The organism is Proteiniphilum sp. X52 (assembly GCF_003712195.1).
GTDB lineage: Bacteria > Bacteroidota > Bacteroidia > Bacteroidales > Dysgonomonadaceae > Proteiniphilum.
The window spans coordinates 1-110,474 of sequence record NZ_RDSD01000016.1; the positions used below are offsets into that span (position 1 = coordinate 1).

Below are 110,474 nucleotides of genomic sequence, written 5' to 3' on the forward strand. Positions count from 1 at the left end.
CATCAATGGGAAGAACGATTAAATAATAAAATTGAGCGTCTTATCAGACAGGCCGGCTTTAGAGAACAGGCCAGTGTGGCAGATGTTGAGTATAATCAACAACGCAATCTGGATAAAAATATGTTTACCCGCCTGGCCACTCTGGACTTTATTAAACGAAAAGAAAACATCATAATAACTGGAGCATCCGGTACGGGCAAAAGCTATCTTGCTCAAGCTTTGGGATATCAGGCCTGTTTAATGGAATACAAAGTGTTATATGCAAACACCGCCAAACTTATCGGCAGACTCAAACTCAGTAAAATAGACGGCACTTACCTGAAGGAGCTGTCAAAACTAATAAAAACAGATATGCTTATCTTAGACGACTTTGGGCTGCATGCCTTTGACAATCAATCCAGGGAGATATTACTGGATATTATTGACGAGAGGCATAATCAGGCATCAACTATATTGTCCTCACAGATACCGGTATCAGCCTGGTATGATCTGATTGGGGAGCAAACAATAGCAGATGCTGTCCTGGACAGGATGGTAAACTCATCACACAGAATAATACTTAAAGGTGAGTCACTTAGGAAAGGAAAAATAAGTACAACTGAATAAAATTATTAACTTTGCCAATGATCTTTCAAATAGCTAAAAGAACTATGAATTATAGTGGCACGGTTTGACCGAAAAGAGTGGCACTATCAGACCGAAATACACAATTTTTTCTGATGAAGATCTCATATTATCAATAGCAAAATTTAAACCAGAGATTATTATTCGTGATGATTATGTCTATTTTATAAGACCTAGCACTCTTAACTTTTACAGGTTTAAAATTGGCGTATTTGATGTTGAAGAAACAAAAAAAATTGAAGACGATTCTTATCAGATAGAAAAAGTTGACGATGCAAACTACCTTATTAATAACCAAAGAATGAAAGCGTTTGACTACTTGTATAATAATAGTATAACTGATAATATTTTCCTCGTTAAAGATGGACTGATAATAAAAAGTGAAATTGGTAAGTATTATCCAAATGAAAGGAAGAAAATATTAGAAAGAAATAAAAGATTTAATAAATTTCATTTCTATTCATTTTCTAAATTAAAAAATGAAGATGTTGCTTGGATATCTAATGTCTCTTTCAATTCATACAATTATTTAAATTTCAAAGATGATTTGTATGTTATTGAAAATACTTTGAATAATGAAACAGAACAAAGTAAATTGTATAAAATAAATTTTTTAAGCAAATGAAGAAGAAAGTTCTTTCGGGCCTGTTCGCCCTCGCACTCCTGGCAAGCGCAGGTTTTGGAGTGCACAAAAGTATGAACGGTAATGCCGGTCTGAGTGATTTGGCATTGGCCAATGTGTAGGCGCTGGCACAGGTAAGTGGTGAAGATGTTGTTATTACCTGCGGACGATATGAAGGGCGCTGCTGGGCTGGTTTTCCTACTCCATCAGGGCTTCACTTTAACTGTTATTTTACAGGATTACAGAGGGATTATTGTGTATGGGATCCTTTTGGTATTGGTTAGAAATAATAACTCCTAAAATAGATATGGATTTGTTTGTGTGGGATCCATTTCAATAAATTAGCGAGATGAAAAAAACAATAAGCTTTATCCCTATTTTTTTCTTTTTCATGTTATCGCCGTATGGCTGCGGTAAGAAAACAGAAAAAAGGGAAAATACGATTATTTCTGTTGACATAGAAAAGGATCAAAAAGTTTCTTTTAGTGATTTATTTTCCCACATAGAGTTGATTCCTTTAGAAACCAACCCACAATCATTGATAAGGGGAATCAGAAAAGTAATCATCCTTGAAGATATTTTCTATGTTTTCGATTACAATAAAGCTGAAATATTAAGATTTGACGCTTCTGGTAATTATCTAAATAAGATAAGCAACCGAGGAGAAGGTCCTCAAGAATATGTAAATATTGGCGATTTTGAAATAGATGCGGGAGCCAAAACAATAAACGTGTTATCGGCAGTGAATAACAGCATGTATGAGTTCGATCTGAGTGGGAACTTTAAAAGCAAATATAAACTTCCCGAAATAGCGGGCGCATACAAATGTTTCAGAAGTATGAATAATGATACAATAGTGTTTTTTACTTTTGACTACAATAATAGAATCAAGTTTTATTCGAAAGACAAAAAGAAAATAATAAAGGAGTTATTACCCGAAAAAGAAAATATCCTTAACAGATTTGCATATAATGTGTTTCCGTATTCAAATTATCTGCACCGGGCCTCATCAAACCATCTTTTCAGTATTGATAATGATTGCAGTGTCAATATTGGATATTCTTGGGATTTTGGGAGTTTAAACAATACGAAAAGTCAGATAAAAAATATTGAGAAAATATCCCCTAATGAGTTGCAATTCTATTTTTTGAAACTCACCAATTCAGAATTAATCAATCAGATTATCATCTTACACGGAGGTAATTCCCGATTTCTTTTTTCTCAAATATGGAGAAAGGGCAGACATATCAATATTTTCCATGACAAAATAGAAAATAAGAATTTTGTTTTTGAGAAAATGGTGGAAAAGGCTACATTTCATCCGTTATTTTGGCATGACGATTATGTGGTGGGATATTATAGTGATGAGTGGGGTGAAATTGATGATACTCTTCCTGATGAAATATTAGACAGTCATGCCAGAAAAATTAAAGAGAGTATAACTGAATACGATAATCCGGTATTCATAAAATATCACTTTAAAAAGTAATCCTAATGGACAGAAATATTTTCTTTTCACAGATAATCATTTGTTTCATTTGCTTAATGTCCATTTCATCTTGTTCAGATAAAAGAAAAGCCCGACGGAACGGTCCACCAACTGTTGCCCGACACGTCGGCGGAAGTAACCGCCATCACGAATTTTGAGCGCGGGTTGGTGAGGGTTGTGCGAAATCCAAAAGTTAAGCCTGAGAAATTCAAAGAGCTCAAATAATTCAAAACAACACAAATTGTTTTTTCTGATGTGGTGAAAAAGCCTTTTATTTCTGAAACTATTGTTGTACCTTTGTTCTGCAGTATGATGTTATTTGTTTTTTCTTTATCACTGTAAAGATACTGAATGACAAGGGCTTTGCCAAATAAACATGCTGCTTTTTTTCTAAATCACCCATTTATTCAACTTTCGAAAGTCAAGTAATTATAAACACCTAAACAATAATTCTTATGAATGTCTTATTACAAGCAGCCGCTCCCAGCGGCGGTATGGGCGGCACCCTGTTAATGATGGTTGCCATTTTTGCCGTGTTTTATTTCTTTATGATACGTCCCCAGCAGAAAAAACAGAAAGAACTGCAGAAAAGCCGCGAAGCCATGAAAAACGGGGACAAGGTTGTCACTTCAGGTGGTATCCATGGAAGGATCAGAGAAATAGGCGACACATGGTTTTTGGTGGAAGTGGCTGATGGCGTAAAATTAAAATTCGAAAAAGGTTCGGTATACGCCTCACCGGCCGACGTGGCACAACAGACCAAGTAAACCGCGTTTGTGATGGAAGTGAGAGCTATCATCAAGAAATGGCAGCCCGGGATGAAGGCATTTTTCTCCACCTTCCCGTGGAAAAATGTATTGGCCCTTCTCTTCTTCCTGGTGCTGGCTTTTATTTTCTGGTTAATGCTCTTTTTTCAGAAGGAGAATGTGGAAGGCACCTACAGGATACCGTTGAAATACACGAACATCCCCGACGATGTGGTGTTCGATAATCCCCTGCCCCCCTTTTTAGAGGTGAGCGTGGCCGACAATGGCGCGCAGATCTTTCGTCTCGACATGAGAAAAAGAGACTCGCTCGAGATCAATGTCACTGAGATTACCGAAGGAGGCAATAAGGTGCTTCAGGGGAACCAGTACGAGCAGCTTATCCGCAGCCAACTATTCCCCGGCACTAACATAAGAGGTTATTACCCCATGAGTATCTCACTGGCAACCTCCAAACTGCAGAGGAAAGAATTGCCCGTGGTCTTCGACGGAGAAATCACCACAAGCAGGGCCAATTTAGTGGCAGACAGCGCGACCTTCATTCCGGAGGTGGTGATGGCCTACGGCTCCCAGCAATCACTCGATAAACTGAAAGGTGCCGTGACCGAATATACGGTATTCAAAAACCTGAAAGCCACATCCCAGTTACCCATCAGGATAAATAATGTGGGAGGGGTGAAATTCGTGCCTTCACAGGTAGATATATATATTCCCATCCAAGAGTATACCGAACGGACATTTGAAGTGCCCATTACGGTCACCCATATGCCTGCAAGGCTCGATGTGAAATTCTTCCCGTCCCGGGCCAACGTCACTTTTTCGGTCACACTTGAAGCGTACAGGAAAATCGTGCCGGAAGATTTCTCCATAGAGCTCGATTACAGAAAGTTTCATTCTAACGAGGATGGACGGGTGGAACTTGAACTTACCGACAGGCCCTCTTCCGTTATCAATCCGCGGATCTCACCGGCTTCAGTGGAATTCCTGTTTGAAAGCAAGACCGAGAGATGATAAAAATCGGCATCACCGGAGGGATAGGAAGCGGGAAATCAGTCGTATCCGAACTTTTCCGCCTGCATGGAATTCCTGTATACAATGCCGACCAGGAAGCAAAAAAACTGAATGATTCGTCACCTTATATCCGCGGGCAATTGACACAGCAGTTCGGAGAAGATCTTTATGTCAATGACAAACTCAACAGAAAAAAGCTGGCGTCCATTATTTTTCATGATAGTCGCAAATTGGCTTTGGTCAATTCCATTATCCATCCGGAACTGGCCAGGCATTTTACCGAATGGTCCCGGATGCGGGAACATTGCCCGATGGTGATCCTGGATGCCGCCCTCCTTATTGAGGCGGGCTTTCACCACTTCGTGGACAAAGTGGTGATGGTACAAGCTCCGAAAGAGCTTCGTATCGCCAGGGTTATGCAGCGCGACCGTTCGCCACGCCACGAGGTAGAAGCCCGGATGGACAGCCAACTCCCTGAAGAGGAGAAAATAAAGTATGCCGATTATGTAATCTGCAACGACAACAGCCATTCGCTTATCAAACAGGTCTCAGAACTGATGAGAAGAGTAACTGAAAGTTGATAGAAAAGTATTACCTGATTGACCATCATCACTTATTTGTATCATTAACTTTACGAAAACGTTGTTTTTCCGCGAATATAACCGTAACTTTGCGCCGAAATTATTAGGTTATACTATTAAAAATCAAAATGAATGGTTGAACAAATTGGAATCAACGCCGGCAAGGTTTGGACGATTCTGGACGCGAAAGGCCGGCAGAATGTCAAAGAGATCAAAAAAGCGACGAAATTGGCCGATAAAGACCTCTACGCAGCACTCGGATGGCTGGCAAGAGAGGGAAAAGTTGTTTTGGACGCCGAAGAAAAAGAACTCTTCGCGTCATTGAGCTGACAAGTAAAACTCATCGTTTAAATGAAAAAGTGTGTAAAAGCTGTCATTTCAGACAGCTTTTTTCTTGCTACTTCTTCTCCTCCTATGAATTTATCATCTATCTTTACGCAAAAGATACGGATTAAATGAAAACTAAACAATTACGTGACCGGCTCTTACAATTATTCCCTCAAGACCAGGTTTTCACCGATGAACTTTCACGTCTCGTCAAAGGAACGGACGCGGGACTCTACCGGCTTATTCCTAAAGCAGTAGTAAGGGTAGACTCAGAAGAGGAAGTAATTCGTTTATTGGGATTCTGCCGGACAGAAAACCTGCCTGTAACATTCAAAGCCGCAGGCACCAGTTTAAGTGGGCAGACCATCTCCGACTCCATACTAATGGAAGCCGGTAGCGGATTTGAATTTTCCACCATCACCGACGAGGGGCGTACCGCCACATTTGGGTGTGGACTCACCGGTGCCGCGGCAAACCGCGTGTTGATGAGATATAGGCGCAAATTGGGGCCGAAGCCGGCATCTATCAACTCCGCAAAAATCGGCGGGATTATTGCCAACAATGCAAGTGGATCGAGTTACGGGATCCAGCATAACAGCTATAACACGATCCGGTCGATGCGCATTATCTTTGCCGACGGTTCGTTATTAGATACTGCCGACAATGAGAGTTGCCGGACTTTCATCGCCTCTCATCCCCAACTTATCGCGGAAATTGAGCAGTTACACAACGATGCGGTCAGCCATGAAGCGATCCGGAAAAAGATCGCTTCAAAATTTGAAATCAAAAACACGTGTGGTTACGGGGTAAATTCACTGATTGATTTCAATGATCCCATCCAGATTATCCAGCATCTGATGATTGGTTCCGAAGGTACTCTGGGATTTGTCTCACAAGCTACTTTCAAGACGGTGCGCGATGCCCCGATGAAAGCCACGGCAATGATCTATTTCCCCAACCTTCGGGAGGTAAGCAATACCATCATCCCGTTGAGGAGTTGCCAGGTAAGCGCCGCTGAGTTGATGGATCGCAATGCCCTGCGCGCCGTGGAAGATCAGGAGGGCATGCCCGGAGAGCTGAAATCGTTACCGGAGGGTGCGGCCGCATTGCTGATCGACACTTCAGCCGACGACGAAGAGACTTTACTGTCACAGATGGCTGAGATTGAGGAAAAGCTCGCGCATATCAAGACACTTACCCCGATCAGGTTCACCACCGACAAACACCTCTATAATCTCTACTGGAACGTGCGCAACGGACTCTTCACTTCGGCAGCAGCCACCCGGCCTCCGCGCACGGCAAGCATTATTGAAGATGTCGCCTTCAGGGCCGAGTCGTTAGGGGATGCACTCACAGATGTGCGTGAGTTGCTCGTGCGTTCCGGTTATGGAAACGCTGTGATGTGGGGCCATCTGCTCGACGGCAATGTCCATTTCACCGTCTTCCCTGATATCAACACCCCCGAAGAAGTGGAAAAATATGCTGTCTTCATGGAAGAATTGTGCGAATTGGTGGCGGTAAAACACAACGGCAGTCTCAAGGCCGAGCACGGTACAGGACGCAATATGGCTCCCTTTGTGGAAAAAGAGTGGGGTGGCGAAATCCACGATCTGATGAGACGTATCAAAAAAACCTTCGATCCGGCGAACATCCTCAATCCCGGCGTCTTGATCAACGATGACAGGGAGATATTCATCAAGAACCTGAAGCGGATCCCGGAAGCCCATCCGATCATTGACAAATGTATTGAATGTGGTTTTTGTGAAGTGAACTGTCCTTCAAAGAATCTGACCCTTACCCCCCGGCAACGGATTGTAGCCTACCGCCACCTGGCAGAACCGGAGGCATCAGCCACCAAGAAAAGCAAGCCGATCCAGAAGCAGGTGAAAGACATTTCCTATCCTTTGGAAGAGACCTGTGCTACCGACGGGTTGTGCGGACTTGCCTGTCCGGTGAGGATCGACACGGGAAAGCTCGTCAAAGAGTTACGCTGGCAGCAAAACGGCAGATTGGCCAACCGAATGGCCGATATCATTGCCGCCAATATGGCTGGCACGACCTCACTGTTACGCGGACTGATGCCGATTCCCCATTACATAGGAAAGAGCGTGGGATACGGCATAATGGAAAGCGTAACAAAAGGTCTTTACCGGTTAGGCGACGGAGCATTCCCTTTATGGACACGTCATACCCCTTCCGGCAGCAAAAGGATCACGCAGAATATTTTCCCGGCGGGGGCTCCCGACGCTCCCGTGGCGGTCTATTTCCCTTCGTGCATCACACGGGCCATGGGCGGCCCCTCATTCGGCTATCAAGAGGCGGAAGATATACCGCAGAAGATGCTTTCCATATTACGAAAAGCGGGATATACCGTTATCATTCCTGAAGAAAAAAACAGGCTCTGCTGTGGCATGGCTTTTAGCAGCAAGGGATTCCGGAAACAGGCGCAAAAAAAGGAGAACGAGTTGAATGAAGCGCTTCTGAAAGCAAGTCGCGACGGGGAGTTACCCGTCATCTGTGACATGAGCCCTTGTCTGCTACATATGCGTGAAACACTCGACAAGCGGCTTAGATTATACGACCAGGTTGAGTTTATCCACGATTTCTTGCTCGACCGCCTGCAATTTACCAGACAGCCTGTTTCTGTCGCCATACATACCACTTGCAGTTCCACCAAGATGCACCTGGAGGAGAAACTCCATCGCGTGGCATCACGATGCGCGCAAAAAGTGACCCTCCCCGAAAATATTGACTGTTGCGGTTGGGCAGGAGACCGGGGATTTTTCTATCCGGAGCTCAACAACTCGGCCCTTGCGCCGCTGAGAGATAGTATCCGTGATGCCACAGAGGGGTATTCCAACAGCCGGACATGCGAGATAGGATTATCGATAAACAGTGGCATTGCCTACAAATCGATCGTTTATCTGGTAGATAAGGCTACCACCTGATGAGAGAGGATAATTATTTCATTCGGTCGAATCCCTGCCCATAGACGCCTACCACATTACTCTGGGAGATAAAGGCGTTGCTGTCGATCTGTTTTACCAGCCGGAAAATGGAGGTCGACTCCGTTCGTTTGGCCATTACCAGCAGCACTTTCTGCGGTTTTTTGGAATACCATCCAATGCCATCCAGCACGGTACAACCCCGGTGTAATTGCAAATTGATCTGGGTGGCAATCTCTTCATACTTGCTTGAAAAAATAAAGAACTGCACCGATTGGCGAATACCGTTCAACACCCAATCCACTGAAGTGGCCATCACCGCGATAATAATGATTCCGAAAACAATGGTCTCCACACTCCTGAAAATCAGGAAAGAGGAACCCACAATGACAAGGTCGACAAACAACATTGTCCGGCCGGGAGTAATGTTCCGGTATTTATTGATGATAAGCACCACGATATCGGTTCCGCCACTACTACCGTTGACCGACATCACCAAACCCACCCCGGAACCCGCCACGATAGCACCGATCAGTCCGGCTATCAGCGGCTCGTCCATCATAATGGGTTGCCACTGAAAACTCTCGAACATACCGATAAACGCGGAAAGAAACGAGACTCCCACGATAGTCTTTAGTAAGAATTGAATACCCAATACTCTGAAAGCCACCAACAATAGCAAGGCATTCATTACAAACACCATCAACGAAACAGGCAATCCAAAAGCATAATTTAAAAGCACAGCGACTCCCGCAAGTCCACCCATCACGAAATGATGCGGCATAATGAACTGGGTAACCCCCAACGCATACATGAAAGTTCCCAAGGCAATAATCAGGTAATCCTTCCAATAAAACCTTTTCAGACTGAATTCAGGTAATTTTTCCATCTTATATCACCACATTCACAATTTTTTTGGGAACGATAATTATTTTTTTCGGATTTTTGCCTTCTATCCATTTTTGGGAATTGGGATGAACCAACACCGCTTTTTCAATCTCTTCGTTGGTCACATCTGCCGGGAATTCCAGCACAAACCGTGATTTCCCGTTGAAAGAGATCGCGTAGGGAAAAGCATCCTCCTTGAGATACTCTTCATTCCATACCGGCCATCGCGCGTCACATACCGATGTGCTATTACCCAACGTGCGCCAGAGTTCTTCCGCCAAATGCGGCGCAAAGGGGGCAAGGCAAACGGTCAGATCACTCAGGATCGCCCTTTTGGAGCATTTCAATGAGGTCAGTTCATTCGCGCAAATCATAAAAGCGGAAACCGACGTGTTAAAGGAAAAATGCTCGATATCGAACGACACCTTTTTAATCAGTTTATGCAAAGACTTCAACTCTTCCTTGGCAGGCTCCTCGTCGCTCACCGATAAATCCCCCTCCTTATAGAAGAGGCTCCATACTCTTCTCAGGAAACGGTGTACTCCATCGATCCCGTTGGTATCCCACGGTTTGGATTGTTCGAGTGGACCCAGGAACATCTCATAAAGACGGAGGGTATCGGCTCCATACTTTTCCACGATATCATCAGGGTTGACCACGTTGAACATCGACTTCGACATTTTCTCAATAGCCCATCCACAGACATATTTCCCATCCTCCAGGATAAATTCCGCTGTCTTGTACTCGGGGTTCCACTGCCGGAATGCCTCTATGTCGAGGATATCGTGATGCACTATATTGACATCCACATGGATAGGCGTCACCTCATATTGCTCTTTCAGGTTCAGGGAGACGAATTTATTCGTCCCTTTTATCCGGTATACGAAATTGCTTCTGCCCTGGATCATCCCCTGGTTCACCAGCTTCTTGAAGGGTTCCTCTTCGCAGGAAACACCCAGGTCGAACAGGAATTTATTCCAGAAACGGCTGTAGACAAGATGCCCGGTAGCATGTTCCGTCCCTCCTATATAGAGGTCTACGTTACGCCAGTAGCTGTTGGCATCTTCCGATACCAGCGTATTGTCGTTCCGCGGGTCCATATAACGCAGGTAATAGGCCGACGATCCCGCAAAACCGGGCATAGTGTTCAATTCCAGCGGATAACCCTCTCCGGTATGCCAGTTTGCGGCGCGTCCCAACGGAGGTTCGCCTGATTCAGTGGGAAGATATTTATCCACTTCGGGAAGTTCCAAGGGTAATTGACTTTCTTCCAGCGTGTAAGGCATCCCGTCCTTGTAATAAACAGGGAACGGCTCGCCCCAGTAACGTTGTCTGGAGAAAATAGCATCCCGGAGGCGGAAATTGATTTTGCGGTAACCAATCCCTCGTTTCTCCACCTCATCGATAGCCGCGGGAATAGCTTCTTTCACCGTCATCCCGTTCAGGAAGTCGGAATTCATCATAATTCCCTCTTTCGCGTCAAAACTCTCTTCCGATATGTCACATCCTTCAATCAAAGGAATGATGGGCAGGTTGAAATGTCTGGCGAAAGCGTAGTCACGGCTGTCATGCGCGGGCACCGCCATAATTGCACCGGTGCCGTATCCGGCCAGCACGTAGTCAGATATCCATATGGGAAGCTGCTCTCCGGTAAAGGGGTGACAGGCATACGAACCGGAAAACACGCCGCTGACCGACTTGTCGGCCATACGTTCCCGTTCTGTTTTTTTCTTGGTTTTGGCGATATAGTCTTCCACCGCTTCACGCTGTTCACCGGTAGTGAGCTCTTTTACCAGTTCACTCTCGGGAGCGAGCACCATAAACGTCACACCAAAGATCGTATCGGCACGGGTAGTGAAAATATCAAAGGCAATACCCCGGGAGGTTCTGAAATGCATCACGGCGCCCTCACTACGTCCTATCCAATTCCTTTGTGTTTCTTTCAGGGAATCTGTCCAGTCCACCTTGTCAAGCCCATCCAACAGGCGGTGTGCATAAGCCGACACTCGCAGGCACCACTGACGCATCTTTTTCTGTTCCACGGGATATCCGCCGCGAATGGAAAAGCCTTCACTCACCTCGTCATTGGCAAGCACCGTTCCCAGTTCCGGACACCAGTTCACCATGGTATCTCCCAGATAGGCGATACGGTAGTTCATTAATATCTCCTGTTGTTTTTTTTCGGACATGGCATTCCACGCTTCGGCGGTAAATTCCATCGGCTCGTTACAGGCAAGGTCGAGTCCCCGGGTCCCCTGTCGGGAAAACAGCTCTGTCAGTTCGGCAATGGGACGGGCCTGTTGCGCCTGATTGCAATAGTAGGAATGGAACATACGGATAAATGCCCACTGCGTCCACTTGTAGTAGCCAGGATCGCAGGTTCGCACTTCACGGCTCCAGTCGTAGGAGAACCCAATTTTATCGAGTTGTTCGCGATAACGTTTGATATTGCTTTCCGTGGTAATAGCCGGATGTTGTCCGGTTTGAATGGCATACTGCTCTGCCGGCAACCCATAGGCATCATACCCCATAGGATGCAGCACATTGAATCCCTGCGACCTTTTATATCTTGAAAAGATATCCGACGCAATATATCCCAGTGGATGCCCCACATGCAATCCCGCCCCCGAAGGATAAGGGAACATATCGAGCACGTAAAACTTGGGTTTCGACCGGTCTTCGGTCACTTTATACGTCTGGTGGTCAATCCAGTATTGCTGCCATCGTCTTTCTATTTCCCTGAAATTGTAATCCATCCCTTTTCGCTTTAAAAAACTGCAAATATAGCGAAAGCCGAGAGAAAAGCCAAACTTGTTTGAGCTTTTCCGAGGCGCGTTTCAATTACACATAGAGTCCATCAATCACATCGGCGTATCTTTCCAGAATCACTTTTCTCCGCAGTTTAAGTGTATTGGTCAACTCACCGGTTTCCATCCGGAATGGCTCGGACAGCAGGGCGAAACGCTTAATTTTCTCATAGGAGGTGAATTGCGCCTGCAACAATTCGATCCGGCCGAAAATAAAAGCATTGATTTCGGGGTTATCCACCAACTCTTCCGTCGAGTCAAACGGGATACCCTGTTCGCGGGCATACGACCTGAGCGCGTCATAGTTGGGAACGATCAACGCACTTACAAATTTCCGCTGATCTCCAATCACAGCCACCTGGTCGATATATTTATCTTCGCCGATACGTGTTTCGATCATTTGCGGCGCGATATATTTCCCATTGGAAGTCTTGTAGAGATCTTTGATCCGTTCGGTGAGGATGATCTCATTATTTTCCGTGAGGGAACCGGCGTCCCCGGTTCGGAAATAACCATCTTCGGTGAAAGCGGCTTTGGTTGCCTCCGGCTTATTGTAATAGCCGCGGGTTACTGTTGCCCCTTTCACCAGTATCTCATTGTTGTCCCCTATCTTCACTTCCATGCCAGGCATCACTTTTCCGACCGTACCTATACGGAACCCCTTGGCGGGGAAACAACTTACAGTGGCGGTCGTTTCGGTCAGGCCGTAACCATACATAATATGCACATCAATCGACTGCATGAATTCGTTGATGGTGTCCGACAAGGGAGCACCGGCTACGGGGAAGAAATTCCCCCGGTCGATTCCCACGACCCGCTTTATCAGATAAAAAACCGTATGCTTGTAAATAAAAAATTTGAGCCGGTTACCGATCGGCGGTTTTTTCCCTTGGTTCACAAAATCCAGGTTATGCCGTCGTCCCGTCTTGACAGCATCAATAAACAACCACCTTGTGATGCCGGAAGCACCGTCCATCTTCTCTTTCACGCCGTCATACACCTTTTCCCAAAAACGGGGGACGTTGCTCATCACCGTGGGACGCACCTGCTTAATCGTCTCCCTGATTTCTCCCGGCTCCTTATTCACGGCAATGGTCACGCCTTTACACAGGCAGTAATAACTCCACGCCTTTTCAAATATATGAGTAAGAGGAAGAAAACACATCGAGAGGTCCTTGTCCGACAAATGGGTGATCCGGATATCATGTATCCTGAATATTTCCGAGAAGTTGGCATGGGTCAGCATCACTCCTTTCGGCTCTCCGGTAGTACCCGATGTATAGATAATAGTGGCCAGATCATTGTTGTCCAATTGCTTCAACCGGGCATTCACCAATGCTTGTGACTCCGAATTATCACCTGTGGTAATAAAATCATCAAAATAGACCGACGTCTTGTCGTCGGGTTTCAACACCACATTCCTGTCGAAGACTATCAGTTTTTCCAGAAAACGACTTTCTTGCCGCACTTTATATGCATTGTTATATTGAAACTGCTCGCCCACAAAGAGCAGCTTTATCTGAGAATCGTTCACAATATAGTCCACCTGCCTGGGAGACGAAGTGGCATACATCGGCACCATCACAGCCCTGTTGGCATACACGGCGAAATCGCTGATCAGATACTTTTCCATATTCTGAGAGTATATCCCGACATTATCACCCGGTTTGAGGGTCATCTCGGCCAAGGCCTGGGCAGCCTTTATGATCTTATCCGAAAGATTGTTCCACGACAAATGCAACCATTCGCCCCCCGGCCCCTGATACATGATCGCTGTTTTATTTCCGTATTTCCGAGCCTGTTTGTGAACAAGTCCGCCTAAATGAGAATATGCCATTGTCTTGAGTTTAATCCAGTCAAAAATACATCTTTTATCCGGTTATCTCTCAAAAATGCACTTTTTTTTGTTTTCTCCTCTCCTGAGTTGTATTATCTCTATTTTACTTAACAATCTAAAAACTCGGGGATTAATTAACTACACTTAACGAGTTTTTTTGACTAAAAATAAAAGTGACCCATTATCTTTGCATCGTTATGGAAAGACTTATCTTCATATCCCTGGCACTATTCATCACTCTTTTATCTCCCCGGATAGAAGCGCAGGAGTATTATGCGGCCCATATAAACCCGGATTCCGACACGCCGGTGTCTACCATTTTTTTAATGCCCAACGTGTATCCTGCCGTGGTATTGGGAGGGGATACCGTCGCCTGTATGTGGCTGAAGGATTTCATTAAGTATTCTCCTCTCACCTTCCGGAACACCAAAGATCAGATAGCCTATACCAAGCTGGTTCGCGATGTGAAGAAAACACTCCCTTATGCGAAGGAGATTGCCGCCATCATCCTGGAAACATATGAATATATGGAGACACTTCCCAACGATAAAGAGCGGCAAAAGCATCTGAACCGGATGGAGAAATACCTCATGGATCAATATACCCCGAAAATGAAGAAACTCACCCGGTCGCAGGGACAGTTGTTGATGAAACTGGTGGACCGGGAAACCAATTCTTCCTCCTATCATATTATCGATGCTTTTATGGGAAGCTTCAAAGCCTGGTCGTACAACCTGTTCGCCGGAATGTTCGGCAACAGCCTCAAAGCCCGCTACAACCCTTATGGTGAAGACCGTGTGACCGAGCGTGTCTGCGTACTGGTGGAACAGGGAGCGGTATAAAAATGTGCGATGAGTCAATGAGGAAATTGAACGATTAGCGGACTATAATTACCTAATCCGGACACCACCGCATCATCCCATCAGCAAATTATCACAATAAATTGCTACCTTTGTACTGCTTTTCATTGTCAAATTGTCATATTGTCACATTAGTCACATTGGCACATTGGCACATTAGTCACATTAGTCACATTAGTTTCATGAGAATAGATTTCCTGCGGGATTTTCAACCGGCCCTTTTTCAATCACTAAAAACCTACAGCAAGGAGAAATTCTTTGCCGACCTGATGTCGGGATTGATTGTGGGTGTAGTGGCATTACCCCTCGCCATCGCTTTTGGGATTGCCTCGGGAGTTACGCCTGAGAAAGGAATATATACTGCCATAATTGCCGGGTTCATCATCTCATTGCTGGGCGGCAGCAGGGTTCAGATCGGAGGTCCTACCGGCGCCTTCATCGTGATTGTCTATGGTATTGTGGAGCAACATGGAGTGCAGGGTCTTGCCATCGCGACCGTACTTGCCGGTATAATGCTTTTGGCGATGGGTTTTCTGAAACTGGGTACGGTGATCAAGTTTATCCCTTATCCCATTGTCATCGGTTTCACAAGTGGCATCGCCCTGACCATCTTTTCCACACAGATAAAAGATTTCTTCGGGCTTACCACTCCGGCATTGCCTTCGGGATTCATTGAAAAATGGGGCGTTTACTTCCGGCATTTCGACTCGATCAATTGGTGGGCGGCGCTCATAGCCGTTTTGAGCGTGGTTATTATCGTATTCACGCCCAAAATATCAAAAAAAGTGCCGGGTTCACTCGTAGCTCTTGTCGTAATGACGTTGGCGGCCTACCTGCTAAAAACCCACGGAGGTGTCACGACCATAGAAACTATTGGTGACCGGTTTATCATCAACAGCCAGTTACCGGGTATGGAGCAAATACCATTGAATCTCGAAAGTATCCGCCTCCTGTCCCCGGTCGCATTTACCATTGCCATGCTGGGAGCTATTGAATCCCTATTGTCGGCTACTGTGGCTGATGGAGCGACAGGACACAAGCACAATTCGAATATGGAGTTGATAGCACAAGGTGCCGCCAATATCATCACCCCGTTTTTTGGAGGTATTCCCGCCACCGGGGCCATCGCGCGCACAATGACCAACATCAACAACGGCGGAAGGACACCTGTCGCGGGAATTATCCACGCGGTGGTACTCCTGTTGATAGTCCTGTTCCTGGGCGATCTTACCCGGCATATCCCGATGGCTTGCCTCGCGGGGGTATTGGTGGTTGTGGCATACAACATGAGTGAGTGGCGTACGTTCCTATTACTCACCAGACAGTCGAAATCGACCATGGGTATTCTCATGACCACCTTTTTGCTTACGGTTATCTTCGATCTGACCATCGCCATAGGAGTCGGTCTGATGCTTGCTATTTTCGGCTTTCTCAAGAGAATGAATGAAAGTATGCAGATATCCCGCACTACCGGAAGTATTGATCTGGCAAAAGGGATGGAATCGCAATCTGCCGACACCCAGGAAGAACTGCTCCATCTGCCCGATGGAGTGGAGGTCTATGAAATTGAAGGGCCCTTCTTTTTTGGAGTGGCCAGCAAATTCGATGAGATCACACGGGAATTGGGGGATCATCCACGTATTCGGATCATCCGCATGCGAATGGTGCCTTTCATCGACTCCACCGGATTGAACAACCTCGAAATGTTGTGCAGACGGTCAAAGAAAGAGAAGATACAAATCATCCTTTCAGGAGTGAAAGAGAACGTGCGCGAAAGTATCGAAAAGTCCGATATTCCACAGATCATCGGCAGTGAGAATATCTGTTCGAACATCCACCTGGCGGTAGAGAGAGCTGTATTATTGAATGCGCGGCAAAAACAGTCTCACCATGGCTGACCCGATTGACAACCGATCCTACCAACTCACAGACTGGTTACCCACCACGAAGAAAGAATTGGATCTTCGTGGATGGGACACCGTGGATGTGATCCTTTTCTCCGGTGACGCCTATATCGACCACCCCTCTTTTGGCACGGCTGTAATTGGCCGCCTGCTCGAAAGCCAGGGCCTACGTGTGGCGATCGTGCCACAACCGAACTGGCGGGACGATTTGCGCGATTTCAAGAAACTGGGCGCTCCCCGCCTCTTCTTTGCGGTGACCGCCGGCGTGATGGATTCAATGATCAATCATTACACCGCCAATAAAAGGCTCCGATCAGAGGATGCCTACACCCCTGACGGCCGCGCCGATATGCGCCCCGACAGGGCAGTAACCGTATACTGCCGTATTCTGAAGGAACTCTATCCCGACGTGGCGGTGGTAATCGGCGGGGTGGAAGCTTCATTACGCCGGATCACCCATTATGATTACTGGAACGACAAACTCCACAAGAGCATCCTGGCCGATACGAAGGCCGACCTGCTGATATACGGGATGGGGGAACTCCCTCTTAAACAACTGATATGCGAGATTCGTGATGGTAAAACCGTCAGGGAGATAAATGATATCCCGCAAACCGCTTTTATTTGCACCGAAGCGCCTGAGAATCCGTTCAATGAGGAAGTCACACTTTTTTCGCATGAAGAATGTGCGAAAGATAAACTGAAACAGGCCAAAAATTTCCGCATGGTGGAGGAACAATCCAATCGGCTTTCCGCCGCGCGCCTTCTCCAAAAGGTAGACGGTAAAACCCTTATTGTCAATCCTCCCTACCCTCCAATGAAGGAGGAGGAGATAGACGCCTCGTTCGACCTTCCCTATACCCGTCTACCCCATCCCAAATACAAGGGCAAGCACATCCCGGCTTACGAGATGATCAAATTCTCGGTCAACCTCCATCGCGGGTGCTTCGGCGGATGTGCTTTCTGCACTATCTCCGCGCATCAGGGGAAATTTATCGCCTCCCGATCCAGACAATCCATCTTGGATGAAGTGAAGAAGATCACCCAAATGCCCGACTTCAAAGGATATATCAGCGATTTGGGAGGCCCATCGGCCAATATGTACCGGATGCAAGGAAAGGATTTGTCTGTTTGCGAAAAATGCAAGAAACCCTCCTGCATCTTCCCGAAAATCTGTTTCAACCTCAATACCGATCATTCCGATTTGTTGGATATCTATAAAGCAGTGGATTCATTGCCCGGGATAAAAAAATCGTTTATCGGAAGCGGAATCCGTTACGATATGCTGTTGCAAGACAGCCACGACGCGAAAATCAATGAATCCCACCGGATGTACCTCAACGAACTGATAAGAAACCATGTCTCCGGCAGATTGAAGGTCGCTCCCGAGCACACTTCAGAGACCACGCTCAAAATCATGAGAAAACCTTCTTTCCGGTATTTCGACCGGTTCAAACAAATTTTCGATGAACTGAATAAAAAACATTCGCTGAACCAGCAACTTGTCCCCTACTTCATCTCTTCTCACCCGGGATGCAATGAGGAAGATATGGCGGAACTGGCCGTGATCACAAAAAAACTACACTTCAAACTGGAACAGGTTCAGGACTTCACGCCATCCCCCATGACGCTCGCCACCGAGATCTATTACACAGGTTACCATCCCTATACATTGCAACCGGTATATACAGCCAAAAGCAGAGAGGAAAAAAACAATCAGCGGCAATTCTTCTTTTGGTACGATCCTACACAAAGACTCTCCATCATCAAAAAACTCAAACGCATAGGCAGGGCCGACCTGGTTAAAAAACTCTATTCCGGAGATTTTTTATCCCTACCGCCCGACAAAAGTTTTAAATAAAAAAAGGGCTCCAGCGAAGTATTGCCCCAAAGTTATAAGAAGCTGTTTTGAATTTTTTGCGAATCGTTTTGTTTCTTGATATTCAGGTTCTTTAACATAAGGATGATGCCCTTTTGCTAGTAAAGTAGCATCGGACTTTCCAAAATCTGCTACCACATAGCCGTTTCCCAAAAATCTTTGCAATTGGGAGGGATAGGAGTTTTGTTCTCTATTTTCTATAATGAAGCCCATAAGTGTGCTGAAAGCAGCACACTTATGGGCAAGTACACGAAACGTTTATCGCCAATTCTCGTACTTCAAATATCTAAGTAAATCATGAGGATAGTTGGTTTCCAAAACACGGAATCCTTGCTCGAGCAGCCATCCCCATCCTTTGGAGGGTTTGTCGAAGATTGATATTTGGTCATCGTGATTGGCCGTGTGCTCAGGCCATGTTGCGGCAACGAATGGCTTCGCACCCACTCCCAGCACTTTGGGCAATTGTTTATAAACGTCTGTATCCAATGTTTTCATTCTGAATTGATATAAGACCGGATTGTACTTAGCAATCCAGTCATCTACGTATTCATTGATATTTGGAATTCGATCCGAGATGGCTGGACAAAAGATGACTTTTTCCAACTTGTCACCAAAGATTCTTTTGGCTTTCTCATAAGGCCATTCCAGTACGAAGATAGACTCCTCCAAAGCATTCTTCTTTTCTAGTACTTTCAGAACCTGTTGCACCATATATCCTTCAGGCTTGCCGGGTATCTCGTACCCTGCTTTGTCTAAGTATAGCAGGATTTTCCCTTTGGCGATATCAATAAACTCTTCCAATGTAGGAACGAGTAAATCTGTTTTGCCGCCATAGTTAATACTTCTCATATGATATTGCCTGATCTCGTCCAGTGTCATATCGATAATGACACCTTTACCTTCTGTTGTTCTGTCTATAGTAGCATCATGCATCATGATAATTTTTCCGTCTTTAGTAAGACGAACATCTGTTTCTGCAATATCCACGCCAATTCTAATGGCATTTTTCAATGCGTCTGTGGAATTTTCCACGGAGTATATCCAATCACAACGATGACCTGCAATCCAAACATAATCTTTGTTCTCCCTGTCTTTGATTGCTTTAACAATATCTGATTGCCCAGCAAATCCCATATCGCAGCAAAAGCAGCAAAACACAAACAATAAAAACTTTCTCATATTTACAGTTTTATAAATCCACACCAGTATTGTTTAATTGCGGACCACCTCCTGCCGTAAATCCTCTGCTCTCCCCTTTTTCTGATGGAGAAACCCAGAATGCGTAGAGTTGCCCGTTCTGAAGATAAAACTTGAATCTCACCGTTTTCCCTCTGAGGCCAGAAAGATCGTTTTTGCCTTTCCATGTTATCATGCACTTGGTTTTATCTGACTTTTTCATACTCAGGCAATCATGACGAGTAAATCCAGGGATCGGCAAGTTATTTTCATCTAGGATTTCAACTGTCAACATCCCTTTCTTCTCTGAAACATCTGCATTGACAAAAAGGTAGATACCATCAAAAGTTATCTTTTCTGTCGTCAGGCTACCTTCTGATTTTCCTGCAGACATTGAAACAAAACCATCTCTACGAAGGGTAAAGAGACCTGTGGAGGTATAACAGTCCCAGAAAATGTCGTTTAGGCGACGACCGCTAGCATAGAAATAAAGAGAATCTCCCACAATCAAGGGCGTTCCGTTTATCGACTGAACATTTCCCCAGTTCCAAGCACCCTCTGTTTCGTTAACATCAATGAAAGCATTGTGTGTTGGACGGGAGAAATGGAAACCATCCCGGCTGTATCCTAAAGAGACCACATTACGTTTCTGTATGTTGTCTTTTGCGCAAACGTCATTTTCTGGCCCGCACCAAGCCGCGTACTGTCCAATCATAATGCTTTCATAAGGAATAACATCAAAGTTATATATTCCCGGTTCTACCTCAGGGTATTTTGGATGTCGCAACTCCTTGTCATCTGGAGTAAACCAATATACAATACTTCTATCTTCAACATCTTTACGTTTCCTGTGTGCCAGACTGACTAACATTTCGGGATCACTATGCTCCGCATAAAAGCGAGATCGGAAAGATAGATCCGTAACCCCCCGCATACTCAAAGCCCACTTATTCGTGAATGGGTTAAAGAAGGCAGTAGTACGATCATACATGTCGCCAGACTGTGCCTTGCCTTTTGACCAGTGGATACCATCCTCAGAATACTTGAGAACAATCTGCCAACGGTCATCTTTATCACGATGCTCTATATTAAAGAATTTCCATCTCCGCGAAGGATCCTTTTCGCTTCTGTCAAGCCAAATAGTGGCAGCATCACGCCTACATGTGTCAACGATGTTGGTTCCGGGCACAAGATTCAAATTGGGCTTAGTCCAATTCTTACCGTCCTTGGATTCTGCATAACAGGTATAGAACTCCCGCCTCTTTTCATTTTTCTGTATGTTTCCCGCACCCGCCAGATACCACATTCTAAAGAGGCCTGTTTCATCATCATACCAGATGCCATCACTAAATGGGGCGGCATATGGTTCCCCTTTACTTGTTTTCTCCCACTCCCTGTCCGGTTCCAAGACAGGATTACCCGCATAGGGTGTAGGAGTGTGGAAAACGCGCACAAGATCAGTCTCAGAGATCAGGAAATCATCTACAAATAATTGTCTTCCAACGTTGATGGGTATAACGTTAGGCTTATTATGTAGATAAGGAACGGGCATTTCTCTTGGAGCAGCGGGCTCCTCGTAACGAGGAGGCCACTGTCCCCCGAGTTCGATTCCGTTGTGCAATGTCTGTGCACTGACAGATTGCACTGGAATCATCAAAAAAACTACTACTAATTTACGAACGTAACTAACCATAAACTATTAATTAATTCCAACCAGGATTATTGGTAGTGATATATGGATTACCTTCCACCTCGTCAACTGGGATGGGAAGCCATTCGTTTTTATTCTCTTGGAAGCCTAGGTAAGCGGAATTGTTGAATTGCTTAAAGTAGGGATCACTGGTCTCGAGTGCCTTGAAGCGAGAAACGAGTTTACCCCATCTGAGCAAATCATAGAAACGTTGTCCCTCTCCCGTGAGTTCAAGGATACGTTCTTTCTCAATAGCATCCATATTAACAGTGGTCAACGCGGGCATATTGACACTCTTTCTTGCTCTTACCAGATTGATGGACTGAAGTGCGGAAAGACTGCCCTGAGAACCGCCATTTACCACAGCTTCGGCATACATCAGCAGCACATCTGCATAACGGATTTCGATATAGTTCATACCATTAGCACGAAGATTACCGATCCACATGCCATTACCTGGATTCGTTGTTGGGAGAGTCCAGTCTATGCCCTTACGACAAGCTGACTTGTAATTCTCGCCTCCTGCAAGAACCAGTCCGAAGTCATGTCTGTCGGTTCCGGCTTTTGTATAATATTCACGGAATGTTTTACCATCAAATACAATCACCTGATTGCCTGGACGTGCTTTGATTTCTGAAGCAGTATCATCAAAAATGAGTGTGCCAAACATTCTCGGATCAGTAAAACCGTCAGCATCTTTTGATGCCACAAATGCATCATAAACCCACTGGTGGACAACATGACCATTTATGGAGACAAATGAGATGGGCTGAACACCACGAGGATCGCGCCATACTCCACTGTTTGCCAAGCCGGGATTGAAGTTTGTGTTGACCGCATCCCCTAAGAATTGCCATTCAAGGATGGATTCGTCGTTATTCTCTGTGGCAACCCTGAAATTATCATCGTAGTTATCCACAAGCTTATATGCCCCATGTTGTCCAGCAATAATCTCGTTAAAATTCTGGGCAGCTTCATTATAGTACTCAGTTGTTGAACCACCAAAGAACTTCTCGATTCCTGAGCGATAGAGGTAGGCCTTCCCCAAAAGAGCTGTAGCAGTTCCGCTGGTCACTCGTCCTGTATTATTTCCTGTCCAATAGCCTTTCTTGGGAAGAAGTTCCTTGGCCTGCTCCAAATCGGAAATAATAAACTTCCAAGTGTCTTCCGGGGCAGCCTGAGGCTTATAGTCCATGGAGTTTCGGGGGAATCTGTTCATTAAAGGAATGTTCCTCCAATTGGTAAACAGGAACCAATGACAGTAAGCCCTCAGAAAATAAGCCTCTCCAAGATAGGCGTTTTTGAGCTGTTGGTCAGTAAATTCTGCTGCAGGTATTGATTCAATCATTTGACACGCCTGGGCTGCCGCTGTGTAAAACAATTGGAAAGGCTGGACAAGTGTGTACCACGAAGGAGTAAGAGAAGCGCAATACTGGCCGGGAACTCCATAGTCTGTACGATCGCTTTCCTCATCGCTTCTGTTAACCATGAGTCGTGTCCCGGAAACTCCCATTGCACGGGGGGTGGTAATATAAGAGTAGATACCTTTGATACCTTTATCCACATTCTCGGGTGTTGTGTAAAACGAATTCACGTCCTGCTGGTTTGGGTTAACTGCCAGGTCGTCAAACACACTATTACAAGCTGTGAATGTGAGTCCTGTGGCAACAATAACTGCAATAAATATATATTTTTTCATATGATTATTTTATTTTTTTATTTCTGTATATGGAACCTTTGATGTTCAAAATATTCACTAAAGTTAGATATTTGAGTCGCCTTCGCTCCTCGATTTTCAATTCCTCGCTATGGCATAGTCCAAACAAGTTTGTCCTTTGCTCATTTAGCTTAACGGAAATATTCATTCCCTTCGGGTGTTTAATGATTATTTTAAACATGTCGGTTTCATAATGCTTCAGTTTAGAATGTTATGTTGAAACCAATATTATATGTGCGGGCGTTAATTGCGGGAGCATTCCAATGGATGCCGTCTACGCCACGATCGAACAATGTATTGCTGCTCACTTCCGGATCATAAAGATCATAGCGAGTAATAGTAAAGAGGTTTTGAATACTTGCATAGATTCTCAATGATTCGAGCAGACCAATTTTATTAAGAACCTTTTGATCGAATGTGTAGCCGAGTTGTAGATTCTTCAGACGAGCATATGAACCATCTTCGATGTAATAACTGCTGGGCAGTGAGTTGTTACCCGCAAAGTTATCAACATTCGCATAACAGAGGTCATTGCTCTTGTTTGATGGGGTCCAAGAATTTAATGCTTCTACCAATTTATTTGTATTAGGATTGAAAATATAATGATATTTTGCAGCAGCATAAATATCGTTACCAACACTACCTTGGAAGAATGCTGTCAAATCCCAATTCTTATAACCCAAGTTGATGTTCAGACCAAAAGTGAAGTCCGGATTAGGATTACCTATCACCTGTTTGTCATCCTGGGTCACTTCTGTTGATTCCTTGGCTGTTCCATCCGCGCCTTCAAACAGGAAATTACCTGTTGTTTGGCTAACACCTAACACCTTGTAGCCATAGAAACTCCCAATAGGCAAACCTTCTTGAGTAAGTGTGGCGCGGTCATTGTACTGTGAAGCCAAAATGCTCCCGCGAATAGGCTGCACGCCTTCTCCAAGTTTGATTACCTTATTTTTAAGGAGGGTGATATTGCCTTGTGCGTTCAGAGTCCAATCCCCCCAGCTCTTATTATAGCCCATTGTGAACTCAAATCCCTTGTTCTCAACAGATGCGGTATTATAATAGTTGAGTTCGCCTTCATTCAGCACTATTGTCTGACCCGAGGATGGAAGTGACTCTAACGGAGCAAGCAGGTCATTATTTCTCCGCCAGAAATATTCAGATGTAAAGGTTAAGGCGTTGTCAAACAAACCAAGTTCCAATCCGACATTCGCAGAGATAGCCTTTTCCCAAGTCAGCGTCTGCTGCATCAAGCGTGTCACATAGCCATACTGACGGCTGTTATTGAAGATTGTAGCTACAGGGCCATAGGCAAGATTTGTGAACTGGTAAGGATTAATGAAGTTCGCGCCCATCTCTCCATAGCTGCCACGGATTTTCATACGGGGGATCCAGGGAACCTTAAAGAACTCTTCTTCGTGGATATTCCAACCTGCGGATACTGATGGGAAGTAACCCACACGATGACCATCTGCAAACTTTGAAGATTCATCACTCCGAATACTCAGTGAGAGCAAATACCTACTCTTATAGTTATAGTTCAGTCGTGCAAAGAATGACAACAGTGCGGAATTCAGTTCGTTGGATGCCACTGTGCCCTCTCCGTTATAGGTTGTGATAGAGGAAGATCCCAAGTCATTCACACCAGAATTGATACCCATAGAGCGATAAAATTCTCGCATCCAGCTAGTACCTAATAAGACATCGAAATTGTGATTGCCGAAAGAATTGTTGAAGAAAAGAAGGTTATCGATGGTATAGTTAAAACTTTCATCACGGCTCTCATCCAAGGAGGTGTAAGGCTGGCTAAAACGAGAATCCATTTCACCGCTTTCTGTCCAATAAGAAGCATAGGCTGGTGTATGTGTATAGTCATGCGAATTCAGATAGCTGCCTGCCAGATTTAATTTGTACTTGAAACCATATCCCAAGTCCAATGCAGCGCTAAGGCTTCCGGTGATGTCACTCTTCTTGATATAATTGTTTTGTGTATAGATCTGTGCCAACGGATTGGTTATATCCGCATTGGTGATTGAATAACCAAGTTCTGAAGGTGTGGAGATATAGCGCCCATATGAATCCTTAACAGGAATCGTTGGCATTTCTATTGCGCGATGTTTGGGAGCATTTGTCTTGTGAGTATGTGCAAGAGAAAGGTTCTCCGTTATGGTCAGTCTGCCTTTTTTCAGCATACTATTCACGCGACCATTATATTTCTTGTAATCAGACTGGATGACAATACCTTGCTGGTCTGTATAGCCAATACTAGTATTATAAGTGGCATTTTCTGTTCCTCCTGATATACCTGAACTCAGATTCCACATTGGAGCATTCCGGTAATAGAGATCCTGCCAGTCCTGGCTGAAACTCGGGTCTGATGGGTTGTCATTCTGGTCAGCATGCTTGTAATTTGGAGTGTTGTCCGCCATCATATTTGAAAATTGCCTCCATTGGTTGGCATCCATGAACTCAAGCTGTTTACTAGGAGTCTGATAGGAGTAAGATCCATTGATTTCCACCTTGGTTTTTCCGCTCTTACCCGATTTTGTTGTGACAAGAATAACACCATTGGCTGCGCGGGAACCATAAATGGCCGCAGCAGAACCGTCTTTCAAGATTTCAATAGATTCAATGTCTGCAGAGTTGAGCGAATTGATTCCGTTGTTGCTGATTGCACCGTCAATAATGTATAGCGGCTCTGTGGAACCAAAGGATGCTGCGCCGCGTACCAAGATACTTACATCACCTCCTGCTTCTCCTCCAGCTTGAAGGACTTCTACACCAGGAATACGGCCTAACAAAGCAGAGGCGACATTAGAGGTTACTTGCTTGGAAATTTCCTTGGCAGAAACAGTTGATATAGATGCCGTCATGCTCGACTTCTTTTGAACTCCATAGCCGACAACGACAATTTCATCGATCAAAACATGATCTTCTTCAAGATTTACATGGAGGGTTGTCTGATTTCCCACCGCCACCTCACGAGTAGTATAGCCAATGTAGCTGAATACCAACGTGGCTCCTTGACTAACCTGCAAAGTGTAGTTTCCATCAAGGTCTGTTACGGTTCCATTAATGGAGCCTTTCTCCACAACAGAAACTCCGATCATAGGTTCTTTGTTCTGGTCTAATACGGTACCAGAAACAGTTGCTTTCTGAGCAAAAGCGCCAATCGTCATTATGAGCGATAGTAAAGCTAAAAAACAATGTTTCATAAGGATGATTTTTGTTAATTAATAATAAGAATACTTTCGTTGTTAGTTTATTTGAGAGGATTTTATGACAGAAGGTAGAGGCTACGACCATCATACGGGGAATATGGAACGGCTGATTCCCCTTTGCAGGCGGTGCTACAGTACCATCACGATTTTATTTTGTGCCGCAAATATATAAATTTTTTATTATTATCGAATAAATTATGAGAAATTTTTAGTTTATGCCGTACATTTAGATAAAAATTTGAAGAGCTGGGAGGGGTGCCTCGCTTCGCGCTCTTACCATTAGCCACCATTTAACTCCATGAAATAAAACTTAACTAACTGAAAATTATAAATTTTGCTCAGGAACGAATCGGTTGTAGTGATCCCAATTTATTTAAATTTTAATAGTCCATCATTTAGTGGACATTACTGATTTTTTATAAATGAAAAACATCCCATTTGAGAACTCTTCCTCAAAATACCCTAAATAACGTTAAATATTAAAATTTTCCTCCTTTCCCATGCAGCGTTTTCTCTTTTTCTGCATCTGACTAATAAAGAAAAATAAGAATGTCGCATGAAGAAAACAGTATTAAAAATCAGCATCCTTTTGATGGGAATTTTACTGTCTACCCCCTCCTGTGACGATAATGGAAGGTCGCTGGGAGATATCTATATCAGTATAGCCACCGTTGTACCCGAAGGTGAAAATGCTTACTCATTTCTTCTAGACAACGGCAAACGCCTATGGCCTGCCGCCGGCAATGTAAGATATGCACCAACGCGCAACCGGCGTGTTTTCCTCAATTACACGATACTGTGGGAGAGTTCGGGAGCAAACTACGATTATGACATCAAAGTAAACGACGTATGGAATATCCTTACCAAACAAGCGATTGAACTGAATGCCGAAAACCGGGACAGCATAGGCAACGATCCGGTAAAAGTCAAAGAGATATGGGTAGGGGGAGATTATCTGAATGTATCCTTTTTGTTCAATTACGGCGGTGAGAGACCACACCTGATCAACCTCGTCAGGAACACTCTCTCGGAAGAAACATCACCCGAGGCCATTGATCTCGAATTCCGCCATAACGCCTATCAGAGCAGACAGACAAAATTATATGAAGGATTTGTCTGTTTCGACCTGAAACCCTTTAGGGTGAACGATGCCAACTCTGTGAATCTTTCCATTAAAGTGAAAGGATGGAACGGAGAGACAACAACATACGATGTAGTTTACAGGTATAACCAACCGGCTGCGGAGGAAACAACCGCACGGATACCCACACCTGTAATATCATCCAATGAATACTATTGATTTTTAAACCACAACTTAATTAGTTCTATTTCTTATATGACTTTTTGATTTTCCAATAGCCGGGCGGCCTCTGTGAAGAGATCGTCCGGTTTCCTTTTACTGAAAAGATATGTTATATAACATGTGAAAAATTTTTTCCCCGTCTCTTTTTTGTGTTATTTTTGCGCCAGCACAGTACAGCACAGCATAGCAGACTTGCGCCCATGGAATTAAACTTCAATAACAAAAACACCAAAGTACAGCAACTGACGGATTTCGTACAGAAATCCATTGCCGCGCGTGAATTAAAGGTGGGAGATAAATTACCCTCCATCAACCAGTTAAGTCAACGGTTTCAACTCTCCCGCGATACAGTGTTCAAAGCTTTCACTGACTTAAAAAACAGGGGAATAATTGATTCTGTACATGGTAAAAACTATTATGTTGCCTCGCACACCAAAAATATATTGTTGCTGCTGGATGAGTACACACCCTTTAAAGAGGTAATGTACAACACATTACGGAAAAGACTACCCTCTTACTATGAGATCGATCTCTGGTTCCATCAGTACAATGAACATCTTTTCAACCAGATCATCCACGATTCCATAGGCATGTACAACCGGTATCTTGTGATGAATTATCACAACGAGAGGTTTTCCGAAGCATTGACAAAAATTGATAAAAAGAAATTATTACTGTTGGATTTCGGCAAATTTGACAAAAATGGGTATTCTTATGTTTGCCAGGACTTCGACACCGCACTTTACAATGCTTTGGAAACGATTAAAAGCCGGTTAAAAAAATACCGGAAACTGTTCTTCGTCTTCAATAAAAACCATAAACATCCACAGAGCAGCAAAGAGTATTTTAGTAAATTCTGTATTGACAACAACCTTCCGTTTGAGATTATCGACGAGGTCACCGAAAAAATGATTATCCTGGATAACGCGTTTTATCTGGTTATCAAACAGGAAGATCTCGTTACGATCATAAAGAAAGGGAGACTGGCACAACTCAAGGCCGGCAGCGGTTACGGCTTACTGGCATACAATGAAAACCCCTTCTATGAAGTGATAGAAAACGGGATAGCGAGCATAGGGGTCAATTGGGAAAGAATGGGAAATTTGGCCGCTGATTTTATCATTCATGAAGATCCCCTACAGGAATTTTTGCCTACAGAGATTATGTTGCGGGATTCGTTTTGATCCTGGAACTCCTGAAAAAACTTCATCTGTGATCAGCACAGTTCAGCACGCAGGCATTACGACTAAAAAATAATTGATCCCGATGAGTCTGTAGGAATATAGTGATAAAGTGATTTTTCATCTTTGTTTTAAATAGATAATCATAATGGTATGGAAAAGAAGTATCCTAAAATAGGAATCCGCCCCACTATCGACGGGCGTCAGGGAGGCGTCAGGGAAAGCCTCGAGGAGAAAACCATGAGCCTGGCAAAGGCAGTCGCGGAACTAATCAGCACCCATTTGAAGAATGGTGACGGAAGCCCGGTGGAGTGCGTGATCGCCGATGGCACCATCGGACGGGTGGGTGAGAGCGCCGCGTGCGCGGCAAAATTCGAGCGGGAAGGTGTAGGCTCTACTATCACTGTCACTTCAAGCTGGTGTTACGGTTCGGAAACCATGGATATGAATCCGCACTATCCGAAAGCTGTTTGGGGGTTCAATGGAACGGAGCGCCCCGGTGCCGTATACCTGGCGGCAGTGCTGGCATCCCATTCACAGAAAGGACTACCGGCATTCGGCATCTACGGACACGAGGTGCAGGACCTGCAGGACAATACCATACCTGAAGACGTGGCCGAAAAGCTCCTGCGTTTTGCCCGCGCGGCACAAGCCGCAGCCACAATGAGGGGACAATCATACCTGTCCATCGGCAGTGTTTCGATGGGTATTGCCGGTTCCATCGTCAATCCCGATTTCTTCCAGAAATACCTGGGCATCCGCAACGAATCAGTCGATTCCACAGAAATCTTACGACGGATACAGGAGGGGATCTACGACCACGAGGAATTCGAAAAAGCCATGGCGTGGACAGAAAAATACTGCAAAGTGAACGAAGGTGCCGATTTCAACAGGCCGGAAAAACAAAAGAGCCGGGAAGAAAAAGACAATGACTGGGAATTCTCGGTAAAAATGACCATCATCATCCGTGACCTGATGCGGGGTAACCCTAAACTCGAAGCAATGGGCTTCAAAGAAGAGGCGGTCGGCCACAATGCCATCTTCGGTGGATTCCAGGGACAACGACAATGGACCGATTTCCTGCCCAATGGCGATTTCAGCGAGACAATACTGACTACATCCTTTGACTGGAACGGCATACGTGAAGCTTTCACATTTGCCACTGAGAACGATTCGCTGAACGCTGTCGCGATGCTATTCGGCCACCTGCTTACCAATAGGGCCCAGCTATTTTCCGACGTTCGTACTTATTGGAGCCCCGATGCCGTAAAACGCGTTACCGGAAAAGAGCTGACGGGATTAGCCGCGAACGGCATAATTCACCTGATCAATTCGGGAGCCACCACCCTCGATGGCACAGGCCGCATGGCTATTGATGGCAGACCAGCCCTGAAAGAACCCTGGAATATCACCGAAGAAGAAACAAAAGCCTGTCTTGCCGCCACCACCTGGTCGCCGGCTAACCGTGATTATTTCCGTGGCGGTGGATATTCATCCACCTTCCTCACCAGAGGCGGTATGCCCGTCACCATGTCCCGGTTAAATATGGTGGACGGTTTGGGACCTGTACTACAGATAGCCGAAGGATGGACGGTAGATATCGACCCCGAGGTGCACGACATGATCAACCAGCGTACCGATAAAACATGGCCTACCACCTGGTTTGCTCCCCGTCTTACCGGAAAAGGCCCTTTCAAAAATGTCTATTCTGTGATGAACAACTGGGGAGCCAACCATGGAGCGATCAGCTACGGCCATATCGGCCAGGATCTGATCACACTTGCATCGATCCTTCGCATTCCGGTATGTATGCACAACGTGGAAGAAGATGACATCTTCCGTCCGTCAGCATGGAACGCCTTCGGTATGGACAAAGAAGGTGCCGATTTCCGCGCCTGTAAAAATTTTGGTCCTATTTATAAATAACACCACAACAATCATCATGCATCCACTCCTTCCCCCCATTGAGTTGATGACGATTCAACGGGGAGGGGACAGGATGGTCAGACAATGATCAGGAGTGGTTCAATAAATAATGAGATGAACAGAACGAAACTACCATTACTTAAACACAACAGCGTCAATTATCTGTTGCCGTTTATCATCATTACCGCCTGCTTCGCGCTGTGGGGATTTGCCAACGATATTACCAATCCCATGGTAAAAGCGTTCTCCAAAATTTTCAGGATGAACGTTACGCAGGGCGCACTGGTACAACTGGCTTTTTACGGAGGTTATTTTGCCATGGCATTCCCCGCTGCTATCTTTATAAAGAAATTTTCCTATAAATCGGGAATTTTGCTCGGATTGGCATTATATGCCGCGGGCGCTTTTCTGCTTTTCCCCGCCAAAATGTCGGGCAACTACTATCCCTTCCTGGTAGCTTATTTTGTACTCACCTGCGGATTATCATTCCTTGAGACCAGTGCCAACCCCTATGTCCTGACCATGGGCCCCGAGGAGAACGCTACCCGACGACTTAATATGGCACAGGCATTTAATCCCATAGGGTCGCTTATGGGGATGTTCGTGGCCATGAATTTTATTCAGGCACGACTCAATCCTATGAGTACCGCGGAGCGCGCCCTGCTCTCCGAGACGGAATTCGAGGCGGTGAAGCAATCCGACCTTTCCCTCCTGATCGCACCTTATCTGGTGATAGGATTCGTGGTCCTTGCCATGTTCCTGATCATCCTTGTAATGAGAATGCCTAAAAATGGAGATAAAGATAAAAGCCTCCATTTTGGCACCACGCTCAAACGGATTTTTTCTATTCCCAACTATCGCCAGGGAGTCATCGCGCAATTCTTTTATGTGGGTGCGCAAATCATGTGCTGGACATTTATCATCCAGTATGGCACGCGTGTTTTCATGAACCGGGGAATGGAAGAACAGGTGGCCGAAGTGCTTTCTCAGAGATATAATATTGTGGCGATGATTATTTTCTGTATCAGTCGATTAATCGCCACTTACCTGATGAAATTCTTCGATCCCGGAAAAATGTTACGCGCGTTTGCCATTGCCGCCGGAATATTCACGCTGGGAGTGATCTTTCTTCAGAACATTGGGGGACTTTATTGTCTGGTGGCGGTGTCGGCCTGTATGTCGCTCATGTTTCCCACTATCTATGGTATTGCCCTGAAAGGAATGGGAGATGATGCGAAATTCGGTGCGGCAGGACTCATCATGGCCATATTGGGAGGATCCGTACTACCTCCGGTACAGGCAGCGATTATCGATATGGGTACAATAGGAGCGGCATTCCCTGCAGTAAATGCTTCATTTATTCTGCCGCTGATATGCTTTGTGGTGGTAGCCTGGTACGGTACTCAGGCATATAAAAGGAGTAAAATAACCCCACGCGCGTGATAGAGCGATGGTTAGAATTGAGCATGTGAAACGTTAAAAAACGAAGAATTTTTTTCTATTAAAAATCATTTTTTTACTTTTGCATCAGAAAACATCAGCACAGTACAGGACAGCCGCCGTCTCCCTTTCCGCATAATAATGAACGGCTTGCAAAATAAAGTATTATACTATTATTAAGAACGACAGGCATAAATGGAAAATGAAATATTTCTCATGTATAGAGTTTGTATTTTGTACAAAGAGAGTTATATTCTTATTTCACTTTTTATCTTTTTTGCTTCTTTGTATCTCAGACAAGCAGCATCTTTTGATCCATTTATCAACCTAAGGTAAATTTAATTTATATGCAAAAAAGGGAAGAAAATTACGAAAACAACCGGTTTATCAAGATTCGGTTTCCGGTTGCAACAAGTCGGGCTGATAATGGAAACGGTTTTAATTTTATATTTTACATATGACAATGGTTCGGCATTTTTACTCAAAATTGCTCATGACTGCTTGATTATTGACAGTAAACACACTTCTTAAAAAAAACGAAGCAATCACCTGATTATATGGTTGTTAAATAGAAATTCACAAACTATTTAATATAATATGTTGAAAAATGAAGAATCTTTTCGAAAATGAAAAGATATCCTGTAATTAAATAAAAATCACATCAATTATTAAAAGAAGAAAGAATGAAAAGAGAGATGTCATTTAAGTGGAAAGGATTTCTATTCGCATGGATGTGGATAATATCCTTGGCGATGTTCGCTCAAAACATTACCGTGACTGGAACGGTAACCAATGTTTACAATGAACCGGTTATCGGAGCGACGATTGTGGTACAGGGAAACGCAACGCATGGAACAGTGACCGATATAGACGGGAATTATACATTGAGCAATGTTCCCGCGGATGCCACATTGCAATTCAGTTATGTGGGAATGGCCACTCAATCTGTTCCGGTAAACGGAAGAACAACCATTGAGGTTGTAATGGACTCCGACTCGGAAATGTTGGAAGAAGTGGTAGTGACGGCATTGGGAATCAAGAGGGATGCTAAAAAACTGGGATACGCGATTAGTAATGTCAGCTCGGAAGATTTACTCAGAACAGCCTCTCCGAATTTAGGATCGGCGCTATACGGGAAAGCTTCGGGGGTGCGCATTCAAACCGCGCCGGGCGGACTGACAGGATCTATATCTATCAATGTCAGAGGATTGAGTTCTATTACAGGAACAAACCAGCCTTTGATTATTGTAGATGGTGTTCCCATTCACAACACCGATGCCAATACCGACGGTTATTGGGACAACCAACGTATACAAACCAACGGTCTAGCGGACATCAATCCGGAAGACATAGAAAGTTTATCGATTTTGAAAGGAGCCTCCGCCTCCGCATTATACGGTTCGGAAGCCGCCAACGGGGTTGTGATGATCACCACAAAATCGGGTAAAGGCGTGCAAGGTTTCGGTGTTGATTTCAATGCCAGCTTGACGGCGGACGTTGTCGCGTATATGCCGAAATATCAAACAACGTTCGGACCTGGCGTGCGTGTAGGGTCTCGTATAGCTTCCGGATCCGATGCAGACGGATGGTATAATCGTACAGACAGGAACGGAACGATGCGGCAAACATTTTACCCCACCACCACCTATTTTGGACCCAAATACGATGGCAGAGATGTTCTTTATTACGATGGAACCATGCGCAAATATTCTCCGATCACCAGTGATCCTTGGAGTGATGTGTTCCGCACCGGATTGACCCAACAATACAATTTGGCTATCGTCAGAGGTGACGAGAAGGGAAATACCCGTCTTTCCTACACATATGTCGACAATTTACCCACTCAGTATAACTCTACATATGATAAGCATAATTTCAATCTGACAGGAAGTCAAAAAATATCGGAAGCCCTGAGTGTGGATTATGCCGTGAATTACATTCTGACAAACATAAAAAACCGCCCTTATCGGATAAGCCGGTTGACAAACAATTTTGGCGGTATGTTCGGGGCGTTCGATGACGTAAATTATTTGAGAGAGCATACCATGACCAGTTTAGGTTATAAAAATATGGCATACAATAATTCGAAACATTTGACACCGGATGAAGGTTTCGAATGGACTCCCTCTACCTATGCATTGGTCGACGAATATTATTGGAATATTTATGGACGGGAACAACTCGAAAAAAACAATCGCCTGATAGCCAGTGTTACTCCAACCTGGAGAATTATCGACGGTTTAACCCTTCGCGGGCGCATGGCAACCGACTTAATTGTTGATAAAATGGAGAGAAAAGAGAAGACGGAACAATCCACTTTATTCAATGAATTCACCGGATATTATGGTCTTACGAATAGTCGTTATGAAATTTATTATGGCGACATAATGCTTACTTACGATACAAACCTGACTGATGCGGTAGGCCTTTTGGCGTCAGTTGGTTGGCAAGGACGAACCGAGACAAATTATGAATCCAGTGTCGGGACTTCCGGGGGCCTTTCAGTGGAAAACTGGTTCCATTTGAATGCCAGCAAAGAAACAAAAAATGCAGATATGGTACTGAGTGAGCTTTTAAAGACGGCTTTTTTCGGGACCGTAAGCCTTTCCTATAATAACTGGGCTTTTGTGGAAGCAACAGGACGCCAGGAAAAAACCTCAACCCTGGCCAGCGGAAACAATTCGTTCTTCTATCCATCGGTAAACAGTAGTATTATTTTCTCAGAACTGATGGGAGACAGCAAACCGGCATGGTACGACTACGGTAAAATCCGCGCATCCTACGGCATTGTGGGAAATGCCCCGCAAATTTACAAAGCGACGAAGGCATATGAGCAAAACAGCGCCTCAGGATACATCTACAATAGAATCCCTGTGGTAATCGGTAACGAAGGGATCAAACCGGAGAAGAAGTATGAATGGGAATTCGGATTGGAAAGCAGATTCTTCGCGAATCGTTTAGGATTGGATATGTCTTTCTATACCAATACCGTGAAAGACCAGATCCTGGAAACGACCATGCCCTCCTCTTCCGGAGCCAGAGGGATCTGGATGAATGTGGGTGAATTACAGAACAAGGGATGGGAGGTTTCGGTACACGGGACTCCCATACTGACCAAAGATTGGTCATGGAAAGTTCAGGGTAATTTTGCCCTGAATAGGAATAAAGTAACAAAACTGGCCGAGGGAATTAATACGTTGCAACACAGAAATGAAGATAACGGATCATTGTTTCTTTATTCCAAGGTAGGGGAGCCGATGGGCGACTTCTATTCATTAGCCCCGGCCAAAGACGAAAACGGAAATAATATTATCGGGAGTGACGGACTTTATAAACTGACCGATGAGCCGGTGAAAGTGGGAAATGCCATGCCTAAATTTGTCGGCGGATTCGCCACATCGGTAGCTTACAAAAACATTTCTCTGGATGCTAGTTTTGACTATCGTGTAGGCGGAGCTATTCTGAACATGCCTTATCAATATTTAATGGGACGCGGTTCACTGGAAAGCTCCATGCAATACCGGGATGCGGAACACGGAGGGATGACCTATTATCTGGATGCGAACACGAATAGCGTCCCCTATAGTGGAGCGCAAGGCCCTAATGGGGAAAAGATCTATGATAACGGAATGATCTTACCGGGGGTTAAAGAAGACGGAACGCCCAATGACATTATGATCCAAGCCGACAAGTATTACAACTGGACATACAATTGGGGTGGTTGGGATCCGTCAGGTCCGACCTTCTATTCTCATTCCGTATTTGACAACAGCTACGTGAAATTGCGTGAATTATCCCTGACTTATAGCTTTGCGTCGGCTCTCACTTCAAAATTCAATTGCAAAAATTTACAGTTATCTGTTTGGGGACGTAATTTATTCTATCTCTATAAGAACCTGCCGGACTTCGATGCCGAAGCAACTGACGGTACAAGCTGGATTTCTCAGGCTGTTATCGGAGGATCAACGGCTACTACCCGTTCTTTCGGAATTTCTTTACGTGCCAGTTTCTGAAATAATCTGATCTTAACATTAAAAAGCAACTAAAATGAAAAGAATATTTATACTGATGATAGGATTAGGATTGGTTGCCGGCTTTAATCGCTGTGCCGATGACGACTACTCTAGTAAATACAATAATCCGGAACAAACATCGGAACCATCCATCGAAAAATTGATGACAGGCGTCTTCCATGCCGGAAGAGATTTCACATTCAATTCCTACTGGCGTTCCTACACATGGGAAAATGGCGTTATGGGCGTTTATGCACAAACGATCGGTTTCTTAAATGCTCCGGGGGGTATGTATACGGCAAATGACAGTTATGCCAACAATCGTTGGGAAAATTTTTATGATGTTTTGGCTCAATTTCGTATATTACAGCATGAATTCGGGAAATTAGATGCCGTACAACAAGCCAATTACAAAGTTTTCGTGAACTTGTCCGAAATATTTGTGTACGATCATCTGTCTCAAATTATAGATACCTTCGGGGATGTACCCTTCTCGAAAGCGGGCTACCTTTATATTACCAACGATTTGCAGGGATCATATCCATCTTATGATAAAGCGACTGATATCTATTCGGAGATGCTTGACAGGCTGGGAGAAATTTATACCGAATTAAATGCGATAGGGAGTCCAAATAACATCCTTGCCGCGCAAGACTTTATCAACAAAGGAGATCTTTCTTTATGGATAAAATATTGCAATTCACTTCGATTGCGATTAGCCATGCGGGTCGCCTCTCAAGGTGATCTCTCTTCGAAAGGCAGGCAAATTGTCGCGGAAATTCTGAACGGTAACTATCCGCTTGTCTCGGCACTAACTGAAACAATCCAGGTACTTCCCGACACCCGGGACTTCAATTACGGAGATGAATTCCGTGATGGATTCAAAGATCACAGCCGGGCTTCACAAGAAATGCTGAACGTCTTGCTCACCGAAGGGACTTTAGGAGAGAACGATCCTCGCTTACCTATCATGTATTCCACCAATGCCGCAGGAGAGTATAAAGGATTGTCCACCCACGAAACCTATGCCGAGCAACAAACCAACACTAATCTTTCAGAATCTCAACGCGTTTATTCTCGCATTGATTCCACAACGGTTATATTTAACAGAAACCTAATAAGTCCCATTGTGACTGCCGCGGAGGTTGACTTCATGAAAGCCGAAGCGTTCCAAAGAGGTTGGGCAGATGGAGATGCCAAGCAAGCTTTTATCGACGGAATACTACATTCCACCCAATTCTACTTTGAAGAAAACAAAGTAAGCCCAAGCAGCGACGGGACAAAAATGGATATTCCCGCTGAATCCCTCATTGTGGCGTATGCTGAAAAAGTCTGGAATGCAGCCACAAACAAAGAGATCGCAATTATTACTCAAAAATGGCTGAACTTTGGATTTTTACAACCTTTTCAGGCATGGAACGAAATCCGCCGTACAGGATATCCGGAGTTCTACTATCCGGAAGATGTAACTGCCCAATTGTTAAAGACTCTTCCCAACCGGGTTCGATATCCGGCTTCGGAACGAAATAACAACACTGAGAATTATAATGCGCAAGTCCAGTCTATGGGAGGAACGGATGACGCTTATATCAAACCATTCTGGGCTAAATAACAACAATGGAGTGACAAGTAAGCCATTGGATTAAACAGCAAGGGAATCGGGAGAATACCGATGGTTATTCTCCTGGGTTCCCTTTTCACACAAAAAGAAAAATGCACAAAAAACAAATCTTGATCTTGTGTGGGATACTATTCTCCGCACTGATCCATTCCCAGCAGGGTTTCGTACACGAACAATCGAAAGGATATGTCTGGCCGGAAGAAGAGAACGTCCTCAAAAAACTGGATGAGTGGCAGGATCTCAAATTCGGGGTACTGTTCCATTGGGGTCTATACTCCGTCCCGGGAATAGTGGAATCATGGTCGATCTGTTCGGAAGATGTCGATTGGATACCGCGCGACAGTACGGTCTCCTATGAGGAATACAAGCGTTGGTACTGGGGGTTGAAAGACCGGTTCAATCCGGTAGACTTCGATCCCGGCCAGTGGAGTGACGTGATGGAAAAGGCGGGAATGAGATATGCCATCTTCACCACCAAACATCATGACGGTTTCAACCTGTTCGATACGAAAGAATCGGATTTCTCCATCGCTAAAGGCCCCTTCAAAAACCATCCGAAAGCCGATGTGGCAAAATACGTGTTTGAAGCCTTCCGACAAAAGGATTTTATGGTGGGAGCCTATTTCTCCAAACCCGACTGGCATAGCCAATATTACTGGTGGGACTATTTTGCCACCCCTACCCGGAATGTAAACTACAAAATCGAACGCCACCCGGAACGATGGGAGAAATTCAAACAATTCACTTTCAGACAGATACAGGAGTTGATGACCCACTACGGTGATATAGACATCCTTTGGCTCGACGGCGGATGGGTAGCTCCTCCCAGACAGGATATCGATATGGACAGGATCGCGGCAATGGCGCGCGGCAACCAGCCCGGTTTGCTGATCGTAGACCGCACCATCCGCGGGAAATACGAGAACTACCAGACACCGGAACGCTCCATTCCCGCGGAACAACTCACCTACCCCTGGGAAAGTTGTATTCCTCTGAGCAGCGACTGGGGGTGGATACCGGACGCCTCCTTCAAGACACCGGCCGAAGTGATCGCGCTGCTGGTCGAAGTGACGGCAAAGGGAGGAAACTTTCTCCTGGGTGTGGGACCCACACCCGAAGGGATTATCCAGCCGGAAGTGGAAGGAATATTGAAAGAGATCGGCGACTGGCTGAAAATAAACGGCAAAAGCATATACAACACCCGTATCACTCCTCATTACCATAGCGGGGACGTATGGTTCACAGCAGACAAGGACAGCAAAACAACCTACGCCCTTTATGTTCCTGAAAGCGGAAAGGAAATTCCCCCGGTGGTCGAGTGGGAAGGCAACACACCCAAAAAAGGAAGCAAGGTGACTCTTCTCCACACCCGAAAACAGGTAAAATGGAGAGTAGAGGAAAATAAAACCCGTATCGTTTTGCCGGTTATAAAAAATCATGCTAACTTGCCATTGGTATTTTCATTTGAAACGAGCAAATAAACCTTTTTCACACAAGAAAACTATTAAAGCGGAGTTCCATTATGATACCTTTGAGAATAAAAGTATTCATCATATGAAACGAGCAGATAAATCATTCCAATAATGCAAAAAATGATTCTATTCCTGGCCGGCATTCTTCTTTTATCTTGCCAAACAGGATCACAAAGTTCCATCACACCTCGAAGCACAATCAAAATAGAAGAGGGAGACAGTAAAGAGCTCATTATCGAAAAGGCGGCTCATGTGGTTCCTACAAAGAACCAGTTAGATGCCTTGAGAAACGAATTCATCGCTTTTATTCACTTCGGCCCCAACACCTTTACCCGTAAAGAGTGGGGCGACGGCATGGAAGACCCGGCGGTTTTTGATCTGAAAACGCTCGACACCGACCAGTGGTGTCAGGCCATGAAAGCAGCCGGCATGAAAATGGTCATCCTCACCGTCAAGCATCATGACGGATTCGTGCTGTGGCAAAGCCGTTACACCGACCATGGCATCATGTCGTCGGGGTTCCTCGGAGGGAAAGGCGATATACTCAAAGACCTTTCGGAATCATGCGAGAAATATGGGTTGAAACTCGGCGTTTATCTCTCCCCGGCAGATTTGTATCAAATTGAACATCCCGAAGGGTTGTACGGCAACCTGAGTGAATATAGAAAACGCACCATTCCGCGCGAGGTGCCGGGTCGCCCGTTCGAAAACAAAACCACGTTCGAGTTCGAAGTGGATGATTACAATGAATATTTCCTGAATCAGCTTTTCGAGATACTGACAGAATATGGCGAGATCCATGAAGTATGGTTTGATGGCGCGCATCCCAAAAGAAAAGGCGGACAGACATATCACTATCCGGCATGGAAGGAACTGATCCGTACCCTCGCGCCCAAGGCGGTCATTTTCGGGCGTGAAGATATCCGCTGGTGCGGCAATGAAGCAGGAGCCACACGGCCTAACGAGTGGAACGTGATCACTTATCCCGAAGATCCCCATTCCTCCACCCATTTTTCCGATCTGACCAATACCGATCTGGGCTCAAGGGAGAAGCTTTATGAGGGTAAATACCTTCATTACCAACAGGCCGAGACCAATACCTCCATTCGCGAAGGGTGGTTTTACCGCGACGATACGCACCAGAAAGTGCGGACCGCCGACGATTTGTTCGACATTTACGAACGTTCCGTCGGGGGAAATTCCACATTCCTGCTGAATATTCCACCCAACCGTGAAGGGACATTCTCTCCCCGGGATGTAGAGGCGCTCGAAGAAGTGGGAAAACGAATCCGGGAAACTTACCAAGTAAACCTCTTGCAAGATGCCAAAGGGCCGAAACAGGCACTGGACGGCGATCCGGACACCTACCTGTTATTGCCTGAAAACAAGCGCGAGATCGTCGTCACACTCCCCGCGCCCGCCACGATCAACCGGCTGATGTTACAGGAAGCCATCGCCACCCACAGTGAACGAGTGGAACAACATGCGGTGGACGCATGGATAGACAATCAGTGGAAAGAGGTTGCCACGGCGACCAACATCGGTTATAAGCGTATTCTCCGTTTTCCCGAAGTCACGACCGATAAGATACGTGTCCGTGTGTTGGAGTCACGGCTTGATCCGGCTATCAGCCACATATCGGCACACTATTACCGTACCCGCCCGCCCCAACTGGCGTTTACCCGCGACAAAGAGGGAATGGTCACCATTGCGCCGTTGCAAACCGAATTCAATTGGAATCCCCACGGGGAGAATGCCGCCGACAACCTGAATACCGGATATGAGATTTTTTACACGCTCGACGGATCGGAACCGACCCAGAATTCCCAACGATACGAGAATCCTGTAAAAGTGGAGAACAATGTGCTGAAAGCAGTCTCGTTCAACAATGACGTGCAAGGGCCGGTACATAGCGAAGCATTCGGAATTGTGAAAAAAGACTGGGTATTGCTCGGCGTCAATAGTCAACGAAGCGACCGCGCCGCGGCCCCGCACGCTTTCGATGCAAATCGCCGCACTTACTGGCAATCACAGGAAGGCGCAATGCCTCACTTCATCGCTATTGATCTTGGCAAGGAATATGAACTGAAGGCGATGGTATACACACCTCAGACCTTTCACTCCGAGGGGATGATGGCCAAAGGAAATATTCAGGTCAGCGCTGACGGGAAAAACTGGAAAACGGTGGAAACCTTTGAATTCGGGAATCTGATGAACGATCCCACTCCGCGGACACACCCATTCGGCAAGCCTGTAACTGCCCGTTATATACGGGTACAAGCCACAGCCATCGCGGGAGACGGAAGATCGGTAGCAATCGCGGAGTTGGATTTTTTGTAATTAAATAATGAAGAAAATAATTCGTTTCATCATCATCCTCTGTTTGTGCGCCATCGCACAACTATCTGTGGCACAACAACGCTACAAGGACCCGACCGCCCCGGTCGAAGAGAGGGTAAAGGATCTGTTGAGCCTTATGACAATGGAGGAGAAGATCGGTCAGCTGTGTTTTCCCACCGGATGGGAGATGTACACCAAAACAGGTGAATATTCCGTCACACCTTCCGGCTTGTTCAGGGAACGGATGCAAGCCATGCCGCTGGGCGGCTTCTGGGCGACGCTACGGGCTGACCCGTGGACCCGGAAAACGTTACAGACAGGCCTTAATCCCCGGTTGGCGGCCAATGCCCTGAACGAATTACAAAAATATGCCGTAGAACATACCCGGCTGGGCATTCCCCTTTTCTTCGCCGAAGAGTGTATGCATGGACACATGGCTATCGGCACAACCGTTTTCCCCACCGGCCTCGGGCAAGGCAGCACATGGAATCCCGGGCTGATAGGGCAAATGGCGGAAGCAATCGCCCTTGAGACACGGTTGCAGGGCGCCCATATAGGATATGGCCCGATCCTCGATCTGGCAAGGGAACCCAGATGGTCGAGAGTGGAAGAAACTTTCGGTGAAGATCCGGTACTGACGGCAAAACTGGGTGTTTCCTTTGTTCAGGGGCTGCAGGGAGATGATTTCGGCAACGGCCGGCATCTCTATTCCACCCCCAAGCATTTTGCTGCCTACGGTGTGCCTTTGGGCGGACACAACGGACAACAGGCGCATATCGGAATGCGGGAATTATTCTCCGACCATTTGTCACCGTTCAAGAAGGTGACTGCCGCGGGAGTGAAGACCGTTATGACTTCCTATAATGCCATTGACGGCATCCCCGCCACCGCACACCGGTTCCTGCTAAAAGATGTGTTGCGCGGTCAATGGAGTTTCGACGGGTTTGTATTCTCCGACCTCGGCAGTATCGAAGGCATCGCGGGAACACACCGCGTGGCACCCGATATCAAACATGCAGCCGCCATGGCGTTACAAGCAGGGGTGGACGCCGACCTCGGGGGAAATGCCTATGGAAGAAACCTTGCAAGCGCATTGGAAGAAGGGCTTATCACCATGCGGGAGATAGACGATGCGGCAGCCCACATCCTCCGGATGAAATTCGAAATGGGACTGTTCGAAAATCCCTATGTCAACCCCGATCAGGCAGCTCGTTTCGTAAGGAGTGAGGCGCATAAACAGATCGCTCGCGAGGTGGCCCGCCAGGGTATCGTATTGCTCAAAAACAACGATGGACTCCTGCCGCTTCCCAAAGAGATCGGTTCCATTGCGGTGATCGGCCCGAACGCCGATAATATCTACAACCAGTTGGGTGATTACACCGCCCCGCAGGAGCGAAGCAATATTGTGACCGTGCTCGACGGGATCAAAAAAGCCGTAAATCCCCGGACTGTTGTCCGCTATGCGAAAGGATGCGCCATCCGGGATACCACCCAAAGCGATATAGAAGCAGCGGTACGGATAGCCCGCCGGTCCGACGTGATCCTGTTGGTGGTGGGAGGATCCAGCGCGCGGGATTTCAAGACGGAGTACATTGAAACCGGAGCGGCTACAGTCAACAACAACCCGGATGAAATTCTTCCGGATATGGAGTCGGGCGAAGGATACGACCGCAATTCACTCGACCTGCCGGGCGACCAGGAAAAGCTGCTGGATGCCCTCGCCGATACCGGAAAGCCATTGATCGTGATCTACATACAAGGGCGCCCGTTAAATATGAATAACGCATCGGTAAAAGCCGATGCGCTGCTCACGGCGTGGTATCCGGGACAGGGAGGGGGGCACGCTGTCGCCGACATCCTTTTCGGAGACTATAATCCGGCGGGCAGGTTACCTGTCTCCATCCCACGTTCAGTGGGGCAATTACCGGTATATTACTCATTGGGCAGGCAGGCCGATTATGTGGAAGAGAGCGGTTCTCCCCTGTATGCTTTCGGGTATGGATTGAGTTATACCGATTTCAGTTACGACGACCTTTTCGTAAACGTAACGCAAGACCATGTGCGGATATCCTGTACCGTCACCAATACGGGCGGTATTGACGGGGACGAAGTGGTGCAACTCTATCTTCGTGACAATATAAGTTCGGTGGTGACTCCTCCCATCCAACTGAAAGATTTTCGACGGATCCATATCCCGAAGGGCGAATCGAAACAAGTGGAGTTTACCCTGTCATATGACGACCTGGCACTGTATAACCAGGATATGCGGCGCATCACCGAGCCGGGAGAGTTCACCGTGATGATCGGTGCTGCCTCCAACGATATCCGGTTAAAAGGACGTTTCCGGATTGAAGAATAGATATCACCGGTGCATAAATCCGCCGCCGGCATGTGTATCCATTGGAGCATATATGCTCTGCCGGCGCGGCGCGAACCGGTACAACTTTAGGAAAAAGCATGGCGGAGATCTCCGAAGATATGCATCGCATCAAATCTGATCATAAGGCAACTCTGCCAGCATATCGGAGATCTTATCCACCGCTTCCTTCATCGGTTTCTCGATCATCCCCCTGATAAAGGGGTTTAAGTCAGCCCTTACCGTCATTCGCAAGCGGGTATCTTTTTCTGCTTTGGAAACCAGTTGTATCCACAGGAAAATATCAAAAGGCAGCTTGTCCGACTTAAATTTCACCAGTTTGTTCGGCTCTCGCTCCAACACCTGGAAAGCCACCTCCCCTACCGGATCGACCCGGAAGGAGACACTGTCTTGGTCAAACGAGAATTCTTTGAGTTTATCTTCGGGAATCTTATCCTTTACCACCTCGAGTTTCCGGAAATCGGAAAGCACACGGAACACATCCGCATCATTGTGCGGAATGGTTTTCACCTCACTGGTAAATTCGGTCATCTTTTACTTTTTTTTGCGGGTTGTCCCCAGTTTTCAGGATCTTTGCGCCAGTCCTGTAAGGTCTGTAGCTCGGATTCATCAATGTAATCGGTCGCCAACGCCTCATCCAGTATCGCGTCGTAATTGCAAAGCGTGGTGAGTTCCACCCGCGCCTCATGCATACGTTTCTCGGCATAAGGAAACCCATAGGTAAACACCGCCAGCATGCCGAGGACGTCCGAACCATTATTGCGAATAGCTTCCACCGCCTTCAGGCTACTTCCTCCCGTGGAGACCAGGTCCTCGATCACGATCACCTTCTGTTTCGGTTTCAAGTCACCCTCTATCATATTTTCCAGTCCGTGATCTTTCGGCGCGGAACGCACATACACAAAAGGTAATCCGAGCAGGTCGGCCACCAACGCGCCGGGGGCAATAGCGCCCGTGGCAACCCCTGCCACCGCGTCGGCCTGCGGATATTTCTCAAGGACAAGGCGGGCAAATTCCACTTTCACAAAATTACGTATAGCCGGATAAGACATCAGTTTCCGGTTGTCACAATATATGGGTGATTTCCAACCTGAGGCCCATGTAAACGGGTTAGATGGCTGTAGTTTAATGGCTTTAATTCTAAGAAGCTTCTCGGCTGTCAATTTCTGTAGCGTGTTCATACGATTAATTTATTTTTGTCACCTTTTTCGCAGATTAACCACAAAAGTACGCTTTTTCAAAATTATTCGGTCGCAATTTCTGAAAAAAAATAGGATTAAAAAACCTCCCCGAGAGTGGCAATACTGATTTTCACATGCTTACACGCCTGCAACGCCATTCCACAGGCTTCCAGTGTGGATCCCGTGGTAATCACGTCATCTACCAGCAACAGGTGTTTCCGTTCGAACAGGCGCGGATCGGCCACTTTGAAAATATCTTTTACATTTTCCCAACGCTGTGTTTTTGTCCGTTTTGTCTGGGTGGGATTGTATACTATGCGAATCAGGTTATTTGTGGAAACGGGTAGGCCGGTGACTTCGGAAAGGCCATTGGCGATTATCGCGGCCTGGTTGTATCCCCTCCTCTTTTCCCTTTTGGGATGGAGCGGCACCGGCACTATCAAGTCGACGGAGTGGATGAATTCACTCCCTATCAGGTCTTTACCAAACATCCTTCCCAATAGCAGGCCGATCTCTTGCTTATGGCGGTATTTCAGGTGATGGATCAAGGGAGGGAGGGTTCCTTCCTTGGCATAGACACAATAAGAGGCAATCCGCTCGAAAGGTATCCGTCCGGCCATCAGCTTTTCCGCATCGTTATCGGGCTCCGAGAAGTTATGGGTTTTCGGCAACTTATAGAGGCATTGCAGGCAGGCTCCTTTTTCCCCGGGCAGTAATTCGTTGCCACACACCACACACACGTTCGGGTAAAAAAGGTGTGTCAGTTCATGCAATAACTTATTGCGTTTCATCGAAGGCATCCCCCATCTCCATTCGTTTCATACAGGCCATCACCTCCTCCATGGAAAACCCCCTGCCCAACGCATACCGGATCAATTTTCCCCGTTTTTCGTAGTCCGACTTTCCTGTCACACTCTTCCATTTTTTCTCCAGCATTGGCTGTAGTGACAGGCCGAAAGAAATATCGGAAAATTCAGCGAATCCCTCTTCGATTAACTCCTGAGGCAGTTGTTTGCACTTTAAAAAAAGCGCAATTTTTCCCTTACCCCATTTATTAAAGTGGAGTTTGTCATGGATATAACTACGGATGAACCGTTTTTCATCAAGAAACTTCTCTTTTTTCAGCCGATGGATAATCTTGTCTATTACTGGTTCCGTCAGTTCCATCCTCTTGAGTTTCCGGGTGATATCAAAGGGAGCGCACTCCTTTTGCGAGCAGGTCCGCGCCATCCTCGCATAAGCCGCCTCCTCGGTGATGATTTTCCCTTTTTTATCCATGATCATCCGGTTTTATGGCACGTACCATCCTGTCATTCCCCGAAATATCCTTTCTCAATTCCACATGGGCAAAACCCTTGCCTCGAAGCATGTCGCACACTTCCATACCTTTATCCCTGTTGATCTCGAAATACAACTCACCTCCGTTGTAGAGTGACGTCAGTGCCACATCGGCGATCCGCTCATAAAAGATCAAAGCATGGTCGTCAGGAACAAAAAGCGCCCCATGGGGCTCAAAACCAAGCACATTTGCCTCCATGGTCCTCTTTTCCGATTCGGTCACATAGGGTGGATTGCTTACTATCAGGTCAAAGAGGGGTTCCTTATCCACCGGCTGAAAGATATCCCGCAACGAAAAGCGCACGTTGACACCGTTCAGGAATGCATTTTCCGATGCGACCTTCAGCGCCCTTTCCGATATATCCCACGCATAGACGTGGGCGCCCCGTATTTTCTTGGCCAGCGTCACCGCGATACAACCGCTGCCGGTTCCGATATCGAGCACCGAGAAACCCGGCCGCCGGTTTCCGGCAAGGATCCACTCCACGAGTTCCTCGGTTTCCGGGCGGGGGATAAGCACATCCGGCGTAACGGCGAAAGGCATCCCGTAAAATTCCGTCTTTCCCAATATGTACTGTATCGGCTCACCGCTTTTCAGCCTAAAGGTAATATCTTCCGCTTTCCTGCGCTCCGAACCGGAGAAATGATTAATTTTGTTACCGCATACCTCTTCCAGGATAAGTCGCGTGAGAACGGATATCTCCTCTCTTGTGTAGAGACCCTCCAACTCCTGTAGGATAATATGTTGAACTGAGTGTCGCATAACGATGTGTAAAGATAACAAAAAAATGGAATTAAATCCGCTATTTATGGAGAGATGCCTTCAACTTGCCCGCAAGGGTGAAGGCTTCACAAAGCCGAACCCTTTGGTAGGCGCCGTAGTGGTGCATAACGGCAAAATTATCGGGGAAGGATTTCATCGTCAATATGGAGAGGCCCACGCGGAGGTAAATGCCATTGCTTCGGTAAAAGACGGCGCGTTACTGCGGGAATCCACTCTTTATGTCTCTCTCGAACCCTGTGCACATCATGGCAAAACCCCTCCCTGTGCGGAGTTGATCATTCACAGGGAAATTCCTCGGGTGGTGGTGGCTACCGGTGACCCCAACCCGAACGTTTCCGGAAAAGGCATTGCGATGATGCGGGAGAATGGCATCGAAGTGACGCTGGGAATGCTGGAGAAAGAGGCTCTTGAGCTGAACCGGATGTTCTTTGTCAATCAACTCCATCACAGGCCTTACATAATTTTAAAATGGGCGCAGAGCAGCGATGGTTTCATGGATTACCTTCGTAAGCCGGGTGATGGCAAGCGTCCGGTTATTATATCCAACACGGTGACACACACTATTGTGCATAAATTCCGCACACAGGTACAAGGGATCATGGTAGGAACAAATACCGCCCTGCTGGACGATCCGCGGTTGACAGCAAGAAAATGGTTCGGCAACGACCCCTTGAGAGTGGTTATCGACAGGCAAAATAAAATCCCCGCCGACGCGTCGATTTTTGACGGACCAGCGCCTACCATCGTTTTCACGGCATCCGCTCCTGCCCACACCGCAAAAAAAAGCCCTGTAAAATACATAGAAATAGACTTCTCGGGAGACGTCTGCCAACAGATCTTAGACCGGTTATACGATGAAAAAATATACTCCTTGATGATTGAGGGAGGAGCTCAATTGTTAGCCTCTTTCATAGAAAAAGAGATGTGGGACGAGGCCTATGTGGAGATAGCCCAAAAGGGGATCCAATCGGGTGTGGAAGCGCCGGCCATACGGGGAGATGTGGCCGCTTTCAGAAATTACCCCGGTTCGGTGCAATTTCATTTAAAGAGTAAAATAACTCGAAATTTTCATTAAATATTCATTTTAATATGGTTAAAGAGAAAAATCTTTCTACTTTTGCATATCCTAAACAACTCTGGTGTACAATAGTTTTGAAACAAATGATATCTAAATATTTCCTTGGGGCATCGCTAGTTATCGCGAACTTATTGTTGTTTTCCTCTTGTCTTAATTCATCCAACAACAATATGGAATACCCCACTGATCCGCAAATATATGCTATCTCCCTTACCTCCAAGACCGATACCACCAACCTGTTACCCGGAGTGGTTTTCACCATTGACCAAGTAAACGGGAAATTATACAACAAGGAACCGCTTCCCTACGGTTTTCACGTGGATAGCGCCATGCTAAAGCTTACAGGATCAACCAGTTGGGCTTTTTCAATGATAGATTTAACCCTCGATCCCGACAGCACCTATGCATGGAACGCGTCGGATTCAATCTCCATCGCCAGGTTACGCAAAATCAAGACTACGGCTCCCGATGGTGTCACGTCAAAAAATTATGATTTTCAACTGAACATATATCAGGAAGACCCATATATCCTCATTTGGGGAAAAATAGCAGGAAACTACCTCGGTTCACCGGTAGAAAATCAAACAACAATCATCTACAACAACCGGTTTTACACCTATTACAAGTCGGGAGAAGAGATGAAAGCAGTGTCCACCGCCATTTCCGAGACCCCACAGTGGGGAACAGTCAACCTGTCCGGCATACCCCACACTCTTCGCCTTTCGTCGCTTATCGTCTCCGGAGACATCATCTATGCTCTCGACGCGGCCACAGGCACTGTTTATCGATCGACCAACGGCGCCGACTGGAGTTGGGTGCAAACAGAGTACGAGGTGAAAGCCCTTTACGGCGAATTACCCTCATCAACCCCCGGCAATATTTTGCTGGCGGTAAGTCACGACGAAAAAATCAAGTTTGCCCGGGCAAACAACCATCTCTCTGATATGGTCCTGATGAACGACACACCAGCCAACATACCGGTAACGGATTTTTCATCGATAAAAGTGGAAAGCAGTACCTCTTATGCCAGCAAATTTATCTTCCTGTCTGGCGGAGCGACAACCCTTGGCACCTCCAATGACGATATCTGGCTGTTACAGGAAGACGGTGGGGTTATTAAATATATCAGGTCAAAAAGGCCGGCAGAAGGTGCAATGAAAGGAAGCAGCCTCTTTTTCTATGACGACAAGCCTTACCTGATTGCCACGTCAGCCGGAAAAAATCTGTTGATGTATTCAGACAATTATGGTGTGGATTGGATCACAGCAGGAGAAAACCAATCCTTTCCAGCCGACTTTGCGGGAAGGACTTATCCTTCCGTGGTTACCGACGCGAACAACAATATATGGATATTCGGCGGAATATCCTCATCCAATACTCCCCTAGTGGATATCTGGAAAGGCAGGCTCAATAAGTTTGCCCTGAATTGACAGGAAAAGCCACTTTTACGGGTAAAACAAGCCTTGTCCTGAACAATTTATGCGCTAAATTTGCGTTAGAGTTGAGACAAAAATGCTCAACAGTATGAAAATTGAAAGATCTGTCGTTGTCTCCCTTTTGGTAAGGGGTCTCTTCTTGATGGCACCTATCACAAATATCTGCGCTCAGGAATACAAGTACGAGATAGGAGGCGCTGCCGGCACTTCATTTTATATGGGCGATGCCAATAAGACCAAATTCTACCTCCATCCCGGAATAAGCGGGGGACTTTTGTTCCGGCACAACATCAATTTTCTCTGGAGTATCAAAAGCAATATATTTGCAGCCAATGTCTCAGGGAACAGTGACGACTCGGGCAACCGTTTTCCGTTTGCGCGGCAGGCTTCTTTTCAACGTACGCTGGCTGAGTTGGGCACACAGGTGGAGTTTAATTTTTTTCCGTATAGCGATAAGTACGCGTACCTCGGGACAAAACCCTATACTCCTTACCTGTTCACAGGGGTAGGCCTCACTTATGCCACCGGGGAGAAAACTTTTACTGGTGCGAACATCCCTTTGGGAATGGGATTTAAGTATAAATTAAAAAACAGGATGAATATCGGCATTGAGTTTTCAATGCGAAAACTCTTTGGCGACGATTTTGATGTTACTGAAAAAACCACCGGATGGAATTTGGACACTCCTTTCGGCATTAAAAGCAGCTTCCTTAAGAACAGGGACTGGTATTCATTCACAATAATTTTTCTGACATGGGAATTCGGCATGCGTGAAGATCCCTGTCACGGGAATTAACCATTCAGACATAAAGAAGATGTCATTGATTGACAAGATAGACAAAAACCGCCTTCCTGCCCACATTGCCATCATCATGGATGGCAACGGTCGATGGGCAAAAACCAGAGGATTGGAGCGAGGCGAAGGACATAGAGAAGGAGTGAGTGCGATAAGAAGAGTCGTGGAGGCTGCATCGAAAGCGTCGATACAGTATCTCACGCTCTATGCCTTCTCCACAGAAAACTGGAGACGTCCCAGCGAAGAGGTGAGGGGATTGATGGATTTGATGGTGTATGCCGTCTCCAAGGAGACCGCCGATCTGAAGAAGAATGGGGTCCGGATCCGCTCCATCGGCGATATGGAGCGACTTCCCGAATATGCCCGCACCGCGCTGGAAGAATGTGTCAGAGAAACGGCAGGAGGAACAGGGCTTACTTTAGTGCTTGCTTTAAGTTACTCATCTAAATGGGAACTCACTACGGCTGCTAAAAAGATGGCCGCAGACGTGGTGAAAGGGGTTTTACAGGAAGGGGATATTGATGAAGGAACATTCAGCGGTTATCTCACCACCGGTGATATCCCTGATCCCGACCTGCTGATAAGAACCGGAGGCGAGCAACGGATAAGCAATTTTTTGTTGTGGCAATGCGCCTATGCGGAATTTTATTTTACCGGCACTTTCTGGCCCGATTTTGGGGAAGATGCTTTATACGAAGCAATTATCGAATATCAGAGGCGGGAAAGAAGATACGGCAAAACCAGTGAACAAATAGAGAGTGAACAATAACAGTTCTCCACTGAAAAAGAGAGTCAGAGAAAAGAAAAATATCACAATGTCGAAGAGAATAGCTTATTTACTTCTGTTATTTATCATGCTGTCGCAGTTTGTGTCAATGGCACAATCCAATGACACCATTCCCTCGTCTACTCCGAGTCCACCCACCGTGAACTATACGGCCACCCCAAAAAAATATTACATAGCCGATATCGATGTTACGGGTGTGGAAGGCACCATGTATGAGGAGCAGAAGTTTACCCTCGTGGGTTTTTCGGGGTTGGCGAAAGGACAGCAGATACAAATCCCCGGTGATGAACTATCCAATGTCGTCAAAAAATTCTGGCGGCACGGGCTCTTTTCAGATATAAAAATATTACAGACCCGGGTAGAGGGTGACAGCGTCTGGCTGGAGATACGTCTGACCGACCGGCCGCGGGTAAGTGATATCCGCTATATCGGCATGAGGAAGGGTGAACAGGATGATATTGAGAAAAAATTAGGTGTTGTCAAAGGGAACCAGATCACTCCACCGCAGATATCCCGCGCGGAGATGATCATCAAAAGTTTCTTCTCGGAAAAAGGGTTCGGCGACGCGGAAGTGAGAATTATGCAGCGGCCTGATCCCGCACAAAAAAACCAGGTAATATTGGAAATTGAGGTCGATAAAAAGGAAAAGCTGAAGGTAAACAGAATCAATATCACGGGGAACGAAGCGCTTTCAGACCGCAAATTGAAATGGGCAATGAAGAAAACCAACGAGAAGGGAAAGCTGATCAACCTGTTCCGTTCCAAAAAATTTGTGGAAGACCTGTATAAGGAAGACAAGAACAACCTCATCTGGAAATATCACGAAGAGGGGTACCGTGACGCGGAAATCATCAGTGACTCGGTTTACAAACATGACGAAAAAACGGTAAACATAGATATTGTACTCGAAGAAGGGCCGTTGTACCATATCCGCTCCATCAATTGGGTGGGAAATACTCATTATCCCTCTTCTCAACTGGAACAACTGCTGAATATGTCTTCAGGAGATGTCTATAACCAGAAGAAATTACAGGAAAGGCTGACCTCCGATGAAGACGCGGCAGTCAACCTCTACCAGAATAACGGTTATTTGTTCTCCCGCATAGATCCGGTGGAGATCAATATCGAAAACGATTCGGTAGACCTCGAACTCCGCGTGGTAGAAGGCCCCAAAGCCACGATCAAGCGGGTGATCATCCAGGGGAACGACCGCCTCTATGAAGATATCATCCGTCGTGAGCTGAGGACAAAACCGGGTACCGTATTCAGTAAAGAAGACCTCCTTCGTTCCGTACGTGAGATCGCGCAGACAGGACACTTCGATCCCGAAGCCCTCTCGGCCGACATCTCGGGGGGGATCAATCCCAATCCTGAGGACGGCACCGTGGATATTACTTATCCCTTAACATCAAAGGGGAACGACCAGGTAGAATTTTCAGCCGGATGGGGTGTGACAGGACTGGTAGGAAAACTCAGCTTACGTCTGAATAACTTCTCGCTGCAAAATCTGTTGAACCCCTCGATGCGCAGAGGTATCATCCCCCAGGGAGAGGGACAGACACTGGTGTTGAGCGCGCAGACCAACGGACGCTATTATCAATCTTACCAGTTTCAGTTTATTGAACCCTGGTTTGGCGGGAAAAGGCCCAACAACCTATCATTCAGCGCCTACTATTCGAGAATGACCGGGATGAACGAGCGGTATTACAGCCAGAACCTTTACAACAATCCCTATATGTATGGATATCCCTACTACGGTTACGGAAGTTATGGCGGCTATGGTAGTGGATATTACCAGGATGCGATGGAGTACAGCTACGACCCCAATCAGGTATTCAATATGGTGGGAGTTTCCATGGGATACGGAAAAAGGCTCGCATGGCCCGACGATTATTTTCAATTTATGGCGGAGTTAGGCTACCAACTCTACAGTTTGAAAAACTGGAGGTATAACTATTTTCCTTTCCAGACAGGGAATAGCAACAGTGTCACACTCGGCTTGACACTCTCGCGCATCTCTACCGACAGCCCTATCTACACACGGGTCGGCTCTCAATTCACTTTAAGCGTCAGCGCGACCCCTCCTTTCTCGTTGTGGGATGGCAACAACTACGCCGATATGGCTGACACCAACCCGGCAAAATACAGATGGAACGAATATCACAAATGGAAATTGAAAGTACGCACTTTCACGCCGCTGACTCCATTGACCGTCAAAAGAACACCGGTAATGGCAACCAGGGCTGAGTTCGGCGTATTGGGGCACTACAACAAAAATAAACAGACTCCTTTTGAAACATTCGATGTGGGTGGTGACGGAATGACGGGTTATACCACTACCTTCGCTACCGAAAACATAGCGTTGCGCGGATATGAAAACAACTCGATCGCGCAGCAGGCCCGCGCCTATACTCGTCTTGGACTGGAATTACGCTATCCGTTTATTCTGGAACCCAACTCCACTATCTATGGAGTGGCATTCCTCGAAGCGGGAAATGCGTGGTGGCAAGTCAAAGATATCAATCCTTTCGATCTGAAACGTTCCGCGGGTGTGGGAGCACGTATCTTCCTACCCATGATCGGATTGATGGGAATCGACTGGGCTTATGGGTTCGACACAGTATACGGCCGTGGGACAAGAGAGAGAGGTGGCAGCCAATTCCACTTTATTATCGGACAGGAATTCTAATCCACTATCTGAAAAACGGAGGAGTGAAGTCACTGAAAAACTTGTCGTTCAGGGAGAATTTCAAACTGACCCGACAATGTTTAACATAATTTATTAAGATACCTGTAAACGTTTCACCTATCAGAGCGTCATTATATTCGGTAGTTATTCACATGCAGTGGCAATTCAGTTGGGATTCATAATTATTTGATGATAACGCGGGAAATAGAGCGTAGCTGAACAATGAGAGCGAAGCAAACGAATAAAAACCAATAACCGATTTGTATAACGTATATGGCAAAAAATAAGATTATATGAAGAAAACACTTTTTTTAATAGGGATATTCATGGCGATGGCAGTGGGGAGCACCTATGCTCAGCAGAGGTACGCACTGATAGATATGGAGTACATACTGAAAAGGATTCCCGCCTATGAAAGCGCCAACAAGCAACTCGAGTCATTCTCAAATCAGTGGCAGAGAGAAGTAGACAAAGAGGTGGAAACTGTCGACGCAATGTATAAAAAGTATCAGGCTGATTTAGCGTTCCTGGCAGGAAATGAAAAAACCAAACGGGAAAACGAAATTGTGGCAAAAGAGAATGCCATCCAGGAACTCAGGAATAAATATTTCGGGCCTAAGGGTGAGTTATTCAAAAAGCAGGAAGAACTGATCAAGCCCATACAGGATGATATCTATGAAGCGGTCAAGGCAGTTTCCACCGAATCGGGCTATACTATCGTGGTAGACAGGGCTTCCGCTACTTCGATCATTTTTGCTTCTCCCAGCATTGATATCAGTGATCAGGTACTCTCAAGGTTAGGTTATTAAAAAAAATAGATTAACTTTGTAGCCGATTTTTTATCGAATTACCCACTAAAAAATAGAAATAGTAATCATGTTAAAGAAATTATTGATTTTGTGTATTGCTTTGGCTCCATTGGCAGCCATGGCCCAAGAAGTGAAAATCGCCACAGTAAATGTGCAGGAGATTTTTGCAGCTATGCCCGAACTTTCCGGCATTGAGAATCAACTTTCTAGCAAGCAGGATGAGATCAGAAAAAATATCCAGGCATTGCAAGATGAATACTCAAAGAAACTGGAAGAGTTTGAGAAGAGCCCGGCAGTATCTGAAGCAGGAAAACAAGACCAGCAAAAACAAATAATCCAGTTGGAGGAGAGATACCAGACTTATATGCAGAATGGGCAGCAGGAGTTGAATCAATTGCAACAGAAACTGCTTGAACCCATAAATAGAAAGATTTTTGATGCTATTAAAGCTGTAGGAGATGAAAACAAATACGCGTTTGTCTATGATATCTCCTCCATGCAATCACCCATCGTTTATTTTACCCCTTCGGCCGTGGATATTACACCGCAGGTAAAAACAAAACTGGGTCTCTGATATAAAACGATTAATAAGATAAATTCCCCAAAAGGAAAAGGGTTCCTCGCACGAGGAACCCTTTTCCTTTTGGGTATAGTTTACATCCCCTTTATCACCAATAATGGTGTATCGGAATGGAATAACATCCGCCTTGCGATTCCGGGATTGAATATCCGCGCGAAAATATTACGCCGCGAACTCGACAAGGATATCATGTCAACATTGTGTGCCTCTGCAAACTTATCAAGTGCCTCTTCCAATCCCTCGTTCTGGTCGATCAACCTATATTCGATCTGAAGGTGCGGATAGAGGTCGGAAAACCGTTTCTGTACGCCTGACAGTTTGATTTCGTTCCACACGTCCTCCTTCTTGGCGATATGGGCCAGATAGACTTTTACCGGATAAGGTCTCAGGAACTTCATCATGATATCGAACGCCTTAAACTCACGCTCTTGGAAGTTGGTAAGAAAAACAATCGTCTTCATTTCCGAAAGGCCCCTTATCTTGGCTCCTTCCGGAATAGCGAAAACAGGTGTCTTACATCCTTCCATCACTTCAGCGGTGACACTTCCAATAAGATCCAGTTCCTTGGCATTTTTTCCTCTTGTCCCCATCACGATAGCAGTGGGACGCATCTTCTTAGAGTAGGAGATAATCTCCTCCTCAGGCAGACCTTCCACCAGGGCGGTCCGGTAAGACACCTCCGGTATTGATCCGGAAGCAATTCTGTTCTCAACCTTCTCCACCAGACTCTGCATCTCTCTTTCCGTCCTGTTTCTCACATCCTGAAACAGATCTTTATCTGTCGTCTGCAAGGTAAAAGTATCTCCAAAAGGAACAGATGCCGGATAAAAAGGAGTAAAGAAAGCATGGAGCAATTTTACTTTACAATCCAGATCACGTGCCAAACGAAATCCGAATTCACATGCAACCAGGGAATAATCGGAAAAATCGACCGGAATGAGAATCTCTTTCTTTGTTTTATTCTGATCTTTCTCCTCCATGTTTGAGGTAAAATCCACCTCTTCAATGATTTGGAGTGCTCTGGGAAGATCACTCTCATTGATGCGTACACGGACATTTCCTGGCACTACCGGATCGATCAGCTTTATACCGTGTATGACCGCCGGAATTCCCTCTGACTCAAGGATCGATTTTAATATATGCGCTTTCTCATACGTATGGATGGCAACGGTAACCAGCTTTTCGTCGTATGAACTGCTGTTTTTTTCATCCTTTCCCATACAATTATCATTTTTGGGGCATTGAAGGAACGGTTTTCTCCAATGCCAGTGTTTGTTATTGCTCCACTTCGTTTTGCACCGGATTGGGCTCAGGATAATCCTTCAGGCCAAGAATACTCAGTGCCTTATCGAAGATCGTAGTATCATCAAGGACCACAATGCCGCCATTGGGGCCCGGTTCAATATGTATTCCCACACTTCCGCCTTCCTTGTAATTGTACCCACCAAAATAATTCCTCACGGTTTCGGGTTTCATATCCAATTCCTCGGCTATCCGGTGGATACTACCGTCAGGGAGTTTGTCTTTCAGCTCTCTCAACTCGTTAAAAGTGATTGTTCTTGCCATGGCTTTTTATTTTTTATATTAATACTACATTTTGGTAATCAATTTATGCCATAAACATACACAAAAAAACAGAGAAACCCAATTTTTTGTGTGAAAATCTTTATGAAAATCTTCAGTCTCTATTGTTATAACATCTTCAATGGGGTAAAGTTGCCAAAAAAGGGCTAAAAATAGTAATCATGACCAGATATAAAATGATAAAAGCGGCCAGTATCGTTCCCTCTTTCTTACCATAAGCGCTCTGTCTTCGGGATGAGGGAGGATGAACAATGGTTTTTCTCAACGCCGTGTAAATGCCATACAAGAGAAATGCCAGAAGGGTACCCACAATCATTCCAGCCAGGATATCGGAAATAAAATGCACTCCCAGGTAGATCCGGGTATAACTGTTGATCATGGCCCATAGCAATGTGCTGAGTGTGACCAAGCGGTTCCGGAATACCAATGAGAGGAACACGGCCAGCCCGAAACTGTTGGTGGCATGTCCGGAAATAAAGCCGTATCTACCGCCTCTATAGCCATTCATAATATCCACCATATCCCTGAAATCGGGATGATGGGTAGGACGAAAACGCTCAAAAAAGGGTTTAAAAAACGAGGACGATATCTGATCTGTCGCCACAAACAAAAGAATGAAAAAAAGGGTGACAAGAATTGCCTCGTTCCGGCGCGCGCGGTGAAAAAAGAGAAAAAGGATAAAAAGGAACAGCGGGATCCAGATAAACCGACCACTGATTGTCCACATCACATTATCCAAAAACAGCGAGTCGCTGCCATTCATGGCAAAAAAGAGATCGCGCTCCAAAGGGAGTAGACTCTCCACAAATTCTCTCATATTTATTTAGAACTAAGAAATTAGAAATAAGAAGTTGGATTTAAATGACTTCCACATCCTGTTGCTGTATCCAGCCTACGCTGCCATCGGGAATCTGAATTTCGAACCAGTTGCCATCCCTGTTTCTGATCTTCACCTTGGTTCCTTCATGCAATTCAAAAAGTTGATTACTGCCGGTATCGGGCGAGGTATTGACTGTGGCCGCCCCCGCCATCACAATAGCGGCATCCCCGCGGGTACGTTCCCTCTTCTGACTAAAAGCAAAGATATTTGCCGCAATCATCAACAGGAACAGCGCGATACCTGCATAAAAGGCGGTTTTCCTCGCCCAAAGCAGGCGAATAAAAAGATACACGGCCGCACAAACCAGAAACAAGATGAAAAATATAATACCTGTGACAGCCCATTGATTGGAGCTAAACAGATTCCTCACACCTCTGAACCAGTTTTCAAGAAAGAGATCGGCAGCCGTGTCGATACGATCTACGGTGCGGTTCCGGGCAAACCGGAGGTTATGGCGGATATCACCATCACCGGGATCAAGAAGCAATGCCCTCTCGTAACAGAGGATCGCTTTTCCCAGTTGATTATCGCGGAAATAGGCGTTCCCAAGGTTATAATAGAGTTGCGCCGACACCCTGTCTTCAGCCATTTCCTGGGCAATAAGTTCCTCATAAAGCGTTATACTTTCCTTATAGTCCTGGGCACGGTACGCCTGGGCGGCGGCCTCCCGCGCATCGTCCGATACCGCTGCCGAAGGGGTTGCCGCTGCCGTATTGGCTGTCCGCGGGAGAGTATCACCCACCATCTCCTGTCCCATAGCCACCTCCGCACCACCACAAAGGATCAGTGTGAAAATCAACGTTTTCGTTAAGTAAGGACAGGACAACTGGCGCCAAGCTGAAACCCACGACCCAAACTTGTTTGGATGGTGGTGAGCCGCCAAGGAAGCCGAATGTGGAAAACGGCGAATGAAATTGAATATATCCCGTATCATATTATATCTCTTCGATTTGCAAATTAACTGATTTCCAGATTAGCTGATCATAACCGCATCAACCCGTCATCACATCATCAAGCCATCAAATTATCACATCATTTTCCCGCTTTCCGCAGCCTGTTTTCCATCTCTTCGATCGCCTTCATCGTGTCGTTATAAATCCGATCCATTTCAGCATTGCTTTCGGCAGGGGCATATCGCGCAAATTCGCAGGTGTTCAGGATTTCAATAAACCTGCCTGCCAACTCTTCACTGATACCTTTTCGCGAGAGTTCTTCTTCGATATTGTTTCTTGAAAGGCGTGCCAACGGTATGGAAAGCTTATCGCTGAAATATCCCCAGATAGCACGGAGTACTTCATCATAGAAGTGCTCCTTATCCTGCTCTTTGAGATATCTGTTTGCTGTTTTTAACCGCTTGATAGCCGTCTTATTCGCTTTCCGGGTACGCATCAACGCTACATTGGCATTTTCCCGCGCCTGCTTCTGGTTAATTATGTATAACACAATCAATAGAATTAGCGGGATCAAATACCACAACCAGTAGTTCAACGAGCCCACAAAAAAGGCGGTTGTGGAAAGATAAGCCGGCTCACCTGTCTTCAGGAAACGGATATCCTGCTCTACCCTCACATCCTGGCGGTTTACAAAGGTGCTTACCGCGCTGCTGCCCGGATCCCCTTTCGCTATCCGCAACTTCTGCTCGGGCATGGACAGTGTTTCATACCTGTTCTTGGTCGGATCAAAATAGGTGAATTCCACGGCCGGGATAGTATAGGATCCTTCATAGCGCGGGATAGCCATATATTCTATCTTTCTGATCCCGGTCAACCCGTTCGTAGTCACATTCAATGAGTTCGTGACCGTAGGGTCATATACCTCGAAATTGCTTGGAAAGTCTATTTCGGGATTCCGGATCAGTTTCATATTTCCTGTACCCGATATTTCCAATGTCACGGTGATCGCTTCATTGGCCTTTACTTCTGTGGAATTGATGCCGGATTTCAATGTGAAGGCACCTACCGCATTGGCGTAACTGGGAGGGCGGTTTGCCGGAAGAGGTTTCACGTTGATCGATAAAGGATTTGTAACCAACTCTTTTTTCACATCCACCATCACCTCCTGGGTACCGAAGAAGGTGGAGACTCTCCTCCCCGAGGGGACTGAAAAGACCATCTCCAGGCTCCCGCGGGGAATGGATATCTGTCCCGAGCGTTGAGGGAACAGCAATGTCTTGCGAAGATCCGCCGTGAAATAATTCCTTCCATTGAATCTCTCCAACTGTAATTGCTGGTTCGACGGGAGTTCAACCTCTTCCACCATAAAACCCTCGAATTCGGGGAACTGTATCTTTCCGAAATTGACCACGTTCAATGTGGTATAAAGTCGGAATGTAACGGTAAACCCCTCCTGTTCATAGGGATCGTTCTTGGAAACAATGGCCCTGATAAAGGCCTCATCAGCCGAAACGGTGGCCGTCCCCTTGCCGGAGGAGCGTTCCTCGCCGCGACTTCCACCCGCGGAAGAGCTCCGCGACGATGACTCATCGGGAGGAAGCACTTCTATTTGCAGGGAATTGGATTCGTAATTACTCCCTCCTACCTTGATCAATGCGGGGGGAATGGTGAATTTCCCCGTTTTTTTCGCCATCAGGATATAAGTATAGGTGACGGAACTGTGGGAAGTGGTTTTTCCGTTTATTATCTGCTGGCTGGAGCTGGTGGTTGTGGTAGGGCCAAATAGAATGTCGAAATCGGGAAGATCGGGTACGCGCAGATCCTTCCCCACTTCATTCGTCAAGATGAAACTCAGCCTGAACTGTTCCCCCTCAACCACCGCCGCCGGCGCGGAAGCCTTGAACGTCACCTGTCCGAATGCCTTGCCGCCACCGGTAAGTAACACAGCGAAAAGAAGAAAAAATATATAGATACGCTTCATAGGGCTTATTTCATTTTTCATTCTCCGTTTTTCATTCTTCATTCTTCATTCTTCACTCTTCATTCTTCACTCTTCACTCTATCGACTCATTGGCATATTCGCACATTCATCAATTATTTTTCACCAGTTTTTATTGTTCCTTCTGTTATTTTCAGCACGCTCCTCTCTTTCCTTAGCCCTTATCTGTTGAACCTTCTCCTGGGTTTCCCGCTCATCCTGTTCGATTGCCTGGAGCAATTGTCGGGCATTGTCACTTGACATCTGCTCCGGCTGTTCGGGTTGTTCCGCGCGTTGTTCCCTATCCTGTTCATTCTGCCGCGGCTGTTCCTGCTGTTGCTGTTCTTGTTGTTGCTCCTGCTGATCCTCCTGCTGATCCTGGTTCCCTCCGCCCTGATCCTCCTGGTCCTGAATCATTTTCTGCACTACCGCCAGGTTGTATCGGGCTTCATCATCCCCGGGATTTAACCGTAACGCCATTTTATAGGCCTCTATCGAGCCTTGCAACTCTTTCTTTTGCAGCATCGCGTTCCCTATATTGTGCCACGCGGCGGAGGCTTCCAACGGTTTCTCCTGTTCGAGTGAAATATAGTGATTATATTTTTCAATGGCCTGGTCCCACTCTTTTTGCCGGTAAAGGGCATTCCCCAGGTTAAAATTCGCTTCTTTGGAGGCAGCATTTTCTTCTACCGCATTTTCGTAGAACCTGGCCGCGTCGGAGAATTTTTCCTGCCGGTACTCCTTATTCCCCTTGCGGATGTTCTTCCGGACATCTTTTTGCGCGGAGACAGCTACAGGCAGGATCATCCCCGCCAAGAAACACAGGAGATATCTTTTAATGGATACTTTCATTTGATTTTTCAACTTTACCACTTTACCACTTTATTCAAACACCCTCACATTCCTGAACAGTGGATTTTTCTTGTCATATACAACTATTTCCAGCAACAGGATCACCAACAGTATCCATGCGAGTAACGAAAATTTCTCGTCATACTCCGAATAGGTGAGGCTGGTAGTCTTGCCTGTCTGCAACTCATCGAGTTGTGTTTCCAACGCCCGGATAGCACTGTTCGAGTTATCGGCACGGACATAAAATCCCCCTCCACTCTGAGCTATCTCCATCGCTATCTGTTCATTCAGGCGGGAGACCACCACATTGCCTTCCGCATCGGTCATGAAATTGCTTCCATATTCAGTGGCGGGTATGGGCGAACCCTCCGGGGAACCGATCCCGACCAGATTAATCATCACTCCTGCTTTTGCCGCTTCCGCGGCAATATCGACGGCACTTCCCCCATGATCTTCACCATCGGTTATGATCACCATCGCCTTACTCATCTCCTGGTCACCGGAGAAGCAGCTCATGCCGAGGCTGATTGCCTGTCCGATGGCAGTGCCCTGTATGGGAACCAAGCTCGGATCGATGGTGTTGAGGAAAATTTTCGCCGACTGGGTATCCGATGTCAGGGGCATTTGCACATACGCCTCCCCGGCGAACACGATCAGTGCCACCTTATCATTCCTGCGCAGGTCGATCAGTCTCGACAGGATCTGCTTAGCCCGCGCGAGTCGATTCGGTGACACGTCTTCAGCCAACATCGAATTGGACACGTCAATGGCAATCACCAATTCAATCCCCTCTTTTTCAACTGTTTCCACCTTTGTGCCGAATTGAGGACGGGCAATCATAAATATGCCGGCACATAATGCCGCAAAGATCAACCAGAATTTCAGGTAGGAACGTTTCAGGGATAGTTCGGGCATCATCATCTTCAGCGTGGAGAGATTGCCCAATTTTTGGACATCCTTGCGTTTCCTGATGTTCAGATAGATGTACACCGCCAGCAACAGGGGCATGGCGAAGAACAACCACAAATATTCCGGATTTCCGAATCTAAACATTTCCTATTTTTATATTGTATCCCACTATTACCAATCAATTGTTCCGCTTCGGGGAATCCATTCCCGTTCGGCAAAGCCTCTTCTCACTATCCTCTATCCACTATTCACTTTTCATTGTTCACTTTCTTATGGCACGCTCCTCAGCCACGTCCTTCGCAACAACAACTCCAAGAGTATCAATCCCAAGGCAGCCAGCGCGAAGGGGAGGAATAATTCCTTACGCCGCGTCACATTCTGCACACTGATCAGGTACTTCTCCATCTCGTCGATCTCATCATATACCTGACGGAGCCCTTCGGTATCCTGCGCGCGGAAATATTGCCCGCCGGTCATCGCGGCAATTTCAGTCAGTGTCTTCTCGTCGATGTCCACCCGCATGTTCTGCATCCTGATCCCGTAGGGCGTATTCATAGGGGTGGGCGCCATCCCTTTGGTTCCCACACCCACTGTGTAGACGCGGATACCATAGGAGCGCGCCAGGTCGGCAGCGGTAAGCGGAGCGATCTGGCCACTGTTATTGGTGCCATCGGTAAGCAGGATCACCACCCGCGACTCCGATCCGCTATCTTTCAGCCTGTTCACCGAAGTAGCCAACCCCAGTCCGATGGCCGTGCCATCCTCTATCATTCCGAACTCTATCTCGTTGAGCAGGTTCAATAATACTTTATGGTCGGTGGTAAGCGGGCATTGCGTAAAACTCTCGCCGGCAAAGATCACCAATCCTATATTGTCATTGGGGCGGTCGGTAATAAATTCAGCCGCCACCTTCTTTGCCGCCTGCAAGCGATCGGGCTGCAAATCCTGCGCAAGCATGGATCCCGACACATCGAGCGCCATCACAATATCTATACCTTGTGTCTCGGTCTCTTCCCAACGGTTAACCGATTGGGGACGGGCGATCACCACGATGACCAGTGCAATGGAGATCAGCCGCAAGGCAAACGGAAGGTGCCGCATATAGACCCTGAGATCCGATTTCATTCCGCCAAAAGCGCTTGTTGAGGCCAATTTGAATGAAGCCTGTGTCTTCGACAGGCGCAGCACATACCACACCATCAGCGGGATAATCAGCAGCAACAGATATAGGTATTCAGGATGCAGAAATTCCATTCTCACTTACTTTTTTTATTACTATTCTCCGGACTCTTCCCATCTCCCATTCTTCCCGTCTCCCGTTCCCTTTCGGGCTCTTCTTCTCTCACAACAGGATCGGGTTCCCGGGTCTGGTTCACAAAGAAATAAGCATTTACCAGGCTCAAATCGTTTTCATCAGGGTAGGGTTTGTATTTTGCAAATTTCACCAGGTCGGAAGTCGATAATATCTGCTTTAGGTTCTCATATGCCGATTCCACATCCGTCGTTTTCCGGATCTCATTCAGTATCTCTCCCGAGGTCATCTCCATCGCATTGATTCCCTCGCGTTCATAGATATAGATGCGGAGAACATCGGTCAACCTGGTGTAAAAATCTTTCTCCCTGCCCTGTTGCCATATTTTCTCGGCCTTGAGCTTATCCAGTTCATTGAGCGCGCGCACATGTGCCGGCAGCACTTCCGGCGGTTTAAAGAAATAACCTTTCTTCTTTTTCTTCAATACAAGGTAGATGATAAAACCAATCAGACCAAGTACCAGTAACACTCCCAATAGAATCCAAAGTATCCAAAGATAATCTGTCCATACGAAAGGAGCTTTCCGTACCGATTTTATATCGTTAAGTTGCAATTGCCTGAAATCGATAGAATCGGTCTCACCCTTGTTGATTTTTTCAAGATAAGCCAAGGTGGAATCGGAGAGTTCCGGAGAAGTGACCTTTAATCCGAATGAGTTGGAGTAAATGGTGTCCGTTCCGTCGAAAAAAGGAATGTGGGGAATATGGTACAAGGTAGAATCAAATGAAGTGACCACATACTTGAAGTTGAGTGTCATCACGTTGTTCTCGACGGTGGTGTCGGGAGGCAGCATGGTAATTACTTCAATACCGGGCACAATCTCTTTTTCATACACCGGGAAATGGATGACTTTGTCTTTTGGGGTAATTACTTTAAGGTTGATCAACGCCTGTTCGCCGATCATAATTTCAGTAGGCTGCACTGTGGCCTGTACCGTAGCCTTTTGCGCGACAAGGGAAGTGATGGATATAAGGCATAGGGCAACCGCGGCTGCTCTACGGATCGGGATGATATGTAATTTTTTCCGTATCAACGTTACTTTCTTTGTTTAAATAGTTGCAGTAACAATTTCACATAATCGCTTTCGGTAGAGACCGACACACTGTCCACGCCACTCTGGCGGAAAGCGTTGTTCATCGCCATCTGCAAGTCGTTCCACCAGGAACGGTAGCGGTCCCTTACCTTTTTTGAGGATGTGTTGATCCATCGCTCTTGGCCCGTTTCGGGATCCCTGACTTTCATCAGGCCGACCGGTTGCAATTCGGTACTGAGTTTGTCGTACACCTGGATAGCCGCCACATCATGCTTCCTGGCTGCAATCCGAAGCGCTTGTTTATAATCGCCCGCATCAATGAAGTCCGATATCAGGAAAGCCGTACACCGCTTCTTGATAGCGTTGGTCATGTAGCGCAGGGTCACGTTCAGGTCTGTACCATTCCCTTCAGGTTTAAAGCCCAGGATTTCACGAATAATATAAAGGATATGTTTTCTTCCTTTTTTGGGAGGGATAAATTTCTCCACCTTGTCGGTGAAGAAAATCACTCCAATCTTATCATTGTTCTGTATGGCAGAGAATGCCAGTGTTGCCGCGATTTCCGCCACAATATCACGTTTCAAGAGTGATTGTGAGCCAAAGCCAAGACTTTCCGACACATCGATCAGCAGCATCACGGTCAACTCCCGTTCTTCTTCAAATATTTTGATATAGGGTCGGTTATAGCGGGCCGTCACATTCCAGTCGATATCACGCATATCGTCCCCGTACTGGTACTCCCGAACCTCAGAGAAGGCCATACCACGCCCCTTGAAGGCGGAATGGTACTCTCCGGCGAAGATATTCCGCGAAAGGCCCCGCGCCTTGATCTCTATATGTCGTACTTTTTTAAGTAGGTCGGTCGTCTCCATTTAGTCTCCTGCCTTTATTCTTTAGGGCACCTCTACCCTGTTCAGAATTTCGCTGACAATCTCCTCGGAGGTCATATTATTGGCTTCCGCCTCATAGGTGAGACCGATACGATGGCGAAGCACATCATGGCACACGGCACGGATATCTTCAGGGATCACATAGCCGCGGCGTTTGATAAACGCGAAAGCGCGGGCCGCCAATGCCAGGTTGATGGAAGCGCGGGGTGACGCCCCAAACCCGATCATCTCTTTCAGGTTCGCCATGCCGAATTGGTCGGGGAAACGCGACGCGAACACAATATCCACAATATACTTACTGATCTTTTCATCGATATAGACTTCTCTCACCACTTTCCGCGCCTCCAAGATGGCTTCAGTGGAGATGACCGCCTTATCGATGGCCACCGGCTCGAAAATATTCTGCCGGATGATCTGCTTCTCCTCCTCTTTCGAAGGGTAAGAAATGATCACCTTCAGCATAAAACGGTCTACCTGTGCTTCGGGTAGCGGATAGGTTCCCTCCTGTTCGATAGGATTCTGGGTGGCCATCACCAGGAAAGGATTAGGCAATGGATAGGTCTGCTCGCCAATGGTGACATGGCGTTCCTGCATGGCTTCAAGCAACGCGCTTTGCACTTTGGCGGGGGCACGGTTTATCTCATCGGCCAACACGAAATTGGCGAAGACGGGGCCGTGCTTCACCTGGAACTCCTCATTGCGTTGGCTATAGATCATGGTTCCGATCACGTCGGCAGGCAACAGGTCGGGAGTAAACTGTATCCGGCTGTAATTCGCATCGATGAGTTGAGCCAGCGTTTTGATAGCCAGTGTTTTTGCCAACCCGGGCACCCCTTCCAACAGGATATGCCCGTCTGATAATAATCCGATCAGCAGCGACTCCACTAAGTGTCTCTGACCCACGATCACCTGATTCATGCCGGTGACGAGTGTCTGGACGAAACTGCTCTTTTGCTCTATTCTCTCGTTTAGCTCCTTAATATCGACAACTTGGCTCATATTTTTTATTATTGATGTTTCACAAAAGGTAGGCGTTTTGAGTCGCCTCCGCTCCTCTATTTTCCCTGTTCACCGAAAAGCCGGGATTTTTTTGAACTACAAAATTAGAAATGTTAAAGAGGTTTCTTACAGTTTGGGGGTTAAAAATGTTTAAGTCTGTAGGATAACTCCATTCCGAAGCGATTGACAAAGGCTTCCTTCATCCGATGGCAGACCTCTTGAAAGTCGACCTCATGACCGAGTTCCTTTTGTATAGAGGTCACACCGCGGTCCCTGAACCCGCAGGGATTGATATAATTAAAATAGGAAAGGTCGGTATTGGCGTTGAGGGCCAGGCCATGCATCGTCACGAAACGGCTTGCCCGCACACCGATGGCACAGATCTTCCTCGCTTTGGGCGGGTCGGCCACATCAATCCATACCCCCATTGCCTTCTCATCTTTCTCTCCCTTCATGCCGTAAGACGCCAGGGTATCTATCACCGCGTCCTCAAGTGCGGATATATAACTTTTTATTCCCATCCCGAACGATTCCAGGTCGATGATCGGATATACGACCAACTGCCCCGGCCCGTGATAGGTGATATCCCCTCCCCGGTCGATCGTATGCAGGTCGATATGCTTGCTTTCACAAACGTGGTGGGCGATAAGCAGGTTTTGTTTGTCGCCATGCTTACCAAGGGTATACACATGCTCATGTTCGCAAAAAAGGAGGTACTGTTCTTTCCCCTCTTTCTTTTCCGATTTCTCCCGGACTACCGATTCGAACAGCTTTTCCTGGTAATCCCATGCTTCCTGATAACGGATGCGTCCGAGGTTTTCAAAAATCACTTTTCTACTCATATATTTTTTAGACACAAGAGTCAAGAGCCAAGAGTCAAGAGCCAAGAATCAAACATGTCTCTCCGCATGGTAGGAAGAACGCACCAATGGTCCACTTTCCACGAACTTGAATCCTTTTTCCAGGCCTATGATCTTGTATTTGCGGAACTGTTCCGGCGTCACAAATTCTTTCACCGTCAGATGTTTCCTGGTAGGTTGGAGATACTGGCCGACCGTGAGCACCTGACATCCCACACTGATCAGGTCGTCCATCGTTTCCAATATTTCCTCTTCAGTTTCTCCAAGGCCGACCATGATACCCGACTTGGGTTTTGCCTTCCCACTCTTTGCGATAGTCTCAATCGTCTTGAGGCTTACATCATATTTGGCACGGCTGCGCACCTTGGGAGTCAACCGCCTTACGGTTTCCATATTGTGCGATATAATCTCGGGGCCTGCTTCTATCACTTTATAGATAAGCTCTTCAATACCATTAAAATCGGGAATCAGGGTCTCAATCGTCACCTCAGGATTCCTCTCCTTGACACGCTTGATAGTGGTGGCCCAGAATCCGGCGCCAAGATCGGGCAGATCATCCCTGTCCACACTGGTAATCACACAGTGCTTCAGCTTCATCTTCTCAATACTCTCGGCCAGACGATCCGGTTCGTTCCAATCCACGATCCCTTGCGGACTCCCCGTTTTCACCGAACAGAACCGGCAAGCACGGGTACAGACATCTCCCAATATCATAAAAGAAGCTGTTCCCCTGCCCCAACATTCCGACAAGTTGGGACATTTCCCGCTTACACAGATTGTATGCAGTCCTTTCCTCGCGATAATTTCTCTTACATCCAGGTATTGCTTCCCTTGGGGAAGCGATATTTTGAGCCAATCGGGCTTTCTTACCATTAATTCGGGTTTGTCATCCATATCCTTTAACTTATTTCTTCCGTCACATCAGACAGATAAATAAATGCATTCTACCTGCCGCATAACGAAAAGTGTTTTTTAAAATGTTATCCAGAGAACAAAAATACGATTTTATTCGGGTATTACCCAATTATCGACATTTCATATGTTTTTTCCTTTGCCTTTTACCCTCTCCCTGCTTCCTCCCAAACGGACTCCTAACTATTTTTAAACAGCGACCCTACTGTTTGTAAAGGCAAAAGATTTATCTTTGCCCTCAAAACGCAGTTAGAGCAGATCATATTGGATTTCCGACTATTACATACTGATCCCAAATCGAATGCCCGGGCAGGCATCCTTTCTACCGACCACGGAGAGGTGGAAACACCGGTGTTCATGCCGGTAGGCACCATTGGGAGCGTGAAAGCAGTGCATGTCACCGAGTTGAAACAGGACATAGGAGCGCAAATCATTCTGGGCAACACCTATCATCTCTACCTGAGACCGGGGCTCGACACCCTGCAACAGGCGGGAGGTCTACACCGCTTCAACAGTTGGAACAAGCCGATGCTGACCGACAGTGGCGGATTTCAGGTTTTCTCACTGACGGAAAACCGGAAGCTCAGTGAAGAAGGCGCGGAATTCCAATCACATATAGATGGCTCGAGACATTTTTTCACACCGGAAAAGGTGATTGATATCCAACGAATCATCGGCGCCGATATCATCATGGCGTTCGATGAATGTACCCCGGGAGATGCCGATTACGATTACGCGAAAAAATCGCTCGACCTTACGGAACGATGGCTCGACCGCTGTCTAGCCCGTTTCGGCGAGACAGAATGTCCCTACGGGCACCGTCAAACCCTTTTTCCTATCGTGCAGGGATGTGTTTATCCCGATCTCCGCCGCCGTGCCGCTGAAAATGTGGCGGCCAAAGAAGCGGACGGGAACGCGATTGGTGGGCTGGCCGTGGGCGAACCTACCGAAAAGATGTACGAGATGGTGGAGCTGGTCAACGAAATTCTGCCGAAGGACAAGCCGCGTTACCTGATGGGCGTGGGCAAGCCCGAGAATATCCTCGAGGCGATTGAACGGGGCGTGGATATGTTCGACTGCATCATGCCCACCCGGAACGGACGTAACGGACAGATCTTCACGAAACAGGGCGTGATGAACATGCGCAACGAGCGGTGGAAAAACGACTTTTCGCCGATCGAAGATGATGGGGCCTCCTTTGTAGATACCCTGTACAGCAAAGCCTATCTGCGACATCTCATCAATGTCAACGAGATATTGGGATTGCAGATCGCATCCATCCACAATCTGGCTTTTTATATATGGCTGGCACAGGAGGCAAGAAAACATATCATTGCCGGTGACTTCTCGGAGTGGAAGCCGATGATGCTGGAAAACGTGACCAGACGATTATGAAAAAAAAGAGTGATTTTCTGAGGTTAAAACGCCTGGACAGGTACATCATCAAAAAGTTCCTGGGCACTTATGTTTTTATGATCGCGCTGATCCTCTCTATCGCGGTGGTATTCGACATCAATGAGAAGATCGATAAATTCATGACCAACAACGCGACCTTGCAAGGAATTATCTTCGATTACTATGTGAACTTCGTCCCCTATTACGCCAACCTGTTCAGCCCCCTGTTCGTTTTCCTTGCCGTCATCTTTTTCACCTCCAAGATGGCGGGCAATTCTGAAATCATCGCCATCCTTTCGAACGGCATCGGTTTTAAAAGGATGATGAAGCCCTATATGGTATCGGCTTCAGTGATCGCCCTCTTTTCATTCATCTTCGGGAGTTACCTGATACCTCCGGCGAATGCCACCCGTATTGAATTCGAAGTGACTTACGTGAATCCCCGGAACAAGGTAACGGGCGACCGCGACATTCAGTTCAGAGTGGGACCGCAAACCATTGTTTACTTCGGGAATTTTGACATGACCAGCAATACAGGATATAACTTCTCCATGGATCATTTCGACAGCCTCCAATTAACATCGAGGCTCACCGCGCAATCGATCCGGTACGACTCTGCCTATCACTGGACGATCCACAATTACCAGATCAGACGCTTCGAAGGATTGAAGGAGATCATCACCAAGGGTACATCCATAGACACCACCTTGCAGATTGTCCCTAACGATTTCATCATTGCCAATTCAGACCAGCAGATGATGACTTCACCCCAACTACGCCGCCACATCCGAAGTCAGAAGGAACGGGGATTGGGAAATATACAGGCATTCCAGATAGAACATCACTCGCGGATAGCCTCCGTATTCTCGGCATTTATCCTTACCATCATCGGTGCGGCCATCTCCGCGAGGAAAGTAAAAGGCGGGATGGGTCTCAACATTGGTATCGGACTGACACTCAGCATGGCCTACATCCTTTTCATGACTGTGAGTTCCACTTTTGCCGTGAAAGGGGGAATGAGCCCGTTTATTGCCGCCTGGATTCCAAACATTATTTTTGCCGGCATCGCACTCTATCTGTATAAGAGAGCGCCGAATTGACGGGTTGACGTGATAATTCGACGATATACCGATTGTCAATAACAATCAGCCAATCAACAAATCAGCCAATCAGTAAATCTAAATGATATGATACGGAAGATACTTATTTTCATTTTCATCGCCACGGCATGGCAAGCCAACGCGCAGACAAATTATCCGACCATTGTCATTGAGACCAATCGGGGTACAATGAAAGCAATATTGTATGATGATACGCCCGTGCATAGCAACCATTATCTGAAACTGGTAAAGAAAGGTTATTTCGATGGCACCCTCTTTCACAGGGTAGTAAAGGATTTCGTAATACAGGGAGGAGCGCAGGATTCGCGTAATGCCCCCGCAGGCGCACAGATTGGCGGCGGACGTACCGACATGGAATTGATGCCTGAATTCCGCAAAAACAGGTTCCATAAAAAAGGGGCGCTCGCAGCTCCAAGAAGAGGAGATAATGATAATCCGCAGAAAAAATCAGATGCTTCCCAATTCTACATCGTACAAGGAAAAGTCTATACACAGGGGCGGCTCGACACAATGGAGATGGCTGTAAATGTGCCTATCAGGAACCAAATTATCCGCACCCATTATGCACCGCACAAACAGGAGCTGGACAAACTGAAAAAAGCGAATGACGCGAGGGGATTCAATGGGCTGTTAGACTCACTTTTAAACGTGGTGGATTCTCTCTATGCCATAGCTCCGGGGAAATTCTTTCTCCCTGAAGAGTTGAAAGAGGCATACACCACTCTCGGCGGCATTGACAGCCTCGATGGAGAGTATACCGTTTTCGGGGAGGTGACCGAAGGACTTGAGGTCATCGATAAGATCGCCGCGCTGAGTGTCGACGGTAACAGCCGTCCCAAAACCGACGCCAAGATTATAAGGATATATGTTGAGTAAGTGACCAGTGGTGAGAATATCCCCTCATGGTTCTTCCACAAGCTGCCATCACTCAATATTTTTCCTTACGCCGGTCAAAAAAGCTTTCATTTTTTCGGAGTCTTTCTCTCCGATAATATCGAGCAACTCACGCAGCTTCCTCCTGATATTCTCCAATTGTTCCGATGTATGTGGGTTAAAAAGGATTTCCGTCAGGAGGTAATCATCCTCCGAGAGTAATCCCTGCGCGATATTCATATGCTTTTTAAAGGTCGTGCCCGGCGCATCCTGATGTTTCATCACGGAGGCAAACACCAATGTCGAAGCAAAGGGTATAGAGAGCGAGTAGGCAATGGTCTCGTCATGTTCCCGGAACGAATATTCAAACACATTGAGCTTGAGTCGGTGGTACAAATCCCTGAAAAACACCTTTCCCATATGTGACGACTCCGAAATGATGATAGCGCTCTCTCTACTCAGATCGTTAAGGCTGGCAAAAGTGGGGCCGAACATGGGATGGGTGGAAACATACGGGCGGGTACGCTCCCTGTAGAACTCCTCCAACCCGGTTTTCACCGAAGCAATATCGCTCAGGATGCATGTCTCCGGAAGATAAGGCAATACGTTGTGAAATGCCGCGATGGTATATTTGAGCGTGGCAGCATTGATCACCAGTTCCGGGGCAAAATCCTTGACCTCCCGCGCATCGGTCATCCGCCGCGTGTTATAAATAAAACGCAACTTCCGGGGATCACAATCCAATACAGCCACGTCATGGTCGAAACTAAGCACATCGGCAAAGAACGATCCCATCTTGCCGGCTCCCAGGATTAATATTTTCATATGACTAAAAATATTTATTTTCAATGGTGTCATATGGAACTCGCTTTAGTCATGATCTTGGGTGATAATGATTATCATGCTCGTTTCATATGATTTCCAATTTGGGATTTGGGATATTTGATGTAGGATGTTGGAATTAGTCTCCTCGTCTCACCATCTCCCTACATTATTCACATTGGCACATTATTCACATTGGCATATTAGCCCATTCATGAATCATTGAGTCTTTTTCGCTCTCTCCATGATCACCATCTGCTGACGCACCGATTCCGAGTGAATGGCCTCCAGCACCTGTTTGATGAAATCGCCCGACATCTCCATCCTTTCACCCTGTCCGGCCCGATCTGTCAGTATCTGGTCATACCGGTGGGTTTGCAGGATAGGCATGTCATGTTCCAGTTTATACTGCCCGATCTCTCTGGACACCCGCATCCGTTTAGCCAGCAGCTGCAACAGCTCATTGTCCAGTTCATCGATCTGCTCGCGCAAGTCGGAAAGATCTTCCGTAGTCTGCACCGTATCGCGTATAATAAGGTTATCGAGAATATCCTTAAGGGTCGCGGGCGTGATCTGTTGCGCCTTATCGCTCCATGCCTCGTCAGGCGAACAGTGGGATTCTATGATCAACCCCGAATAATTGAGATCCATCGCCTGTTGACTCAATTTCGAGATCAGGTTGCGGTCTCCCCCGATGTGACTTGGATCACAGATAATGGGCAATGTGGGAAAACGCCGTTTCAGCTCAATAGGGATATGCCATTGCGGCAGATTACGATAGATGGTTTTGTCGGGTGTGCTGAATCCGCGGTGGATCACTCCCAATTTCCTTATCCCCGCGTTGTATAACCGTTCCAAAGCGCCGATCCACAACTCCAGATCGGGATTGACAGGGTTTTTTATCAGTATCGGGATATCTACTCCTTTGAGTGTGTCGGCAATCTCCTGCACCGCAAAAGGATTTGCCGCAGTCCGAGCCCCGATCCAGAGCATATCGATCCCATATTTCAGGGCTTCATAGACATGCTTTTCAGTAGCCACCTCAGTAGCCATGTACATACCGGTCTCTTTTTCGGCTTCCATCATCCATTTGAGCGCGGGACTACCTATTCCTTCAAAACCACCGGGTTTGGTCCGGGGCTTCCACACCCCTGCCCTGAATATTTTCACTCCGGCATCTGCCAGTTGCCGGGCAGTACTGATCACCTGCTCTTCCGTTTCCGCGCTGCAAGGGCCGGCAATCACAAGCGGTCTCTTGTCATCTATACCCGGTAATAAGATTGATTCAAATTCCATATTGTTTTTGTTGTTTTTGAATTAGAAATTAGAACTGAGAACTTGGGACTGAGAACTGAGAATTTAGAACTTGGAACTCAGAACTTAGAACTGAGAACTTGGAACTGAGAACTTGGAACTGAGAACTGAGAACTGAGAACTTGGAACTGAGAAGTGTGAAGTGGATAAGTCCATTAATTACATTAGTCTCATTGGCAAATTAGTCTCATTAGTCACATTAGTCACATTAGTCACATTAGTCACATTAGTCACATTAGTCACATTAACCGGATTCTTTGGTACGCTTCCTCCAGTTTTTCCGCCGACGAGCCAAGCGAGATCCGGACAAACCGGTCTCCGTTGTTTCCAAAGATGGCTCCCGGCGTGATAAATACGCGCGCATTGTAGAGCAGGTCATCGACAAATGTTTTGCTATCGGGCGCATCACCGGGAAGTTTACCCCATACGAAAAGGCCTACCTGGCGTTTGTCGTAACTGCATTGGAACCTATCCATGATCTTCTCCGCCCAGAGGCGCCGTGCCGCGTAGATCTTATTCATTTCGGCATGCCACTCGTCCGGATTCGACAACGCGGCAATAGCCGCCAACTGCATCGGCTTGAACTGTCCGCTGTCAATGTTGCTTTTTGCCTTGAGCACCCATTTTACAAATTGCGGGTTGGACGCCAACATCCCCATACGCCAGCCCGACATATTATGCGATTTACTCAATGAGTTCAATTCAATGCAGATACTCTTAGCGCCTGATACTGACAAGATACTCATCGGATTGTCGTTCAGGATAAAACTGTAAGGATTATCATGACAGATAATGATATTATGTCTTTTACCGAAATCCACTAATCTTTCGAATAACCCTACTGATGCGTTTGCACCGGTAGGCATATTGGGATAATTGACCCACATCAGTTTCACATTTGACAGATCCATCTTCTCCAGCGCCTCGAAATCGGGCTCCCAGTTATTGTCCTCCAGCAGATCGTAGGGTATTACGTTTGCTCGCAATAAATTCGACACCGAGCTGTAGGTGGGGTATCCGGGGTCAGGCACCAGGACACTATCACCAAAATTGAGAAAAGCCATCGAAATATGCAGTACGCCCTCTTTCGAACCAATCAACGGTAGCACTTCATCCTCTGCCAACTCCACCCGGTAAATCCTCTCATACCATTGGGCAAATGCTCTCCTGAGTTCCGGAATACCCGTATAAGGCTGATAAGCATGTGTGTCGGGACGTTGTGCGGCTTCACAAAGGGTCCGGATGGTCTCTTCCGACGGCATCCGGTCGGGAGCTCCCACTCCCAGGTTAATCACATCTTTCCCTTCGGCATTCAGGCGGGCCACTTCCGCCAACTTCACCGAAAAATAATACTCCGAAATCGATTTAATATGTTCGGCTGGTTCTATCATATCGCTATAAATTACTAATTATCAATTACAAATCACCTGTCAATTTATCGTCACGTCAACGTTTTCTCCCCAATCTTCCCCTTTCGGCTCTTCACCTCCCTCTTCATTCTTCATTCTTCACTCTTCATTCTTCATTCTTCATTCTTCATTCTTCACTAAACCCATGTTTCTCCTCCCTATATTCTCCCAGAACCTTCAACCCGCTGATCAGCGGCAAGATAGCATCTATCGATTGCCGGTAGCGATTATAATCGGTGAAGGTGAGATCAATATAGAACTGGTATTCCCATTCTCTTCCGATAATGGGCAGCGACTGGATACGTGTAAGATTGATATTATAGAACGACAATACCGAGAGTACCTGGGAGAGGCTTCCTTCATTATGAGGCAGCACAAAAACCAGCGACGACTTATTGATATGGTTATCCTTTTGCACCTCCTGTAACATCTCACCCTGCGCCAGAATAAGGAACCGGGTAAAGTTCCTTTTATTTGTTTCGATTCCGGATGCAACTATTTCCAAGCCATACTTTTCAGCCGCCAACGTGCTGCAGATAGCGGCTGTCGAGCCCATTTGCCGTTCACGGATATCGCGTGCGGCCAGCGCCGTGTCCTCGTGCTCTACAATCTTCACATCCGGTAAAGTATCGAGAAATGCTTCACATTGCATCAAGGCGATAGGGTGCGACATCACTTCTTTGATCTCTCCCAGAGGCCTGCCGGGAAGCACCACCAATGAATGGGATATACGCAGTTTATGTTCACCCGCGATCCGCACATCACTCATTTTCAACAGGTCGTGGTTTTGCAACAAGCTTCCCGCAATGGTATTCTCTATTGCCATCACACCGATCAAATCGGGATCTTTTTTCGTTTCCACGAAAATATCGCGAAAAGTGCCGCATGGGACAATTTCCAGTTCTTCACCCTTGAAATATGCGCGGGCCGCGATCTCGTGGAATGAACCCTCCCCTCCCTGAATGGCTACTCGTTTCATCTGATCTGTTTTTTAGATGTAAAAAAAAAAGTCCCATCGTGTAATCGACAGGACTTTATTTATTCTGATATGACTTTTAAATTATTCTCATTCTGCATATAAAATCCTGCCTTTACCTACTAAAGTAAAAGTAAAACCAGAAACCAAATGCAAAAACGGAACCAATCATTGTATGTTTCTTTAAGATCGATACGATAAAATATCAGATCGATAATGAATGCAAAAGTACTACTTTTTTCTTTTCAACAAACAAAACGAAGGAGAAAATGTATCGAATAATTAAAAATTCAGAAACAACCCTGTCATAAAACAATGAGAAGCTATCAGTTTTTATATAAAACAGCGACAGTTATAACAAAAATATTTTTATATTTGCGGAAAATAAGATGTGCCCGGGAAAAGCTCAAGCAAGTTTGGGTTTCACCCGGTTTTCATTAATTTTGCACATCAAAAACCCAAATGACTAAGAAGTTGTTTTGAATTTTTTCATCCATTGTTTTTTAGCAATTTTTTGATGGATTTGGATTTTCATTTCACACCAAGGTCATATGGAACTTTCTATAATTATTCATTGGCATGCGAATTATTAGCATGCCCGTTTCAAAACCATAAATAAATTAATCAATGTTCAAAAATCATCCTAAAGGGTTGCTCGCCGCCTCACTGGCGAACATGGGAGAGCGTTTTGGTTTTTATACCATGATGGCTATTCTGGTGCTTTTTTTAATGACGAAGTTCGGCCTTGACGAGAAGAGCGCGGGAGTTATCTACTCTATCTTTTATGCCTCCATCTATCTGTTGGCACTGGTAGGGGGTCTTATTGCCGACAAGACCCGGAATTACAAAGGGGTCATCCTGATCGGACTGCTCCTGATGGCATTGGGATATGTGATCATTGCCATTCCGACCACCACGCCCGTCCCACCGGATAAATTTGTTATTCTGCTGGCTTTAAGCTGTTTCGGACTTTTTATCATCGCCTTCGGCAACGGGATGTTCAAAGGGAACCTGCAAGCGCTGGTAGGACAGATGTATGATAATCCGCAGTACAGTAAAATGCGTGACTCCGGTTTCCAGTTGTTCTACATGTTCATTAACGTGGGTGCCATATTCGCACCTCTCCTCGCAGTCGGTGTAAGAAACTGGTGGGTGGAAAAGCACGGCTATGTGTACAACGCCGACCTTCCCGCGCTCGCGCACCAATACCTGGGCAATACCATTACTCCCGAGGGGACGACCCGGTTGCAAACCCTGGCATCGGAAGTGGGATTTTCCGGTACAGACCTTGCCGCTTTCAGCAGTGGGTATTTGAACGTGTTCACCACCGGATTCCACTATGCCTTCGCGGTGGCTATCGTGGCCATGATGATTTCATTGATAATTTATGTTTTCAATAAGAAAGGATTCCCAGATCCGGCTGACAAACGAATCGACCCCAGCGGGAATGCCGCTGTGGCGGAGATGGATATCAAAGAGATAAAACAGCGCCTCTATGCCCTGTTTGCGGTATTTGCCGTGGTTATCTTCTTTTGGTTCTCATTCCACCAAAACGGATTGACCCTCACCTATTTTGCCAAAGACTATACCGACCTGAGCCAGATAAGGGTCAATCTGGGATTTGCCACGTTACAAGGGGCTGAAATATTCCAATCTATCAATCCTTTCTTTGTGGTATTCCTTACCCCTATTATAGTGGGATTCTTCGGATGGCTCAGGGCTAAAGGAAAAGAACCTTCCACTCCGCGCAAGATAGCCATTGGGATGGGAATTGCCGCATTCGCCTATGTGATAATGGCGATAGGGTCGCTAGGACTTCCCCTCAAATCGGAAGTGGACGCCATGGGCGGGCTTGCCGATTCGGCGCGTGTGACGCCCTGGCTGTTGATTGGCACCTATTTTATCCTTACCGTGGCCGAGCTGTTTATCAGCCCATTGGGGATTTCTTTCGTCTCAAAAGTGGCTCCTCCTAAATACCAGGGAATTATGCAAGGAGCATGGTTAGGCGCCACGGCAATTGGCAACGCGCTGTTATTTATCGGTGCCATCTTCTATACAAGCATTTCGATGACAGGCACGTGGTTGGTATTCGTAACAGCATGTATCATCTCGATGTTCACCATGCTGGCGATGATCAAATGGTTAGAAAGGATCGCTAAATAATCATTATGCTATAATTGACCGGACAGGAGGAAAGCAACACTGTTTTCCTCCTGTTTTATTTTCCGGAATGATAAAATGCCATCCGAAATACCGTCCATCCATCTTTAGTGAAATGGGTCAATGTCCCCCCGTGCAGGCGCATAATATATCGCGACACACTCAATCCGATGCCGGTACCGGAAGGTTTGGTCGTGAAAAACGGAACAAAGATATTAGGCAACACCTCTTCAGCGATGGGCCGCCCGTTATTGCAGACATCCAGACATGTTTTCTCCTTCTCTTCCGTCAATTCGATCCTGATCCGTCCCTCTTCCCCTGAAAGAGCTTCGACGGCATTCTTCAACAGATTGAGCAACACCTGCATGATCTGCGATTCATCCAATTGCCTGACAGCAGGTTGGGCAGGCAGATGTAAAGTCACCGGTATGCTTTTTTCTTCCAACACAACTGCTTCCAGCACTATTGCCCGCTCGACGACCGACTGCAACGAAACCGGGTTTAGCTCAGGCTTGGGAATTCCCGTAAACCGGCGATAGGAATTGACAAAACCAATCAAGCCTTTGGCCGTCGAATTGATGGTCTGCAGCGCCTCTATGGTATTCTGCATCAGCGAATCCTGTTCATAAGGTTCGTCCTTTCGGAAAGCGGATAGCAACGTATCGGTCAGCGACGTGACAGGCGCGATGGAGTTCATGATCTCATGCGTCATGACACGGATCAACCGTATCCACGAATCCATCTCCTTGTAATCGAGTTCACTCCCTATATTGTTCAGCGTAATGATCTTCAGCCTTCTCCCTTGCAGGATGATCCGCGAGGCCCTCAGGCTCAGCTGCATCTCCTCCCGTTCATTGGCTATTTGAATGGTTTTCGTGTCGGATGGCTCCAGATTGCGGAACAGATCAGGTAACGACCGGTCAATATTTGCCAGCTGATTGACATGAGTAAAAACCGGCAGACCCAATAGCCTGTTGACAGTGCGGTTTATCTGTACCACCGCACTCTCTTCATTCAGAATAACAATACCGGTAGACACACTCTCCATAATGACACTCAGGAATTTTTCATTCTCAATCACCTCTTTACGGGCTCTTGAAAGGATCTCCTTAATGCGATTCATCATCTGATTCAACTCCTTCTCCCTCCTGGAAAGCTTGGTTTCAGCGAAATTGAAAGAGTAATCCCCATTATCCAGCGCGTTGAGCAGGAAAATGATATTCTTGTTGAACTGATTGTAACTCCGCCGCATATTATGGAGCAGGAAAAAGGCCAGAAGTGCGGCCAACACCATATATACATATTGCGCTTGTATGGCAAACCAAGTGCTTATCACGACGGCTGCAATCAGCAGGATCGTGTAAAGGTAAAGCTTGTATTCGATGGATTTAAACATGACTGCAGCGGTTAAAGCCCGTATTTCTTGATCTTGCTGTAAAGCGTAGGCCGGGAAACACCTAATTCTTTGGCAATGGCTGAAATATTATTTCCGTAATTGCGCATGGCCCGTTCGATGAGCACCCGTTCCATTTCTTCCAAGGTAACATTGTCGAGCTGCTTATCCTTCTCACTGCCAGCCGTTGGCCGGAGGAACAGGCCGGAGGAATCGATCACCCGGTTGTCGGACAAAATAAGCGCTTTCTCTATCGTATGCTCCAGTTCGCGCACATTGCCCGGCCAGGCATATTCCCGCATCTTCGCAATGGCGTCTTTGTGTAGTGTTATTCCTGTTTTATTGTATTTCACAGCAAAGCGCCGGAGGAAGAACGACGCCAGTCCGGGAATATCTTCTTTCCTGCGGCGCAAGGGCGGCACTTCAATCTGAATAGTGTTGATGCGATAAAGCAGGTCTTCCCTGAAAAGACCGTCTTGTACATCCCGGAAAAGGTTATGGTTCGTGGCGCAGATCAACCGTATGTCCACCGCGACCGGCTTATTACTTCCTACCCGGATAATCTGTCGCGACTGCAAGGCATTGAGTAGTTTTGCCTGAAGCGGATAACTGAGGTTGCCTATCTCATCAAGAAAGAGCGTCCCTTTATCTGCCGCCTCAATCTTTCCTGCCCGGTCGCTATGGGCGTCGGTGAAGGAGCCTTTTACATGGCCGAAGAGCTCGCTCTCGAAGAGTGTTTCAGTGACCGCTCCCATATCTACTGTCACAAGCGACTCGTTAGAGCGTGGCGAGAGTTGATGGATTTTGCGGGCAATCACTTCTTTACCGGTTCCGTTTTCGCCGGTAATCAAGACATTGGCATCCGTCGTTGCCACTTTCTCCACTAACCGTAACAATTCCCGCATCGCTTGAGATTCTCCCCAATAGACATCACTTTCCCGGTTCAGTTGGGAGTTAAGCACATGCTGCTTCTCTTTCAGTCTGGCCACTTCCTTTCGCGATAGCCGTAATTCCAGTGCCGACTGTAATGTAGCCAACAGTTTGGCGTTGTTCCAGGGCTTTACCACGAAATCGGAAGCCCCTTCTTTCAGCGCGGTCACTGCCAGGTCGATATCCGCATAAGCGGTAAAAAGCACCACCGGCAAATCTGGATTTGCCTTCTTTATTTCCGCAAGCCAGTACAGCCCCTCGTTACCGGTATTGATCCCCGCGGAATAATTCATGTCGAGTAACACCACATCGGGGTTCTTCTCCCTCAAATTCATCAGTAACGCGGTGGGCGAAGAGAGGAGGATCACCTCTTCGAAATGGCTATTCAACAGAATTTTAAGCGCACTAAGCACATTTTTGTTATCGTCAACGACAAGAATTTTTCCCTGTTTCATCTTTTTTAGAAATAAGAAGTTAGAACCTGGAACTTAGAACTGAGAACTTAGAACTTGGAACTTAGAAGTGTGAAGTGGAGAGGTCAATTAATCACATTAGCACATTAGTCACATTGGCACATTAGTCACATTGGCATATTAGTCACATTGGCATATTGGCACATCAACTACTCTTCACTTTTCATTCTTCATTCTTCATTCTTCATTCTTCACTCTTCACTTTATTAGTCCTGATTCGTGAATCTAAAATACAAATGTAACCAAAATATTGTCAAATTATCAACACTACTGTAAAATAATTTTACAAATGCACTGACAGCTCTCAAATATTAAGAAGCTAATAAACAAATAGTTAAATATTTTGGCACGATGTTGGTATATCTCTTTACAAAATATATTGAAAAAAATGAATCGATTTTTATCTATATTAGTGTTATTGTTCGCTGTTTCTACCGCCTTACAGGCGCAGGAAAAACAATGGTCGCTACACAATTGTATACAATACGCCGTAGAGAACAGTCCTAAAGTCAACAAGCAGAAAGCGCAGAACAGCATTTACCAGCAGGACTACATGCTTGCCATGGGTAGATTACTCCCTTCGTTGAACGCCGGCACGAATGCATATTTCAATTTCGGCCGCGGGATAGATCCAGAGACAAACACCTATACAGATATCAACACCTTTAGTAACACCTATTCCGTCCATTCCAACTTAACAATCTTCGATGGTTTTTCGAATATCTACAAGATAAAAATGCAGCAAGCGAATAAGCTCGCGGGCAAGCAGCAGTTGGAGCAAGCGCGCGAGATGGTGGCTTACGATACCATGGAATCCTTTTTCAACGTATTGTACTACAAACGAATGGTACAACTGGCACAGGAACAGGCGGAAGAGAGCGCCAATAATATGAAACAAGCGAGACGAATGGAAGAGCTGGGGATGAAGGCCAAACCCGACGTGGCGGAAATGGCGGCAAAGGAAGCGGCAGACATTTACAACCTCACGCGACAAAAAAACCTGCTCACCATCGGCATGATCCTGCTCAAGGAAAAGATGAATTTTCCGGTAGAAGATGAACTGGATATCACAGATCAACAGACCGAAGAATTGATCGTCAAATCAGGCGAAACAGTTGCGGCAATCTATGAAACGGCCAAAGCGATCAATCCCGGAGCGCTGTCCGCGGAATCGGCACTGAAAGTACAGGAAATGAACCGGCGTGCCGCCATCGCCGGCTTTTCCCCGGTCATATCAATGGAAGCCGGTTTATCGTCGAGATATGCAAGATACCTCGATGGAGATAATCGTGAATCTTTTTCCGAGCAACTCAAAAACAGACGGGGAAGTTATGTCGGATTTACGTTGTCCGTCCCCTTGTTCACCGGTTTCTCAAAATCGACCTCCTATAAACGAAGCAAAGCACAGGTGATCATTGCCGAAAGCGAGTTTCAGGAAACTCTTCGAGCGCTCTACAGCGCGATCGAGCAGGCGGTGGCAGATATGAACGGGCAGGCGGATGCTTATCAACAGGCAGTGAAGCAGCGGGAAGCGATGGAAACAGCGCACGAAACGAATCGGAGGAAATATGAAGAGGGGTTGATCAGCCCGCTCGAACTGCACACAAGCGCCAACCGGGTAATAGAGGCAAAAGCCGAGGAGCTGAACGCCGAATTGCAATACCGGTTGAAGGCACGCCTGGTGCGGTATTACAAAGGAGAGTCGTTTGTGGAATCGTTATGAATTAGGAGTTATGAATTGGAAGTGAGGAACTATAAGAGGTAAAAAATATTGAATCTTGCATTCATCAAACAATATGGATATTTTAGTTGAAAAGAAAAAAGGATTGAAGAAAAAACATATCCCCCACATCATTGGCGGGCTGTTGTTTCTGGTGGCTATCATATGGCTTATCTTCGGCAATCATGCGTCGAAGTTGAATGTGGAAGCCAACCGCATCTCCATCCAGTCGGCGACCAGGGGCGAATTTAACGATTACATTCGTGTCAGCGGGCAGGTACAGCCCATCAGTACCATACAATTAAGTGCGGTAGAGGGTGGCATGGTGGAAGCCAAGTTGGTGGAAGAGGGCGCCGATGTAAAAAAGGGCGATGTGATCGCCCGGCTGAGCAATCCGATGCTGAGCCTGAACATATTGGACAGCGAGGCGCAACTGGCCGAAAAGCAGAACTTCCTTCGCAACACACAGGTAGCTATGGAACAGGACCGCCTGACACTGAAAAAGGAAAAGCTACAACTCGACCTGGACGTTACCCGCAAACAGCGCAAATATGAACAGTACAAAAAACTGTATGAGGAGAAGTTGGCTTCCAAAGAAGATTACCTGCAGGCAAAAGAGGATTACGAGTTTGCCGTGGACGGCCGCCAATTGGTCGTGGAACGGCAGAAGCAGGACTCCATTTACCGCAGCGTACAGATCGACCAGATGGAAGAGAGCCTGCACAATATGCGCCAGAACCTGATGCTGATTCGCCAACGGAGCGAAAACCTGAATATCAAGGCACCGGTGGACGGACAGCTGGGTCTGCTGGATGTGGAGATCGGCCAGAACATCCCGACCGGCGGGCGCATCGGTCAGATCAGCGTGCTGTCCGACTTCAAAGTAGAAGCCCTGATCGATGAACATTATATCGACCGGGTGAGAACCGGATTGGATGCCACTTTCGAACGGCAGGACAAGAACTTCGCGCTACGTGTCCGCAAAGTATTCCCCGAAGTGCGCGACAGGCAGTTCCGTACCGAATTTACGTTTGAGGGCGAACGTCCCGACAACATCCGGGCCGGACAGACCTATTATATCAGCCTGCAATTGGGACAGCCGGTGGAAGCAGTGCTGATACCCCGCGGGCCGTTCTATCAGACCACCGGTGGGCAATGGATCTTTGTCGTTACCCGCGACGGAAAAAGAGCCGTGAAACGCAGGATCACCATCGGACGGCAAAACCCCAATTATTACGAAGTGACAAGCGGTCTCGAACCGGGCGAAAAAGTGATCACCTCCAGCTACGAAACATTCGGAACCGCCGAAGAATTGATTTTGAAATAGATGAATGAGCCAATATGCCAATGAGACTAATGTGACTAATGTGACTAATGAGACTAATGAAGCTAATTATCAATAATTTCAAGCAATTTGTGAAATCGTCAAAAGCGGTATTCTTTTTCAATATTGCAGGTTTTACCGTGGCATTCACCGCCTTTTTTGTGATTGCGATTCAATTGGCATATTGCCACATTAATAGATTAGCACATTAGCTTAGGTTCCGAGTTCTAACATGTCTTGACTCTTAAAAAAACAGTGATATGAATATCTTTAAAAGCTTTTTCGGCCTGCTGAAGGCTTTCAAATCGTCCTCCCTGATCAATATTGTCGGACTGTCGGTAGCATTGATCGTGTTCTTTATTGTGGCAATACAGGTACATTACGACCTCACTTATGACAGGTCATATAAAAACACGGATAAACTGCTTCAATACAACCAATACAATGTAAACACCGGAGAAGCGGGTACAAACATAAACTTTCAAATCCCGGCACGGATCGCGCAGGCTGTTCCCGAGATTGAAAAATATTGTATGGCTGCGTTGTGGGGAGTGCAGAAATTCGAAATCGACAAAGGCGGCACGTCGCCGGAAACCTATTCAATACATCTCTCCGTCACAACATCCGGATTCTGTGACATATTCACCCCTATAATCTTATCCGGAGACACAACTGCCCTTTTCTCGCAACCCGGCAAGGCGATGATCTCCCAGAGAACGGCGCTGCGCGTGTTCGGAGATGAAAATCCGGTCGGGAAAATCATACGATTCCGTTATGGGAAGAATGAACTGATGATCGCGGCCGTCTATAAGGATTTTCCCGACAACAGCAGCCTGCCGAACGGGTTGTTTACCCACTTGCCTGAAAATGATGAAACGGAATGGAGCTTCAAATCCTATTTCCTGGTAAGCAGGGAAAATCAGGCGGTCATTCAGGAGAAGTTGAACAGGAAAGAGATCATCGGCGAAGAATGGGCCAAATACAATGAAGAGCACCCCGACGAGAGATTCGAATTACGACTGACTTCTCCTGGCGACCTGTATCTGAACAACGCCGGAAAAGGAGGCAGCAAACGCATTAACACAACCTATACGTTACTTGCGATAGGAATCATTACGGTTTTTATCGCATTTGTAAACTTTGTAAACCTGTCGGTAGCGATGGCGCCCGCCCGTGTACGGAGCATCAATATCCGTAAGATTCTGGGGGTTGACAAAATGAAGTTGAAATTAACGGTGGCCACGGAAAGCGTGTTCTTTACCCTGATTTCAATCGTTATCGCCCTGATCGCGATATTCTATATCAGCACCACTCCATTCGCGAAAGAGATATTCGCCGCCGATTTGTCGTTCGGCCACCATCTCCCGTTGCTGGTAGCCGTATCCCTTATTTTACTCATTTCATCCTTTCTGGTGGGACTTTATACGATGCGTTACTGCACTTCGGTTGACGAAGCGGAAGCGCTGAAAGGCTCTTTTTCGTTGAACAAGCGAAGCGTGAAACTGCGCAACGCGCTGATCGTTTTCCAGTTTGCCACGGCCATCAGCCTGATCGGCGTAAGCCTGTTCATCAAGCAACAAAACGATTATATGCTGCACTACGACTGGGGAATACCGAAAGAGAACGTGGTGTACGTGCCCCTTGCCGGGCTTGGCCGCGAAGCGCAGACGTTCGGGCAGGAACTCTTGCGCGATTCACGTATAAAAGACTATACCATTACGCGCGACATACCCGGAAGAGTAGGCATGTCGTGGGGAATGGAGTTTGAAGGGAAACAGATCAGCCTCACGGTGTGGTCGGTCGATGACCGGTTTTTCGATTTCTTCGGCATTGAAATTCTTGAAGGACGCAAGCCGGAAGAGATGGATTCGGTGGTGTCGCAGATCGTGGTCAACGAAACGTTCCTGCAAAAATATGATTTTACCAACGAGATTGTAGGAAAAGATTTCGACACATTCGGGCCGGGACGTATACAGGCCGTCTCCAAAGACGTCCATTTCGAGACACTGCACCAAAGCATCTCCCCAATGGCTTTCGGCGTGCTTAGCCAATGGCAGAATTTCAATACTTTTATGATTAAACTTTCGGGCAATGACATGAAAGGGAGCCTGGATTACATTGAAAGCACGTGGAAAAAGTTCAGCAGCGACCCGTTCGAGATCCATTTTCTGGACGCGGAGATGGATAATCTATACAAGACCGAAACCAATATGGCCTACTTGATCGCCATTTTCGGGTTAATCATCGTGGCAATAGCTGTCATGGGAGTGTATGGACTGATACTGTTTGACGCGAAAACAAAATTGAAAGAAATAGCCATCCGTAAAATCAACGGATCGACTGAAAAAGAGATCCTGGTTATGCTGAACCGTACGGTTTTACTACAATTATGCATTGCGTTTTTCATCGCGACACCGGTGGTGTACTACACGATCATGAAATGGTTGGAGAACTTCTCCTATAAAGCGCCTCTGTATTGGTGGATTTTCCCTTTGTCGGGAATGATCGTCTTGTTTATCGTGATATTGACCGTGAGCGCACAAAGCTGGCGTGCGGCAACGGCCAATCCGGTGGATGCATTGAAAACGGAATAAATGAATGTGGTGATTGACTGATTTGATGATCCCGATAAATCGGGACGAGTAATGATGATGATTTTAAGAGACAAAATGGCATGAACAACCTGAAGTTAGCATATCGCAACCTGTTCCGCAAAAAACAAAACAACCTGATCAAGATACTCTCTTTGGGTACGGGATTGGCAGTCGGACTGGTGCTTCTCTCAAAAGTAAGTTTTGAGCGCAATTATGACGATTTCTATCCCGACGCGGAGCGCATTTATCAGATTTGGTCAACCTTATCAGGAAGAACGAATGAGACAGGACTGGACCAATGGGGACAAGTCAGTGGCGCAATAGCTCCCGGCATGAAAGCAGAGATCCCGGAAATTGAAATGGCAACGCGGTTCACACCTTTGACCGCTGAAGATGCTGTTTTCTCCACATCCGATAAGAAACGGTACAAAGGGACCTTTATCATGGCTGACAGCTGTTTCTTCGACCTCCTTCCCCGTCCGATGGTCACAGGCAATGCAAAGGAGATATTGTCCCGACCGATGTACGTTATAATTTCTATGTCGACAGCGGAGAAAATGGGTGGTGATGTGGTGGGTAAACAGATCCAACTGGAAACATTCCCCGGCAAAGAGCTGACAATAGGGGGAATATTCAGCGATGTTCCTGAAAACAGCCATCAACGTTATGATGTGATTGTGTCACTCAATTCGATACCTTCCTTTTTCAGATATGACGGACGGGAGAATTGGCTGGGAAATGACCGATACCGGGGATATGTGAAATTGCATCCGGGAATCGATCCTGCAAACCTGGCCCCTGCCGTCCGCCGTATGCAAAAGAAACATCAGGATATAGAGAAGATAGAGGCTAAAAACGGTTGGATCCTCACTTATGCCTTCCTTCCTTTAAAATCAATTCACAGTGGCTCCCCGGAGGTCAAAAGGATGACACTGCTGCTTACGATTATTGCTTTTTCATTGATCCTTACCGCTATCCTGAATTATGTGCTGATTGTCATCACCGCCTTGGTAGGTCGTTCCAAAGAGATAGCCGTATATAAATGCTATGGAGCGCAAAACCGGAATGTGGCCAGGTTAATAATGACCGAAACGTTACTTCACTTTGTCTGGGCCCTTCTGCTTGCCGGCTTACTAGTCTTTAGTTTCAGAGGAACCATCGAGAGAATGCTTTCCGCATCGTTGGGCTCATTGTTCAGTTTCCGTTCATCACTCTACTTGTCTGCAATTGCCGTTATTATCTTTTTGTTTACTGCATTCACCCCCGCATACATATTATCCCGCATTCCCGTGGCTAGCATTTTTCGCGGTACCGGACAGGTCAGGGCAAAATGGAAGCTGGTATTACTTACTGTGCAATTCGCAGCAGCAGCATTCCTTTTTTCGCTGTTAGTCATTGTCAGCAAACAATACAATCTGATGACCAACGATGATCCGGGTTATTCGTACCGGAACATTTTGCATGCAGGGACTTCAGGTGTACCCCGGAATACCGTACAAACGGCTATCGACCGGCTGAAACAATTACCCCAAGTGGCATCCGTGGCAACAGCAAGCTCGCTACCGTTCGAAAGCATGTCGGGTAACAACGTGTTGATACCTGGCGAAGAACGCGAGCTGTTCAATATTGCCGACATGTATTGGGCCGATGAGCATTATATTCCGTTAATGGAAATACCCATTGTTGAAGGGAAAACATTCGACATTCACAGCAGCCCCAATGAAATAATCGTCAGCCGGTCATTCAAAGAAAAAATGAAAGCGATAGCCGGATGGGAAGATGTGGTTGGGAAGGATATGATTATTTCTGAGCACGGACTAAGTCGAATCGTGGGGATATATCCGGACATCCGGTTGGGTTCAATTTCCGATCAGGATACACGTCCGTCGGTACTGTTTTTCAGAAATACCCCAAACAACAACATGCTCATCAAACTCAAAGCAATGACAGGAGAAAACATCCAACAAGTGTATGATATCTTGCAGGAAACCATGCCCGAAAAAGAAATCGACCTTTCACCTTACAGCGATAGCATGGTTAAAATGTATTCGGGTGAACGGCGGTTCCGTGATGCCATTTTCATCGGCGGGTTAATTACCGTGCTCATTACGCTTATAGGGCTGATTGGTTACATCAACAGCGAAATGTTACGACGCAGGTCTGAAATTGCTATTCGAAAAATCAACGGGGCAAACCTGAGCGAGATATTAAGGCTATTCATGAAAAATATTCTGTTTATCGCTTTGGGCGCCTGTATCGCAGGAGGAATTGTGGCAGCCATGGTTGCTTCCAAATGGATGGAGAATTTCACTGAAAAAACCGGTGTGTCTCCGTTTTTATTTATCGGTTGCGGCCTCGTTGTGCTGCTGTTTATCGAATTGATTGTAGGAATTAATTGTCTGAAAGCAGCCAGTCAGAATCCTGTCGAATCGTTGAAGAAAGAGTAAATGAATGTGCCGAACAACGTTCAACCGAGTGAAGTGTGGTTGATGTGACAATGTGACTAATGAGACTAATGTGACTAATGTGACTAATGTGATTAATGTGATTAATGGACTTCTCCACTTCACAGTTCTAAGTTCTAAGTTCTAAATTCAAAGTTCTAAATTCAAAAAATAATATGAACATACTAAGATCATACAAGCGTACCCGATTCTTTTTATGGGTGAATATTACCGGATTGGCCATCGGATTGGCTGTTTCCATTATGCTGATCCTGTTTGTGGTAAATGAACTGAGTTACGACAAGCATTTCGCGAACAAAGAGCGCATCGTACGCTTGCTGACAATCTGGGAAAGACAAGACCAGGCGACCAGTTATGCGATCAATATGCGTAAAGCTTACACGGAACTGCCACCAAAAATTCCTGGACTGGAGGCGGCTGTGCAACTCTATAACACAGGCTCGGTAGAGGTAATTTACGATAAAGAGCGTTTTCAGAATGTCCGCTCTTTGTGCGTTGACCCTGAATTTTTCAAAATCTTTCAGATGAAGTTTGTGGAAGGGAATGCCCAAACGGCATTGGCCAATAACAACTCAGCCGTGCTGACACGACAGCAAGCCGAGATAATTTTCGGCAGCCCCCAGAAGGCGATGGATCAAATCGTACAAGTCCTGAATCAGGATTTCGTCGTCTCGGCCATCGTCGAGAAACTTCCCGCCAGCACCCACTTCTCCTTCGATGCTTTGGTCAGCATGCACGCCATAAGCCATTGGATGGAAGGCATGCTGGGATTGGAATTCCAGACCTATTACCTGATCAGGCCGGACGCGTCGCTCCACGATGTCAGGAATGCTATCGAAAAAGAATATTCTGCCATCACTGCCGCTTTCGGCGAATCGTTCAATGCGAGAATTTATGGCAAGACGGATAAACTGACCGATGTATATTTACATTCCGATGCGGTCAGCGGCAATATTGGTAAAGTGGGAGACATGCGCCTCGTCTGGCTTTTGTCCGGGCTCGCGTTGTTTATATTGCTGCTCGCTGTCAGCAACTTCATCAATCTGTTCATTGCTCAGGGTGAAACCCGTATGAGTGAAATCGGTATCAGGAAAACCAACGGCGCGGCTATCGGAGATATTGTCCGGCAGTTCTTTTCCGAGGTATCGGGTATCGTATTGATCGCCTTTATCATCGGAGTGCTCCTCACAATCATACTCGCTCCCTATTTTTCGGAATTGATCCGCAGGGAGATCGATATGACCCAGTTATGGAACCCCACCTTTATACTGTCTGCTGCCGGCCTTTTTGTGGTGACCGTCGTTTCTTCGGCATTTTATCCCGCACTCTATCTCAGCCGCTTCAGCCCGCTCGATATCCTGGGCAAAAGAATCCGGTTTTCAAAACGGAGGCTGACAGTGGGCGTGGTGATTTTTCAATCCATCATCACTATTGTGTTAGTGTCTTTCATCCTGGTCATCAATAGCCAGACCAATTATCTGAAAAATATTCCCCTCGGATATAATCCTGAAAATGTAGTGACTATCCCGTTGAACAGTACGATCCGCAATAGTTTTGAAGCAATAAAACAAGAATTGCTCTCCGTGCCTGAAATAAAACAGGTAAGCGGAGCTCAACATCTTTTCGGGATGGGTGGCAGCGGACAGCGGATCGGTCTGCTCGACAATAAGGAGGCGAAACATAGCATCAATGAATACCGGATCATGCCGGGAATCGCTGAATTGATGGAATTGCAATTGCTCGAAGGTGATTTTTTCAAGGAAAACGCACCCGACAGCGTCAATCAAGTCGTGCTGAATGAAGCAGCGGTCAAGATGTTAGGGTTATCATCACCGGTCGCGGGAAAATCTGTAATGTATACATGGGGGATTACCGAAGTAGTAGGTGTCGTAAAAGATTTCTGTTATGCCTATCCTGCCGATAAGATTGCACCGATCGCCTTGAGTAAGACAAGCGGAGGAAGTTTGTTATACGCCCGTTTCAGGGAGGGAACCGACCGTAAAGAGGCGCTCGAAAAAACATTGGCTGTATTCCATCAGTTCGATCCCGATTTCATGCTGAACCCAATGTGGAGTGAAGATATCTATACCCAAAAGTTTGAAACTTTCAGCACCACTTCAAAGATAATCACGATAGCATCGTTACTTTCAGTATTCATTGCCATGCTGGGATTAGTGGCGATACATTTATATACGACAGTCCGCAAGACAAAGGAAATAGGGATCCGCAGGATCAACGGAGCCACCTCCGAAGCAATATTCTCACTATTGACAGGTGATATTGTCAAATGGATCATGATTGCCGGAGTGATAGCGGTACCCATTATCTATTACATGGCCACGAACATGCTGAACCAATACGCCAATCATACTTCATTGAGTTATATGATGTTTGTGATTCCCATATTGATTCAATGCCTCATCGCCATCCTGGCTACATCGGGAGTAACGTGGTGGGCTTTGCAACAAAACCCGGTGAATGCGTTGAAGAAAGAGTAAATGAATGTGGCGAACAACGTTCAACCGAGCGAAGTGTGGTTGATGTGACTAATGTGACAATGTGCCAATGTGACTAATTTGATTAATGGACTTCTCCACTTCACACTTCTAAGTTCCAAATTCCAAGTTCCAAGTTCCAAGTTCTAAGTTCCAAGTTCTAATTTCCAAGTTCCAAGTTCTAATTTCCAACTGATAAAATAAAAACAATTATGATCAAGATTAACGATTTAAGAAAAGTATTCCGTACGGAAGAGGTAGAAACCATCGCGTTGAACAATATCGCCATGGAAGTCAAAGAGGGTGAATTCGTAGCCATCATGGGGCCGTCGGGTTGTGGCAAATCCACCCTGTTGAATATTCTCGGGTTGTTGGATAACCCCACATCAGGAGAATACTGGCTCGACAGCAAGGAGGTAGGCCACCTCAAAGAAAAAGAACGCACCCAAACCCGTAAGGGAAAGATCGGCTTCGTGTTCCAGAGCTTCAATCTGATCGAGGAAATGACGGTGCACGAAAATGTGGAATTGCCGCTCACCTACCTCAAGGTAAAAGCCTCTGAACGCAAGACACGGGTAGAAGAAGTGCTTCGCCGCATGAATATCAGCCACCGTGCAGGCCACTTCCCCAACCAGCTTTCGGGAGGCCAGCAACAGCGTGTGGCCATTGCCCGCGCTGTAATCGCCAATCCCAAACTGATCCTTGCCGATGAACCGACCGGTAACCTCGACTCCAAAAATGGAAAAGACGTGATGGACCTGCTCACCGAACTGAACCGGGAAGGCACCACCATCGTGATGGTAACCCACTCGCAACATGATGCTTCGTTCGCACATCGCATCGTCAACCTGTTCGACGGACAGATCGTCACTGAAGTAGAGATGTAAAAGTAAAAAAATGATGCAACGTTTCTCCATCTCGTACGTCTTAATAGTATATCCTATGATGTGTGGTCATATCACATGGTTGTGATCCCACCACCAACAACATTACACTGGATGAGGCAACGATGAAAATCATTCCCCGGACAGAATGGATTTCTAATAACTAAAAAGTACTGGTATGAAACCTTCAGCACAATGTTTCCTGATTGGATTACTTCTTTCCGTTCCACTTTCTTGGCAGGGCAATCTAAACGCGCAATCAACTTTTTCCGGCTCAAAAGGAGCCATCGGCATCACCTATTCCGGCTTGGGAGACAATGACGCCTTCCATTTTGAAAGCCTTGATGGGGCGGGTGGATATGTGGGCAAGGGCTATTACTCTTTGGGAATCACCTATATACACCCCCTCGCAAAACGTTTGGATATCGAAACCGGTATCTCCTATGGTAAATATAGGTATCAATTCAGCAATGCATCGCTTGGACCGGACGCGCCGGAACCCTACAAGGTAACGAACACCGTAGTGGACATACCGGTAACGGCGCGTTGGGCATTTCTGAAATATTTCTTTTTGAACGGAGGATTGTTACTGGGTATAGACACCGGAAAAGAGAATCATCTGGATAGCCAGACCGGCATTGGCGCGACGATCGGTGTCGGCGCGAAATATGACCTGAAAAACACAGGGGTAAGCTTGTTTGTCAATCCCTACTATAAAATACATAACCTGATTCCTTTTTCCATGGGAAATTATCATCTGCGTACAGACGAAAGTGGCTTCCGTTTGGGTGTTGTCTATCATCTGGTTGATAACTTCTGACAATATCTCCACCAACCTTGGCCGATTTTCCGTATTTTTGCAGAATATAGGGCGCCCCTCGGGTAAACTCAAACAAGTTTGGTTTACCATGCGGCTTTCACTATATTTGTCCTGTTCATAAATAAAAAAATACGACCCAATTATATGCATCCCTTTGTACATCTACATGTTCACTCGCAATATTCACTGCTCGACGGCCAGGCAAGCATTCAGCGCCTGATCGACAAAGCCATGGGCGACGGTATGAAAGCACTGGCGCTGACCGACCACGGTGCCATGTACGGCATCAAGGAATTCCTCAATTATGCCGCCAGGAAAAATGCTCCGGTAAACGCAGAGATCAAAAAAATAAAGAGCGAGATAAGCGATCTGGAGAAAAAAGGGGAAAGTGGGGGGAAGATCGGGCAACTCCGGCAAAAACTCACCGAGACGGAAACCAAACTATTTAAACCGATAGTGGGGTGCGAATGCTACGTGGCACGCCGTAACCGTCATCTGCAATCGGAGAAGATCGACGGCAGCGGGTGGCACCTGGTCGTGCTTGCCAAGAACCTGAAAGGGTATAAAAATCTCATCAAGATGGTCTCCAAAAGCTGGACAGAAGGGTTTTATTACCGTCCCCGCATCGATAAGGAACTGTTGGAACAATACCACGAAGGACTGATCGTCTCCTCCGCCTGCCTCGGCGGTGAAATCCCCCGGAAAATCGACAGCGGACAGATACAGGAAGCCGAAGAGGCGGTGCGGTGGTTCAAAGGCATTTTCGGTGAAGACTACTATATCGAACTCCAACGACACAAGACCGACAGGGTTGATGCCGACCAGACCACCTACCCCAAACAGGAGAGGGTGAATCAGGAGCTGATCCGCATCGCCAGGAAATACGATGTGAAGATAATCGCAAGCAATGACGTTCATTTCGTGAACGAAGAGGACGCCGACGCGCACGACCGATTAATCTGCCTGAGCACCGGAAAGGATTTCGATGATCCCAACCGGATGCGATACACCAAGCAGGAATGGCTCAAAACCACTGCTGAAATGAACCGTATTTTTGCCGATATTCCCGAGGCGTTGACCAACACTCTGGAAGTCGCCGACAAAGTTGAATGGTATTCGATTGACCATTCCGCGCTGATGCCTTTCTATCCCATCGACCCGGCATTCGGCACCGAAGAGATTTACAAACAAAAATATTCGGAAAAGGAGCTGACAGCGGAGTTCGGGGAAGCCAATTTCCACCGGCTGGGCGGTTATGACAAAGCGATCCGTATCAAACTGGAAGCCGACTATCTGGCATACCTCACTAAAAAAGGCGCGCAAAAACGATATGGCGACACGCTTACCCCGGAGATCGAGGAGCGGCTTGATTTCGAGCTGGAGACCATCAAGAACATGGGATATCCCGGCTACTTTTTGATTGTGCAGGACTTTATCAATGCGGCCCGGGAAATGGATGTGGCCGTCGGCCCGGGACGTGGATCGGCTGCAGGCTCCGCTGTAGCATATTGCCTGAGGATCACCGATATCGACCCATTGAAATATGACCTGCTGTTCGAGCGTTTCCTCAATCCGGACCGCATCTCGATGCCCGATATCGATATCGATTTCGATGACGAGGGCCGCGGAAAGGTATTACGCTGGGTGACCGAAAAATACGGCAGTGAGAAGGTAGCCCATATCATCACCTATGGCACGATGGCTACCAAATCGTCGATCCGCGATGTGGCGCGGGTGCACAAGCTGCCCCTGTCGGAATCGAACAGGCTCGCCAAGCTCGTGCCCGACAGAATACCCAACGTCAAAAAAATCAATCTGAAAGCAGCGATAGAGAATGTGCCGGAGTTGCAGGAGGCTGCCCAGAGCAACGACCCGTTGGTGAAAAGCACGCTGAAGTATGCCGCGATGCTCGAGGGGAACGTACGAAGCACAGGGGTCCATGCCTGCGGCGTGATTATCGGCCAGACTGATATTTCAGATGTAGTTCCCATCAGCACGGCAGAAGACAAGGAGACCAAAGAGAAGCTGCTGGTCACACAATATGAAGGGTCGGTGATCGAGGAGACAGGCCTGATCAAGATGGATTTCCTCGGCCTGAAAACCCTTTCCATTATCAAAGACGCGCTATCCATCATCGAACAAAACCGGGGAATAAAGATAAACATCGACGCCATCGACATGAACGATGAGGCTACTTACAGGCTCTATTGCAACGGACAGACCACCGGGACCTTCCAGTTTGAGTCGGCAGGAATGCAGAAATACCTCAAAGAGTTGCAACCCAGCAAGTTTGAAGACCTGATCGCGATGAATGCCCTCTACCGCCCGGGACCCATGGACTATATCCCTTCTTTTGTGGCCCGCAAGCACGGCAGGGAGGAGATCGCCTACGACATTCCCATCATGGAGAAATACCTGGATGAAACCTATGGGATTACCGTCTATCAGGAGCAAGTGATGCTTCTCTCCCGTCTGCTCGCAGGGTTTACCCGCGGACAATCGGATGAGTTGCGGAAGGCCATGGGGAAAAAGCTGATCGACAAGATGACGGCGTTGAAGGAAAAATTCATCGCAGGAGGCACCAAAAACGGCTATGAGGCCAAAGTGCTCAACAAGATATGGAACGACTGGGAAAAATTTGCTTCTTACGCTTTCAATAAATCGCACGCGACCTGTTATTCGTGGGTGGCCTATCAGACTGCGTGGCTCAAAGCCAACTACCCGTCGGAATACATGGCGGCGGTACTCTCCAACAACCTGAACAACATCACTGAAATCACCAAGTTCATGGATGAGTGCATGGCGATGGGTATCAACGTGCTTCCTCCCGACGTGAATGAGTCGATGCTGAAATTCTCCGTCAACGACGCGGGTGATGTCCGTTTCGGATTAGCAGCCATCAAGAGTGTGGGACAAAATGCGGTAAACGATATCATTGCAGAACGTAAGAAAAACGGCCGCTATAAAGACATTTTCGATTTTGTGGAACGAGTGAACCTCTCTTCCTGTAATAAAAAGAATATCGAGGCACTGGCGATGGCAGGAGCATTCGACTCCTTTCCGGGCATACACAGGGAACAGTTGGCGGCACAAAACAGCAAGGGCGAAGAATTCCTGGAAACCCTCATCCGTTACGGCAATAAATACCAACAGGACAAAATTGAAGCAATGAATTCGCTCTTCGGAGACGACACCTCTTTCCAGATAACCCGTCCCGAAATACCCCAGGCTGCCCGCTGGTCGGATCTGGAAAGGCTGAACAAAGAACGGGAACTGATCGGCATCTATTTATCGGCACACCCGTTAGATGAATATGAGTTTATTCTCAAGTATGTATGTAATGCCGACACACAGCAATTACAGGATCTCGATTCACTCAATGGGAAAGATATCACCTTCGGGGGTATCGTCACGGCGGTGCGCGAAGGACAAACCAAAAGAGGCTCCCCTTACACTATCTTCAAACTGGAAGACTACGCCGGCAAGTATGAGATCGCGCTTTTCAGCGAAGACAGTGTAAACTTCGGCAGATACGCGCGTATCGGACTCTCTATCTATATTGAGGGAAAAGTACAGCCCCGACGTTACCGGGAGGGAGAGATGGAAGTAAAGATATCCTCCATTTCCCTGTTAGCCGAAGTGAAAGAGAAACTGGTCTCGAAGATCACGTTGCAAATTCCTCTTTCAGAGATAGATGACACCTCCGTGGCAGAATTATCGGCACTTGTGAAAAACAATTCCGGAAATTCATTGTTATATTTCCAAATTATTGGTGAAGAACCGCACATGAGAATTCAGCTGTTTTCACGGCCAGCCAAAATTCAAGTAAATAAAAAATTCATCGATTACTTAAAGAATAACTTATCTATCGACTTTAAAATCAACTAATCAATAATAACAAAAAAGACAAATTATGGCGCTTCAAATTACAGATGCAACCCTTGACGCAGTATTGGATACGGACAAGCTGGTGGTCATAGATTTCTGGGCTGAATGGTGCGGCCCCTGCAAAATGATCGGACCCATCATCGAAGAGATCGCGGAAGAATACAAGGATAAAGTGGTGGTGGGAAAACTCAATGTGGATGAGAACGACGAAACTACCGGCAAATACGGTATCCGCAATATCCCTACCGTGCTTTTCATCAAAAACGGAAAAGTGGTGGACAAACTGGTAGGCGCGGGCCCTAAAACCCTCTTTACCGAAAAAATTGACAAGTTAGTATAAATAACCTAGGTATGTTATTAAAAAAGAGCTGTCTCAAAACGAGACGGCTCTTTTTTTAGATCTCCCTTTCACTCTGCTTGACAGTCTTAATACTCATCCTCGTTGAAGAAGAAGTCCTCCTTGCTTGGATAATCAGGCCAAATATCCTCTATGGATTCGAATATTTCGCCATCCTCCTCAATCTCCTGCAGATTTTCAATCACCTCCAGCGGAGCGCCCGATCGCTGGGCATAATCAATCAACTCATCTTTTGTAGCGGGCCAGGGAGCATCTTCTAATTTTGATGCCAGTTCAAGTGTCCAATACATTGATAATCTATTTAATTTGTTGTTAGTGCAATTTTTTCGCAAATGTATAAAAAGTTTTCATATATCGCCTTGTTCCCAAAATAATTCTTCCGAGGTTTTGTTGCTTTCATACCTGGCAAATACGAAAAAGTAGTCTGAAAGCCGATTCAGGAAAACCAGCACTTCATCCGCCACCGGAAATTTTTCAGCTACACGGTACACATACCTCTCCGCCCGGCGCGCGACGGTACGACAAATATGGGCCCGCGCGGCCGCTTCATTGCCTCCGGGCAGCACAAAGCGGTTCAGCCGCGGCAGATTCCCGTCGATCATGTCGATCTGCTCCTCAAGGCGGGATATGTCTTTTTCGGAGATGATACTGGCAGGTTTTGGCTCTTTACTTTCTGTCTCTGTTGCAAGGTAAGAACCTACGGTAAATAATTTATGTTGGATGTAACGGAGAAAATCGCGATGGTCGCTTTCTTTTATTTCGCAACTCAGCCAGCCGATATAACTGTTCAACTCATCCACCGTTCCGTACGCATCAAGGCGGATATGCGTTTTACTCACCCGCATTCCCCTCACCAACGAGGTAGTTCCCCTGTCGCCGGTTTTCGTATATACCATACTTTTTTTCATATGATTACTTTATTTTTTCATTTCGGTATATGGAACTCGCTTTAGTCCTTTTCCACCTTCTCACACCAGATAGTGTTGCTTACTTAGATCGGGCCTCAGAAAGACAATCCCCGTATCTTTCAGGTCGAATGTAATCCGGGCTCTCACATCATGAACGATTTCATCCCAAAATTGTTTAGTCCTTCCCTTTTTTATGGGATGAACCACCCAGAAAGTAGCGGAATGGCTCAATTCTGTCAATGTGTGTATATCGGGAATGCAGCTTCCGCCCTGGTTAATAAAGATTGCATCATAACGCTTTCCTTCGCAGGCAGATAATGAAGAGAGGGTCTCTCTTTTTCGTCCTGCCTGTTTCTGAAGATATTCGGCCACACTGACTTTTTCTCCATCTTCCTCCACGCAGATGCAACGGATATGCGACGAAGGCGCCGTAAGGAACAGGGTATTTATGCCGATCCCCGGGTTGATCTCTAATATATTTCTGGCTTGAAGATAATGAACCAACCGGAAAGAGAGGTGATTGAATGGGGTAATAGAGTCCGGATCGATGCCATTGAGCGACAGTATTTCCCGAAGATCTGAAAAGGCATAAAAACTATAGGGAGAATAGATTACGCCAGTGATCAGGTCAAAGGCAAACGGCGAATGGATCCCATAACCTTTCGATTGTTTTTTGCGCAAGAGCCACCGGAAACGGCCGTAAAATTTCTTTTCGCAAAAGCCTGCAAATCTGGCAAGCTTATTAAAGCCCGGCATATTTTCAATGTTACGGTTTCCGTATAAGCGCTACCGCGTAGGCTGTGATACCTTCTTCCCGACCCACAAACCCCATTTTCTCGGATGTGGTAGCTTTGATAGAGATAAGTTCCTCACTCACCGCCATCACTTCGGCCAGTTTTCGTTGCATGGCAGGAATATGGGGGTTGAGCTTGGGTTGCTCCGCACAGACGGTAGCATCGATATTGCCGAGGCTATACCCTTTATCTCTTAATAAGTTCATCGTATCTCTCAGAAGCAATTTGCTGTCTACATTGTGGTATTCCAGGGAATTGTCAGGAAAATGATAGCCTATGTCACGCAGGTTGGCGGCACCCAATAACGCATCACAGATAGCATGGATAAGCACATCGGCATCGGAATGTCCCAATAATCCTTTTTCATAATCCAGCTTCACTCCTCCCATCCAGAGGTCTCTTCCTTCCTGAAGGCGATGCATATCATAACCAAAACCCACCCGTATCTGCATAATTTTATCGCATTAAATTTCTAATTCCTTCCATATCGAAGCCGAGGGAAAGACGCAATGTCTGATCCAACGGATTTGATTGGGCAGTCGACACCAGGTAAGCGGCATCTATCTGAAAAATATCATTTCTGAAACCGGCTCCAAAAGCAAAATAACGACGATTGCCCTTATACTCGCTCTCGTGGTAATAGCCAGCCCTGAGGGAGAACCGATTATCGTACCTGTATTCTGCTCCGAGCGACCACATGACCTCCTGCATCTCCTCTTTGAATCCTCCGGGAGCATCGCCCAACGACTTGAAAATCCCTCCGATGGAAGATATATTCTGATATTTATCAATCCGGGACTGTGCCTCTTCCGCGGTCTCGTTCTCCGACGGCAGTTGCGGAGTAGGTACCAGCAACTTATTGACATCGAAACTGAGGGAAAGGGTATTTTTCGGATCCAGAGGATATCCTAAAGAGGCGCCCATACGTAAATTCGCGGGAAGAAACATGGAGCTGTTTCCTCCATCGTAAGAGATTTTTGTGCCGATATTGGAGATGTTAAATCCTAATCCCAGAAGCGCTTCCGAGCGCCCCATATAGAAATAGGATTCGTTATAACCGGCGATATCGGCCGAAAAGGCGTTGCTCGGTGTCGTTTCATCGTCACCGGTGGAATAATCGGCGCGGATATACCGCAGGGTAACCGCCCCGGAGAATGTTTGGGTGAGTTTTCTTGAATAAGCCACATCGAACGCGAACTCATGAGGTGACACAGTCTGCCAGAATTCATCATTGAGGCCGCCCACCTCTATGTCTCCCAGCGAGAAATAGCGTAATGAGGCGCTGATGGCGTTCAGGTTGTCGTTTCCAAACTTCCAGTAACCCGACATGTAAAGCAGGTGAATATCACTGACCAGTTTGCTCAGCCACGGTGTATAAGAGAACGCGATTCCCGCATCACCCGAAATAAACGGATACTTGGCCGCATTCCAGTGGTGGGAATAGACATCGGGCATAGTGGCCGCTCCTATATCCCCCATCCCTCCGCCCCTGGCGTCGGGCGCGATCTGCAAGGAAGGCAAAGCAACCGGTATCGGGTTATACTCCTGGGCGACAGCAGAATAATTGGTCGTCGCACAGAGTATGCAGCAAAAGAGAGTAAGAATTGCTTTGTTCATGTTACATCAATATGGTGGTTGCGTGAATATCATTTCACCCGGAAATCCAACAGTTTCCGGTCTCCGAGATAGCCCTGCAGATGATCGTTGATTGCCACCGGGCCAATACCCGCCGGGGTTCCGGTAAAGATAAGATCGCCAATCTTCAATGTAAAGAATCGGCTGATATAGGCAATAATTGTATCCACAGAATAGATCATCTCCTTTGTATTGCCTCGCTGCACCGTCTGATGATTGATCTCAAGCCGGAAATCAAGGTGCTGAATATCAGAGATCTCGTTTTTGGAGATAAACTTTCCGACAGCCGCGGAATTATCAAAACCTTTTGCGATCTCCCACGGCAAACCCAACTCTTTCTGTTTTCTTTGCAGGTCGCGCGCGGTGAAGTCTATACCCACCGTAATCTCATCGTAATAGCGATGGGCGAAACGCTCTCCTATATTCTTCCCCAGGCGGCTTATCTTCACCACCAACTCCGTTTCGTAATGTACCTCTTCGGAGAAATCGGGAAGGAAAAACGGCTTATCCCCTTTCAGCAAGGCGGTGTCCGGCTTCATGAAAATGACCGGCTCCTTACTCTGAAACGTGCGTTCCATCTCTTTATTGTGAGACGCATAATTCAATCCGACAGCAAAGATCTTCATTCCCTACAAAATTATCCGTTCAACCGGTTAAACATCACGGCGAGGTGAGCGTAAAGTGAGGTGTTTTGCAGGACTGTCCCTTCCGGCACACGTATCCGGAAAGGTGTAAAGTTCCAGATAGCCTTCACCCCACCCCGGATCATATAATCCGACACCTCCTGGGCTATACCGGGAGGTACGGTCAGAATCCCTATTTCCGCCTTCATCTCTTTGTTCCGCGCTATAAATTCATTGGAATGAAACACTGGAATATCATGTATTGTGTGATTAACAACACCCGGGTTCACATCATAGCCGGCGATAATCTTCAAGCCGAATTGTTCGAGACCGGAGTCCGACAACAAGGCAGCTCCCAGACTTCCCACTCCAAAGACCACTGCCGTATGAGTGTTTGTAAATCCCAGGAACGACTCCAGCACATTGATCAGGTCATCTATATCGTATCCCACCCTCGTCTTACCGCTTATGTCGACGTAGGAAAGATCTTTGGCTATCTGGGAAGCGGAGACATCTATCTTTTTCGCGATCCGTGTAGAGGAAACAATGGTTTCTCCCTGGCTTTTAAGGAGTTTCACGTACGACAAATACCAGGGGAGTCTCCTGAGCGCCGGTTCGGGTATTTTTGCGGAACATATCAGATCTGACATACCTTTATTTTCATTAAAATGAGACTATTTCTTCAATCACATTTCAAAACAAGTTTTGCCTCTGCGCTCGCTTATCGAAAACATTCCAGGCAAGCTTGTCTTCTGTTCGCATTGCTTGGCGAATAATAGTCCGTAATCTTTAGCAGTTTACAAAGATAGGTTCTTTTGGAGAAAATTCAGAATTCTAATCCCTATTTATTCTCTTTATTCTACCATCTTTACTCCTGTTATTCGGCTCCACCGTTATTGGTTCGCTTCCCGTCCGTTGTTGCGCCACGCTGTTATTTTCCACCTTGCGGAATTTTCGGTTCAATACATTCGCGACATTATCGAATAACCATTGAACATCAAAAGAATAACCACCGGATATTACGGATGCCTGGTTCCCGAGACATCCCGCAAAACCGCTCTGATTGAACCGATTCTTAAAGAAGTGTCTATGATTACCGGGATACGGTTTTTATCATTGGTAAGCGAGGCCTTCAAAGCTTCTTTCTGATTGGTGAAAGCATCGTCGAGAATAGTCATTGTGAGGTTAATCACTTCATATTTTTTTCCATTCCCTGCTTTTACCGATGAAACACCCTGGTAATTGACATACATATTCACAGGTTTTCTTCCGGCAATGAAACGAATATGAAAGTTTTCGCCGGGTTTCATGCCAGTATAATCGAGATTACGGATGTATGGCAATACAGAGAGGTAATCATACGTACATTGATCGGTAGACAACACCTCATCAAATTGCTCTTTCCCATTCCAGGTACGGAAAGCACGTATTTTCACCTTACCCCCCTCGTAGGTGTAGGACTGCCTCTCCACAGAATAGTCTTTTCCCTCAAATGCCTCTTTGGTAAATAACAAAGGACGAAGATCCTTATCAATAAAAGAGGTGAGCGTGTCGTTCACAGTGTACAGGTTACCTGCCAGCCCGGAGGTATTGAACAACATCACCATCTTGTAAGCATCCTTGCCGCGGTAATTCGCTTCGGTCACCGTGAGCGATCCTCTCCCCGCGCGCGCATTGAAAAAACCTAAATTCAAATAGAGATCATACCGTATATCCTCGCCGCTCGCAAAAGCAGTGTTGGTCTGTCCACATTGTGCATCTACCCGCATTACCCCCAGAAATAAAAACAGTGAAACAAGAATAGATGTAACTTTTTGATTAATCATAATTTTAATTTTACGGGACGCGGGACGGTAGTAACTACCCCCTACCTCCCGGTTGCTATCTCATGTCAGAAGTAGTTCCCGCACTGCCTCTTCCGGAGAAGGAAGAACCCTGCTGGTTTTGTCGCTGTTGTTGCTCTCTCTCCAGATTCGGATTACGCCGCTTTTTCTCTTCCGGTTTATTGATGGTTATCTCCAATGGTTTCTGGCTTATAACAGGCCTCGCACGAACATTCCACTCCTCCGAATGATCTGAAAAAGCCCTTATCACAAATTTATCGGGATAATAGAACACCTCTTCCGGTTGTCGCCCCTCCTCATAATTTCCGGTAGTCCATACACCGTCCTCATTTTCATCAATTACGACGCGCGCGTAGATCTCACCGGGAGGCAGATCCTGAAATCTAGCCTTGTGGGCTTTGACGTAACTTTTCCGAAAAGGTTTATCCGATTTATCGAGTAACTCCACGAAAGCCGGTTTCTCTTCAGGAAGTCCAGTGATGGATATCTCCAGATTTCCATACTGATCCAAAGGCTTCACGGTGAAGGATTGCTCGTACTTATTGTTCCAAAGTCCGTAACGACTGGTAACCGCTGCCGAGTCGATAAGTATCTTGTATTTCCCTCCAGGTTTCCAATGGGGACGCAGGGTAAACTTGCGTGGGTTCAACGAGTCGGATTCCAGACGGAAAGGAACCGCTTCGAATAAAGAATCCACCTCGGCCAGCAATTGCACATAGGTGGAATCGAATGCTGTGACAGGCTGTTCAAATTCTATCCTGACAGGGTTGTATAACTCAAATGTGGATTGGACATTCGTGTTCACTCCTAAAAATCTGATCTGCTCCTCCTCTCCTTTCTTTTCCGTATTGCCACTGCCCCGACCCGTACGCCTCATACTAAAATTGAGTGTATCCGTCGCAATATAATTTTTGTTGAGTGAGTCTGTTCGGAGATAATTCACCTGCATACGCAGTGAATCCTGTTGATAGATCAATGAATCGGTGATCCAAAGCATAAGGGTGTCATTTTTAGCACTCCGCTCGGCTACATACCAATCATCACTCCTCACTTGAGGATTGATCAAAAAGAAACTCGGCTTGTCGGTCGGCGCGGCGAAAAAGAGATGGAGCTTATGTGATTCGGGGCGCTCATGCTTCTGCAGATATTGTCGCTGGAAATCGGACAGGAAAGAACGTAACACCAGATTATCCGGCAAAAAACGGGTATAATGGACAGTATGTATGGTATCGACAGTAAGACTGTCCTGAAAGACAGTATCTTGCCGCACCGCCGGCACGGTAGAAGGTATGACGATAGAATCCAGAAAGGCAATATTTTCCTGCGGATTATCGTATTTATAATCCCTATTCAGATCATTCAGTGCAAACACCCTGTATTTTCCGGGCGCGATCCCTCTCACCGTGAAATTGCCCCGGGAGTCAGTTCTGGAGATCCGCTCGAACGGAATACGGGTAAAGGCCGTATCGTGGTGATTGGAGTGGATACCTACATATATCCCCGTAACAGGTTCCAGATCGTTCGCATTAAGCACTTTTCCGGCAATGGACAATGTGTCGATCCGGTCGCCGGTAGAAAAGGAATAGACAAAATTCTCCAACGGATTACCCTCGTTATTATCCACGATGGCATCGGTAAAATCGACCGTATAGGTGGTATTGGGAAGTAACGTGTCATTCAACTCTACTATGGCTCTTCTACCTATTGAACGGATTACCGGCATGTTCTTCTGGGGAGGGGTTACAATGACCTTCTCATTGGGTTTCTCGATTTTTATATTCTCGTCAAATTCGATCTCAATCCTTGAGGGGGAAACATTCACCGAATGGAAAGCGGGCGCGGCTCTTCTTACTACCGGCGGATCTATGTCATAGGCCCCTCCGGTGGGTGCGGCCATATTGGCACAGGAATGACTCAAGACAGCCAACACAGTCAGGAGAAAAAGCCAGGAGAAGAATGTGGATATCTTATGTAACATGTAACATTATTTCTTTGTGTGTATAATGCCATTTTCGACACAAATGTACAATGTTTTATGCAGTCTCATACCATTTTTTCATTTTTTACAACTCAGCAGCCTATGCCCTATCCGGCAGAAAAGACATTTCCGCGGATCACAATAAGCCCTTCTCAACTGGATGAGCGCCTGTGTCTCGAATGCGCTCCTTGGAATTATCCCTGCTTCACGAAATTGGGATACGATAACGTTTCTTTCAGGTTTCAGTGACTCCAGCAGGTGAATAGCCCTTTCGCAATAGCTCTCGGTCGCCGTTTTTTTACCATAGGCAAATAGCACAGGCGCCACAGTGTTGATGAGTAATATCTGCCGGGAGGCACCGCCCAACTGTCCGGCCGACTCGGGTGATTGTTTTCCGAAAGAGTAATGCCGGCGCCAATAGCTGGAAGGAGAGGCCATGAATAATAACATCCATTCATCCACTTGGTTTTGCTCCAGCACCAAAGAAAAGAGCCTGCCGGAGGATTGCAGCAATGCTGCCAGTTGCGCGATACGCATTTCGGGGAATGAACGGGGACGGACTCTCATTCGTTTGAATAAGTAACTTTCCAGGGGCGTCAGTGAATATTTGTTTTTCAGGAAACGGTACTCGTTGTGTAGCTGCAGGAAGTAATCATCCTTCCTATCTGCCGACACCCTCTTTTTTGGCATCTCCGGCGCTACTTCCGTTTTAGGGGTTCTCCCCTGTCTTCCACTCTCCCTCTCTTCCCAGTCTATGGGCTCCTCCAGCAGCCCGGCCTGTCCGAAGAGTAATGCTTCCACCTGAAACAGGCTGTCGCCGTGCCGCCGGATACATTTAAACGGCAATGAAAGGGCTAGTCTCTCAAAGGCATCGCTGTTCAGTCCAAATCCGAAATTACGAGTGAGCAACACATAGAACACTTCATCCCAGGATTGGCGAAAACGATCGAGATGGGTGAAGATATCACTGGTTTTTCTTTCCAGCCGTTCAATGGCTAACCGGCCAAGGAAAGAACGTATAAACATCTCCGGAAGGGAAGAAAGATGATCCTTGCAGGGAGGAGAACTATGGCTATAAAGCAGATAATCGGCGTTTTTACGCACCTCGTCGGGAACTAGCAATTGGCACTGTGGTATCTGTTGTCCCTTCTCGTTCATTATCGTCCTATTCACATGTTCCGAGAGGTGCAGGATCACCGAGTTGTATGCCTTATCGGTATGATGGCCATGCCGTTCCCATTCATCCGAAGAACGGTGGATCTCCACATCTCCGGCCCATAGTTTATCGCCGATCCTTATCTTGGCATTGAAGAAATCGGGCCCGGCGTGCAGATTATGTATTCCCGGGTCAATCACCTCTATCCTCAGCCCGTCTGCCGTCTTAAGCGAGTCGGAGGGATAAAGCCCGAACTTCCATATATAGTGCAGCAGTTCTTCTTTGCAAGGCATAGCAGTCAGATTTAAACCTCAAATATACAAACAATTATCTAATAATTCAAACTGACTTCGGACAAATTCACCTCCTTTCCCACCTTCCCATCTTTTCCCCCTTTTCCCCTTCCCACCTTCTCCCATTCCCACCTTCTCCCATTTCCATCTTCCCTTCCTTAATCATTGGGAATGTGGGGAATTTTGATTAATTTTGTTCCCGCATTGCCATTCCCGCCAAAGGGTACAGCATCCCCGGAAAAAAGTTGGCATGCAGAAGACCGATCAGTGGGTGCTGGATATTATGACAAAGAAATAGGACGAAGTAATAGATCGTCCGGGTTAGTACAAGAAAGAAATTTTGCAATCAAAACGAGAACAGGATTTTCAGACGAAGAAAATCAGTAAATTAGTATGGGATTACGCCCTCCCCGGCATTGTAGGAACATTGGTCACAGCGATGTACAACGTAATTGGGCGTATTTTTATCGGGCAGGGAGTGGGCGCATTGGCCATTTCCGGTCTTGCCATCACATTCCCGGTGATGAATCTCACCGCTTCGCTGGGGATGCTGGTAGGAGCAGGCGGGGCTGCCCGTATTTCCATTAGTTTGGGAAAACAGGACAGACTAACCGCGGAGAAGATACTCGGCAATTCACTATTGATCACGGTAATACTCAACGCCGTCTTCATCACCCTTATCCTGATCTACCTCGACCCTCTTCTCAGGGCGTTCGGTGCCAGTGACCTCACCCTCCCTTATGCGCGGGACTATCTGCAAATCGTCCTACTGGGTAATGTGTTCGTGAGCCTCTGTTACAACTTTAACGCGATGATGCGCTCTTCCGGTTATCCCAAAAAAGCGATGATCACCATGCTTATAGGCGCTGTCTTTAATATTATCCTTACACCTCTCTTCCTCTATCTGTTCAACCTAGGAATAAAAGGGGTAGCGTGGGCTACGGTGATCTCCATGTTTATCGGTATGCTCTTCGTCATGGATCATTTTACCAGGGAAAGCAGTCTGATCCGTCTCCGGTGGAAGAACGTACGCCTCGACAAGAAAATCGTCGCCGCCATTCTCTCCATAGGGATCTCGCCGTTCAGCATGCAGGTGGCAGCCTCCGGTGTGGCGGTGCTGTTGAATACCTCCCTCTTGCGCCACGGGGGCGACCTGGCAGTCGGTGCATACGGCATCATCAATACCGTAATCATGACTTTCGTGATGATCATTATGGGACTTAACCAGGGTACGCAACCTATCATTGGATACAACTACGGCGCCCGTAATTTCACCAGGGTAAAGGAAACCCTTTACTATTCACTGAAAGTGGCCACGGCACTCACCACCTTCACATTCATCGTCGGGCAGTTCTTCCCGCGCCTGTTTGCCTCGGCTTTTACCAACGACCCGGAACTGCTCTCGATCACCGAAAAAGGGATCCGGATCACTATTGCCGCCTTCCCGCTCGTGGGTATACAGATAGTGGCCTCCAGCTTTTTCCAGAGCTTGGGCTATGCCGCCAAATCGATCATACAGAGCCTGAGCCGCCAGTTAATATTCCTGATTCCCTTCATCATTCTCTTTCCCCGTCTATGGGGTTTGGACGGTATCTGGACCGCCATGCCGGTAGCCGACACGCTGTCGGCTATCTTGTCGATCTATCTGTTGATTATCCAGCTTCGCCTGCTCAACAGAATGGAAGAGGAAGAGCAACGGCGGTTGCGGAGTGCGCCTTTTTGATAAATTCACATCCCGATCGCCTGCAATTAGGCCAATTTTATGTAGTTTTGCAGAGGATAAAAGAGAATAAATCAGATTCAAGATTGTGGATTTTGGATTCAAGATTGCGGATTGCGGGTTCAAAATTGCGGATTGCGGATTTCAAATTCAGACTCAAGATTCAACATGTTCCTTTGGCCTCTCCGGACATGGTTTCAATGCAAAATATTGGATTTCACCCCATAAACTCATTGGTAATTGGTAATTGGTAATTAGTCATTTGTAATTATAAATAAACAGTTGTATGAAGAAAGTAGTCTTAATTCGCCACGGCGAAAGCGTATGGAATAAAGAGAATCGCTTTACAGGATGGACTGACGTGGATCTCTCCGAGAAAGGTGTCGCAGAAGCGCACAAAGCTGGTAAATTGCTGAAAGAAGAGGGTTTCCAATTCGAAAAAGCGTATACTTCCTACCTGAAAAGGGCAGTAAAGACTTTGAATGTGGTACTCGATGAGATGGACCTGGACTGGATCCCGGTAGAAAAGACCTGGCGGCTGAATGAAAAGCATTACGGCATGTTGCAAGGACTCAACAAGGCGGAGACAGCAGAGAAGTATGGTGATGACCAGGTACTTATCTGGCGCCGCAGTTATGACGTTCCCCCCACACCACTTGACAAGGAAGACGAACGTTCACCATTCCAGGACCCCCGCTACAAAGGAGTTGACGGAAAAGATCTTCCTCTCACCGAAGCGTTGAAAGACACCGTGGAACGCATCCTTCCCTACTGGAACGATACTATCGTACCGGAAATGAAAAAGCTCGACCAGGTGATCGTAGCCGCTCACGGAAACAGCCTCCGCGGTATTATCAAGCACCTGAAAAATATCTCCGACGAAGATATCGTAGGCCTGAATTTACCGACAGCCGTTCCCTATGTTTTCGAATTCGACGATGAAATGAATCTGCAAAGGGATTATTTCTTAGGTGATCCGGAAGAGATCAAAAAACTGATGGATGCCGTGGCTAACCAGGGAAAAGCCAAGTAAATAAACGGGATTAAGCCGGAAAAAGTTGTAAGCCGGAACAAACCGGAAACAGAAAGGTCGTCGACACAACATCAGTTGGCGAAAATTAATCGAGTAGGGAGGGGGATTACTCCCCCGCCCTCTCAGTCGAGTAGATAAAAGGGATTTCACCTTAAACCTCTCACAGAACCGTGCGTGAAACTCTCATTTCACACGGCTCTTCTTGAATTAAAAGATTCAGACCTTCTTCGGTGTTGTACACACTCCGAATACCATGTCTTCTGCTGACTTCTTGCAAAGTGAAAACAACATCGCTGTTGTTCGTGCACTGTTGGTGCGCCTTGCAAGACCTCCCGGGATAGGGTAGTAGACTTTCTCTGCGTCCTGCTCGATTTACTCATCCAAGTTACGGTTGATTTTTGGGCGTTCCCGATCCATTGCCCGGTTGCCCCCTCGGATGAGCCTTATATCGAATTTCTGTTCGTCAGTACTTCAGATTTGC

Annotated in this window: 85 protein-coding genes; 43 read left to right on the forward strand and 42 right to left on the reverse strand. The window is 46.6% G+C overall.

Going from position 1 to position 110,474, the window contains the following annotated elements; translation table 11 throughout:
- The 9 genes from istB to D7D25_RS12410 all read left to right on the forward strand — a co-directional run.
- Positions 1 to 606 (forward strand): IS21-like element helper ATPase IstB (istB, locus tag D7D25_RS12370; RefSeq protein WP_122969267.1); only part of this gene is annotated, 606 nt, incomplete at its 5' end.
- Between the two features lie 64 nt (positions 607 to 670).
- Positions 671 to 1,249, forward strand: coding sequence for a hypothetical protein (locus tag D7D25_RS12375; protein WP_122969268.1), 579 nt, complete (start codon positions 671 to 673; stop codon positions 1,247 to 1,249).
- Positions 1,246 to 1,368: an NVEALA domain-containing protein gene (locus D7D25_RS18555; protein ID WP_122969269.1), complete on the forward strand. Its 123-nt coding sequence runs from the start codon at positions 1,246 to 1,248 to the stop codon at positions 1,366 to 1,368. Before D7D25_RS12375 ends, D7D25_RS18555 begins: the two co-directional genes overlap by 4 nt.
- Positions 1,369 to 1,595: 227 nt before the next feature.
- On the forward strand, positions 1,596 to 2,735 hold the full coding sequence (locus D7D25_RS12385) for a 6-bladed beta-propeller (RefSeq protein ID WP_122969270.1): 1,140 nt from the start codon (positions 1,596 to 1,598) through the stop codon (positions 2,733 to 2,735).
- A gap of 446 nt (positions 2,736 to 3,181) precedes the next feature.
- Positions 3,182 to 3,502, forward strand: coding sequence for a preprotein translocase subunit YajC (gene yajC, locus D7D25_RS12390; protein ID WP_122969271.1), 321 nt, complete (start codon positions 3,182 to 3,184; stop codon positions 3,500 to 3,502).
- 12 nt (positions 3,503 to 3,514) lie between these two features.
- Positions 3,515 to 4,510, forward strand: a complete 996-nt coding sequence (locus tag D7D25_RS12395) for a YbbR-like domain-containing protein (protein ID WP_122969272.1) — start codon at positions 3,515 to 3,517, stop codon at positions 4,508 to 4,510.
- Positions 4,507 to 5,091 carry a dephospho-CoA kinase gene (coaE, locus tag D7D25_RS12400; RefSeq protein ID WP_122969273.1) on the forward strand — a complete coding sequence of 195 codons (585 nt, stop codon included), beginning with the start codon at positions 4,507 to 4,509 and terminating at the stop codon, positions 5,089 to 5,091. Before D7D25_RS12395 ends, coaE begins: the two co-directional genes overlap by 4 nt.
- A gap of 132 nt (positions 5,092 to 5,223) precedes the next feature.
- Positions 5,224 to 5,421 carry a winged helix-turn-helix domain-containing protein gene (locus tag D7D25_RS12405; RefSeq protein ID WP_122969274.1) on the forward strand — a complete coding sequence of 66 codons (198 nt, stop codon included), beginning with the start codon at positions 5,224 to 5,226 and terminating at the stop codon, positions 5,419 to 5,421.
- Positions 5,422 to 5,546: 125 nt separating this feature from the next.
- The gene (locus D7D25_RS12410; protein ID WP_122969275.1) at positions 5,547 to 8,366 is read left to right on the forward strand and encodes an FAD-binding and (Fe-S)-binding domain-containing protein; all 2,820 of its coding nucleotides are present in this window, start codon (positions 5,547 to 5,549) and stop codon (positions 8,364 to 8,366) included.
- A gap of 13 nt (positions 8,367 to 8,379) precedes the next feature.
- On the opposite strand, the gene D7D25_RS12415 is transcribed toward D7D25_RS12410, so the two are convergent.
- From D7D25_RS12415 to D7D25_RS12425, 3 genes are all read right to left on the reverse strand, one after another.
- On the reverse strand, positions 8,380 to 9,252 hold the full coding sequence (locus D7D25_RS12415) for a YitT family protein (protein ID WP_122969276.1): 873 nt from the start codon (positions 9,250 to 9,252) through the stop codon (positions 8,380 to 8,382).
- Position 9,253: 1 nt separating this feature from the next.
- Complete coding sequence (leuS, locus tag D7D25_RS12420; protein ID WP_122969277.1) at positions 9,254 to 12,007, reverse strand: leucine--tRNA ligase; 2,754 nt, start codon at positions 12,005 to 12,007, stop codon at positions 9,254 to 9,256.
- Between the two features lie 85 nt (positions 12,008 to 12,092).
- Entirely contained in the window at positions 12,093 to 13,895 is a 1,803-nt protein-coding gene (locus D7D25_RS12425; protein WP_122969278.1) for a long-chain fatty acid--CoA ligase, read from the reverse strand.
- 197 nt (positions 13,896 to 14,092) lie between these two features.
- On the opposite strand from D7D25_RS12425, the gene D7D25_RS12430 reads away from it, so the two are divergent.
- The 3 genes from D7D25_RS12430 to D7D25_RS12440 all read left to right on the forward strand — a co-directional run bounded on the left by D7D25_RS12430 (position 14,093) and on the right by D7D25_RS12440 (position 18,520).
- Positions 14,093 to 14,737, forward strand: a complete 645-nt coding sequence (locus tag D7D25_RS12430; protein WP_122969279.1) for a DUF4294 domain-containing protein — start codon at positions 14,093 to 14,095, stop codon at positions 14,735 to 14,737.
- A 200-nt stretch (positions 14,738 to 14,937) separates the two neighbouring features.
- The gene (locus tag D7D25_RS12435) at positions 14,938 to 16,653 is read left to right on the forward strand and encodes a SulP family inorganic anion transporter (RefSeq protein ID WP_122969280.1); all 1,716 of its coding nucleotides are present in this window, start codon (positions 14,938 to 14,940) and stop codon (positions 16,651 to 16,653) included.
- On the forward strand, positions 16,646 to 18,520 hold the full coding sequence (locus D7D25_RS12440) for a YgiQ family radical SAM protein (protein ID WP_122969281.1): 1,875 nt from the start codon (positions 16,646 to 16,648) through the stop codon (positions 18,518 to 18,520). Before D7D25_RS12435 ends, D7D25_RS12440 begins: the two co-directional genes overlap by 8 nt.
- Here D7D25_RS12440 and D7D25_RS12445 read toward each other — a convergent pair.
- From D7D25_RS12445 to D7D25_RS12470, 5 genes are all read right to left on the reverse strand, one after another.
- Positions 18,494 to 18,751: a hypothetical protein gene (locus D7D25_RS12445; RefSeq protein ID WP_122969282.1), complete on the reverse strand. Its 258-nt coding sequence runs from the start codon at positions 18,749 to 18,751 to the stop codon at positions 18,494 to 18,496. The genes D7D25_RS12440 and D7D25_RS12445 overlap by 27 nt on opposite strands.
- A 45-nt stretch (positions 18,752 to 18,796) precedes the next feature.
- The gene (locus D7D25_RS12450; protein WP_122969283.1) at positions 18,797 to 19,717 is read right to left on the reverse strand and encodes a glycerophosphodiester phosphodiesterase family protein; all 921 of its coding nucleotides are present in this window, start codon (positions 19,715 to 19,717) and stop codon (positions 18,797 to 18,799) included.
- A 10-nt stretch (positions 19,718 to 19,727) separates the two neighbouring features.
- A complete protein-coding gene (locus D7D25_RS12455; protein WP_122969284.1) occupies positions 19,728 to 21,407 on the reverse strand; it encodes a hypothetical protein in 1,680 nt (559 codons plus the stop codon).
- Positions 21,408 to 21,417: 10 nt separating this feature from the next.
- The gene (locus D7D25_RS12460) at positions 21,418 to 23,103 is read right to left on the reverse strand and encodes a RagB/SusD family nutrient uptake outer membrane protein (protein WP_122969285.1); all 1,686 of its coding nucleotides are present in this window, start codon (positions 23,101 to 23,103) and stop codon (positions 21,418 to 21,420) included.
- A 221-nt stretch (positions 23,104 to 23,324) separates the two neighbouring features.
- Positions 23,325 to 26,336: a TonB-dependent receptor gene (locus D7D25_RS12470; protein ID WP_122969287.1), complete on the reverse strand. Its 3,012-nt coding sequence runs from the start codon at positions 26,334 to 26,336 to the stop codon at positions 23,325 to 23,327.
- Between the two features lie 562 nt (positions 26,337 to 26,898).
- On the opposite strand from D7D25_RS12470, the gene D7D25_RS12475 reads away from it, so the two are divergent.
- From D7D25_RS12475 to D7D25_RS12515, 9 genes are all read left to right on the forward strand, one after another.
- Positions 26,899 to 27,642 carry a NigD-like protein gene (locus D7D25_RS12475; protein WP_122969288.1) on the forward strand — a complete coding sequence of 248 codons (744 nt, stop codon included), beginning with the start codon at positions 26,899 to 26,901 and terminating at the stop codon, positions 27,640 to 27,642.
- A gap of 203 nt (positions 27,643 to 27,845) precedes the next feature.
- Positions 27,846 to 28,829 carry a GntR family transcriptional regulator gene (locus D7D25_RS12480; protein WP_185140258.1) on the forward strand — a complete coding sequence of 328 codons (984 nt, stop codon included), beginning with the start codon at positions 27,846 to 27,848 and terminating at the stop codon, positions 28,827 to 28,829.
- Between the two features lie 150 nt (positions 28,830 to 28,979).
- The gene (fucI, locus tag D7D25_RS12485; RefSeq protein ID WP_122969290.1) at positions 28,980 to 30,752 is read left to right on the forward strand and encodes an L-fucose isomerase; all 1,773 of its coding nucleotides are present in this window, start codon (positions 28,980 to 28,982) and stop codon (positions 30,750 to 30,752) included.
- 114 nt (positions 30,753 to 30,866) lie between these two features.
- Positions 30,867 to 32,195, forward strand: coding sequence for an L-fucose:H+ symporter permease (gene fucP / locus D7D25_RS12490; RefSeq protein WP_122969291.1), 1,329 nt, complete (start codon positions 30,867 to 30,869; stop codon positions 32,193 to 32,195).
- A gap of 680 nt (positions 32,196 to 32,875) precedes the next feature.
- The gene (locus tag D7D25_RS12495; RefSeq protein ID WP_122969292.1) at positions 32,876 to 36,205 is read left to right on the forward strand and encodes a SusC/RagA family TonB-linked outer membrane protein; all 3,330 of its coding nucleotides are present in this window, start codon (positions 32,876 to 32,878) and stop codon (positions 36,203 to 36,205) included.
- 34 nt (positions 36,206 to 36,239) lie between these two features.
- Positions 36,240 to 37,817 (forward strand): SusD/RagB family nutrient-binding outer membrane lipoprotein, encoded by a 1,578-nt coding sequence (locus tag D7D25_RS12500; RefSeq protein ID WP_122969293.1) that lies wholly within the window; start codon positions 36,240 to 36,242, stop codon positions 37,815 to 37,817.
- Between the two features lie 101 nt (positions 37,818 to 37,918).
- Positions 37,919 to 39,307: an alpha-L-fucosidase gene (locus D7D25_RS12505; RefSeq protein WP_122969294.1), complete on the forward strand. Its 1,389-nt coding sequence runs from the start codon at positions 37,919 to 37,921 to the stop codon at positions 39,305 to 39,307.
- Between the two features lie 102 nt (positions 39,308 to 39,409).
- Positions 39,410 to 41,638 carry an alpha-L-fucosidase gene (locus D7D25_RS12510; RefSeq protein ID WP_122969295.1) on the forward strand — a complete coding sequence of 743 codons (2,229 nt, stop codon included), beginning with the start codon at positions 39,410 to 39,412 and terminating at the stop codon, positions 41,636 to 41,638.
- Positions 41,639 to 41,645: 7 nt separating this feature from the next.
- The gene (locus tag D7D25_RS12515; RefSeq protein ID WP_122969296.1) at positions 41,646 to 43,997 is read left to right on the forward strand and encodes a glycoside hydrolase family 3 N-terminal domain-containing protein; all 2,352 of its coding nucleotides are present in this window, start codon (positions 41,646 to 41,648) and stop codon (positions 43,995 to 43,997) included.
- A 129-nt stretch (positions 43,998 to 44,126) separates the two neighbouring features.
- Here the strand turns inward: D7D25_RS12515 and D7D25_RS12520 are convergent, their stop codons facing one another.
- From D7D25_RS12520 to prmC, 5 genes are all read right to left on the reverse strand, one after another.
- Positions 44,127 to 44,546: an SRPBCC family protein gene (locus tag D7D25_RS12520; protein WP_122969297.1), complete on the reverse strand. Its 420-nt coding sequence runs from the start codon at positions 44,544 to 44,546 to the stop codon at positions 44,127 to 44,129.
- Positions 44,543 to 45,196, reverse strand: coding sequence for an orotate phosphoribosyltransferase (gene pyrE / locus D7D25_RS12525; protein ID WP_122969298.1), 654 nt, complete (start codon positions 45,194 to 45,196; stop codon positions 44,543 to 44,545). Before pyrE ends, D7D25_RS12520 begins: the two co-directional genes overlap by 4 nt.
- A gap of 95 nt (positions 45,197 to 45,291) precedes the next feature.
- On the reverse strand, positions 45,292 to 45,987 hold the full coding sequence (locus tag D7D25_RS12530; RefSeq protein ID WP_122969299.1) for a ComF family protein: 696 nt from the start codon (positions 45,985 to 45,987) through the stop codon (positions 45,292 to 45,294).
- Positions 45,974 to 46,474: a regulatory protein RecX gene (locus tag D7D25_RS12535; protein WP_158602616.1), complete on the reverse strand. Its 501-nt coding sequence runs from the start codon at positions 46,472 to 46,474 to the stop codon at positions 45,974 to 45,976. Before D7D25_RS12535 ends, D7D25_RS12530 begins: the two co-directional genes overlap by 14 nt.
- Complete coding sequence (prmC, locus tag D7D25_RS12540; protein WP_122969301.1) at positions 46,467 to 47,297, reverse strand: peptide chain release factor N(5)-glutamine methyltransferase; 831 nt, start codon at positions 47,295 to 47,297, stop codon at positions 46,467 to 46,469. Before prmC ends, D7D25_RS12535 begins: the two co-directional genes overlap by 8 nt.
- Before the next feature lie 25 nt (positions 47,298 to 47,322).
- Between prmC and ribD the strand changes: the two genes are divergently transcribed.
- From ribD to D7D25_RS12575, 7 genes are all read left to right on the forward strand, one after another.
- Positions 47,323 to 48,393, forward strand: coding sequence for a bifunctional diaminohydroxyphosphoribosylaminopyrimidine deaminase/5-amino-6-(5-phosphoribosylamino)uracil reductase RibD (ribD, locus tag D7D25_RS12545; protein ID WP_122969348.1), 1,071 nt, complete (start codon positions 47,323 to 47,325; stop codon positions 48,391 to 48,393).
- A 173-nt stretch (positions 48,394 to 48,566) separates the two neighbouring features.
- Entirely contained in the window at positions 48,567 to 49,826 is a 1,260-nt protein-coding gene (locus D7D25_RS12550; RefSeq protein ID WP_122969302.1) for a DUF6242 domain-containing protein, read from the forward strand.
- 94 nt (positions 49,827 to 49,920) lie between these two features.
- Positions 49,921 to 50,628 carry a DUF6089 family protein gene (locus tag D7D25_RS12555; protein ID WP_122969349.1) on the forward strand — a complete coding sequence of 236 codons (708 nt, stop codon included), beginning with the start codon at positions 49,921 to 49,923 and terminating at the stop codon, positions 50,626 to 50,628.
- Positions 50,629 to 50,647: 19 nt separating this feature from the next.
- A complete protein-coding gene (locus D7D25_RS12560) occupies positions 50,648 to 51,397 on the forward strand; it encodes an isoprenyl transferase (RefSeq protein WP_122969303.1) in 750 nt (249 codons plus the stop codon).
- Between the two features lie 46 nt (positions 51,398 to 51,443).
- Complete coding sequence (locus D7D25_RS12565) at positions 51,444 to 54,104, forward strand: outer membrane protein assembly factor (protein ID WP_122969304.1); 2,661 nt, start codon at positions 51,444 to 51,446, stop codon at positions 54,102 to 54,104.
- 293 nt (positions 54,105 to 54,397) lie between these two features.
- Complete coding sequence (locus tag D7D25_RS12570) at positions 54,398 to 54,913, forward strand: OmpH family outer membrane protein (RefSeq protein WP_122969305.1); 516 nt, start codon at positions 54,398 to 54,400, stop codon at positions 54,911 to 54,913.
- Positions 54,914 to 54,980: 67 nt separating this feature from the next.
- A complete protein-coding gene (locus D7D25_RS12575; protein WP_122969306.1) occupies positions 54,981 to 55,487 on the forward strand; it encodes an OmpH family outer membrane protein in 507 nt (168 codons plus the stop codon).
- A gap of 80 nt (positions 55,488 to 55,567) precedes the next feature.
- On the opposite strand, the gene D7D25_RS12580 is transcribed toward D7D25_RS12575, so the two are convergent.
- The 13 genes from D7D25_RS12580 to lipA all read right to left on the reverse strand — a co-directional run bounded on the left by D7D25_RS12580 (position 55,568) and on the right by lipA (position 68,577).
- Positions 55,568 to 56,713: a universal stress protein gene (locus D7D25_RS12580; RefSeq protein WP_122969307.1), complete on the reverse strand. Its 1,146-nt coding sequence runs from the start codon at positions 56,711 to 56,713 to the stop codon at positions 55,568 to 55,570.
- A gap of 55 nt (positions 56,714 to 56,768) precedes the next feature.
- A complete protein-coding gene (locus D7D25_RS12585) occupies positions 56,769 to 57,059 on the reverse strand; it encodes a DNA-binding protein (RefSeq protein WP_122969308.1) in 291 nt (96 codons plus the stop codon).
- A gap of 136 nt (positions 57,060 to 57,195) precedes the next feature.
- Positions 57,196 to 57,894, reverse strand: coding sequence for a phosphatase PAP2 family protein (locus tag D7D25_RS12590; protein WP_122969309.1), 699 nt, complete (start codon positions 57,892 to 57,894; stop codon positions 57,196 to 57,198).
- Positions 57,895 to 57,934: 40 nt separating this feature from the next.
- Positions 57,935 to 58,891 carry a tetratricopeptide repeat protein gene (locus tag D7D25_RS12595; protein WP_122969310.1) on the reverse strand — a complete coding sequence of 319 codons (957 nt, stop codon included), beginning with the start codon at positions 58,889 to 58,891 and terminating at the stop codon, positions 57,935 to 57,937.
- A 98-nt stretch (positions 58,892 to 58,989) separates the two neighbouring features.
- A complete protein-coding gene (locus D7D25_RS12600) occupies positions 58,990 to 60,831 on the reverse strand; it encodes a BatD family protein (protein ID WP_122969350.1) in 1,842 nt (613 codons plus the stop codon).
- Between the two features lie 120 nt (positions 60,832 to 60,951).
- The gene (locus D7D25_RS12605; protein ID WP_255417295.1) at positions 60,952 to 61,680 is read right to left on the reverse strand and encodes a tetratricopeptide repeat protein; all 729 of its coding nucleotides are present in this window, start codon (positions 61,678 to 61,680) and stop codon (positions 60,952 to 60,954) included.
- 30 nt (positions 61,681 to 61,710) lie between these two features.
- Positions 61,711 to 62,733: a VWA domain-containing protein gene (locus D7D25_RS12610; RefSeq protein ID WP_122969311.1), complete on the reverse strand. Its 1,023-nt coding sequence runs from the start codon at positions 62,731 to 62,733 to the stop codon at positions 61,711 to 61,713.
- Positions 62,734 to 62,859: 126 nt separating this feature from the next.
- Entirely contained in the window at positions 62,860 to 63,843 is a 984-nt protein-coding gene (locus tag D7D25_RS12615; protein WP_122969312.1) for a VWA domain-containing protein, read from the reverse strand.
- A gap of 2 nt (positions 63,844 to 63,845) precedes the next feature.
- Positions 63,846 to 64,934, reverse strand: a complete 1,089-nt coding sequence (locus tag D7D25_RS12620) for a hypothetical protein (RefSeq protein ID WP_185140259.1) — start codon at positions 64,932 to 64,934, stop codon at positions 63,846 to 63,848.
- 2 nt (positions 64,935 to 64,936) lie between these two features.
- Positions 64,937 to 65,806: a DUF58 domain-containing protein gene (locus D7D25_RS12625; RefSeq protein ID WP_122969313.1), complete on the reverse strand. Its 870-nt coding sequence runs from the start codon at positions 65,804 to 65,806 to the stop codon at positions 64,937 to 64,939.
- A gap of 21 nt (positions 65,807 to 65,827) precedes the next feature.
- Positions 65,828 to 66,823 (reverse strand): MoxR family ATPase, encoded by a 996-nt coding sequence (locus tag D7D25_RS12630; RefSeq protein WP_122969314.1) that lies wholly within the window; start codon positions 66,821 to 66,823, stop codon positions 65,828 to 65,830.
- Positions 66,824 to 66,963: 140 nt separating this feature from the next.
- On the reverse strand, positions 66,964 to 67,665 hold the full coding sequence (gene lipB / locus D7D25_RS12635; RefSeq protein ID WP_122969315.1) for a lipoyl(octanoyl) transferase LipB: 702 nt from the start codon (positions 67,663 to 67,665) through the stop codon (positions 66,964 to 66,966).
- A 48-nt stretch (positions 67,666 to 67,713) separates the two neighbouring features.
- Positions 67,714 to 68,577: a lipoyl synthase gene (gene lipA / locus D7D25_RS12640; protein ID WP_122969316.1), complete on the reverse strand. Its 864-nt coding sequence runs from the start codon at positions 68,575 to 68,577 to the stop codon at positions 67,714 to 67,716.
- A 282-nt stretch (positions 68,578 to 68,859) separates the two neighbouring features.
- Here lipA and tgt point away from each other — a divergent pair, with 282 nt between their 5' ends.
- The 3 genes from tgt (at position 68,860) to D7D25_RS12655 (ending at position 71,987) form a co-directional block, all read left to right on the forward strand.
- A complete protein-coding gene (gene tgt, locus D7D25_RS12645) occupies positions 68,860 to 69,990 on the forward strand; it encodes a tRNA guanosine(34) transglycosylase Tgt (RefSeq protein WP_122969317.1) in 1,131 nt (376 codons plus the stop codon).
- Positions 69,987 to 71,090 carry an LptF/LptG family permease gene (locus D7D25_RS12650; protein ID WP_122969318.1) on the forward strand — a complete coding sequence of 368 codons (1,104 nt, stop codon included), beginning with the start codon at positions 69,987 to 69,989 and terminating at the stop codon, positions 71,088 to 71,090. The genes tgt and D7D25_RS12650 overlap by 4 nt, the downstream gene beginning before the upstream one ends.
- A gap of 87 nt (positions 71,091 to 71,177) precedes the next feature.
- A complete protein-coding gene (locus tag D7D25_RS12655; protein WP_122969319.1) occupies positions 71,178 to 71,987 on the forward strand; it encodes a peptidylprolyl isomerase in 810 nt (269 codons plus the stop codon).
- Between the two features lie 48 nt (positions 71,988 to 72,035).
- Here D7D25_RS12655 and D7D25_RS12660 read toward each other — a convergent pair whose 3' ends face one another.
- The 4 genes from D7D25_RS12660 to D7D25_RS12675 form a co-directional block, all read right to left on the reverse strand.
- A complete protein-coding gene (locus D7D25_RS12660) occupies positions 72,036 to 72,809 on the reverse strand; it encodes a prephenate dehydrogenase/arogenate dehydrogenase family protein (protein ID WP_122969320.1) in 774 nt (257 codons plus the stop codon).
- Positions 72,810 to 73,025: 216 nt separating this feature from the next.
- Positions 73,026 to 74,102 carry a bifunctional 3-deoxy-7-phosphoheptulonate synthase/chorismate mutase type II gene (locus D7D25_RS12665; protein ID WP_122969321.1) on the reverse strand — a complete coding sequence of 359 codons (1,077 nt, stop codon included), beginning with the start codon at positions 74,100 to 74,102 and terminating at the stop codon, positions 73,026 to 73,028.
- 257 nt (positions 74,103 to 74,359) lie between these two features.
- Entirely contained in the window at positions 74,360 to 75,511 is a 1,152-nt protein-coding gene (locus D7D25_RS12670) for a pyridoxal phosphate-dependent aminotransferase (protein WP_122969322.1), read from the reverse strand.
- Between the two features lie 145 nt (positions 75,512 to 75,656).
- Positions 75,657 to 76,508 (reverse strand): prephenate dehydratase, encoded by an 852-nt coding sequence (locus D7D25_RS12675; protein WP_122969323.1) that lies wholly within the window; start codon positions 76,506 to 76,508, stop codon positions 75,657 to 75,659.
- Positions 76,509 to 77,132: 624 nt separating this feature from the next.
- Here D7D25_RS12675 and D7D25_RS12680 point away from each other — a divergent pair.
- Positions 77,133 to 78,668: a peptide MFS transporter gene (locus D7D25_RS12680; protein WP_122969324.1), complete on the forward strand. Its 1,536-nt coding sequence runs from the start codon at positions 77,133 to 77,135 to the stop codon at positions 78,666 to 78,668.
- 55 nt (positions 78,669 to 78,723) lie between these two features.
- Here the strand turns inward: D7D25_RS12680 and D7D25_RS12685 are convergent, their stop codons facing one another.
- Both D7D25_RS12685 and D7D25_RS12690 read right to left on the reverse strand, forming a co-directional pair.
- Positions 78,724 to 80,061: a PAS domain-containing sensor histidine kinase gene (locus D7D25_RS12685; protein WP_122969325.1), complete on the reverse strand. Its 1,338-nt coding sequence runs from the start codon at positions 80,059 to 80,061 to the stop codon at positions 78,724 to 78,726.
- Positions 80,062 to 80,072: 11 nt separating this feature from the next.
- The gene (locus tag D7D25_RS12690) at positions 80,073 to 81,443 is read right to left on the reverse strand and encodes a sigma-54 dependent transcriptional regulator (RefSeq protein WP_122969326.1); all 1,371 of its coding nucleotides are present in this window, start codon (positions 81,441 to 81,443) and stop codon (positions 80,073 to 80,075) included.
- Positions 81,444 to 81,849: 406 nt separating this feature from the next.
- Here D7D25_RS12690 and D7D25_RS12695 point away from each other — a divergent pair, with 406 nt between their 5' ends.
- From D7D25_RS12695 to trxA, 9 genes are all read left to right on the forward strand, one after another.
- The gene (locus D7D25_RS12695) at positions 81,850 to 83,184 is read left to right on the forward strand and encodes a TolC family protein (protein ID WP_122969327.1); all 1,335 of its coding nucleotides are present in this window, start codon (positions 81,850 to 81,852) and stop codon (positions 83,182 to 83,184) included.
- A 73-nt stretch (positions 83,185 to 83,257) separates the two neighbouring features.
- The gene (locus D7D25_RS12700) at positions 83,258 to 84,508 is read left to right on the forward strand and encodes an efflux RND transporter periplasmic adaptor subunit (protein ID WP_122969328.1); all 1,251 of its coding nucleotides are present in this window, start codon (positions 83,258 to 83,260) and stop codon (positions 84,506 to 84,508) included.
- A 257-nt stretch (positions 84,509 to 84,765) separates the two neighbouring features.
- On the forward strand, positions 84,766 to 87,099 hold the full coding sequence (locus D7D25_RS12705; protein ID WP_122969329.1) for an ABC transporter permease: 2,334 nt from the start codon (positions 84,766 to 84,768) through the stop codon (positions 87,097 to 87,099).
- Between the two features lie 80 nt (positions 87,100 to 87,179).
- Positions 87,180 to 89,546 carry an FtsX-like permease family protein gene (locus D7D25_RS12710; RefSeq protein WP_122969330.1) on the forward strand — a complete coding sequence of 789 codons (2,367 nt, stop codon included), beginning with the start codon at positions 87,180 to 87,182 and terminating at the stop codon, positions 89,544 to 89,546.
- Between the two features lie 173 nt (positions 89,547 to 89,719).
- Positions 89,720 to 92,062 (forward strand): ABC transporter permease, encoded by a 2,343-nt coding sequence (locus tag D7D25_RS12715; protein WP_122969331.1) that lies wholly within the window; start codon positions 89,720 to 89,722, stop codon positions 92,060 to 92,062.
- Positions 92,063 to 92,271: 209 nt separating this feature from the next.
- A complete protein-coding gene (locus D7D25_RS12720) occupies positions 92,272 to 92,946 on the forward strand; it encodes an ABC transporter ATP-binding protein (protein WP_122969332.1) in 675 nt (224 codons plus the stop codon).
- Positions 92,947 to 93,121: 175 nt separating this feature from the next.
- Positions 93,122 to 93,763 (forward strand): outer membrane beta-barrel protein, encoded by a 642-nt coding sequence (locus D7D25_RS12725; RefSeq protein WP_122969333.1) that lies wholly within the window; start codon positions 93,122 to 93,124, stop codon positions 93,761 to 93,763.
- 144 nt (positions 93,764 to 93,907) lie between these two features.
- Positions 93,908 to 97,651 (forward strand): DNA polymerase III subunit alpha, encoded by a 3,744-nt coding sequence (gene dnaE / locus D7D25_RS12730; RefSeq protein ID WP_122969334.1) that lies wholly within the window; start codon positions 93,908 to 93,910, stop codon positions 97,649 to 97,651.
- Between the two features lie 25 nt (positions 97,652 to 97,676).
- A complete protein-coding gene (gene trxA, locus D7D25_RS12735; RefSeq protein ID WP_122969335.1) occupies positions 97,677 to 97,991 on the forward strand; it encodes a thioredoxin in 315 nt (104 codons plus the stop codon).
- A gap of 86 nt (positions 97,992 to 98,077) precedes the next feature.
- On the opposite strand, the gene D7D25_RS12740 is transcribed toward trxA, so the two are convergent.
- The 10 genes from D7D25_RS12740 to D7D25_RS12785 all read right to left on the reverse strand — a co-directional run bounded on the left by D7D25_RS12740 (position 98,078) and on the right by D7D25_RS12785 (position 107,240).
- Positions 98,078 to 98,299 carry a DUF2795 domain-containing protein gene (locus tag D7D25_RS12740; protein ID WP_019538324.1) on the reverse strand — a complete coding sequence of 74 codons (222 nt, stop codon included), beginning with the start codon at positions 98,297 to 98,299 and terminating at the stop codon, positions 98,078 to 98,080.
- Positions 98,300 to 98,356: 57 nt separating this feature from the next.
- Positions 98,357 to 98,917 carry a cob(I)yrinic acid a,c-diamide adenosyltransferase gene (locus tag D7D25_RS12745; protein ID WP_122969336.1) on the reverse strand — a complete coding sequence of 187 codons (561 nt, stop codon included), beginning with the start codon at positions 98,915 to 98,917 and terminating at the stop codon, positions 98,357 to 98,359.
- Between the two features lie 60 nt (positions 98,918 to 98,977).
- Positions 98,978 to 99,673 carry a hypothetical protein gene (locus D7D25_RS12750; protein WP_122969337.1) on the reverse strand — a complete coding sequence of 232 codons (696 nt, stop codon included), beginning with the start codon at positions 99,671 to 99,673 and terminating at the stop codon, positions 98,978 to 98,980.
- A gap of 10 nt (positions 99,674 to 99,683) precedes the next feature.
- On the reverse strand, positions 99,684 to 100,163 hold the full coding sequence (ispF, locus tag D7D25_RS12755; RefSeq protein WP_122969338.1) for a 2-C-methyl-D-erythritol 2,4-cyclodiphosphate synthase: 480 nt from the start codon (positions 100,161 to 100,163) through the stop codon (positions 99,684 to 99,686).
- A gap of 4 nt (positions 100,164 to 100,167) precedes the next feature.
- On the reverse strand, positions 100,168 to 101,328 hold the full coding sequence (porV, locus tag D7D25_RS12760; RefSeq protein WP_122969339.1) for a type IX secretion system outer membrane channel protein PorV: 1,161 nt from the start codon (positions 101,326 to 101,328) through the stop codon (positions 100,168 to 100,170).
- Between the two features lie 29 nt (positions 101,329 to 101,357).
- Positions 101,358 to 101,972, reverse strand: coding sequence for a fumarylacetoacetate hydrolase family protein (locus tag D7D25_RS12765; RefSeq protein WP_122969340.1), 615 nt, complete (start codon positions 101,970 to 101,972; stop codon positions 101,358 to 101,360).
- Between the two features lie 11 nt (positions 101,973 to 101,983).
- Entirely contained in the window at positions 101,984 to 102,619 is a 636-nt protein-coding gene (locus tag D7D25_RS12770; protein ID WP_122969341.1) for a redox-sensing transcriptional repressor Rex, read from the reverse strand.
- A gap of 369 nt (positions 102,620 to 102,988) precedes the next feature.
- Positions 102,989 to 103,795 carry a DUF3108 domain-containing protein gene (locus tag D7D25_RS12775; RefSeq protein WP_122969342.1) on the reverse strand — a complete coding sequence of 269 codons (807 nt, stop codon included), beginning with the start codon at positions 103,793 to 103,795 and terminating at the stop codon, positions 102,989 to 102,991.
- 55 nt (positions 103,796 to 103,850) lie between these two features.
- A complete protein-coding gene (locus tag D7D25_RS12780) occupies positions 103,851 to 105,791 on the reverse strand; it encodes an Ig-like domain-containing protein (protein ID WP_122969343.1) in 1,941 nt (646 codons plus the stop codon).
- A gap of 78 nt (positions 105,792 to 105,869) precedes the next feature.
- Entirely contained in the window at positions 105,870 to 107,240 is a 1,371-nt protein-coding gene (locus D7D25_RS12785; RefSeq protein ID WP_122969344.1) for a DUF2851 family protein, read from the reverse strand.
- A 340-nt stretch (positions 107,241 to 107,580) separates the two neighbouring features.
- Between D7D25_RS12785 and D7D25_RS12790 the strand changes: the two genes are divergently transcribed.
- Both D7D25_RS12790 and gpmA read left to right on the forward strand, forming a co-directional pair.
- The gene (locus D7D25_RS12790) at positions 107,581 to 108,963 is read left to right on the forward strand and encodes an MATE family efflux transporter (RefSeq protein WP_122969345.1); all 1,383 of its coding nucleotides are present in this window, start codon (positions 107,581 to 107,583) and stop codon (positions 108,961 to 108,963) included.
- Positions 108,964 to 109,246: 283 nt separating this feature from the next.
- A complete protein-coding gene (gene gpmA / locus D7D25_RS12800) occupies positions 109,247 to 109,993 on the forward strand; it encodes a 2,3-diphosphoglycerate-dependent phosphoglycerate mutase (protein WP_122969347.1) in 747 nt (248 codons plus the stop codon).
- The last annotated feature ends 481 nt before the right edge of the window (positions 109,994 to 110,474 follow it).

Coding starts and splice junctions, on each gene's coding strand:
- D7D25_RS18555 (WP_122969269.1), top strand. CDS start 1,246: ATGAAGAAGAAAGTTCTTTCGGGCCTGTTCGCCCTCGCACTCCTGGCA.
- D7D25_RS12385 (WP_122969270.1), top strand. CDS start 1,596: ATGAAAAAAACAATAAGCTTTATCCCTATTTTTTTCTTTTTCATGTTA.
- D7D25_RS12395 (WP_122969272.1), top strand. CDS start 3,515: ATGGAAGTGAGAGCTATCATCAAGAAATGGCAGCCCGGGATGAAGGCA.
- coaE (WP_122969273.1), top strand. CDS start 4,507: ATGATAAAAATCGGCATCACCGGAGGGATAGGAAGCGGGAAATCAGTC.
- D7D25_RS12405 (WP_122969274.1), top strand. CDS start 5,224: ATGGTTGAACAAATTGGAATCAACGCCGGCAAGGTTTGGACGATTCTG.
- D7D25_RS12410 (WP_122969275.1), top strand. CDS start 5,547: ATGAAAACTAAACAATTACGTGACCGGCTCTTACAATTATTCCCTCAA.
- D7D25_RS12415 (WP_122969276.1), bottom strand. CDS start 9,252: ATGGAAAAATTACCTGAATTCAGTCTGAAAAGGTTTTATTGGAAGGAT.
- leuS (WP_122969277.1), bottom strand. CDS start 12,007: ATGGATTACAATTTCAGGGAAATAGAAAGACGATGGCAGCAATACTGG.
- D7D25_RS12425 (WP_122969278.1), bottom strand. CDS start 13,895: ATGGCATATTCTCATTTAGGCGGACTTGTTCACAAACAGGCTCGGAAA.
- D7D25_RS12430 (WP_122969279.1), top strand. CDS start 14,093: ATGGAAAGACTTATCTTCATATCCCTGGCACTATTCATCACTCTTTTA.
- D7D25_RS12435 (WP_122969280.1), top strand. CDS start 14,938: ATGAGAATAGATTTCCTGCGGGATTTTCAACCGGCCCTTTTTCAATCA.
- D7D25_RS12440 (WP_122969281.1), top strand. CDS start 16,646: ATGGCTGACCCGATTGACAACCGATCCTACCAACTCACAGACTGGTTA.
- D7D25_RS12445 (WP_122969282.1), bottom strand. CDS start 18,751: ATGGGCTTCATTATAGAAAATAGAGAACAAAACTCCTATCCCTCCCAA.
- D7D25_RS12450 (WP_122969283.1), bottom strand. CDS start 19,717: ATGAGAAAGTTTTTATTGTTTGTGTTTTGCTGCTTTTGCTGCGATATG.
- D7D25_RS12455 (WP_122969284.1), bottom strand. CDS start 21,407: ATGGTTAGTTACGTTCGTAAATTAGTAGTAGTTTTTTTGATGATTCCA.
- D7D25_RS12460 (WP_122969285.1), bottom strand. CDS start 23,103: ATGAAAAAATATATATTTATTGCAGTTATTGTTGCCACAGGACTCACA.
- D7D25_RS12470 (WP_122969287.1), bottom strand. CDS start 26,336: ATGAAACATTGTTTTTTAGCTTTACTATCGCTCATAATGACGATTGGC.
- D7D25_RS12475 (WP_122969288.1), top strand. CDS start 26,899: ATGAAGAAAACAGTATTAAAAATCAGCATCCTTTTGATGGGAATTTTA.
- D7D25_RS12480 (WP_185140258.1), top strand. CDS start 27,846: ATGGAATTAAACTTCAATAACAAAAACACCAAAGTACAGCAACTGACG.
- fucI (WP_122969290.1), top strand. CDS start 28,980: ATGGAAAAGAAGTATCCTAAAATAGGAATCCGCCCCACTATCGACGGG.
- fucP (WP_122969291.1), top strand. CDS start 30,867: ATGAACAGAACGAAACTACCATTACTTAAACACAACAGCGTCAATTAT.
- D7D25_RS12495 (WP_122969292.1), top strand. CDS start 32,876: ATGAAAAGAGAGATGTCATTTAAGTGGAAAGGATTTCTATTCGCATGG.
- D7D25_RS12500 (WP_122969293.1), top strand. CDS start 36,240: ATGAAAAGAATATTTATACTGATGATAGGATTAGGATTGGTTGCCGGC.
- D7D25_RS12505 (WP_122969294.1), top strand. CDS start 37,919: ATGCACAAAAAACAAATCTTGATCTTGTGTGGGATACTATTCTCCGCA.
- D7D25_RS12510 (WP_122969295.1), top strand. CDS start 39,410: ATGCAAAAAATGATTCTATTCCTGGCCGGCATTCTTCTTTTATCTTGC.
- D7D25_RS12515 (WP_122969296.1), top strand. CDS start 41,646: ATGAAGAAAATAATTCGTTTCATCATCATCCTCTGTTTGTGCGCCATC.
- D7D25_RS12520 (WP_122969297.1), bottom strand. CDS start 44,546: ATGACCGAATTTACCAGTGAGGTGAAAACCATTCCGCACAATGATGCG.
- pyrE (WP_122969298.1), bottom strand. CDS start 45,196: ATGAACACGCTACAGAAATTGACAGCCGAGAAGCTTCTTAGAATTAAA.
- D7D25_RS12530 (WP_122969299.1), bottom strand. CDS start 45,987: ATGAAACGCAATAAGTTATTGCATGAACTGACACACCTTTTTTACCCG.
- D7D25_RS12535 (WP_158602616.1), bottom strand. CDS start 46,474: ATGGATAAAAAAGGGAAAATCATCACCGAGGAGGCGGCTTATGCGAGG.
- prmC (WP_122969301.1), bottom strand. CDS start 47,297: ATGCGACACTCAGTTCAACATATTATCCTACAGGAGTTGGAGGGTCTC.
- ribD (WP_122969348.1), top strand. CDS start 47,323: ATGGAATTAAATCCGCTATTTATGGAGAGATGCCTTCAACTTGCCCGC.
- D7D25_RS12550 (WP_122969302.1), top strand. CDS start 48,567: ATGGAATACCCCACTGATCCGCAAATATATGCTATCTCCCTTACCTCC.
- D7D25_RS12555 (WP_122969349.1), top strand. CDS start 49,921: ATGAAAATTGAAAGATCTGTCGTTGTCTCCCTTTTGGTAAGGGGTCTC.
- D7D25_RS12560 (WP_122969303.1), top strand. CDS start 50,648: ATGTCATTGATTGACAAGATAGACAAAAACCGCCTTCCTGCCCACATT.
- D7D25_RS12565 (WP_122969304.1), top strand. CDS start 51,444: ATGTCGAAGAGAATAGCTTATTTACTTCTGTTATTTATCATGCTGTCG.
- D7D25_RS12570 (WP_122969305.1), top strand. CDS start 54,398: ATGAAGAAAACACTTTTTTTAATAGGGATATTCATGGCGATGGCAGTG.
- D7D25_RS12575 (WP_122969306.1), top strand. CDS start 54,981: ATGTTAAAGAAATTATTGATTTTGTGTATTGCTTTGGCTCCATTGGCA.
- D7D25_RS12580 (WP_122969307.1), bottom strand. CDS start 56,713: ATGGGAAAGGATGAAAAAAACAGCAGTTCATACGACGAAAAGCTGGTT.
- D7D25_RS12585 (WP_122969308.1), bottom strand. CDS start 57,059: ATGGCAAGAACAATCACTTTTAACGAGTTGAGAGAGCTGAAAGACAAA.
- D7D25_RS12590 (WP_122969309.1), bottom strand. CDS start 57,894: ATGAGAGAATTTGTGGAGAGTCTACTCCCTTTGGAGCGCGATCTCTTT.
- D7D25_RS12595 (WP_122969310.1), bottom strand. CDS start 58,891: ATGATACGGGATATATTCAATTTCATTCGCCGTTTTCCACATTCGGCT.
- D7D25_RS12600 (WP_122969350.1), bottom strand. CDS start 60,831: ATGAAGCGTATCTATATATTTTTTCTTCTTTTCGCTGTGTTACTTACC.
- D7D25_RS12605 (WP_255417295.1), bottom strand. CDS start 61,680: ATGAAAGTATCCATTAAAAGATATCTCCTGTGTTTCTTGGCGGGGATG.
- D7D25_RS12610 (WP_122969311.1), bottom strand. CDS start 62,733: ATGTTTAGATTCGGAAATCCGGAATATTTGTGGTTGTTCTTCGCCATG.
- D7D25_RS12615 (WP_122969312.1), bottom strand. CDS start 63,843: ATGGAATTTCTGCATCCTGAATACCTATATCTGTTGCTGCTGATTATC.
- D7D25_RS12625 (WP_122969313.1), bottom strand. CDS start 65,806: ATGGAGACGACCGACCTACTTAAAAAAGTACGACATATAGAGATCAAG.
- D7D25_RS12630 (WP_122969314.1), bottom strand. CDS start 66,823: ATGAGCCAAGTTGTCGATATTAAGGAGCTAAACGAGAGAATAGAGCAA.
- lipB (WP_122969315.1), bottom strand. CDS start 67,665: ATGAGTAGAAAAGTGATTTTTGAAAACCTCGGACGCATCCGTTATCAG.
- lipA (WP_122969316.1), bottom strand. CDS start 68,577: ATGGATGACAAACCCGAATTAATGGTAAGAAAGCCCGATTGGCTCAAA.
- D7D25_RS12650 (WP_122969318.1), top strand. CDS start 69,987: ATGAAAAAAAAGAGTGATTTTCTGAGGTTAAAACGCCTGGACAGGTAC.
- D7D25_RS12655 (WP_122969319.1), top strand. CDS start 71,178: ATGATACGGAAGATACTTATTTTCATTTTCATCGCCACGGCATGGCAA.
- D7D25_RS12660 (WP_122969320.1), bottom strand. CDS start 72,809: ATGAAAATATTAATCCTGGGAGCCGGCAAGATGGGATCGTTCTTTGCC.
- D7D25_RS12665 (WP_122969321.1), bottom strand. CDS start 74,102: ATGGAATTTGAATCAATCTTATTACCGGGTATAGATGACAAGAGACCG.
- D7D25_RS12670 (WP_122969322.1), bottom strand. CDS start 75,511: ATGATAGAACCAGCCGAACATATTAAATCGATTTCGGAGTATTATTTT.
- D7D25_RS12675 (WP_122969323.1), bottom strand. CDS start 76,508: ATGAAACGAGTAGCCATTCAGGGAGGGGAGGGTTCATTCCACGAGATC.
- D7D25_RS12680 (WP_122969324.1), top strand. CDS start 77,133: ATGTTCAAAAATCATCCTAAAGGGTTGCTCGCCGCCTCACTGGCGAAC.
- D7D25_RS12685 (WP_122969325.1), bottom strand. CDS start 80,061: ATGTTTAAATCCATCGAATACAAGCTTTACCTTTACACGATCCTGCTG.
- D7D25_RS12690 (WP_122969326.1), bottom strand. CDS start 81,443: ATGAAACAGGGAAAAATTCTTGTCGTTGACGATAACAAAAATGTGCTT.
- D7D25_RS12695 (WP_122969327.1), top strand. CDS start 81,850: ATGAATCGATTTTTATCTATATTAGTGTTATTGTTCGCTGTTTCTACC.
- D7D25_RS12700 (WP_122969328.1), top strand. CDS start 83,258: ATGGATATTTTAGTTGAAAAGAAAAAAGGATTGAAGAAAAAACATATC.
- D7D25_RS12705 (WP_122969329.1), top strand. CDS start 84,766: ATGAATATCTTTAAAAGCTTTTTCGGCCTGCTGAAGGCTTTCAAATCG.
- D7D25_RS12710 (WP_122969330.1), top strand. CDS start 87,180: ATGAACAACCTGAAGTTAGCATATCGCAACCTGTTCCGCAAAAAACAA.
- D7D25_RS12715 (WP_122969331.1), top strand. CDS start 89,720: ATGAACATACTAAGATCATACAAGCGTACCCGATTCTTTTTATGGGTG.
- D7D25_RS12720 (WP_122969332.1), top strand. CDS start 92,272: ATGATCAAGATTAACGATTTAAGAAAAGTATTCCGTACGGAAGAGGTA.
- D7D25_RS12725 (WP_122969333.1), top strand. CDS start 93,122: ATGAAACCTTCAGCACAATGTTTCCTGATTGGATTACTTCTTTCCGTT.
- dnaE (WP_122969334.1), top strand. CDS start 93,908: ATGCATCCCTTTGTACATCTACATGTTCACTCGCAATATTCACTGCTC.
- trxA (WP_122969335.1), top strand. CDS start 97,677: ATGGCGCTTCAAATTACAGATGCAACCCTTGACGCAGTATTGGATACG.
- D7D25_RS12740 (WP_019538324.1), bottom strand. CDS start 98,299: ATGTATTGGACACTTGAACTGGCATCAAAATTAGAAGATGCTCCCTGG.
- D7D25_RS12745 (WP_122969336.1), bottom strand. CDS start 98,917: ATGAAAAAAAGTATGGTATATACGAAAACCGGCGACAGGGGAACTACC.
- D7D25_RS12750 (WP_122969337.1), bottom strand. CDS start 99,673: ATGCCGGGCTTTAATAAGCTTGCCAGATTTGCAGGCTTTTGCGAAAAG.
- ispF (WP_122969338.1), bottom strand. CDS start 100,163: ATGCAGATACGGGTGGGTTTTGGTTATGATATGCATCGCCTTCAGGAA.
- porV (WP_122969339.1), bottom strand. CDS start 101,328: ATGAACAAAGCAATTCTTACTCTCTTTTGCTGCATACTCTGTGCGACG.
- D7D25_RS12765 (WP_122969340.1), bottom strand. CDS start 101,972: ATGAAGATCTTTGCTGTCGGATTGAATTATGCGTCTCACAATAAAGAG.
- D7D25_RS12770 (WP_122969341.1), bottom strand. CDS start 102,619: ATGTCAGATCTGATATGTTCCGCAAAAATACCCGAACCGGCGCTCAGG.
- D7D25_RS12775 (WP_122969342.1), bottom strand. CDS start 103,795: ATGATTAATCAAAAAGTTACATCTATTCTTGTTTCACTGTTTTTATTT.
- D7D25_RS12780 (WP_122969343.1), bottom strand. CDS start 105,791: ATGTTACATAAGATATCCACATTCTTCTCCTGGCTTTTTCTCCTGACT.
- D7D25_RS12785 (WP_122969344.1), bottom strand. CDS start 107,240: ATGCCTTGCAAAGAAGAACTGCTGCACTATATATGGAAGTTCGGGCTT.
- gpmA (WP_122969347.1), top strand. CDS start 109,247: ATGAAGAAAGTAGTCTTAATTCGCCACGGCGAAAGCGTATGGAATAAA.